The 112,792-nt window shown below is 73.0% G+C and carries 104 protein-coding genes and 1 tRNA gene (2 of these 105 cut by a window edge); 38 read left to right on the top strand and 67 right to left on the bottom strand.

The window, feature by feature from the left end:
* Together ACTMTB_RS00980 and nagA are read left to right on the top strand one after the other, a co-directional pair.
* Window positions 1-622, top strand: partial view of an ROK family protein gene (locus ACTMTB_RS00980; RefSeq protein WP_441142059.1) — the 3' portion only. It extends 308 nt beyond the left edge of the window; only the last 622 of its 930 coding nucleotides appear in the window; its start codon lies beyond the left edge, outside the window; it ends in the stop codon at window positions 620-622.
* Window positions 623-624: 2 nt separating this feature from the next.
* Complete coding sequence (gene nagA / locus ACTMTB_RS00975; RefSeq protein ID WP_441142058.1) at window positions 625-1,734, top strand: N-acetylglucosamine-6-phosphate deacetylase; 1,110 nt, start codon at window positions 625-627, stop codon at window positions 1,732-1,734.
* 304 nt (window positions 1,735-2,038) lie between these two features.
* Here nagA and ACTMTB_RS00970 read toward each other — a convergent pair whose 3' ends face one another.
* Window positions 2,039-3,250 (bottom strand): DUF4032 domain-containing protein, encoded by a 1,212-nt coding sequence (locus ACTMTB_RS00970; protein ID WP_441142057.1) that lies wholly within the window; start codon window positions 3,248-3,250, stop codon window positions 2,039-2,041.
* Window positions 3,251-3,360: 110 nt separating this feature from the next.
* On the opposite strand from ACTMTB_RS00970, the gene ACTMTB_RS00965 reads away from it, so the two are divergent.
* Both ACTMTB_RS00965 and ACTMTB_RS00960 read left to right on the top strand, forming a co-directional pair.
* Window positions 3,361-4,128: a phosphatase PAP2 family protein gene (locus ACTMTB_RS00965; RefSeq protein WP_441142056.1), complete on the top strand. Its 768-nt coding sequence runs from the start codon at window positions 3,361-3,363 to the stop codon at window positions 4,126-4,128.
* A gap of 10 nt (window positions 4,129-4,138) precedes the next feature.
* Complete coding sequence (locus ACTMTB_RS00960) at window positions 4,139-5,380, top strand: APC family permease (RefSeq protein ID WP_441142055.1); 1,242 nt, start codon at window positions 4,139-4,141, stop codon at window positions 5,378-5,380.
* 29 nt (window positions 5,381-5,409) lie between these two features.
* Here the strand turns inward: ACTMTB_RS00960 and ACTMTB_RS00955 are convergent, their stop codons facing one another.
* From ACTMTB_RS00955 to ACTMTB_RS00940, 4 genes are all read right to left on the bottom strand, one after another.
* Complete coding sequence (locus tag ACTMTB_RS00955) at window positions 5,410-5,907, bottom strand: hypothetical protein (RefSeq protein ID WP_441142054.1); 498 nt, start codon at window positions 5,905-5,907, stop codon at window positions 5,410-5,412.
* A 25-nt stretch (window positions 5,908-5,932) separates the two neighbouring features.
* Window positions 5,933-17,542, bottom strand: a complete 11,610-nt coding sequence (locus ACTMTB_RS00950; RefSeq protein WP_441142053.1) for a LamG-like jellyroll fold domain-containing protein — start codon at window positions 17,540-17,542, stop codon at window positions 5,933-5,935.
* 117 nt (window positions 17,543-17,659) lie between these two features.
* A complete protein-coding gene (locus tag ACTMTB_RS00945) occupies window positions 17,660-18,124 on the bottom strand; it encodes a hypothetical protein (RefSeq protein ID WP_441142052.1) in 465 nt (154 codons plus the stop codon).
* Between the two features lie 127 nt (window positions 18,125-18,251).
* Window positions 18,252-20,051 carry an NAD-binding protein gene (locus ACTMTB_RS00940; protein WP_441142051.1) on the bottom strand — a complete coding sequence of 600 codons (1,800 nt, stop codon included), beginning with the start codon at window positions 20,049-20,051 and terminating at the stop codon, window positions 18,252-18,254.
* Window positions 20,052-20,138: 87 nt separating this feature from the next.
* Here ACTMTB_RS00940 and ACTMTB_RS00935 point away from each other — a divergent pair, with 87 nt between their 5' ends.
* The 3 genes from ACTMTB_RS00935 (at window position 20,139) to ACTMTB_RS00925 (ending at window position 22,940) form a co-directional block, all read left to right on the top strand.
* Window positions 20,139-20,630, top strand: a complete 492-nt coding sequence (locus tag ACTMTB_RS00935) for an MSMEG_6728 family protein (RefSeq protein WP_441142050.1) — start codon at window positions 20,139-20,141, stop codon at window positions 20,628-20,630.
* Between the two features lie 38 nt (window positions 20,631-20,668).
* Complete coding sequence (locus ACTMTB_RS00930) at window positions 20,669-22,195, top strand: FAD-dependent oxidoreductase (protein ID WP_441142049.1); 1,527 nt, start codon at window positions 20,669-20,671, stop codon at window positions 22,193-22,195.
* Between the two features lie 301 nt (window positions 22,196-22,496).
* Entirely contained in the window at window positions 22,497-22,940 is a 444-nt protein-coding gene (locus ACTMTB_RS00925; protein ID WP_154941475.1) for an HNH endonuclease, read from the top strand.
* A 77-nt stretch (window positions 22,941-23,017) separates the two neighbouring features.
* On the opposite strand, the gene ACTMTB_RS00920 is transcribed toward ACTMTB_RS00925, so the two are convergent.
* Window positions 23,018-23,638 carry a TetR/AcrR family transcriptional regulator gene (locus tag ACTMTB_RS00920; protein WP_441142048.1) on the bottom strand — a complete coding sequence of 207 codons (621 nt, stop codon included), beginning with the start codon at window positions 23,636-23,638 and terminating at the stop codon, window positions 23,018-23,020.
* Between the two features lie 71 nt (window positions 23,639-23,709).
* Here ACTMTB_RS00920 and ACTMTB_RS00915 point away from each other — a divergent pair, with 71 nt between their 5' ends.
* Window positions 23,710-24,300, top strand: a complete 591-nt coding sequence (locus ACTMTB_RS00915; protein WP_441142047.1) for a peroxiredoxin-like family protein — start codon at window positions 23,710-23,712, stop codon at window positions 24,298-24,300.
* A 151-nt stretch (window positions 24,301-24,451) separates the two neighbouring features.
* On the opposite strand, the gene ACTMTB_RS00910 is transcribed toward ACTMTB_RS00915, so the two are convergent.
* The 3 genes from ACTMTB_RS00910 to ACTMTB_RS00900 form a co-directional block, all read right to left on the bottom strand.
* Window positions 24,452-24,628: a DUF6228 family protein gene (locus ACTMTB_RS00910; protein ID WP_441142046.1), complete on the bottom strand. Its 177-nt coding sequence runs from the start codon at window positions 24,626-24,628 to the stop codon at window positions 24,452-24,454.
* A 162-nt stretch (window positions 24,629-24,790) separates the two neighbouring features.
* The gene (locus ACTMTB_RS00905) at window positions 24,791-25,558 is read right to left on the bottom strand and encodes an enoyl-CoA hydratase/isomerase family protein (protein WP_441142045.1); all 768 of its coding nucleotides are present in this window, start codon (window positions 25,556-25,558) and stop codon (window positions 24,791-24,793) included.
* A gap of 111 nt (window positions 25,559-25,669) precedes the next feature.
* The gene (locus tag ACTMTB_RS00900; RefSeq protein ID WP_441142044.1) at window positions 25,670-28,057 is read right to left on the bottom strand and encodes a M4 family metallopeptidase; all 2,388 of its coding nucleotides are present in this window, start codon (window positions 28,055-28,057) and stop codon (window positions 25,670-25,672) included.
* A gap of 206 nt (window positions 28,058-28,263) precedes the next feature.
* Between ACTMTB_RS00900 and ACTMTB_RS00895 the strand changes: the two genes are divergently transcribed.
* Complete coding sequence (locus ACTMTB_RS00895) at window positions 28,264-28,749, top strand: hypothetical protein (RefSeq protein WP_441142043.1); 486 nt, start codon at window positions 28,264-28,266, stop codon at window positions 28,747-28,749.
* A 7-nt stretch (window positions 28,750-28,756) separates the two neighbouring features.
* Here the strand turns inward: ACTMTB_RS00895 and ACTMTB_RS00890 are convergent, their stop codons facing one another.
* The gene (locus ACTMTB_RS00890) at window positions 28,757-29,641 is read right to left on the bottom strand and encodes a LysR family transcriptional regulator (protein ID WP_441142042.1); all 885 of its coding nucleotides are present in this window, start codon (window positions 29,639-29,641) and stop codon (window positions 28,757-28,759) included.
* 72 nt (window positions 29,642-29,713) lie between these two features.
* Here ACTMTB_RS00890 and ACTMTB_RS00885 point away from each other — a divergent pair, with 72 nt between their 5' ends.
* Window positions 29,714-30,376 (top strand): type 1 glutamine amidotransferase domain-containing protein, encoded by a 663-nt coding sequence (locus ACTMTB_RS00885; RefSeq protein WP_280839972.1) that lies wholly within the window; start codon window positions 29,714-29,716, stop codon window positions 30,374-30,376.
* An 80-nt stretch (window positions 30,377-30,456) separates the two neighbouring features.
* On the opposite strand, the gene ACTMTB_RS00880 is transcribed toward ACTMTB_RS00885, so the two are convergent.
* The 5 genes from ACTMTB_RS00880 to ACTMTB_RS00860 all read right to left on the bottom strand — a co-directional run bounded on the left by ACTMTB_RS00880 (window position 30,457) and on the right by ACTMTB_RS00860 (window position 33,137).
* A complete protein-coding gene (locus ACTMTB_RS00880) occupies window positions 30,457-30,882 on the bottom strand; it encodes an ASCH domain-containing protein (RefSeq protein WP_441142041.1) in 426 nt (141 codons plus the stop codon).
* 29 nt (window positions 30,883-30,911) lie between these two features.
* Complete coding sequence (locus ACTMTB_RS00875) at window positions 30,912-31,526, bottom strand: histidine phosphatase family protein (protein WP_210773737.1); 615 nt, start codon at window positions 31,524-31,526, stop codon at window positions 30,912-30,914.
* Window positions 31,527-31,598: 72 nt separating this feature from the next.
* The gene (locus tag ACTMTB_RS00870; RefSeq protein ID WP_441142040.1) at window positions 31,599-32,264 is read right to left on the bottom strand and encodes a DUF998 domain-containing protein; all 666 of its coding nucleotides are present in this window, start codon (window positions 32,262-32,264) and stop codon (window positions 31,599-31,601) included.
* Window positions 32,265-32,277: 13 nt separating this feature from the next.
* Window positions 32,278-32,697 (bottom strand): VOC family protein, encoded by a 420-nt coding sequence (locus ACTMTB_RS00865; protein ID WP_088964361.1) that lies wholly within the window; start codon window positions 32,695-32,697, stop codon window positions 32,278-32,280.
* A gap of 35 nt (window positions 32,698-32,732) precedes the next feature.
* Window positions 32,733-33,137 (bottom strand): helix-turn-helix domain-containing protein, encoded by a 405-nt coding sequence (locus ACTMTB_RS00860; protein ID WP_441142039.1) that lies wholly within the window; start codon window positions 33,135-33,137, stop codon window positions 32,733-32,735.
* Between the two features lie 105 nt (window positions 33,138-33,242).
* On the opposite strand from ACTMTB_RS00860, the gene ACTMTB_RS00855 reads away from it, so the two are divergent.
* On the top strand, window positions 33,243-33,470 hold the full coding sequence (locus ACTMTB_RS00855; protein WP_441142038.1) for a hypothetical protein: 228 nt from the start codon (window positions 33,243-33,245) through the stop codon (window positions 33,468-33,470).
* 43 nt (window positions 33,471-33,513) lie between these two features.
* Here the strand turns inward: ACTMTB_RS00855 and ACTMTB_RS00850 are convergent, their stop codons facing one another.
* Window positions 33,514-36,195, bottom strand: a complete 2,682-nt coding sequence (locus tag ACTMTB_RS00850; RefSeq protein WP_441142037.1) for a helix-turn-helix transcriptional regulator — start codon at window positions 36,193-36,195, stop codon at window positions 33,514-33,516.
* Between the two features lie 99 nt (window positions 36,196-36,294).
* Between ACTMTB_RS00850 and ACTMTB_RS00845 the strand changes: the two genes are divergently transcribed.
* The 3 genes from ACTMTB_RS00845 to ACTMTB_RS00835 all read left to right on the top strand — a co-directional run bounded on the left by ACTMTB_RS00845 (window position 36,295) and on the right by ACTMTB_RS00835 (window position 38,035).
* On the top strand, window positions 36,295-36,705 hold the full coding sequence (locus tag ACTMTB_RS00845; protein WP_441142036.1) for a hypothetical protein: 411 nt from the start codon (window positions 36,295-36,297) through the stop codon (window positions 36,703-36,705).
* A gap of 152 nt (window positions 36,706-36,857) precedes the next feature.
* Entirely contained in the window at window positions 36,858-37,358 is a 501-nt protein-coding gene (locus ACTMTB_RS00840) for a hypothetical protein (RefSeq protein WP_441142035.1), read from the top strand.
* Window positions 37,359-37,471: 113 nt separating this feature from the next.
* Complete coding sequence (locus tag ACTMTB_RS00835) at window positions 37,472-38,035, top strand: hypothetical protein (RefSeq protein WP_441142034.1); 564 nt, start codon at window positions 37,472-37,474, stop codon at window positions 38,033-38,035.
* A gap of 261 nt (window positions 38,036-38,296) precedes the next feature.
* Here ACTMTB_RS00835 and ACTMTB_RS00830 read toward each other — a convergent pair.
* Window positions 38,297-38,370 (bottom strand) — tRNA-Thr (locus tag ACTMTB_RS00830).
* 366 nt (window positions 38,371-38,736) lie between these two features.
* Here ACTMTB_RS00830 and ACTMTB_RS00825 point away from each other — a divergent pair.
* Window positions 38,737-39,828: an ABC transporter ATP-binding protein gene (locus tag ACTMTB_RS00825; RefSeq protein WP_441142033.1), complete on the top strand. Its 1,092-nt coding sequence runs from the start codon at window positions 38,737-38,739 to the stop codon at window positions 39,826-39,828.
* A gap of 83 nt (window positions 39,829-39,911) precedes the next feature.
* Here the strand turns inward: ACTMTB_RS00825 and rlmB are convergent, their stop codons facing one another.
* Window positions 39,912-41,039, bottom strand: a complete 1,128-nt coding sequence (rlmB, locus tag ACTMTB_RS00820; protein WP_357608131.1) for a 23S rRNA (guanosine(2251)-2'-O)-methyltransferase RlmB — start codon at window positions 41,037-41,039, stop codon at window positions 39,912-39,914.
* Window positions 41,039-42,454, bottom strand: coding sequence for a cysteine--tRNA ligase (gene cysS / locus ACTMTB_RS00815; RefSeq protein ID WP_441142032.1), 1,416 nt, complete (start codon window positions 42,452-42,454; stop codon window positions 41,039-41,041). The genes rlmB and cysS overlap by 1 nt, the downstream gene beginning before the upstream one ends.
* Before the next feature lie 285 nt (window positions 42,455-42,739).
* Here cysS and ACTMTB_RS00810 point away from each other — a divergent pair, with 285 nt between their 5' ends.
* Window positions 42,740-43,348: an IclR family transcriptional regulator gene (locus ACTMTB_RS00810; protein ID WP_441142598.1), complete on the top strand. Its 609-nt coding sequence runs from the start codon at window positions 42,740-42,742 to the stop codon at window positions 43,346-43,348.
* Between the two features lie 210 nt (window positions 43,349-43,558).
* Window positions 43,559-44,686: a DUF559 domain-containing protein gene (locus ACTMTB_RS00805; protein ID WP_441142031.1), complete on the top strand. Its 1,128-nt coding sequence runs from the start codon at window positions 43,559-43,561 to the stop codon at window positions 44,684-44,686.
* A 147-nt stretch (window positions 44,687-44,833) separates the two neighbouring features.
* On the opposite strand, the gene ACTMTB_RS00800 is transcribed toward ACTMTB_RS00805, so the two are convergent.
* The 3 genes from ACTMTB_RS00800 to ACTMTB_RS00790 form a co-directional block, all read right to left on the bottom strand.
* Complete coding sequence (locus ACTMTB_RS00800) at window positions 44,834-46,513, bottom strand: S8 family serine peptidase (protein ID WP_441142030.1); 1,680 nt, start codon at window positions 46,511-46,513, stop codon at window positions 44,834-44,836.
* Between the two features lie 86 nt (window positions 46,514-46,599).
* Window positions 46,600-47,292, bottom strand: coding sequence for an HAD family hydrolase (locus ACTMTB_RS00795; protein ID WP_441142029.1), 693 nt, complete (start codon window positions 47,290-47,292; stop codon window positions 46,600-46,602).
* Window positions 47,293-47,305: 13 nt separating this feature from the next.
* Entirely contained in the window at window positions 47,306-48,265 is a 960-nt protein-coding gene (locus tag ACTMTB_RS00790) for an EamA family transporter (RefSeq protein WP_441142028.1), read from the bottom strand.
* A gap of 82 nt (window positions 48,266-48,347) precedes the next feature.
* On the opposite strand from ACTMTB_RS00790, the gene ACTMTB_RS00785 reads away from it, so the two are divergent.
* The gene (locus ACTMTB_RS00785; protein ID WP_357909340.1) at window positions 48,348-48,893 is read left to right on the top strand and encodes a CGNR zinc finger domain-containing protein; all 546 of its coding nucleotides are present in this window, start codon (window positions 48,348-48,350) and stop codon (window positions 48,891-48,893) included.
* Here ACTMTB_RS00785 and ACTMTB_RS00780 read toward each other — a convergent pair.
* The 3 genes from ACTMTB_RS00780 to ACTMTB_RS00770 form a co-directional block, all read right to left on the bottom strand.
* Complete coding sequence (locus ACTMTB_RS00780; protein WP_441142027.1) at window positions 48,853-49,425, bottom strand: GNAT family N-acetyltransferase; 573 nt, start codon at window positions 49,423-49,425, stop codon at window positions 48,853-48,855. The two genes, ACTMTB_RS00785 and ACTMTB_RS00780, sit on opposite strands and share 41 nt — an antisense overlap.
* A gap of 160 nt (window positions 49,426-49,585) precedes the next feature.
* Complete coding sequence (locus ACTMTB_RS00775; RefSeq protein WP_441142026.1) at window positions 49,586-49,768, bottom strand: DUF397 domain-containing protein; 183 nt, start codon at window positions 49,766-49,768, stop codon at window positions 49,586-49,588.
* Window positions 49,759-50,571 carry a helix-turn-helix domain-containing protein gene (locus ACTMTB_RS00770; RefSeq protein ID WP_441142025.1) on the bottom strand — a complete coding sequence of 271 codons (813 nt, stop codon included), beginning with the start codon at window positions 50,569-50,571 and terminating at the stop codon, window positions 49,759-49,761. The genes ACTMTB_RS00775 and ACTMTB_RS00770 overlap by 10 nt, the downstream gene beginning before the upstream one ends.
* Before the next feature lie 424 nt (window positions 50,572-50,995).
* Here ACTMTB_RS00770 and ACTMTB_RS00765 point away from each other — a divergent pair, with 424 nt between their 5' ends.
* Window positions 50,996-51,274: a hypothetical protein gene (locus ACTMTB_RS00765; RefSeq protein ID WP_441142024.1), complete on the top strand. Its 279-nt coding sequence runs from the start codon at window positions 50,996-50,998 to the stop codon at window positions 51,272-51,274.
* Between the two features lie 80 nt (window positions 51,275-51,354).
* Here ACTMTB_RS00765 and ACTMTB_RS00760 read toward each other — a convergent pair whose 3' ends face one another.
* Both ACTMTB_RS00760 and ACTMTB_RS00755 read right to left on the bottom strand, forming a co-directional pair.
* On the bottom strand, window positions 51,355-52,764 hold the full coding sequence (locus tag ACTMTB_RS00760) for a class II fumarate hydratase (RefSeq protein WP_441142023.1): 1,410 nt from the start codon (window positions 52,762-52,764) through the stop codon (window positions 51,355-51,357).
* Window positions 52,765-52,808: 44 nt separating this feature from the next.
* Window positions 52,809-53,561: a tetratricopeptide repeat protein gene (locus tag ACTMTB_RS00755; RefSeq protein ID WP_441142022.1), complete on the bottom strand. Its 753-nt coding sequence runs from the start codon at window positions 53,559-53,561 to the stop codon at window positions 52,809-52,811.
* Window positions 53,562-53,843: 282 nt separating this feature from the next.
* Here ACTMTB_RS00755 and ACTMTB_RS00750 point away from each other — a divergent pair, with 282 nt between their 5' ends.
* Window positions 53,844-56,243, top strand: a complete 2,400-nt coding sequence (locus tag ACTMTB_RS00750; RefSeq protein ID WP_441142021.1) for a DNRLRE domain-containing protein — start codon at window positions 53,844-53,846, stop codon at window positions 56,241-56,243.
* A 66-nt stretch (window positions 56,244-56,309) separates the two neighbouring features.
* Here the strand turns inward: ACTMTB_RS00750 and ACTMTB_RS00745 are convergent, their stop codons facing one another.
* The 3 genes from ACTMTB_RS00745 to ACTMTB_RS00735 form a co-directional block, all read right to left on the bottom strand.
* A complete protein-coding gene (locus tag ACTMTB_RS00745; protein ID WP_441142020.1) occupies window positions 56,310-57,977 on the bottom strand; it encodes a fumarate hydratase in 1,668 nt (555 codons plus the stop codon).
* Window positions 57,978-58,068: 91 nt separating this feature from the next.
* Window positions 58,069-59,475 carry a hypothetical protein gene (locus tag ACTMTB_RS00740; RefSeq protein WP_441142596.1) on the bottom strand — a complete coding sequence of 469 codons (1,407 nt, stop codon included), beginning with the start codon at window positions 59,473-59,475 and terminating at the stop codon, window positions 58,069-58,071.
* Window positions 59,476-59,632: 157 nt separating this feature from the next.
* Entirely contained in the window at window positions 59,633-60,124 is a 492-nt protein-coding gene (locus ACTMTB_RS00735; RefSeq protein ID WP_154941420.1) for an Lrp/AsnC family transcriptional regulator, read from the bottom strand.
* 146 nt (window positions 60,125-60,270) lie between these two features.
* Between ACTMTB_RS00735 and hppD the strand changes: the two genes are divergently transcribed.
* The 4 genes from hppD to hisC are packed head-to-tail and all read left to right on the top strand — an operon-like array spanning window position 60,271 to window position 64,242.
* A complete protein-coding gene (gene hppD / locus ACTMTB_RS00730; protein WP_154941418.1) occupies window positions 60,271-61,476 on the top strand; it encodes a 4-hydroxyphenylpyruvate dioxygenase in 1,206 nt (401 codons plus the stop codon).
* Window positions 61,477-61,487: 11 nt separating this feature from the next.
* Window positions 61,488-62,198, top strand: coding sequence for an RDD family protein (locus ACTMTB_RS00725; protein ID WP_441142019.1), 711 nt, complete (start codon window positions 61,488-61,490; stop codon window positions 62,196-62,198).
* A complete protein-coding gene (locus ACTMTB_RS00720) occupies window positions 62,195-63,142 on the top strand; it encodes an RDD family protein (RefSeq protein ID WP_441142018.1) in 948 nt (315 codons plus the stop codon). Before ACTMTB_RS00725 ends, ACTMTB_RS00720 begins: the two co-directional genes overlap by 4 nt.
* Complete coding sequence (hisC, locus tag ACTMTB_RS00715) at window positions 63,139-64,242, top strand: histidinol-phosphate transaminase (RefSeq protein ID WP_441142017.1); 1,104 nt, start codon at window positions 63,139-63,141, stop codon at window positions 64,240-64,242. The genes ACTMTB_RS00720 and hisC overlap by 4 nt, the downstream gene beginning before the upstream one ends.
* 102 nt (window positions 64,243-64,344) lie before the next feature.
* Here the strand turns inward: hisC and ACTMTB_RS00710 are convergent, their stop codons facing one another.
* The 5 genes from ACTMTB_RS00710 to ACTMTB_RS00690 form a co-directional block, all read right to left on the bottom strand.
* A complete protein-coding gene (locus ACTMTB_RS00710) occupies window positions 64,345-65,583 on the bottom strand; it encodes an outer membrane protein assembly factor BamB family protein (protein WP_441142016.1) in 1,239 nt (412 codons plus the stop codon).
* 76 nt (window positions 65,584-65,659) lie between these two features.
* Window positions 65,660-66,142 (bottom strand): SRPBCC family protein, encoded by a 483-nt coding sequence (locus tag ACTMTB_RS00705; RefSeq protein ID WP_088959981.1) that lies wholly within the window; start codon window positions 66,140-66,142, stop codon window positions 65,660-65,662.
* Window positions 66,143-66,269: 127 nt separating this feature from the next.
* The gene (locus tag ACTMTB_RS00700; RefSeq protein ID WP_210774230.1) at window positions 66,270-66,479 is read right to left on the bottom strand and encodes a DUF397 domain-containing protein; all 210 of its coding nucleotides are present in this window, start codon (window positions 66,477-66,479) and stop codon (window positions 66,270-66,272) included.
* Between the two features lie 154 nt (window positions 66,480-66,633).
* Window positions 66,634-67,833 carry a fumarylacetoacetase gene (fahA, locus tag ACTMTB_RS00695; protein ID WP_441142015.1) on the bottom strand — a complete coding sequence of 400 codons (1,200 nt, stop codon included), beginning with the start codon at window positions 67,831-67,833 and terminating at the stop codon, window positions 66,634-66,636.
* Between the two features lie 76 nt (window positions 67,834-67,909).
* Window positions 67,910-68,767, bottom strand: coding sequence for a hypothetical protein (locus tag ACTMTB_RS00690; RefSeq protein ID WP_441142014.1), 858 nt, complete (start codon window positions 68,765-68,767; stop codon window positions 67,910-67,912).
* Between the two features lie 94 nt (window positions 68,768-68,861).
* Here ACTMTB_RS00690 and ACTMTB_RS00685 point away from each other — a divergent pair, with 94 nt between their 5' ends.
* Window positions 68,862-70,028: a homogentisate 1,2-dioxygenase gene (locus tag ACTMTB_RS00685; protein WP_441142013.1), complete on the top strand. Its 1,167-nt coding sequence runs from the start codon at window positions 68,862-68,864 to the stop codon at window positions 70,026-70,028.
* A gap of 8 nt (window positions 70,029-70,036) precedes the next feature.
* Here ACTMTB_RS00685 and ispF read toward each other — a convergent pair whose 3' ends face one another.
* From ispF to ACTMTB_RS00670, 3 genes are read right to left on the bottom strand one after another with little or no spacing between them, the layout of a single operon-like run.
* Window positions 70,037-70,519, bottom strand: coding sequence for a 2-C-methyl-D-erythritol 2,4-cyclodiphosphate synthase (ispF, locus tag ACTMTB_RS00680; protein WP_441142012.1), 483 nt, complete (start codon window positions 70,517-70,519; stop codon window positions 70,037-70,039).
* 16 nt (window positions 70,520-70,535) lie between these two features.
* Window positions 70,536-71,231, bottom strand: a complete 696-nt coding sequence (gene ispD / locus ACTMTB_RS00675) for a 2-C-methyl-D-erythritol 4-phosphate cytidylyltransferase (RefSeq protein ID WP_441142011.1) — start codon at window positions 71,229-71,231, stop codon at window positions 70,536-70,538.
* A 55-nt stretch (window positions 71,232-71,286) separates the two neighbouring features.
* Window positions 71,287-71,772 carry a CarD family transcriptional regulator gene (locus tag ACTMTB_RS00670; RefSeq protein ID WP_088959974.1) on the bottom strand — a complete coding sequence of 162 codons (486 nt, stop codon included), beginning with the start codon at window positions 71,770-71,772 and terminating at the stop codon, window positions 71,287-71,289.
* Between the two features lie 327 nt (window positions 71,773-72,099).
* Here ACTMTB_RS00670 and ACTMTB_RS00665 point away from each other — a divergent pair, with 327 nt between their 5' ends.
* The gene (locus ACTMTB_RS00665) at window positions 72,100-72,837 is read left to right on the top strand and encodes a hypothetical protein (protein ID WP_441142010.1); all 738 of its coding nucleotides are present in this window, start codon (window positions 72,100-72,102) and stop codon (window positions 72,835-72,837) included.
* 83 nt (window positions 72,838-72,920) lie between these two features.
* Here ACTMTB_RS00665 and ACTMTB_RS00660 read toward each other — a convergent pair whose 3' ends face one another.
* The 4 genes from ACTMTB_RS00660 to ACTMTB_RS00645 form a co-directional block, all read right to left on the bottom strand.
* On the bottom strand, window positions 72,921-73,547 hold the full coding sequence (locus ACTMTB_RS00660) for a hypothetical protein (RefSeq protein ID WP_441142009.1): 627 nt from the start codon (window positions 73,545-73,547) through the stop codon (window positions 72,921-72,923).
* 9 nt (window positions 73,548-73,556) lie between these two features.
* Window positions 73,557-74,624: a type III polyketide synthase gene (locus ACTMTB_RS00655; protein ID WP_441142008.1), complete on the bottom strand. Its 1,068-nt coding sequence runs from the start codon at window positions 74,622-74,624 to the stop codon at window positions 73,557-73,559.
* Window positions 74,625-74,874: 250 nt separating this feature from the next.
* Window positions 74,875-76,041, bottom strand: coding sequence for an acyl-CoA dehydrogenase family protein (locus ACTMTB_RS00650; RefSeq protein WP_441142007.1), 1,167 nt, complete (start codon window positions 76,039-76,041; stop codon window positions 74,875-74,877).
* A gap of 41 nt (window positions 76,042-76,082) precedes the next feature.
* A complete protein-coding gene (locus ACTMTB_RS00645; RefSeq protein ID WP_210774208.1) occupies window positions 76,083-76,841 on the bottom strand; it encodes a methyltransferase domain-containing protein in 759 nt (252 codons plus the stop codon).
* A 45-nt stretch (window positions 76,842-76,886) separates the two neighbouring features.
* Here ACTMTB_RS00645 and ACTMTB_RS00640 point away from each other — a divergent pair, with 45 nt between their 5' ends.
* The 4 genes from ACTMTB_RS00640 to disA all read left to right on the top strand — a co-directional run bounded on the left by ACTMTB_RS00640 (window position 76,887) and on the right by disA (window position 81,490).
* Window positions 76,887-77,729, top strand: coding sequence for a UbiA family prenyltransferase (locus tag ACTMTB_RS00640; RefSeq protein WP_441142006.1), 843 nt, complete (start codon window positions 76,887-76,889; stop codon window positions 77,727-77,729).
* 141 nt (window positions 77,730-77,870) lie between these two features.
* Window positions 77,871-78,623: a hypothetical protein gene (locus ACTMTB_RS00635; protein WP_441142005.1), complete on the top strand. Its 753-nt coding sequence runs from the start codon at window positions 77,871-77,873 to the stop codon at window positions 78,621-78,623.
* A gap of 85 nt (window positions 78,624-78,708) precedes the next feature.
* Complete coding sequence (gene radA / locus ACTMTB_RS00630; protein ID WP_441142004.1) at window positions 78,709-80,166, top strand: DNA repair protein RadA; 1,458 nt, start codon at window positions 78,709-78,711, stop codon at window positions 80,164-80,166.
* Between the two features lie 142 nt (window positions 80,167-80,308).
* The gene (disA, locus tag ACTMTB_RS00625) at window positions 80,309-81,490 is read left to right on the top strand and encodes a DNA integrity scanning diadenylate cyclase DisA (RefSeq protein ID WP_350797415.1); all 1,182 of its coding nucleotides are present in this window, start codon (window positions 80,309-80,311) and stop codon (window positions 81,488-81,490) included.
* Window positions 81,491-81,499: 9 nt separating this feature from the next.
* Here the strand turns inward: disA and ACTMTB_RS00620 are convergent, their stop codons facing one another.
* The 3 genes from ACTMTB_RS00620 to ACTMTB_RS00610 all read right to left on the bottom strand — a co-directional run bounded on the left by ACTMTB_RS00620 (window position 81,500) and on the right by ACTMTB_RS00610 (window position 83,408).
* A complete protein-coding gene (locus tag ACTMTB_RS00620; RefSeq protein ID WP_441142003.1) occupies window positions 81,500-82,228 on the bottom strand; it encodes a hypothetical protein in 729 nt (242 codons plus the stop codon).
* Between the two features lie 107 nt (window positions 82,229-82,335).
* Window positions 82,336-82,899 (bottom strand): peptide deformylase, encoded by a 564-nt coding sequence (locus tag ACTMTB_RS00615; RefSeq protein ID WP_441142002.1) that lies wholly within the window; start codon window positions 82,897-82,899, stop codon window positions 82,336-82,338.
* Entirely contained in the window at window positions 82,896-83,408 is a 513-nt protein-coding gene (locus ACTMTB_RS00610; protein WP_088959964.1) for a glycine cleavage system protein R, read from the bottom strand. Before ACTMTB_RS00610 ends, ACTMTB_RS00615 begins: the two co-directional genes overlap by 4 nt.
* Window positions 83,409-83,504: 96 nt before the next feature.
* Between ACTMTB_RS00610 and ACTMTB_RS00605 the strand changes: the two genes are divergently transcribed.
* Complete coding sequence (locus ACTMTB_RS00605) at window positions 83,505-84,410, top strand: A/G-specific adenine glycosylase (RefSeq protein ID WP_441142001.1); 906 nt, start codon at window positions 83,505-83,507, stop codon at window positions 84,408-84,410.
* A 196-nt stretch (window positions 84,411-84,606) separates the two neighbouring features.
* On the opposite strand, the gene ACTMTB_RS00600 is transcribed toward ACTMTB_RS00605, so the two are convergent.
* The 3 genes from ACTMTB_RS00600 to lysS form a co-directional block, all read right to left on the bottom strand.
* A complete protein-coding gene (locus ACTMTB_RS00600) occupies window positions 84,607-87,138 on the bottom strand; it encodes an ATP-dependent Clp protease ATP-binding subunit (RefSeq protein ID WP_357609220.1) in 2,532 nt (843 codons plus the stop codon).
* Window positions 87,139-87,646: 508 nt separating this feature from the next.
* Window positions 87,647-87,997 carry a histone-like nucleoid-structuring protein Lsr2 gene (locus tag ACTMTB_RS00595; protein WP_441142000.1) on the bottom strand — a complete coding sequence of 117 codons (351 nt, stop codon included), beginning with the start codon at window positions 87,995-87,997 and terminating at the stop codon, window positions 87,647-87,649.
* A 107-nt stretch (window positions 87,998-88,104) separates the two neighbouring features.
* The gene (gene lysS, locus ACTMTB_RS00590) at window positions 88,105-89,613 is read right to left on the bottom strand and encodes a lysine--tRNA ligase (RefSeq protein ID WP_441141999.1); all 1,509 of its coding nucleotides are present in this window, start codon (window positions 89,611-89,613) and stop codon (window positions 88,105-88,107) included.
* A 90-nt stretch (window positions 89,614-89,703) separates the two neighbouring features.
* Here lysS and ACTMTB_RS00585 point away from each other — a divergent pair, with 90 nt between their 5' ends.
* Window positions 89,704-90,444, top strand: a complete 741-nt coding sequence (locus ACTMTB_RS00585) for a class I SAM-dependent methyltransferase (protein WP_441141998.1) — start codon at window positions 89,704-89,706, stop codon at window positions 90,442-90,444.
* Between the two features lie 33 nt (window positions 90,445-90,477).
* Here the strand turns inward: ACTMTB_RS00585 and ACTMTB_RS00580 are convergent, their stop codons facing one another.
* The 8 genes from ACTMTB_RS00580 to ACTMTB_RS00545 all read right to left on the bottom strand — a co-directional run bounded on the left by ACTMTB_RS00580 (window position 90,478) and on the right by ACTMTB_RS00545 (window position 98,878).
* Window positions 90,478-91,236, bottom strand: coding sequence for a type III pantothenate kinase (locus tag ACTMTB_RS00580; protein ID WP_210774187.1), 759 nt, complete (start codon window positions 91,234-91,236; stop codon window positions 90,478-90,480).
* Between the two features lie 92 nt (window positions 91,237-91,328).
* Complete coding sequence (gene nadC / locus ACTMTB_RS00575) at window positions 91,329-92,225, bottom strand: carboxylating nicotinate-nucleotide diphosphorylase (RefSeq protein WP_441141997.1); 897 nt, start codon at window positions 92,223-92,225, stop codon at window positions 91,329-91,331.
* 105 nt (window positions 92,226-92,330) lie between these two features.
* Complete coding sequence (locus ACTMTB_RS00570; protein WP_441141996.1) at window positions 92,331-94,025, bottom strand: L-aspartate oxidase; 1,695 nt, start codon at window positions 94,023-94,025, stop codon at window positions 92,331-92,333.
* Between the two features lie 73 nt (window positions 94,026-94,098).
* Window positions 94,099-94,995: a septum formation family protein gene (locus tag ACTMTB_RS00565; RefSeq protein WP_441141995.1), complete on the bottom strand. Its 897-nt coding sequence runs from the start codon at window positions 94,993-94,995 to the stop codon at window positions 94,099-94,101.
* 89 nt (window positions 94,996-95,084) lie between these two features.
* The gene (gene panD, locus ACTMTB_RS00560) at window positions 95,085-95,510 is read right to left on the bottom strand and encodes an aspartate 1-decarboxylase (protein ID WP_179802157.1); all 426 of its coding nucleotides are present in this window, start codon (window positions 95,508-95,510) and stop codon (window positions 95,085-95,087) included.
* A gap of 34 nt (window positions 95,511-95,544) precedes the next feature.
* Window positions 95,545-96,393, bottom strand: a complete 849-nt coding sequence (gene panC / locus ACTMTB_RS00555; protein WP_441141994.1) for a pantoate--beta-alanine ligase — start codon at window positions 96,391-96,393, stop codon at window positions 95,545-95,547.
* Entirely contained in the window at window positions 96,390-97,367 is a 978-nt protein-coding gene (locus ACTMTB_RS00550; RefSeq protein WP_441141993.1) for a Rossmann-like and DUF2520 domain-containing protein, read from the bottom strand. Before ACTMTB_RS00550 ends, panC begins: the two co-directional genes overlap by 4 nt.
* Before the next feature lie 233 nt (window positions 97,368-97,600).
* The gene (locus ACTMTB_RS00545; RefSeq protein ID WP_441141992.1) at window positions 97,601-98,878 is read right to left on the bottom strand and encodes a phytase; all 1,278 of its coding nucleotides are present in this window, start codon (window positions 98,876-98,878) and stop codon (window positions 97,601-97,603) included.
* A 46-nt stretch (window positions 98,879-98,924) separates the two neighbouring features.
* Between ACTMTB_RS00545 and ACTMTB_RS00540 the strand changes: the two genes are divergently transcribed.
* Together ACTMTB_RS00540 and ACTMTB_RS00535 are read left to right on the top strand one after the other, a co-directional pair.
* On the top strand, window positions 98,925-100,007 hold the full coding sequence (locus tag ACTMTB_RS00540) for an SAM-dependent methyltransferase (protein WP_441142594.1): 1,083 nt from the start codon (window positions 98,925-98,927) through the stop codon (window positions 100,005-100,007).
* On the top strand, window positions 100,004-101,173 hold the full coding sequence (locus ACTMTB_RS00535) for an NADH-quinone oxidoreductase subunit D (RefSeq protein WP_441141991.1): 1,170 nt from the start codon (window positions 100,004-100,006) through the stop codon (window positions 101,171-101,173). The genes ACTMTB_RS00540 and ACTMTB_RS00535 overlap by 4 nt, the downstream gene beginning before the upstream one ends.
* 15 nt (window positions 101,174-101,188) lie before the next feature.
* On the opposite strand, the gene ACTMTB_RS00530 is transcribed toward ACTMTB_RS00535, so the two are convergent.
* The 4 genes from ACTMTB_RS00530 to ACTMTB_RS00515 all read right to left on the bottom strand — a co-directional run bounded on the left by ACTMTB_RS00530 (window position 101,189) and on the right by ACTMTB_RS00515 (window position 105,351).
* Window positions 101,189-102,640, bottom strand: coding sequence for a hypothetical protein (locus ACTMTB_RS00530; protein WP_441141990.1), 1,452 nt, complete (start codon window positions 102,638-102,640; stop codon window positions 101,189-101,191).
* Window positions 102,641-102,759: 119 nt separating this feature from the next.
* Complete coding sequence (locus tag ACTMTB_RS00525; RefSeq protein WP_441141989.1) at window positions 102,760-103,764, bottom strand: glycine betaine ABC transporter substrate-binding protein; 1,005 nt, start codon at window positions 103,762-103,764, stop codon at window positions 102,760-102,762.
* Window positions 103,765-103,918: 154 nt separating this feature from the next.
* Window positions 103,919-104,668 (bottom strand): ABC transporter permease, encoded by a 750-nt coding sequence (locus ACTMTB_RS00520; RefSeq protein ID WP_441142592.1) that lies wholly within the window; start codon window positions 104,666-104,668, stop codon window positions 103,919-103,921.
* The gene (locus ACTMTB_RS00515) at window positions 104,665-105,351 is read right to left on the bottom strand and encodes an ABC transporter permease (protein ID WP_357609178.1); all 687 of its coding nucleotides are present in this window, start codon (window positions 105,349-105,351) and stop codon (window positions 104,665-104,667) included. The genes ACTMTB_RS00520 and ACTMTB_RS00515 overlap by 4 nt, the downstream gene beginning before the upstream one ends.
* Window positions 105,352-105,353: 2 nt before the next feature.
* Here ACTMTB_RS00515 and ACTMTB_RS00510 point away from each other — a divergent pair, with 2 nt between their 5' ends.
* On the top strand, window positions 105,354-106,352 hold the full coding sequence (locus ACTMTB_RS00510) for an ABC transporter ATP-binding protein (RefSeq protein WP_441141988.1): 999 nt from the start codon (window positions 105,354-105,356) through the stop codon (window positions 106,350-106,352).
* Window positions 106,353-106,425: 73 nt separating this feature from the next.
* Here ACTMTB_RS00510 and ACTMTB_RS00505 read toward each other — a convergent pair whose 3' ends face one another.
* The 7 genes from ACTMTB_RS00505 to folP form a co-directional block, all read right to left on the bottom strand.
* Entirely contained in the window at window positions 106,426-106,926 is a 501-nt protein-coding gene (locus ACTMTB_RS00505) for a hypothetical protein (RefSeq protein WP_441141987.1), read from the bottom strand.
* A 62-nt stretch (window positions 106,927-106,988) separates the two neighbouring features.
* Window positions 106,989-107,294 (bottom strand): hypothetical protein, encoded by a 306-nt coding sequence (locus tag ACTMTB_RS00500; protein WP_280837299.1) that lies wholly within the window; start codon window positions 107,292-107,294, stop codon window positions 106,989-106,991.
* Window positions 107,295-107,349: 55 nt separating this feature from the next.
* The gene (locus ACTMTB_RS00495; RefSeq protein ID WP_441141986.1) at window positions 107,350-108,570 is read right to left on the bottom strand and encodes an ABC transporter permease; all 1,221 of its coding nucleotides are present in this window, start codon (window positions 108,568-108,570) and stop codon (window positions 107,350-107,352) included.
* A gap of 102 nt (window positions 108,571-108,672) precedes the next feature.
* On the bottom strand, window positions 108,673-109,209 hold the full coding sequence (locus ACTMTB_RS00490) for a DUF3180 domain-containing protein (protein ID WP_441141985.1): 537 nt from the start codon (window positions 109,207-109,209) through the stop codon (window positions 108,673-108,675).
* A 19-nt stretch (window positions 109,210-109,228) separates the two neighbouring features.
* On the bottom strand, window positions 109,229-109,756 hold the full coding sequence (gene folK, locus ACTMTB_RS00485) for a 2-amino-4-hydroxy-6-hydroxymethyldihydropteridine diphosphokinase (protein WP_441141984.1): 528 nt from the start codon (window positions 109,754-109,756) through the stop codon (window positions 109,229-109,231).
* Entirely contained in the window at window positions 109,753-110,112 is a 360-nt protein-coding gene (gene folB / locus ACTMTB_RS00480; RefSeq protein ID WP_088959940.1) for a dihydroneopterin aldolase, read from the bottom strand. Before folB ends, folK begins: the two co-directional genes overlap by 4 nt.
* A gap of 52 nt (window positions 110,113-110,164) precedes the next feature.
* Window positions 110,165-111,118 (bottom strand): dihydropteroate synthase, encoded by a 954-nt coding sequence (gene folP / locus ACTMTB_RS00475; protein ID WP_441141983.1) that lies wholly within the window; start codon window positions 111,116-111,118, stop codon window positions 110,165-110,167.
* Window positions 111,119-111,450: 332 nt separating this feature from the next.
* Between folP and ACTMTB_RS00470 the strand changes: the two genes are divergently transcribed.
* The 3 genes in view from ACTMTB_RS00470 to ACTMTB_RS00460 are tightly spaced (at most 49 nt apart) and all read left to right on the top strand, a layout consistent with a single transcriptional unit that may run on beyond the window.
* Entirely contained in the window at window positions 111,451-111,765 is a 315-nt protein-coding gene (locus ACTMTB_RS00470; protein WP_088959938.1) for a hypothetical protein, read from the top strand.
* A gap of 13 nt (window positions 111,766-111,778) precedes the next feature.
* Window positions 111,779-112,141: a hypothetical protein gene (locus ACTMTB_RS00465; RefSeq protein ID WP_067302246.1), complete on the top strand. Its 363-nt coding sequence runs from the start codon at window positions 111,779-111,781 to the stop codon at window positions 112,139-112,141.
* A 49-nt stretch (window positions 112,142-112,190) separates the two neighbouring features.
* Window positions 112,191-112,792, top strand: partial view of an ATP-binding protein gene (locus ACTMTB_RS00460; RefSeq protein ID WP_441141982.1) — the 5' end (the start) only. The gene runs 2,902 nt beyond the window's last position; the window shows 602 of its 3,504 coding nt (coding positions 1-602); its start codon is at window positions 112,191-112,193; the stop codon falls past the right edge of the window.

Here is a 112,792-nt window from a genome sequence, read left to right as displayed (position 1 = left end):
GGAGCTGGCCGCCACGCGGCTCGGACTGCCCACGGCGCTCGGCCACGACGTGCGCGTCGGGGGCCTCGCCGAGAGTCGGCTCGGCGCCGGCCGGGGCGTCGGCCATGTCCTCTTCGTCGCCGTCGGCACCGGCATCGCGGCCGCCCACGTGGTCGGCGGTTCGGCCGCCGCCGGGGCGCACGGCGCCGCCGGCGAGCTGGGCCACATCCAGGTACGCCCCGACGGCCCGCGCTGCGGCTGCGGGCGGCCCGGCTGCCTGGAGGCGGTCGCCTCGGCCTCGGCCGTCGGCCGCCGGTACACCGAGCTGGCCGGCACCCCACTGACCGCCGCCGAGGTGGCCGACCGGGCGGCGGCCGGTGACGAGCTGGCCGGGCAGGTCTGGCGGGAGGCCGTCGAGGCGCTCGCCGACGGACTCGCCACCGCCCAGGCGCTCTACGACGTGGAGACCATGGTGATCGGCGGCGGGCTGGCCCGGGCCGGCGCGCGGCTGTTCGACCCGCTGCGGGCGGCGCTGCGGGAACGGATGACCTTCCACCGGGAGCCGCGCCTGGTCGCGGCGGCCCTCGGCGACGAGGCCGGCTGCCTCGGCGCCGCCCTGCTCGCCCTCGACAGACTGGAGTAGTGATGGCCCTGCGGGTGAACGGCAAGGTGGTGACCCCGACCGGTGTGATCCGGCAGGGGTGTGTGGAGATCAACGGCGACCGGATCACCGCGGTCGCCGAGTACCCGGCGAAGCGCGACGGGCACTGGATCGTGCCCGGGTTCGTGGACATGCACACCCACGGCGGCGGCGGGCACACCTTCACCACCGGCGACGCCGACGCCGCCCGCGCGGCGGCCGCCTTCCACCTGCGGCACGGCACCACCACCCTGCTGGCCAGCCTGGTCAGCTCCCCGATCGAGCTGATGCGGGACGCCACCGCCGCGTTCGCCCCGCTGGTCAGCGAGGGGGTGCTGGCCGGCGTCCACTTCGAAGGGCCGTACCTGTCGGCGACGCGGTGCGGCGCGCAGAACCCGGAGTACCTGCGCGACCCCTCGACCGACGAGCTGGCGGAGCTGATCGAGCTGGGCGCGGGCGCGGTGCGGATGGTGACGCTGGCCCCGGAGCGGGCCGGCGCGCTGGACGCGATCAAGCTGCTCACCTCGCACGCCGTGGTCGCCGCGGTGGGGCACACCGACGCCACGTACGACGAGACCCGGGCCGCCGTGGCGGCGGGCGCGAGCGTCGCCACCCACCTGTTCAACGGCATGCGGCCGCTGCACCACCGCGAGCCCGGCCCGATCGTGGCGCTGCTGGACGCCCCGAACGTGGTCTGCGAGCTGGTCGCCGACGGCGTGCACCTGCACGACGGGATCCTCACCTTCACCACCGCGACCGCCGGCGCGGAGCGGGCCGCGCTGATCACCGACGCGATGGCCGCGGCCGGGATGCCCGACGGCGAGTACGAGCTGGGCGGCCAGGCGGTCACCGTGGCCGACGGGGTGGCCCGGCTCGCCCGCGACGGCGCGATCGCCGGCAGCACCCTGACCATGGACGCCGCGCTGCGGCACGCCGTGGACGCCGGCATCCCGATCGCCGACGCGGTCCGCATGGTGGCCACCACGCCGGCCCGCGCGATCGGCCTCGGCGACCGGCTCGGCGCGCTCCAGGTCGGACTCCGCGCCGACCTCGTCGTGCTCGACGACGAGCTGAACGTGGTCCGGGTGATGCGCGGCGGCTCCTGGCTGGACTGAGCCCCTCCGTAGGGCCGGCACGCCCGGCGACTCCCTTTGGAGCTGATGTCGTAGACGAATCACCGGTCATCCCTCGGTGATTCACTCCGTTTCGCCGAGGTGGCGCCATCCCCCGGCCCCGGACACCGCCACACCGGCGAGACGCAGTGGACAGCTGCGGCCGGGCCGCCGGCGCGAATCGTTTACGACATCAGCTCCAAAGGACGCGGCACCACACACGCCGCCCGGGTCGAACCGGCGCCACGGAGCAGCCACGGAACAGCCGCGGGCGCGAATCGAACCGGGCGGGCATGGGCCGTGCGCGTCAGCCCGCGCTGGGCACCTCGACGCCCAGCACCGCCTGCTCGTCCGGGCGGTGCACCAGCACGTCGGCCAGGTACGACTGCACCGCCGGGCCCATGCCGACGTCCCGGCCGGCCTGCTCGGAGAGCAGCCACTTGTGCTCGATGATCTGCGCGAAGAGCTCCTGCGGCTCCAGCTTGCGGCGCAGGTGCGCCGGCACCGCCCGGACCACCGGCTCGAAGACCTCGGTCAGCCAGCGGTGGGCGGCCTGCTGCTCGTCGGTCAGGTCGCTCTCCACCCGGTACGCGTCGAGGTCGTTGAGCAGCCGGCGAGCCTGGTTCTCCTCGGCGTCCAGGCCGGTAAGCCGGAGCAGCCGCCGGGTGTGGTAGCCGGCGTCGACCACCTTCGGGCGGACCAGGTACCGGCCGTTGTCGACCGTCGACAGGGCCACCTCGGCCACGTCGAAGCCCAGCTCGTTGAGGCGGCGGATCCGCCCCTCGATGTCGTGCCGGGCCTCCCGCTCGACCTGCTGCTCGTAGGTGATCTCGTGCCAGAGCCGCTCGTAGCGCTGCACGACCTCCTCGCAGACCACCTCCGGGTCGATCGACTCGTGCAGCAGCCCGGCGGCCTGGAGGTCCAGCGCCTCGCCGAAGATGTTGACCCGGGCGATCTCCAGGTCCTCGCCGCGCTGGCCGTTGGAGAGCGAGCTGTGCAGCGCACCGGTCTCGGCGTCGACCAGGTAGGCGGCGAACGCGCCGGCGTCCCGGCGGAAGAGGGTGTTCGACAGCGAGCAGTCGCCCCAGAAGAAGCCGGTCAGGTGCATCCGCACGATCAGCGCGGCGAGCGCGTCGAGCAGCCGGCCCATCGTCTCCGGTCGCAGGGTGTGCGAGAAGAGCGCCCGGTAGGGCAGCGAGAACTGCAGGTGCCGGGTGATCAGCACCGACTCCAGCGGTTCCCCGTCCTCGGTCTGCCGGTCGGCGACGACCGCCACCGCCTCGACCGACGGGAAGTCGATCCGCTCCAGGGCACGGAGCAGGTCGTACTCCCGTTCGGCGATCCGCTCGCGGGTCTCCTTGAAGGCGTACACGTAGTCACCGAGCCGGACGAACCGGACGATGTGCCGGGAGATGCCCTGGGGCAGCGCCACCAGGTGCTGGGCAGGCCACTGCTCCAGCGGCGTCGACCAGGGAAGGTCGAGCAGCGCCGGGTCGACGAGGGCCGAGGTGATCCGCACGGGGACAAGTGTGAAGGGTCGCCCCGCCCAACGCTTCCCTTCGTGGCTCGGCACACAGCCGCCACGGCCCGCGCCGGCCGGTCGCCGCCCGGGGCCGGTAGCGTGATCGCGTGCGGGAGACCACGACGGTACGCGGCGCGTCCCGACCACCGCGGGTACGCCCCGCCGGCTGGTGGTGGGACGCCCTGTTGCTGGCCGGGCTGGTCGGGCTGACCGTGGCGCTCGCCACCGACCACTTCTTCGGCCTCGACCGGGCGGTGGCCGACTGGGCCGGGGAGCACCGGCCGGCGGCGGCGTACTGGGTGGCCCGGGTGTTCAACTTCCTCGGCCAGGGCACCCCGTTGACGCTCCTCGCCGCCGGGCTGGGCGTGCTGCTGGCGGTCCGGCTGCGTTCGGTCCGCCCGGTGCTGCCCCCGGTGGCCGCCTTCGCGCTGACCTACCTGACGATCGGGCCACTGAAGGTGTGGACCGCCCGCCCCGCCCCCAGCGCGAGCGTCAAGGAGCCCTTCCTGCCGCCCGAGCGGACCCTGCCGCTGTTCCAGCACGACCTGCCGGTCAGCTACGCGCAGTCCTACCCGTCGGGCCACGTCGCCAACGCGATCGTCTGGTACGGGGTGCTGGCGCTGCTGATGGCGCCGCTGCTGCGCAGCTTCGGCCGGCGGCTGCCGACCTGGCTGGTCACCGTCGTCCGGGTGGTGCCGCCGCTGGTGGTGACGACCACCACCACCTACCTGGGCTGGCACTGGCTGACCGACTCGGTGGCCGGGCTGCTGCTCGGGCTGCTGCTGGACCGGCTGCTGCACCGGGTGCCGTGGGACGGCCTGCCTCTTCCCGGCCGGTTGCACGCCTGGGACCGTCCGTTCACCTCAATCACCTAGCCTGCTGCCGGTGGAGCGACTGAGGCGCCGGCTGGGCGTACCCGACGCGGTGGTGATCGGGCTGGGGTCGATGCTCGGCGCGGGCGTCTTCGTGGTCTTCGCCCCGGCCGCCGCCGCGGCCGGCGGCGCCGGGCTGCTGGTCGCGCTGGCGCTGGCCGGCTTCATCGCCTTCTGCAACGCGACCAGCTCGGCCCGGCTGGCCGCGCGCTATCCCGAGTCGGGCGGCACGTACGTCTACGGGCGGGAGCGGCTGAACCCGTTCGCCGGCTTCCTGGCCGGCTGGGGATTCGTGGTCGGCAAGACGGCGAGCTGCGCGGCGATGGCGCTGACCATCGGGGCGTACCTCTGGCCCGGGCAGGCCCGGCTGGTCGCCGTCGCCGCCGTGGTCGCGGTGACCGCGGTGAACCTGCGCGGCATCGGCAAGACCGCTGCCGCGACGAAGTTCCTGGTGGTCGTGGTGCTGGCGGTGCTGGCCCTGGTCGCGGTGGCCGGGGTGGCGGCCGGCGACGTCCGGCTCGACCGGCTCACCGAAGCCGGCGGCTCGGTCCGGGGCGTGCTCACCGCGGCCGGGCTGCTCTTCTTCGCCTTCGCCGGGTACGCCCGGATCGCCACCCTCGGCGAGGAGGTACGCGACCCGGAGCGGACCATCCCCCGAGCGGTGCCGCTGGCCCTCGGCGTGGTGCTGGCGGTCTACCTGCTCCTCGCCGTGGTCGCGGTCGGCGTGCTCGGGGCCGACCGGCTGGCCGCCTCGGCCGCGCCCCTGGTCGACGTGGTGGCCGCCGCCGGGCTGCCCGACCTGGCCTGGCTGGTCCGGGCCGGGGCGACTGTCGCGGTGACCGGGGTGCTGCTCTCCCTGCTCGCCGGCGTCGGCCGGACCCTGCTGGCGATGGCCCGCCGGCACGACCTGCCCGGCGCGCTGGCCGCGGTGCACCCGGTCCACCGGGTCCCGCACCGGGCGGAGCTGGCGGTGGCCGCCGTGGTGATCGTGGTGGTCGCGCTTGGCGACGTACGCGGCGCCATCGGCTTCTCCAGCTGCACCGTGCTGGTCTACTACGCGATCACCAACGCGTCGGCGCTGACGCTCGGCCGGGACCCGGCCCGGAAGCTGCCGGTGCAGGTGCTGGCCATGTTGGGGCTGGCCGGGTGCGTGGTGCTCGCGGTCAACCTGCCGCTGGCCAGCGTGCTCGCCGGGTTCGGCGTGCTCGCCCTCGGCGCCGCCTGGTACGCGTGGAAGTCGCGGTTCACTCCGTAGCGCGAGGGTGGCCGTCGGGTTCACCCGACCTACAATCCGTAGCGGCCCAGGAGCTCGTGCTGCATTTTGATCTCCGCCATACAGAGGGGATTCGCCAATTCCTTCTCGATGCTTTCCCTGCCGGAGATATTGGACATCACGATGCTTTCGTAACAGGCGGAAAGAATCTCCAGGACCTGCTCCCCATCAATTCCTCGCTCTCCTGACGACTCCACGAGACGGCCCAACGCGACCAGGAAAGGACCGACGCCCAACCTGGTGGGGACCAGCGCCAATTCTTCCTGCACCGAGAAGTACTCGTCCACTTCAGTCTCCAGAAGCCGGCGATCAGGGAGCCGATCCTTGCACTCGGCAAGAAAGCGGCGGACGAGCGCTACGGCGGAAGGAGGAAAGAACTCCTCGAACCGGGGCTCGAAGACTGGAATGGTTCTTTCGATGACCTCTGTCGCTAGCTGGTAGAGCAGAGGGGCAGGCAGTTCGTCGAGACGCTCAGCTCGCGGAGCAACGTCCCTGTCCCACAATTCCACGCCTGCCTGCCCCTCTTCCCATCAACTATCTTCGTCGTTCCCAGAGTTGAATCTTGCTGTACTGCGGCTCGTCGGCCCGTGCCGCGCAGTTCTGCCTCCTGGGCCCGCAGGCGGGACGCGATGACGCGATGATCCCGTCGGCGGCATACTCACCCTCATCCACCGCGTTGAACAGGATTTGTTCCGCGTCGGTGTGGACCTGTGGCGTCAGATCGGTTTCGTAGGCCCGTTCGTAGCCCTTCGCCTTGGCGAGGGCACGCAGCTTGGTGTTCGTACCGTTCTGATTGACCGCGTAGACCTTTCGCCCACCAAGCTCGGCCGTGGCCACGGTCGCTCCCTTGTCGGCCCGAGTCCCGACCCCGAACGTATCATGCAGCTCCTTCGCGTCATCCAGCAGCTGCTGCGGACTCGTGCTCGTTGGGGAGCAGTCTCCGGGCGAAACCAGCCTTCCGTCATTGTTGTGAACGAGCACGGGCTCGTCACCGGCGACCACATAGTAGGTGTGGATGTCGGCGACGGTAAGGTCGCGCATCTCCTCGGCGCCCAGCTTGTTGAGCACCGCGACGACGGTGACCGCACCCGTGCCGCGCACCAGCAGCTTCGTGCCCGGCTTCAGGTCCTTGGCGTCGTCCCACCGGCGCTTCGACGCGTTCCAGAACGGGTGGTGCTGGGTCGTCTTGACCTTCGTGGTCTTGCCGTTCCGGTCACGGACGGTGACGTCGGTCAGGTCCTTGTCATTGTTGCGATGCAGCTGGGTGACCTGCTTGGGCTGCGACTTGCCAGTCTTCGGGTCGGTCGCGGTGACCTTGTCCCCGACGTTGACATCCTCGATCGGACGGGTGGTGCCGTCCGCCATCAGGACCCGGGTCTTCGGATCGAAGCTGTGCCGACGACCAGAAGACGGACGCCTGGCCGGGCACGAGCCGCCACCGCCACCCCCGCCGATCAGGTTCAGGCCCGGGATCATGTTCTCCACCGCGGCCCGCGGGTTGTACCGACCCGACGTCGCGACCTGGTCGACCGCGTCCTCGACGGTGTTCTCCGCCGCCTCGGTGGCGAGCCGGCCGGCCAGACCGGTGCCGACCTTCTTGGCGACGATCGCGCCGACCCGGCTGGCCAGGGCGCCACCGGCACCACCGATCATGCCGGTCACCGCGCCGGTGCCGAGCGAGCCCAGGGCGTCACCGATGCTGTGGATGTCGCCCTGCGCGGCGTCCTTGGCCAGGTTGATCAGTGCGGCGGTACCGGCCATGCAGGCGATGGCGCCGGCGCCGGCGGTGACCGCGGTGCAGGCCATGCCGGCGAGGATGGCCCCGCCGATCGCGGCCACCTCGATCAGGACGTCCTTGTGCTCCTTGACCCATTTCTTGGTCGCGTTCGCGGCATCCTTGACGTGGCTGACCGCCTTCTGGGCGACCCGGTGGGCCTTCGCGGCGATCTTCTTGCCGGCCTGCTTGGCCTTGTTGTAGAGGTGTTTCGCGCGTTTCTTGGCTGCGGCGATCTTCTTCGAGACGTACTTGCGACCCTGTTCGTACTTCTTCTTCACGTACCGCTTGGCCTGGTGGTACTTCTTCTTGGCGTAGCGCTTGACCTGGTTGTACTTCCGTTTGGCCTGGTGGTAGCGCTTCTTTACCGTCGTCTTGGCCCGGTGGTACGTCTTCTTCACGGCGCTCTTCGCCGCCTGGTACCGGTTGCTGACGTACGAGGAGGCGTACGAGTAGTAGCTCGACGTGTACGACGACGCGTACGAGTAGGCCGACGAGGCGTACGAGCGCACCGAGTTGACCGTCGAGGTGAACGCCCGCTTCAGGCTGCCCAGGCCCCAGTGGCCGGTCGGGTCGGTGACGGTCAGCGGGTTGGCGTCGCCGTACTGGTAGCGGTTCGCGTTGATCGAGTCCGGCACCGGGCTGTTGTTGGCGGTGTCCCGGGTGTCGAACTGGCCGGTGTCGGTGTTGTACCAGCGGGCGTGCATGTTGACCCGCGAGGTGAGCGCGTCGGTCCACTCCGACTGGTAGCCCAGCGAGCCGAGCAGGCCGCTGGTGTTGACCACCTTGCCGAGCGGATCGTAGGCCATCGAGCCGGCCAGGGCCGTCCCGGTCGCCGTGAACTGCCCGACCACGTCGGTGTGCAGGTCCGTCCAGACCATCCGCTGGGTGCCGCCGGCGGCGGTGCCGACCACCTCGCCGGAGGGGCCCCGCACGTAGGTGGCGGCGCTGTCGCCGGCCAGGTCGTTGCCCAGACCGGTGTACGAGAAGTTGGGGCGGATCGCCCGACCCAGACCGTCGTACGTGTAGGTCTGCGTGCCACCGGCGGACTGCTGCGACACCACCTGACCGAACGCGTCGGTGTTGGTGGTGTTGCCGCCGGCCGTCGCGAGCGTGCCGCGGGCGGTGTAGCTGTAGCTGACCCCGTCCGCGGTCTGGAGCCGGTTGCGCTGGTCGTACGTGAACAGCTTCGAGCCGTTCTGCACGCGGTTGCCGGACTTGTCGTAGGCGTACACCGTGGTGTCGGCGCCGTTGTTCCACGACGTCAGCCGGTCGGCCAGGTCGTAGGTGTAGGTGTTGGCCGCCGAGCCCGCGAAGCCCGTGGTGGTCTTCGAGGTGATGTTGCTGTTGGCGTCCCAGCCGTAGGTGATCTTCGCCAGCGAGGTGCCCGTCGACGACTTCAGCTCGTCGCCGGTGAGCCGGCGCAGCGGGTCGAAGGTGAAGTTACGGGTGTTCCCGTTCGTCCCGTAGGTGATCTTGCTGACCTGCGAGAGCGAGTTGTAGGTGTACGCCATCTGCACGCCGGCGGTCGGATTGTCCAGCTTCGAGAGCCGGCCCGCCTGGTCGTAGTTGTACGAGGTGGCACCGGCGGCGTCCTGGCGGGAGGCCAGTCGACCGTCCGGGTCGTAACCGAATGACGAGTTCCCCGACGGGCCGCTCACCGACAACGGCAGACCACGGTCGTCGTAGCTGATCGTGTTCGTGCCGCCCGAGCCGGACAGCGACGTCATCCGGCCGGCCACGTCGTAGTCGAAGACCCGGTCCTCGGTGGCCGCCTCGGCGCCCGTCCCGCTCTGCCGGATCAGCCGACCCATGGCGTCGTACGCGTTGGTGACCGACACGCCGCCGGGCAGCAACTGCTTCGACGGCCGCCCGCCCTGGTCGTAGGCGATGGTGAAGGTCCGGTCCGCGGCGTCCGGGTGGGCCGCCGTGGCCGGCTCGATCTGCGACTCGGGCAGCCCCCACGTGTTGTACGTGGTGTAGAAGGCGTTGCCCCGACCGTCGGTGAACCGGGTGCGGTTGCCCTCCAGGTCGTAGCCGAACGTGGTCTGGATCGAGTCCGACCCGGAGATCGGCTGGATCTCCTTGATCAGCGCGCCCGTCGCGTCGTACTCCATGGTGGTGGTGGTGCCGCGGGCGTCCGTGGTGGCCACCATGTTGCCGGCCCGGTCGTACTTCGCCGACTGCGACGACAGCAGCGTGCCGCCCGGGCTGTACTCGGCCGTGCCGGTCGCCCGGTCCGCCATGTCGTACGAGACCGTGGCGTACGAGCTGTCCGGGCGGATGCTCCTGGTGGTCCGGCCCTCGCTGTCGTACTCGTAGCGGGTGGTGTTCCCGGCGCCGTCCATCACCGCGACCGGCTCGCCCGCCATGTTGTAGCTGGTCGAGCTGGCCACCCCGGCAGCCGAGGTGACGGTGGTCTTCTGGTCGGCGGCGGTGTCGTCGTAGGTGTATCGGGTGGTGTAGTTGGTGCTGCTCTGCCGGACCACGTCGGTCGAGGTGAGCGGCCGGCCCAGGTAGTCGTACGTGCTCGTGCTGACCGCGCCGGACGGGTCCTTCGACGAGAGCAGGTTGCCCGCCTCGTCGTAGGTGTAGGTGGTCACCCCGTCGTTCGGCGCGGTCTCCTTCGCGAGCCGGCCGAGCTGGTCGTACTCGTAGCGGGTGACCTTGCCCAGCGGGTCGGTCACCGCGGTGACCTGCCCGGTCACGTCGTACGTCTGGGTGCTCTCCGGCACGATCGGGACGCTCGAGCCCGGCGGGGTGTAGGCGGGGTCCTTCTGCGAGACGACCCGGCCGGCGGCGTCGTAGCCGGTCACCGACCAGTTGCCGTTGGCGTCGCGGGCGTCGGTCAGCTCGTCGAAGGTGTTGTAACCCGCGTAGCTGACCGCGTTCGCCAGCGCCGGCAGTTGCCCGGCCTGTTCCACCATCGCCGCCGGCGCGGTGGAGCGCGCCACCCGGCCTTCCTCGTCGTAGCCCTGGTAGGTGGTGTTGCCGTTCGCGTCGGTGATCGCGATCGGCAGGCCGTCCTGGTCGAGCACCTGCGAGGTACGGATGACCTGCGCGTCGGCGGCCGGTGCGGTGCCGGCCTTCAGCTGCGAGATCTCGGTCGCCGACAGCGCCTTCTGGTAGGCCTGCACGTCGCTGACCGAACCCGGGAACCAGCCGAAGCCGTCCGCACCGCCGATGGTCAGATTCGTCGCCACGTTGTTGAAGGCCTCGGTCGTGGGCACCGTGGTCAGCAGCACACCGTCGGCGTAGAGCTTCATGGTCTTGCCGACCGGATCCGCAGTGAGTGCCAGATGCGTCCAAGCGCCCGCCACCACGGAACCGTTCGCGCCGCCGCCCCCGAACCACGCGGTGGTGCCGTCCGCCTTGCGGACCGCCATACCGGCGTACCAGCGATCGTCACCGGGCGCGTAGAAGAGCTTCAGCGCGGAGTTGCCGATGTCGCCCGCAGCAGCGAAGACCAACTGCTCGGCATTCCCGAGCGCGGGATTCTTCGAGGCAAGCTTGGCCCAGGCGGAGATGGTGAATGCTCGGGTGGAGTCGACCACTCTCGGGGCCTTGAGGTAGCTGCTGACCCCGTCGAACGTCGCCGAGCCGCCCCGGTCCGTGGACCAGGTGACGTTACCGGTCGCGGTCGCCGGGCTGTTGCCCGCCGAGTCCGCGGCCCTCGTACCCGAGGTCTCGTTGAGCTTCCAGCGCGCGACCGGAGTCAGCGCCGCCGACGGGTACGTCGTCTCGGCGACCGCCCGGCCGGCCCTGTCGTAGAGCGCCTCCGAGGTGCCGGTGACGGCACCGGTCACACCGTCGGTGGAGACGGTGGAGATGACGTTGTCGTTGGCGTCGTAGGTGAGGGTGGTGGTCCGCTTCAACCCGTTCGGGTCGACGATGGTCATGTAGGGCCGACCCGCGGCGTCGTACTTCGTGCTGGTGGTGCTGCGGCCGTTGTTGCCGACCTCGGTCAGCTCGTTGCCCGCCGCGTCGTAGGTGTGCTCCTCCACCACGAAGGTCTTGCCGTTGTTGTCGGTGCGGACGACCTTGGCTTCCAGGCCGTTGTCGGTGTAGGTGAACGACGTGGTCCAGCCCATCGCGTCGGTCTCCGACGCGAGCCGGCCCGCCGGGTCGTACGACCGCCGGCTGGTGACCAGGTCACGCGGCGCCGACGGGTTGTTCGGGTCGCCGGTCCAGCCGACCACCGTCGAGGTGAGCAGGTTGCCCTCGGCGTCGTACGTGCTGGTGGTGACGCCGCCGTCCGCCTCGATCTCCTTGACCACCCGGCCGTACAGGTCGTACTCGAGGTTGGTGGTCTCGTTCGCCGCGTTGGTGGTCGCCGTCTCCTGGCCGTACGCGTTGTAGGTGTGCTTCTCGGTGCGCGGCGCGTCACCGCCGGTGGTGTCGCTGACCGTCTGCTCGACGACGTTGCCGTCCAGGTCGTAGCTGGTGTCGGTCTTCGCCGTGTGCACCGCGCCGGTGACCCGGTTGGTCACGCCCGGCTCGGTCTCGCTGACCGGTCGGCCCAGCTTGTCGAAGGTGCGAACGGTGGTCAGACCCGACGGGAAGGTGTCGGTCACCTCCGTCTCGCTGACCGGCCGACCCAGACCGTCGTAGGTGTACCGGGTGATCTTGCCGGTCTGCTCGATCACCTCGGCGATGTCACCGCTGGCGTAGTAGACGACCTTCTGGACCTGCCCACCCGGTGTGGTCACCGTCGAGGCCAGGCCGGCCGGGGCGAAGCCACCGTCCTTGGCCGCCACCGTGGTGCCGTCGGTGTAGGCGGTGCGGGTGACCCGGCCGAGCGGGTCGGTGATGCTGGTCTGGTTGCCCTTGGCGTCGTACGCGTACGACGTCAGGTAGGTGCCGTCGTTCTCGGACGCCGACCGGCCGTCCCGCATCGTCAGGATGACGTCGTTCCGCGGGTCCGGCTGGCCACCGATCAGGACCGAGGCGCCGCTGACCCAGCCGCCGGTGCCGTTGCCCGAGACCAGGTACATGTCGTTGTCGGTCGACTTGCGGTAGACGAAGTCGGCCTTCTTGTCGCCGTCGAAGTCGCCTGCGGTGAGCAGCGCGTTCGCCGAACCCCAGCTCGACCCGATCTTGACGGACGTACCGGTCGACCAGCCGCCGGTGCCGTTGCCGGCGACCATGTAGAGGTTCTTGTCGGAGGAGTTGCGGTAGACGATGTCGTCCTTGCCGTCACCGTTGAAGTCCCCCGGGGCGGCCAGCAGGTCGGCGTTCTGCCAGCCGCTGCCGATCTGCGTCGCGACGGTGCTGATCCAACCGCCGGTGCCGTTGCCCTTGAGCATGTACAGGTTGTTGTCGACCGAGCTGCGGAAGATCAGGTCTGGCTTGCCGTCACCACTGAAGTCGCGGGACATCACCATGAGGTTCGCCGAGCCGACAGCCGGGCCGATCTTCACCGAGCTGCCGGTCACCCAGCCGCCCTTGCCGTTGCCGGCGAGCAGGTACATGTTGCTGTCGGTCGAGCTGCGCCAGAGGATGTCCGGCTTGCCGTCGCCGTTGAAGTCCTTGCTGCCGACGATCAGGTTGGCGGAGGCGATGCTCGTGCCGATCTTCGTCGGGATGCTGGTCAGCCAGCCGCCGGAACCATTGCTCCGCACCATCTGGATGCTGTCGTCGGTGTCCTCCCGGTAGACGATGTCCGGGTAGCCGTCGCCGTCGAAGTCGTTGAACATCACCGGCAGCTGGGCGGTGGACCAGTCGAGCGGGTCCGCCGAGTTCGCGTAGTAGCTGTAGTGGACCGACGAGCACTTGTTGGCCGACTGGTCCTGGCAGGTCACGACCTGCTTGGTGTTGCCCCGAACGTCCTGGAGTTCCTGCGTCCACACACCGTTCGGGTCGTAGGTCAGGTTGCCGAAGCCGCCGACGTCGTAACCGAACTTGGTGGTGTTCCCCAGCGGGTCGGTCTGCGCCACCATCCGGTTGCCGTTGACCACGTCGTAGCTGTAGGAGAGCTGCTCACCGGTCGGGCCGGTGACCGTGACCGTCGAGACCGGCATCGCGACGGGCGTGGTCTGCCCGTTCACCATGGTCACCGCGAGCGGAACGGTCTGCTTCGACGCCTGGAAGTGGGAGCTGACCTGGGCGTCGCTGAGCTGCGTGCGGTAGAACGCCACCTCGGCGATGGAGCCCGGGAAGTACGCCACCCCGCTCGTCGGGGAGGACGGCCACGACTTGGTGTAGCCGGCGCCGATGTAGGCGTTGACGGCGGTGGTGGTCTCCCCAGCCAGGGCGAGCGAGCCGACGGTCGCCCCGTCGAGGTAGAGCTTCTGGGTGGAGCCGCTGAGGGTGAGTGCGACGTGGTGCCACTTGCCGTCGTTGACAGCAGCCGTGGTGATCGGCGGGTTCGTGGTGTTGCTGCCGCAATAGCACCACTTGCCGCGCAGCTTGCCGTCGGTGCCGACGTAGAGCGCGGGCACCCAGTTGCCGGTGAACGTGGGGGTGGCGATGTCCTCCGTCTGGAAGCTGAAGAGCGTGCCACCGGCGGTGCTGCCGGACGGCATCTTGAACCACATCTCGACCGAGTTGGGTCCGGTGGTGGGGACGTCCTCCGCCGGCAGCTGAAGGTACGAGCTGGAGCCGTTGAACGAGGCGGCCTTGCTGTCGCTGAACGGGCCGGCGACGCCGAGCGTGGTGTTGTTGAAGGTGGCCGTGCCACCCTCGACCTCGTTGATCGCGTCGGTGACGTCGACCTCGCCGAGCCGCCAGTAGTCGACCGGCTTCGCGCCGAGCACCGAGGCGGCGTACACGTCGCTGTCACCGGAGACGGTCGGCGTACCCATGGTCCAGGTGCCGCCGTTCTCGTCCTTGACGCTGGCGACCCGACCCGTGGTCTTGTCGTACGAGATCTCCGCGGTGACGCCGCCGGAGGGGCGGACCACCCTGCTGAGCACCGGATGGCTGGTCCGGCCGGCGCTGTTCAGCGCGGCGATCGTGGTGCCGGTCAACGCCTGGTTGAAGAACGCCACGTCGGAGATCGAGCCGGAGAAGTAGTTGGCCACCGCCGGGGAGGCGCCGGTGTTCTTGTGGCTGGGCCACCCGCCGCCGACGAAGCCGGCGCCGATCTGCACGTTCGCCGAGCCGTTGGGGACCTGGGCGATGGTGCCGGCCAGGGTGCCGTGGAGGGTGCCGTCGAGGTACAGGGACTGCGTGTCACCCGCGCCGGTGAGCACCACGTGGTGCCAGGCGCCGTTGTTCACCACCGAGGTGGATGCCATGGCCTGCGTGGCGTTGCCCTGGTACCACTGGCCGTGCAGCTTGCCGTCGCTGCCGATGTAGAGCGCCGGAGTGTAGTTGCCGGTCGTGGTGCCCTTGGTGATCGCGTCGCCGTTGTAGCTGAACAGCACGCCGTTGAGGGCGGTGGTCTTGAACCACATGCTGATCGACTGGTACTGGCCGTCGGCGACCAGCTTGCCAGGAAGCTGCACGTACGAGCTGGTCCCGTTGAAGCCGGCGGTGGTGGCGGTCGAGCCGGCCAGGCCGGCCGGCTGGCCCAGGGTCACGCCGTTGTAGCGGGCGTTGTCGACACCGGCGTTGCTGAGCACCCGGCTCCCCGCGATGGTCGCGCCGCTCGCCTCGTTCAGCGGCCAGTACGAGTACGGGCCGGTGTTCAGCACCGCGTTGGCATACTGGGAGGTGGTGTCCGCCTGGTACGTGGTGCAGTTGGCCCAGTCCGTCGGCGGGCAGACCTTGCTCAGCGTGTCGTTGGGACCGTAGGTGTACTGCCAGGTCGCCGAGGTGTTCCAGTCGCCCGCAGCGGCGGGGTCGGTGTAGACCGTCGCGACGTGCGGAGCACTCGAGCCGGCCGGGGTCGACCAGGTGACGTACAGCGACCGGCCGGAGGCCGAGGTGAGCTTGGTCAGATTCCCCGAGGTGTCGTAGGAGAAGCTGAGCGAGCGGCCGTTGGCGTCGGTGATCTGGGTGACCTTGTAGACGCCGGTGCCGGCCGGCTGGCTGAAGACGTAGACCGTGCCGTCCTTGTCCGTCAGCGTGTAGCCGTTCACCGCTCCCGCGGTGTCCTTGTTCTCCTTGAACACCGAGTACCGGCCGGAGGTGGTGGTGAAGCTGCCGTCGGCGTTGCGCCCCATGGCCACGTCCTGGCCGGTGGGGTAGGTGACGAGCACCGACTGGATGCTGCCCGCCACGTCCTTGACCTGGGCCGCGCGCACGTCCAGCAGACTGGACCAACCGGCGCCGAAGGCGTTGCCGCGCCGGGTGTCGAGGCTGTTGTAGCTGCGGGTGACGGAGAGCGACGGGCCCACCGTGCTCACGCTGGCGTCGGTGGCCGAGGTGGTGTAGTTGCCGACGCTCGGGTCGTAGCCCTTGCCAGCGTTCTGCGCGAGGTTCGCGGTGAGCAGCGGCTGCGGTACCGAGGTGGTGAAGGCGTACGCCGGGGAGACGGCGCTGTACGCGGCCTTGTCGTAGACCTGGACCGTGTAGAGGTAGGTCTTGTTCCAGGTCAACTTGCCGGACGGCACCGTCCAGCTGGGGCCGGTGATCCAGCCCGAGCTGACCACGGTGGCGTTGGTCCCGGCGTCCTTGACCACGTAGTTGTAGGTCAGGCCCTTGGCCGGCCAGTTGTCCGGGTCGACGGCGCGGGAGAGCAGCTCGGGGGTGAGCGTCTGCACGACCGCGTTGTTGGCCGGGTAGCGGAGGTTGACCTGCGGCGCGACGTCGTTGGTGTAGGTGAACTCCAGGTACGGCTTGTACGCCCCGGCGCCGAAGTTCGCTGAGGTGAACCGCTTCCAGGCGTACGAGTCGGTCTCCGACGCGGTCAGCGCGAGACCCTCGTTCGCGCCGCCGGTCGACCAGTCGTTGAAGGTGTCGACGTTGAGCGGGACGCTGACCCACTTGCCGACGGTCCGGTCGGCCCCGCTGTTGGTGCAGGCCGGGTTGTTGTCGCTGATGGTCAGCGAGCCGATCGACGACGAGATCGCCGGGCCCGGGTAGCTGCCCGCGCTGAGGTCCGCGACGGTCCATGCCTGGGTGGCCCGGTGCACGTAGAACGGCTTGTGGGTGGCGCAGTCGTACGACCACGTGTGGTACAGGAACAGCTTCGCCGCGCTGAACCGCTTGCCGACGAAGCCGTCGTTGTCGAATTCGTCGAGGTGGATGAACGAGCGAGCCTTGGTCGTGCCGCCGTTGTAGGTGCCGACCGGCAGGTTGTCGCCGTTGTTGGTGGTGGTGCTGTCGTTGTCGACGAAGACGTCACCTGTGGTGCCGGTGGTGGCGGTCGGGTCGATCCGCACCGGGTACTGCCGGGCGGGGTCCCGCAGCCAGGCCTGGTCGGCGGTGACCTTCAGCGCGGGAGCGCCGTCGACGGTGACCAGCTCGAAGGTGACCTTGTCGGACTCGGCCGGGGCGCCGGACTTCGGGTCGACCTTCGAGTCGCTCATCGAGCCGTGCGGGAACCAGGCGACGGCCTTGCCGTCGGCGTTGAGCAGTTCCACCGAGCCCTGCGCGGTCAGCCGCGGGGTGAGGCCCTTGAGCCGCAGCGGGAAGACCCAGCTCGACGCCGCCTCGGGCGAGCGCAGGACCAGGGTCTCCTTGACGCCGGCGTCGAAGGTGGTCAGCTCCAGGTCGGTCTGCCGGAGGATGTCGCGGTAGCGGGCGGTCGCGCCGTCCACGGTCGGCACGGTGACGTTGGCACCCTGGAGCTGGTACCCGACGCTCTCACCGGTCGGCAGCGTGAGCTGTGCCAGCTCGGGGCCGGTGGTCGCGGTCGCGTCGGCCGAGGGGGCGGCGTCCCGGGCCGGCCGGGCGGCCGGCGCCGCGGTGCCGGCGACGGAGACACCCAGCCGGTTCGCCTTCACGTGCAGCCGGCCGTCGGCGCGCCGGATCAGGTCAGAGTCGATCTTCTGCCAGGTGCCGTCGGCCGCCCGGTAGTTGACCGGGCGGTTGTAGGTCCGCTTGGTGTACGAGCCGTCCGCGTTGGCGAACACGTCGGACCGGACACTGGAGCGGGCGGCGAGCCGCTTGCTGGTCCGGCTGTCGAACCCCTGCTCGGCGGGGCCGGTGGTGTCCGGCGTGCTCTCGATCTCGTGCGGCTGGTACGACTCGAGCGTCCCGGCGGCCGGCTTCGGCGCCCGCCCGGCGCCCTGCCGGGCGTCGGTCGCGGCGGCGGGGACGTGGTGGTCGACCGTGACGGGCCGACCCTTCTCCTGCACGGGAAGGCCCAGGAAGGCCGCGGTGGCCGACCAGGCCGGCCGCTGAGCGAACCAGGTCAGCCAGGTCAGCGGAAACTCGCCGCCCGGACGGACTACATCAGCTGGCACCGCGACGCTGAGCCCGAAGACCACCGCAACAACGATGGCCAGCCGGCGCGCAGCACTGGTGACGGATCGGCGCACGGCCGGTCCCCTCCCCGTGAAGTGAAAAATTTCCTCGGGAGTCTGGGGTCCAACCGACGGATGCAACAAGTCATCCGTTCAGACAATCCTGAGAGGAGCCTGGGAAGACGGCTCCCCTCAGGAGGCGAGCGCGGCGATCAGCTCTCGCGATTTCTGCTGCGCGACTTGCGGGCTATTTGCCTCCACAACGGACACGTTGCTCGACGCGTTTCCACCATTGATTCCCACGAAGCGGACAGTTGGGAATCTTGCCCCTCCAGCCCGCAATGCGCCCACCGGTGCCGCACCCACGGTGAGAATAAGATCACAACGGCTCTGCACCAGACTGGCGAGGTACGTCTCGGCGTTCTCGGGCGTCTGCGGGCCGCTCACCTCGAGGTACTGGATCTTGACGTGGGTGGCCAGCGACGCCTCCTGCATGCCGGCCCAGACCGGGACCGCCTCCGGCGCCGCGACACCCTTCTCTCCCGTGAGCAGGCACGCCGTCTCCGCCCGGTACTCGCGCTGGCGCGGCGGCGGCGCGGCGGCCGGCCACAGCGCCCACGCCAGCACACCGGCGACCACCACGAGCACGGCGACCATCGCCCACCACGGCGGGCGCGCCCTCAACCACGACGGGAGAGCGCCCGCCCGCCCGGCACGCTGCTGTTCCCGGATCCGACGTCCCAAGCCTCCACCAAGCACGGCGAGAGACTACGCGTCGCGGAATTCAGTCCTGGCCCTCCCGGGGTACCGGCGCGGCCGGGGCGGCCGGCGCGGGCGGAACCGCCGGCGGTGGCGGGGTGGACTCGCGCAGCAGCGCGGCGAGCCCGGCCCGGCGGGCCACCACGGTCAGCCGGTCCCCCGCCGAAATCACCATCCGCGGGTCGGCCTTCCAGTCGGTCCTCTGCCCCAAGCGGGTGTGCGCGAGCAGGCGCACCTCGCCGGGGCGGGCCACGGCGGCCAGCGGCCGGCCGTCCAGCGGCGCGCCGGCCACCACCGGCACCTCCACCACCAGCAGCGCGTGCCGGTCGACCGGGATGGTGGCGATCACCGCCCGGTCCAGCAGCGCCGCCGCGAACGCGGGCGCGGCCAGGTACGACACGCTGCGCGAGATGCCGATCCCGAACGCCTGCTGGATCCGCTCGGCGAAGTCGCCGTCGAAGAGCCGCAGCACCACCCGCAGCTCGGCGTTGAGCCCCCGGGCATTGAGCGCGGCGCGCAGGTTGACCCCGTCGTCGGTGGAGACCACCACCAGCGCCTGGCAGGTCTCCACCGAGGCGGACCGCAGGGTCTCCTCCCGGGCCGCGTCCCCGACGATCAGCCGTACGCCCAGCCGACGGGCCAGCGCCGCGCCGCGCGCCTCGGCGGTCCGGTCGATCGCGACCACCTCGACGCCGAAGTCACGCAGCTGGGCCATCACCCGGGTGCCGATGTTGCCCAGCCCCACCACCACGACGTGCCCGGTGCGCTGCGGCTGGATCCGGCCGGCGTGCAGGGCGAGCCGGGCGTTGACGATGCCGTCGACCACCACGGCGGTGATCAGCGGAATCAGCGCCAGCCCGGCGAGGTTGAGCACCACCTGCATGATCTGCGCGGCGGCCGGCTTGGTGACGTCCGGATCCTGGCCGCTGAGCGTGGTGACCAGGGTCAGGTAGAGCGCCTCGGTCCAGCTCACGTCCACCGCGCGGGAGTTGAGCCAGCCGAGCACCGCGATCACCCCGAGCAGCACCATCACCGCGATGCCGATCTTGCGGGTGGCGAAGCTGCGGACCGCCCGGAGCAGCACCGCGACCGGCTGCCGGCGGCGGCGGGCCCGGACCAGCCGGCGGGCCGCCAGCTCGGTGCCGGCCGGCTGGCCGGTCGCCTCGGCGAGCACCACGTCGGCCGCCGGCTCGTCGGCCGGCAGCACGCGGACCAGGGCCGGATCCGTGGTGACGGCCAGGCCGCAGACCACGTCGCGGGCGCGTACGTCCTCGCGGCGGGCCACGTAGAGGGTGCGCCCGGCGTGCCGGAAATGGGTGGGGGCGACCTCACCGAGAGCGGCGGCCACGAACGCGGGGGCGGCGATCGAGGCGTCGGAGAGCACCGCCGAGTCGGGAAAGAGCTCGCGCAGGCCGTTGGCCAGGCTGGTGTTGAACATGCGCACCACCAGGCGCAGCCGGGGCTCGACCTCCTGGGCGCAGAGCGCCGCGTGCATGTTGCCCACGTCGTCCTGCTGCAGCAGGGCCAGCCCGTCCGCGCCGGCCAGGCCGGCCCGGCGGAAGGCGGCCTCGTCGAGCCGGTCGGCGCGGACCACCTGGATGCCGTCGACGTCGCGGCCGTCCGGCCCCTCGGAGCGCCGGCGCTCGGGCACGATGAGCGTGATGCGGACCCGGCCCTGCGCCAGCTCGGTGGCGAGCAGCGCCTTGACCACCCAGTAGGCGAGCGGGTCGTTGCCGCAGACGACGTAGTGCGGCCGCGTCTCGCCGTTGGCCCGTAACCGCCAGCCGGTCGCGCGGCGCGCGCGGTCGCGCAGGGGTTCCGCCATGACCGGATCGTAGTCAGCCGGTCGCACCGGGCGCAGCCCCGCTGATCATGAGCGCATGTCGGGGCGTACGGCGGGTAGTGCAGCGACATGCAGACGTTCCTCCCGTACCCGGACTTCCTGGCGAGCGCCCGGACGCTGGACCAGAAGCGGCTGGGCAAGCAGCGGGTGGAGACCATCCAGGTGCTGCGCGGGCTGACCCGGCCCACCTACGGCTGGCGCAACCATCCGGCGGTGAAGATGTGGGCCGGCTACGAGGAGGCGCTGACCCGGTACGGGCTGGACATGTGCGCGGTCTGGTGCGAGCCGGGCCGGGCGGACACCTGCGCCGGCACCATGACCACCGACCTGGCCGCCGCCTGCGGGATCGAGCGGGTCCGGACCCAGGCCGAGCTGGCCGGGGCCGGCGAGCTGCCACCCTGGCTGGGCCGGGAGGACCTGCACCTGAGCCACCGCTCGTCGCTGCTGCGCAAGGACCCGGAGCACTACCGGCCGCAGTTCGGCGACATCCCGCCCGACCTGGAGTACGTCTGGCCCGCCTCGGACCGGGAACGGCGCTGTCTGCTGCCGTCCGAGAGCTGACCGGGCAGACTGAAATTTCTTCGGCCGGGAAGGTGCACATGGCGCTGTCACAGATGCTGGGCCGGCTCATCGGCGTACGGCAGCGGGTGCTCGACCCGGGCGGCGGTGGCGCCGCCCGGGTGCCGCGCCCGGTCGAGGCCGTGGTGGTCGGCGGCGGGATCGCCGGCATGTCCGCGGCGGTGGTGCTCGCCGAGCGGGGCGTGGCGGTGACCGTGCTGGAGGCCGCGCCGACGCTCGGCGGCCGGCTCGCCGCCTGGCCGGCGGCCCTGACCGACGGCACCCAGCTCATCGAGCACGGGTTCCACGCATTCTTCCGGCAGTACTACAACTGGCGGGCGATCCTGCGCCGGGTCGATCCGGGCCTGGGCTTCCTCAAGCCGGTCCCCGGGTACCCGATCCTGAGCGGGCAGTGGCCGACGGAGGAGTTCGGCCGGCTACCGCCGGCCGCGCCGCTCAACCTGCTCGCCCTCCTGCTGCGCAGCCCCAGCCTGCGCCTGGCCGACCTGCGCCGGATGGACCGGCGCGCCGCGCTGCCGCTGCTCAACTACCACCCGGAACGCACCTACGCCGAGTTCGACACCACCACCGCCGACCAGCTGCTGACCTCGCTGAAGCTGCCGGACCGGGCCCGGGCCATGCTCTTCGAGGTCTTCTCGCACTCGTTCTTCAACCGCGAGGCGGAGATGTCGGCCGCCGAGATGATCGCCCAGTTCCACTTCTACCTGCTCGGCAACCCGGAGGGGCTGGCCTTCGACTGCCCGGACGAGGACTACGCGACGGCGATCTGGCAGCCGCTGACCCGGCACGTCGAGAAGCACGGCGGCCGGGTGGTCACCGAGGCCGCCGTCACCCGGCTGGACCGGGAGCCCGGTGGCTGGCGGGTGCGGACCGCGGACGGCTCGGCGTACCGCGCCGCGCACGTGGTGCTCGCCGTCGACCCGCCCGCGCTGGCCGCCCTGGTCGCGGCCTCCCCCGGCCTGCCCGGGGCGGCGCCCCGGCTGGTGGCGCGGATGCCCGCGTTCGGCCGGCCCGGTCCGCCGTACGCGGTGGCGCGGTACTGGATGGACGGGGACGTCCGCGCCGACCGGGCGGTGTTCAGCGGGGTGTCCCGGCAGCCCACCCTGGACTCGGTGACCCTCTACCACCGGCTGGAGAACTCCTCCCGCCGGTGGGCCGAGCGGACCGGCGGCTCGGTGGTGGAGTTGCACGCGTACGCCTGCGACGAGGGCGTGCCCGCCGAGGAACTGGCCGAGCGGATGCGGGTCGAGCTGACCACGCTCTGGCCGGAGGCGGCCGGGCTGCGGGTCCGCGAGCTGCGCGCCCGGGTGGAGGCCCAGGCCCCGGCGTTCACCCCGGGCAGCCACGCCGACCGGCCGGGGGTACGCACCGACGCGAACGGCCTCTACCTGGCCGGCGACGGCATCCGGACGGACTTCCCGAGCGCGCTGATGGAGCGCGCGGCGGCCACCGGCATCATCGCCGCCAACCACATCCTGCGGGCCGAGGGCTCGGCTGCCGAGCCGGTCCGGTCCGTCCGGCCGCGCGGGCTGCTGGCCCGACGCTGAGCGGCCGGACCGGTCGGCTCTCCCCCGGGCGGGCATCGAAATGCGTTGCCGGCCCGCCCCGGCCCGCCCTACCGTGATCGCGCAAGGTCAACCAGCCCGCCGGGAGTCAGTCATGTCGTTGTCGCACGTCACGTGCGCGTGGTCGACGCTGCCGCTCGAAGGTTGCCGAGCTGAAGGTCCCCGGGACGGGTGGCCCGACTGACGCGTGCCCGCACGCGCTCCAGCCGCCCGTCCCCCACCCGGACCGGGCGGCTTTTCGCTGTCCGGACCGGTCCGCCGCCGATCGTGAAGGGAGAGCCCGGTGGACGCCGTCCTCGTCATCAACGCCGACCTCGGCCCGCTGCACCGGGTCACCGTCCAGCACGCGATCCGGATGCTGTGCCGCCGGGTCGCCGAGATCCACGAGGCCGAGCCGGACCAGGTGATCGGGGTCTTCCCGGTTCCCCGGGTGGTCCGCCTCGTCCGGTACGTGGTCACCCGCTGGCGGTTCCACGCCGGGCCGGCCTGGTCCCGCGCCGCCGTGCTGCGGCGCGACGACCGGTGCTGCGCGTACTGCGGCGGCCCGGCCAGCACCATCGACCACATCCTGCCCCGCTCGCGCGGCGGCCGGAACACCTGGAAGAACACGACCGCCGCCTGCTACGCCTGCAACCAGCGCAAGGGCGACCGGACGCCGGCCGAGGCGGGCATGCCGCTGCGGCGCGAGCCGGTGACGCCGAGCTGGGCCGCGTTCGCCGGGCGGTGACCCGCCGGCCGGCGGGCACAGGGGGCCGCGTCGGAGGTACGCCTCCGGCGCGGCGCCCGCCGGTCCCTCCGCCCCGGTCAGTCGGCGGAGACGGCCAGGCCGCGCAGCAGTAGCTCGAGTCCGCCGTCGAACTCCACGTCCGGTCCCACCCGCCGGGCGTCGGCGGCGGTGGCCGACAGATGCGGGAACTCCGCCGGGGACAGTCCCGCCATCGCGTCGGTGCCGCTGCCCGAGAGCGGGCCCAGGTGTTCGAGCTGGATCGCGCCGACGGCGTACGCGAGCAGGGCGCGCAGCGCGACCACCCGGCGGGTGCCGGCGAAGCCCGCCTCGGCGAGGATGCCGAGCACGGTCTCCGTCCAGCGCAGCACGGTCGGCGACCGGTGCCGGTGCACGGGGAGCAGCGGCACCACGGCGGGATGTCCGCCGATCGCGGTTCGCATCCGCTGGACCAGCACGCCCACCCGGTCCTGCCAACTTTCGTCCGGCGGAGCGGCGGTGTCGACCATGGACAGCACCTCCTCCACGACCAGCGCCTCCAGTTCGTCCCGGTCGGCGACGTAGCGGTAGAGGGCCATCGGGCTGGTGCCCAACTCCTGGGCGACCGCTCGCATGGTGAGCGCGGGAAGCCCGTCGCGGTCGATGACGGCCAGCGCGGCCGAGGCGAGTTGGGCCGGGGTGAGTGAGCGGGGGCGAGGCATGGCCTTGACAGCGTACAACGTAAGCCTAACCCTGTAGGAGTACGTTGTACGCCTACGACAGGGAGGCAACCATGTCCCGCCCGTCCGCCCCCGGTTCGACCGTGTCCCGCCGTCGGCTCACCCCGGTCTCCGGGCCGCCGGTCGCCGTCCCCGATGCCGAACGCCTGGTCCACCTCCAGTTCCGCCGGTTCGCCGGCTGTCCGGTCTGCAACCTGCACCTGCGCTCGATCGTCCGCCGGCACGCCGAGATCGAGGCGGCCGGGGTACGCGAGGTCGTGGTCTTCCACTCCCCCGCCGACGAACTGCGGGAGCACACCGACGACCTGCCCTTCGCCGTCATCGCCGACCCCGACAAGCGGCTCTACCGCGAGTTCGGCGTCGAGCCGTCCGTGCGCGCACTGCTCAGCCCGCGCGCCTGGCTGCCGATCCTGCGTGCGGTGCTGCGCAGCTCGTGGGCCGTCCTGCGGGGCCGGGAGCGCCCACCGGCGGTCGTCCCGCACGGCGGGCGGTTCGGGCTCCCCGCCGACTTCCTGATCGCCCCGGACGGCTCGGTCCTGGCCAGCAGGCACGGCGAGCACGTCTACGACCAGTGGTCGGTCGACGAGCTGCTGAGGCTCGTCACGTCGCCTTCGACTCCGCCGGCTCCGGGGACCGGCGGCTGACGGACCCCCACACGTCCTCACCGCCGAAGCTCACTGCCGCCCGGACTGGCCGACGCGCCGGCGAGAGGGTTGCCGACGCTACAGACCTGATGTCGTGGACTCGGGTTTGGGAGGAACTCGCGGAGGTCGGCGGCGAGGCGTCGTCCCAGATTCAGACCTCCACCCCGGGAAGCTCGGCACGCAGACCGTCGGCCCGGGCCTCGACCGAGAAGCCGACGCCGTACTCGTCCGGGAAGCGACGGCTGTGCAGGCGGACGGACACGCCCGGATGCGCCTGGCATCGGATCGTCACGTCGAGCTTGTCGGCAGGCGGGCGAAGATGCGGCACGGCAGGGACGGTAGAGCCTCCCGGGTACGCCTGGCAGGCGCATTCCCGGCTCGACGTCGACCTGGCGATTCGTTCACGTCATCAGGTCCGTAGCGCCCGTGAGATGTCCGAGGGGGCCGGGGGCCGACCCCTGGTGTCGTACCGCGGATCAGGGCACGACGGTCAGGGGCGGTCGGACGGCGACCAGGTGAAGTTCGGCGCGCGGCGCTCGCGGTGGGCGGCGACCCCCTCGCGGGCCTCGCCGCTGTCCCGCACCTTCCGGTGCCACCAGGCGACCCGGGCCGGCGCGGCCCGGTCGTCGACGATCTCCTTGGCGGCGGCGACACTGAGCTGCGAGCGCTGCGCGATGGCGGTGGTGATCGCGGCCACCCGGCCGGCCAGGTCGTCGACCACCTCGTCCACCAGGCCGACCCGCAGCGCCCGCTCGGCGTCGATCAGCTCGGCGGTGAAGAGCAGGAACTTCGCCGTCGCCGGGCCGACCAGCCGGGTCAGCCGGCGGGTGGTCGGGGCCGGGTAGACCAGCCCGAGCCGGGCCGGCGGCACGCCGAAGCGGGCGTCCGGGGCGGCGACCCGCAGGTCGCAGGCCACGGCGAGCTGGCAACCACCGCCGACGCAGGGCCCCTGCACGGCGGCGACCGTCGGCTTGGCGAAGGCGGCCAGCCGTTCCTCGGCGACGACCGCGATGCTGTGGTCGCCGGCGTCCAGCAACTCGTCCAGGTCGCCCAGGTCGGCGCCGGCGCAGAAGGTGCCGTCCGCGCCGGTGAGCACCAGGGCGCGTACCGCCGGGTCGGCCTCCAGGGCGTCGAGCAGCACCGGCAGCCGCCGCCACATGTCCGGGGTCATCGCGTTGCGCCGGGCCGGGTTCCGGATCGTCACCGTCGCCACCGCGCCGGTCACCTCGACGGTCAGCTCCGCGTCCGACACCGACACCACCCCTTCCGCCGGCCGGCCCGCGCCGACCCGGTCCGGCGACCATAACGGCGCGGGCCCGACGACCACCCGCGAGGGGTGGCCGCCGGGCCCGCCGACGGCGAGGTCAGGTCAGGAGACGTTGACCGCGGTGTCGTCGACCACGAAGGACGTCTGGAGCGAGGAGTCCTCGGTGCCGGTGAACTTCAGGGTGACGGTCTGGCCGGCGTACGAGGCCAGCGAGAACGACTTCTGCGAGTACCCGGCGGCCTTGTTCAGGTTCGAGTAGGTCGCCAGGGTCGCCAGCACCGTCCCGGAGGAGTTGAGCACCTGCACCTTGAACGTGTCGTACGCGGTGCCGGTGGTGGTCTCCGCCGAGTCGATGTGCAGCCAGAAGGTGAAGTTGTACGACGTGCACCCGGCCGGCAGGGTCACCGCCTGCGAGAGCGTGTCGGTGTGGGTGCTGCCGTAGCCGTCCAGCCAGGCGTTGCGGGTGCCGGTACGGGCGGGCTGGCCGGTGAACGAGCCGATGACGCCCGAGGTCGACGCCCACGGGGTGGTGCCGGACTCGAAGCCGGGGTTGCCGAGCTTCTGGCCGGCGCCGGTGCAGCCGCCACCGGTGCCGTTGACGGTCAGCGTGTAGGTCGCCGTCCGGTTCACCGAGCCGGCGCCGGTCACGGTCACCGGGTAGGTGCCGGCCGGGGTGCCGGCCGAGGTGGCGATGGTGAGGGTCGACGAGCCGCCCGAGGTGACCGAGGTCGGGTTGAACGTGGCGGTGGCGCCGGTCGGCAGGCCGGACGCGGAGAACGTCACGGTCTGCGCGGTGCCACCGGTGGTGGCGGTGGCGACGGTGGTCGAGACCGAGCCGCCCGCGGTCACCGAGCCGGAGGTCGGGGAGAGCGAGACGGAGAAGTCGTTACCGGTCGACGAGCAGGGCGCGTCGTTGCCGGAGACGGCCACCGCGGTCCACGCCGCCTGGACGGCCTTGTACTCGGTGGAGCAGTTGCCGTACAGGTCGGTCGCCGCGCGCAACGTGTAGGCCCGAGCGGTGTTCGACGGCGTGGTGGTGTTGACGTACGAGGTGTTGGAGGTGAAGTACACGTCCAGGGCGCGGTACCAGATCTTCTCCGCCTTGGCCCGGCCGATGCCGGTCACCGCCGGGGCGGAGCCGCAGATCGGCGAGGTGCCGTACGGGGTGGCACCGGTGCCCTCGGCCAGGTTGAAGAAGAAGTGGTTGGCCACGCCGGACGAGTAGTGCACGTCCTTGTTCTTGGTGCCGGTCGTCCAGCAGGTGTCGGACGAGCCGTCCAGCTTCGGGTCGTACATGTAGCGCAGCGGCGTACCGTCGCCGTTGATGTTGATCTTCTCGCCGACCTGGTAGTCACCCGGGTCGGCGGTGGTGTTGGCGTAGAACTCGACCATGTTGCCGAAGATGTCGCTGGTGGCCTCGTTGATGCCGCCGGACTCGCCGGAGTAGGTCAGGCCGCCGGGGACCACGTTCTCGGTGACGCCGTGGCTCATCTCGTGCGCGGCCACGTCGAGGGAGACCAGCGGCCGGGCGTTGCCGGAGCCGTCGCCGTAGGTCATCCGGGAGCCGTCCCAGAAGGCGTTGACGTAGTTGTTGCCGTAGTGCACCCGGCTCGGCACGCCGCGACCGTCGCCGAAGATGCCGTTGCGGGCGTGCACGTTCTTGAAGTAGTCGAACGTCTTGGCCGCGCCGAAGTGCGCGTCGACGCCGGCCCGCTGACGGGTGTTGGTGTCACCCCAGCTGTTGTCGGTGTTGGTGAACGTCGTGCAGGTCGACGTACCCTGGTTCATGTCGCAGGTGCTGCCGTTGCCGTGCGACGGGTCGATCATCTGGTACGTGCTGCCGGAGAGCGTGGTGTCGATGGCGACCGTGCCGGAGTAGACGCTCTGGCCCGTGCCGGCGACCATCTCGATCTCGTCGTACGAGCCGATCACCTTGCCGTTGACGGCGTCGCTGATGACGTGCAGCCGGGACGGGGTCTGGCCGTCGGTGTGCCACCCGGAGAGCACCGTCTCGTAGGCGAGGCGGCCGGTGCCGGAGCTGGCGTCGACGAAGAGCTCCGGGGCGCCGACGCTCTCCAGCTTGCCGGAGAACGCCTTCCTGGCCGTCGCCTTGGCTCTGGCCGGCGTGACCTTCGGCGCGGTGCCGAGGGTGAGCGGCGCGGCGAGGCCGACCGAGGAGCCGGCGTAGCCGCCGGTGGGCGTCGTGTGGATGACGAAGTCGCCACCGTAGACGCGCAGGCCCTGGTAGGTCCGGGTGTAGCGGGTGTGCGCCGCGCCGTTCGCGTCCACCTTCGTGCGAACCGCCTGGTACGACTCTCCGCTGACGCCCTGGACGGCGCCGGGGTTGTTGCGGAGCAGGCTTTCGGCACGAGCTGCGGGTGAGGTGTCCGGGGCGGGGGCGCTAGGGGCCGCCTGCGCTGCGGTGGCGACGCAGGTCAGCATGCCGCTGGTAAGCAGCGCTGCGCTGACGGCGGCGAGGGTTCTTCTCACGTGCCCTCCTGACAAGGAAAGATGTGACGGGGGTAGTCACGCATGTAAATATGCAGATACATCGAAGAAAAGAGAAGGGGGGAAGCGCTTCCATCCCGCGACACTGGCCGAACGGAGGATGAGCCCTGGTGAGGGAACCCGGCGGCGTCGATGCACGTCCGAACGGCATGAGATCATCCGTCCTGGCCATTGTCAAGATCGTAACTGTGGCCAGCCTCCTGACCGGCTGCTCAGCAACCGGTTCCAGTTCACCTGCGCCGGCGTCGGACACCCCCACCGGTGGGACCGCCACGGCCACGCCGGGCACCGCCACGCCGGGCGGCACGGCCACCGGCACCCCCGCCGCGACCGCCTCCCGGGTGACGCTGACCCGCAGCGGCGGCATCGCGGGCGGCGCGGAGACGGTGACCGTGGAACCGGACGGCCGATGGACGGCGACCGGTCGCACCGGCGCGACCCGGACCGGTCAGCTCTCCCCGGCCGATCTCGACCGGCTGCGCGCGCTGGCGGGCAGCGCCCCCAGCGGCGGCGGCCCCGGCCGCCCCGACGTGCGCTGCGCGGACACCTACACCTACCGGCTGACCATCGGCGCGAACCCGGTCGAGTGGACCGACTGCGCGAGCGGCCCCCAGCCGCCGGCCGCCGCCTCCGCCCTGGCCGACCTCCTGCTCCGGGCCGGCGCCCTGCGGTGACGCCGGGCTACCAGCCGGCCGCCGCCGCCAGCAGCGCCCGCCGCACGGCCTGCACCTCGCGCCGCCCCGCCACCGCCGGCCGGGCGGCCAGGAAGAGCGTGTTGAGCGGCGGCACCGCCGGGCTCGACAGCGGACGCAGCGCGCCGGAGGCCAGCTCACTGCGACACAGGTACGTCGGCAGCACGCTCGCCCCGGCGCCGGCCACCACGGCCGCCAGCACCGCGCGCAGGTCGGCCACCACCAGGTTGGGCGTACGGGTGAGTCGGGTGTCGAAGACCGTCCGCCACCAGCGACGCAGGATCGGCGCCTCCTCCGCGTAGGCGACCAGCGGCACGTCCCGCAGGGCCTGCGGGGTCACCGGGTCCGGCAGCCGCTCGCCCCAGGCGGGCGCGGCGACCAGCGCGAACTCCTCGTCGTAGAGCGGCTCGACGGCCAGCCCCCGCCGCCGGGGGCGCACGCTGCTCACCACCAGGTCGAGCCGGCCGGCGGCGACGTCGTCCAGGAGCTGCTCGGGCAGCCCCGCGGAGACCCGCAGCTCCAGACCCTCGGCGACCAGACCGGCCACCGCCGGCAGCGCCAGCTCCGCGAGGAACTCGGCCGGCCCGCCGAGGAAGACCGTCCGCGGGTACGGCGTGGCCGTGTCGTCGGCGAGCACGGCGTCGAGGCGGTCCAGCGGATCGGCCACCCGGCGGGCCAGTTCGTCGCCGGCCGGGGTGGGCAGCACGCCCCTCGGCACCCGGTCGAAGAGCGGCCGGCCCACCGCCTCCTCCAGCGCGCGGATCTGGGCGGTGACCGTCGGCTGGGCCAGCCCGAGCAGTTCCGCGGCGGCGGTGATCGAACCGGACCGGTGCACGGCCAGGAAGCTGCGGAGCAGGTCGAGCGACACCTTCACATCAGCAAACCTATCGCTGCTGTGTCGTTCGCCTATTGGTCAGCTATGGATTCGCGCGCCAGCATGGTCGACATGACACGTGCACTCATCGCTCTGACCAGCCACCGCCAGCTCGGCACCACCGGCCGCGAGACCGGCTTCTACGTCGGGGAGGCCGCGGAGCCGTGGGAGGTGTTCCGGGCCGCCGGCTGGGACGTCGACCTGGTCTCGGTGGCCGGCGGCCAGCCGCCGCTGGACGGCCGGGACGAGAACGACCGGACCCAGAACGACTTCCTGGCCACCGCCGGCGTGGAGCACACCCCGAAGGCCGCGGACGTCGACCCGACCGGGTACGACGTGATCGTCTTCGCCGGCGGTCACGGCACCATGTGGGACTTCCCGAACGACCCGGACCTGGCGCGCATCGCCGCGACCGTCTACGAGCGGGGCGGGGTCGTCTCGGCGGTCTGCCACGGCCCGTCCGCGCTGGTGAACCTGAAGCTCTCCGACGGCTCCCACCTGGTGGCGGGCAAGCGGGTGGCCGGCTTCACCAACGACGAGGAGAACGCCGTCGGCCTCAGCGACGAGGTCCCCTTCCTGCTGGCCGACAAGCTCACCGAGGCCGGTGCCGTCCACGTACCGGCGCCGAACTTCACCGAGCACGTCGTCGTCGACGGCCGCCTGGTCACGGGCCAGAACCCGCAGTCCGCCCGGGCCATGGCCGAAGCCGTCGTCAGGACCGTCGCCTCCCGCTGACCCCCTCGGCGGGCGCGGACGCCCGGACGGAGTGGCTGTTCCCGGTGGAACGGCCACTCCTTCCGGGGACGGTTCGGCCGTCAGAGGCGCTGGAGGAGGCGGAAGCGTACGGCGACCGCGAGGGTGTCGTCGGTGACGGTGAAGTCGGGGTCGCCGAGCCAGCCCCGGTAGTCGGGGCCGTGCCAGTACGTCTCGTGCCCGGCGCGCCAGGCGGCGACGGAGTCGTACCCCTCGCCCTCGTCCCGGGCGTGGTCCAGGTCGACGTCGCCGAGCCGGACGAGGCGTACCTCGGTCAGCTCGATGACCGCGACCGGACGGTCGGCGGAGTCGACCACCACCGAGCGGGCACCGACCACCGGCAGCGGCTCGCCGTCGCGCTCGTGGTCCTGGAACAGACCGGTGGTGGAGGTCTTCGCGCCGGAAAGGACGGCCGCGACGAGCTGGTCCCGCAGCGGCCCCGGGAAGGCGAACTCGGTCTTCGGCAGGTCGGGCGGCGGCGTCGTCATCCGGCGACCGTAGCCGGCACCGCGCCCGGTCACACCCGATAATCGCTGGGCAGTCCGGTGCCGCGCAGCTCGGGCGGCAGGTGGGACACGTCGTTGAAGGCGATCAGGCTGGGCGGCCCGGTCGAGCTGTAGCGGATCACGGTCAGCCCGGCATTGTGGTGGTTGAGGCCCAGCCAGCGCCGCTCCGGGGCGCCCAGGGCGTGCCGGACCAGCCAGGCGATCAGGAAGTTGTGCGTGATCACCAGCTCGCGGACGTCACCGTCGAGCGGGGCGGTGGCGAACCGGGCGACGGCCTCCGCCGCCAGTCGCGGCCCGTCGGCCCGCTCGCGCGCCGAGAAGCCGGCCAGGAAACTCGCGTACGTCACCGGCAGCCCGGCCGGGTCGGTGTCGTGCGGCAGGTGATCGCCGGCCAGCTCCGTCGCGTACACCGGGACCGTCGGCAGTGACCCGGCGACCAGCTCCGCGGTCTCGACGGCCCGGCGCAGCGGGCCGTGGTGGACGGCGCGCAACGGTACGGCCCGCAGTCGCTGACCGAGCAGCGCCGCCTGCCGGCGGCCCCGCTCTGAGAGCCCCACCTCCGGCGACTCGATCTCCGGGCGGTCCTGCTCGCCGTGCCGGGCCAGGTAGAGCAGCCGGGTGGCCATCGTCGTCTCCTCGTGCGGCCGGGAGGCGCGATGCTAACCCGCGCCTCCCGGCCGTCGCCGCCCCGATCACGCTCAGCGAGGCGACCGTCGCAGCGCCGCCACGAACGTCGCGGTCACCCAGGCCCAGCCGGCGGTCACCGCCAGACCGAAGGCGACCATGGCCACCGGGCCGGGCCGGACCATCAGCGCGCCCCAGGCGAGCGCGAAGAACACCCCGGTCGCGATGCTGGTGACGGCCCACACCCGGTCGCCGTCGCGGGCGGCCCGGCGGCCGGCGACGACGGTCGCCACGATCAGCGACCCGAAGGCGACCGCCGCCGCGAGGAAGTGCAGCCCGCCGTGCCAGCTGATCTGCCCGGGCCCGCGCGGCGTGCCGGCCGGGAAGCCGTCGGCCGGGTCGGCGCTGAAGACCCCGGCCGCCATCAGGCCGAACCCCCAGAGGGCGAGCAGCCGGGGCAGCCAGGTCGAGCCGGTCACCGGCCGGCGGCGCACCGCGGCGGCGGCGCCGACGCAGAGCGCACCGGTGGCCAGGAAGGTGGCGATCTGGAGCCAACCCAGGTCGCCCGTGCTCAACATGCTGACCGGGTGCCGCCGGAAGTCGAAGCCGTCCCGGGTGAGGCCCTGGGCCAGCGCGGACACGGCGAAGACCGGGCCGGCGAGGATGCCGCCGACCAGCAGGGCCCGGTCCCGGCCGAGGGCGGCCGGTCCGGCGGCGGGCAGGGTGATCGCGTCGGTCACGGCCCCGCTCCCGTCAGGCCCGGGGGAACATCTGGCCGATACGGATCTTGTTGCCGAACGGGTCCCGGATGCCGAAGTCGATCCCGTACGGGCGCTCCTCCGGCTCGTCGGTGATCTCGACGCCCTTGGCGACCAGGTCCTCGTGCGTCTTGCGGGCGTCGTCGGTGGTCATGAAGAGGTAGCCACCCAGCGCCCCCTTGGTGAGCAGCTCCCGGACCTGCTCGGCGGTGGCCGGGTCCAGCGCGGGCGGCCCCGGCTTCTCCAGCAGGATCTCGCGCTCCGGGTCGCCGGGCAGGTTGACCGTGAGCCAGCGCATGAAGCCGAGGTCCTGGTCGGTGTTGACCTCCATGCCGAGCTTGCCGACGTAGAAGTCGAGGGCCTCGTCCTGGTCGAGGACGTAGATCTGGGAGCGGCTGATCGCGTTCATCGTCATGCCCATCACGCTAGAGGGTGGGCCTGACCTGCCGCTTATCCAAAACTGCTGGGTCTGGTCCAGGCCTTGGCGAAGCAGCTCGGCACGGTCGCGGCGGCGGCCGACCGGCGCCTGCGGAAGTCGCTCGGCGACTCGCCGACGATCTGCCGGAACGTCCGGCTGAACGTCCCGAGGCTGCTGAAGCCGACCGCGAAGCAGATGTCGGTGACGTCCCGCTCGCTCTCGATCAGCATCGACATCGCGCGCTCCACCCGCCGCCGTTGCAGGTAGCGGTGCGGGGTCTCGCCGAAGGTGGCGCGGAAGGTCCGGATGAAGTGCGCCTCGGAGACGAGCGCTATCCGGGCCAGCGCCGGGATGTCCAGCGGCTCGGCGTACGCCCGGTCCATGGCGTCCCGGGCGCGCAGCATGGCCCGGTTCGACTCCTCCACCGCACGACTCATCGGCCCCCACCCGTCGTCCCCGCCGTCAGCGCCAGGCTATCGCCGTCGCCTGCCACCGGCACCGAGGGACAACGCAACGTTATCTATCGATGCAACAATCTTATTGTGAACGAGGTTTCCCAATTCCCCACCGTCCGGTACTTCGCCACGGCGAACCCCGTCGGGCCCGGCCAGGACGACGTACCGGCGCTGCTCCGGCGGGTCGCGGACACCATCGAGGAGCTCGGGCCGGTGTGGATCCAGGACGTGACCTTCGAGAACGAGATCAACGAACACGGTGACTGGTACTCGCTCACCGTCTACTTCCACGAGGAGTCGAACGGCGGCGAGTGAGGCCGTTCCCACGCGCGGCCGCCCGCCACCGGCGGCGCGGGCGTCAGCAGTCGATCGACGAGGACCGGACGATGGCCGCCAGCTGGGACCGGGAGGTGATGCCCAGCTTGGGGAACGCCTTGTAGAGGTGGTAGCCGACCGTCCGCGGGCTGAGGAAGAGCTGGGCGCCGATGTCGCGGTTGGAGGCGCCACCGGCCGCCAGCCGTACGACTTCCCGTTCCTGGGGCGTGAGGACACTGAGCGGGTCGCCGGCCCTGCGGGGCGCGGCCGGCACGTCCCCGGTCGCACGCAGCTCGGCACGGGCCCGCCCGGCCCACAGCTCCGCACCGAGCCGATCGAAGATCTCCAGTGCGCCACGTAGCTGTGCCCGGGCGTCCGCCCGCCTTCGGGCCCGTCGCAGCCACTCGCCGTAGGCGAGCCGCGTCCTCGCCTGTTCGTATGGTTGATCGCCGCTCTCGTGGACACGGACGGCCGCCACGAAGTGCGCTTCATCCTGCTCGACGAGGGCCCGGCAGCGTAGGGCGATCGCGTCCGATGCCGGCTGACCGACGTGCCGCGCCCAGGTCAGGTAGCGCTCCAGCGGCTCCTTGGCCCGTTCCGGCTGGTCACTGCGGACGGCTGCCTCGATCTGGTCGGCGGCGCAGAGGACGCCGATTCCCGTCGGCGGGATGGCCGCCAACTGCCGCAGGGCGGCGTCCGGGTGTCCCAGGCCGAGTTCGAGCCGGCCGAGCGCCCAGCGCCCGATGCTCGCGGCGAGAACCAGCCCCTGGTCGTCGGCTCGCCGGACACCTTCCTCGGCCTTCTCGCGACACCCCGGCACGTCCGCCTGATGGGCGAGCACCCAGGCGATGCAGCTGGTGAGGTGGGTGACCCGGTGCTCGTGACCCAGCTCCGTCGCCAGCCGCAGCCCCGCGTCGAGCGTCGCCAGCGCCTCGCCGTACGAGCCGAGCAACCCCTGTGCGAACCCATGGTCCTGCAGCGCGAAAGCCAGCCAGCCGATCATGCCGCTCTGCTGGCATTCCGCCACCACCCGTCCGGTGATCTCTTCGCAGCGGGCGGCACGGCCCGCGGGAAGGCAGACAGCGGCGGTGAAGGTCAGCCCGGGCACGCCCAGCCCGGCGAGCGCAGGTAGGTCGAGCACCTCGCTGATGAGCTTGATCCCGCCGGGGATGTCGCCGCGCAGCAGCCGGGTCAGCCCGATCGCCTGGCTGGCCAGCGGCGAACCGGGAAGCGCATGGAGCTTCGCGGCGGCCTGCTCCGCCAGCCGCGGGTCGCCCGCGAACCAGGCGCAGCGGACGGCCTCCACCAGCAGCCAGTGCGCCTGCTCGGTGGCGTGGGCGGCTACGCGCGGGACGGTGTCCATGATGATGCGGCCCGCCGCCAGCGGGGTGCCCAACTCGAACTCGCGATGGGCGCGTACCTGGGTCAGCGCCAGGATCATCGTGGGGTCGTCCACGTCGGGGGTGGCGCTGTCGGCGAGTGCGGCGGCACGGCGCATCAGGCCGGCGTCGCTCGCGGCCAGCGCGGCGGCGGCCAGCCGCGCGGATCGGCGTACCGGATCGGCGGTGAGCTCCGCGGCTCGTTCGTAGGCGGCCGCCATCGCGGCATGGCCGCCACGGGTACGGGCGCGGCCCGCCGCCTCCTCCAACTGTTCCGCGACGTCCTCGTCGGGACCGAGCGCGGCGGCGGCCAGGTGCCAGGTCCGCCGGTCAGCGGCATCCGGCGCGGTCGAGCTGGTCAGCGCGTCGGCAAGGGCGCGATGTACGGCGAGGCGTCGGCTGACGGAAGCGCTGTGATAGGCGGCAGCCCTGATCAGGGGATGACGGAAACCGACCATCGACCCGCTGATCTCGATCAGCCGGCTCCGCTCGGCCGCTTCGAGACCGGGGAGGGACGCGCCGGCCGCGACCAGCGTCGCAAGCTCACCGGAGCCGCCCGCCGCCGCGATCAGCAGCGCGGTGCGCGCGTGCTCGGGAAGCTCCGCCATCTGCGCGTGGAACGCCGCCTGGACGCGATCGGCCACCGGCATCGCACCCACCGGCGACAGTCGTCCCGCCCGCTGTTCGGGGCTGAGCGCGGCGGGCAACTCGATGAGCGCCAGCGGGTTGCCGTCCGACTCCTGGATGAGGCGCTCCCGCACCTGGGGCGGAAGGTCGGCGGGGAGCAGGGCGGCGGCCGCGGTGCCGTCCAGGCCACCCAGCCACAGCTCGCCAAGCCCCGGGGCAGGGAAATCCGGGCGAGCGGCGAAGATCATGGCGATGCCGTCCGCCTCGAGTCGGCGCGCGGCGAAGACGAGGGCGTCGGTGGACGCCTGGTCGAACCACTGCGCGTCGTCGATGAGACAGAGCAGCGCGCCGTCCCCGGCCAGCTCGGACAGCAGGCTCAGCGTGGCCAGTCCGACCAGGAACCGGCTTTCCGGCGGGGCGTCGCCCAACCCCAGTGCACCGCGGAGCGCGGCGGCCTGCGGGTCGGGCAGCGCGTGGATCCGGTCGAGCCCGGTGCGCAGAAGCAGGTGGAGTGCGGCGAACGGCAGTGCCGCCTCGGACTCGATACCGACGCCGCGCAACACCCGCATGCCGGCTGCCCGCCCGGCGGCGTACTCGAGGAGCGCCGACTTGCCGATCCCCGCCGGGCCGCGCATCACCAACGTGCCGCTGTGACCGTTCCGGGCGCCTTCCAACAGCCGTTCGATCTGCGCCTGTTCCCTGGCCCGCCCGTGCAGCACGCCTGGCAACCTACCGTCACGACGACTGATTCGCCGATCGCGCCGACCTCCGTAGCTTCGTGATCACACGCACGTCAGCACCACGAAGGGACCTCCGAGATGGTTACCGCCGCCAGCACTGTCCAGACCGCCGACGACGCCAAGCTGCTCCGCTTCGCCCTCAAGCAGGACGCGATCGGCTCGGGTGCCAACGGAGTCGTCTACCTCGCCGCCGCGGCGATCTTCGGCGAGATGTTCGGCCTTCCCGCCGCGTTCCTCTACCCGATCGGCGCGTTTCTGGTCGCTTTCGCGGCCGCTCTGCTCTCCCTCGCGTCGAAGCCGACAGTGAGCAGGCCCGCCGTGGGTGTCGTGATCGCTGTCAACATCGCATGGGTGGTCGCGAGCGTGGAGCTGCTCATCGCCGGGTGGTTCCCGCTGACCGGCCTCGGCACCGCACTTGTGATCGCACAGGCGGTGGTGGTCGCCGGCTTCACCGCTCTGCAGCTCGCCGGTCTCCGCAGGACGGTCTGAATCCGCTGCGCCTCCGGTGCCCGCCCGGGGACGAGCGGGCACCGGTGCGCGTCGGGACGCTGGAGCCACCGCCAGGGTGGCATCGACGCTGAGGGCGGGATGTAACAAGGACCTGATCAGCCGCGCCTGTAGCGAGGTGAAGTCACGCCTGGATGAAGGGCACGGCTGTGTCTGATGTTTCCGCGATCGCGCGCGAGCGGGCAGCGCTGACGACCATTGCCGACGCGATCGTGGCAGCGTCCGTCGGTCGCGGCCTGTGGGTGGCCCTGGACTGCCCGAATACCCACCTTGCCCTTGTCGACCACCTGGCGCAGGCGTTGCACGCTCGCGGCCGGGCCTGCCGTTGTCTACCCAACGAGCCGAACCCCGACGACGCAGGCGGCTCGCCGCGGGATCGGCAGGAGCACGGTTCGACCATCGTCGTGATCACGAGCGGGTTGGCCACCGAGACCGACCGCTTCGCACAGCGCGTCAACATCAGCGTGACTGCCCCTACCACCAGGGCACCCGGCGGGAACGCCGGCTACCGAGAGACCGGCGGCGCCCCTTCGGGGGAGAGCGGTGAACCCCACATCATCCTCGACTACGGGGATCCCGGCGGGCCCGTCATCCGCTACCTGGCGTCCCACCTGACGACAGGCGACGGGCAGTGACGCCTCGGCGCTCTGCCCCGTCCACTCCAATGTGAAGTTTCCTCCAAAGGTTTGCCCTGCCAGCCGCGGGTAGGAACTGGACGCAAGGCAACCGACAAGGAAGGAAACAGCTCATGCGCTTAGCACGCCTCGGCACCACTGTCGCTGCGCTCGCGGCGGGAGCGGGTCTCGTCCTCGGCGGGGCCGGAGTGGCTCAGGCCGCCCCGGTGACGCAGCAGGCTCCGGCCGTCGCACCCGCCGCGTCCGCGTTGGCCACCCCGGTCACGGGGAGCTTCACTGACGCTCTCGGCGGTACCGGCACCTTCGCCGGTACGTTCACGCCCACTCGTTTCGTCAACCAGAACGGCCAGCTCGCCGCCGTCGGCACGCTCACCGGCACCCTGACCAACTCGGTGGGGACCACGCTCGGCACCGTGACGCAGCAGGTCACCACGCCCCTGCAGGCCAGCGGTACCTGCGACATCCTGCACCTGAACCTCGGGCCGCTGGATCTTGACCTGCTCGGCCTTCAGGTCCACCTGGACGAGGTCGTGCTGGACATCACCGCCCAGCAGGGTCCGGGCAACCTTCTCGGCAACCTGCTCTGCGCGGTCGCCGGCCTGCTCGACAACCCTGGCGGTGGCGCGCTGAACGGCGTCGTCGCCCTGCTCAACCGGATCCTGTCCCTGCTCGGCTGAGCATCAATACCGCACCACTCGGGGAGCTGAGGGTAAAGGCCGCCGGCAACAGCCGGCGGCCTTTACCGCGTCCGCGGCGAGCTGGTCGGTCTTCGCTGGTCGGATGTCGACCTGGCCGAGGGCGCACTGCGAGTTGAGCAGACCGTGCAGCCGGTTGCCCGTCAGGCGCTCGGCAAGCTCCACGGGCGGCTGTCCTGCCCCCGGCTGCTGTCAACCGGTCGGCATGCGGCAGCGTCCGGTGGAACTGCCTGGTGGAATCGGAGCCCCCGGCCGGGATCGAACCGGCGACATCTCGCTTACAAGGCGAGTGCTCTGGCCAGCTGAGCTACAGGGGCGCGTGCGTCGACGTCAGCATAGCGACTGGTGTCCGGAAATCCCGCTCGGCAGGTGTCCCGAGCACGGAAAACGTCAATTTCCCGACCCCCGGGTCCGACGCATCGCCGTGGCTCACGCGGCCGCCTGTGCCGATTGATGCCCGGCCGTGCCCGACTGCCCGGAATGCGTATGCGGTCGATCCCACCCGCTGTCCCCTGTCTTGGCAGGGTCGGGAAAGCCGTTTACCGTGCAGTGACACGGACGACACCCCTGATCGGCTCCGGCCGCCCGGGGGACGTCGCCCGAGGACCGGCACCGAGGGTGCCGGTGGCTCCTTCACTCGGATCGTCCGGCACGTTCCTGCCGGTGAAAGGAAGCGCACCACCATGGCTACGGTCACGTACGCGAAGGCGTCCCGGATCTACCCGGGCACCGAACGCCCCGCGGTCAACCAGCTCGACCTCCAGATCGGCGACGGGGAGTTCCTCGTCCTGGTCGGCCCGTCGGGTTGCGGTAAGTCCACCAGCCTGCGGATGCTCGCCGGCCTCGAGGACGTCGACGACGGCGCGATCTACATCGACGACCGGGACGTCACCCACCTGCCGCCGAAGGCCCGCGACATCGCGATGGTCTTCCAGAACTACGCCCTCTACCCGCACATGTCGGTGTACGAGAACATGGCGTTCGCGCTGAAGCTGCGCAAGACCTCCAAGGACGAGATCGACCGGCGGGTCAAGGAGGCGGCGGGGCTGCTCCAGCTGGAGGAGTTCCTCAACCGCAAGCCGAAGGCGCTCTCCGGTGGCCAGCGCCAGCGGGTGGCCATGGGCCGCGCGATCGTCCGCGAGCCGCAGGTCTTCCTCATGGACGAGCCGCTGTCGAACCTCGACGCCAAGCTCCGGGTGCAGACCCGTACCCAGATCGCCTCGCTGCAGGCCAAGCTCGGCATCACCACGGTCTACGTCACGCACGACCAGGTCGAGGCGATGACGATGGGTCACCGGGTGGCGGTCATGCTCGACGGCGTGCTCCAGCAGGTGGACACCCCCCGTGCGCTGTACGACACCCCGGCCAACGTCTTCGTCGCCGGCTTCATGGGCTCCCCCGCCATGAACATCAAGACCGTGCCGCTGAACGAGCAGGGCGCCGCCTTCGCCGACCTGCAGATCCCGCTCACCCGGGAGCAGATCGCCGCGGCCAAGGAGGAGGGTGGCGACGGCAAGGTGACCGTCGGCTTCCGCCCGGAGGACTGCGACCTGGTCAGCCCGACCGAGGGCGGCATGCCGGTCGTGGTCGAGTTGGTCGAGGACCTCGGCTCGGACGCCAACGTCTACGGGCACGCCGCGCTCGAGGGCGCGAACGAGCGGTTCGTCGTCCGCACCGACCGGCGCACCATGCCGAACATGGGTGACACCGTGTTCGTCAAGCCGCGCGCCGGACGCAGTCACGTCTTCCACGCCGTCACCGGCAAGCGGATCTGACGTACCGGCTGCACTGACGTACGCGAAAGGGGCGGTCCGCTTCGGCGGGCCGCCCCTTTCTCGTCTGCGCGTGCGCGGGTGGGTCAGACCTCGGCGGCGCGGCGCCGGGCCACCTCGGCGAGGGTGACCGCGGCGGCGACGCTGGCGTTCAGCGACTCCACGTCGGAGATCATCGGGATGCTGACGGTCAGGTCGCAGGTCTCGCCGACCAGCCGGGACAGCCCGCGCCCCTCCGAGCCGACCACCACGACCAGCGGGCCGACGGCGGCTTCCAGGTCGTACAGGTCGGTTTCGCCGTCGGCGTCCAGGCCGACCACCATGAAGCCGGCGTCCTGGCAGGCCTTCAGCGCCCGGGTCAGGTTGGTGACCTGGGCGACCGGCACCCGCGCGGCCGCGCCGGCGCTGGTCCGCCAGGCGGTCGCGGTGATCCCGGCGGCCCGCCGCTCGGGTACGAAGACGCCCTGCGCGCCGAACGCGGCGGCGGAGCGGATCACCGCACCCAGGTTGCGCGGGTCGGTGACCCCGTCGAGGGCCACCAGCAGCGGGGCGGTGTGCTCCACCGACGCGGCGATCAGGTCCTCGAACGGCTCGTAGGCGAACGGCGGCACCTGGAGGCCGACGCCCTGGTGCAGCACGCCGCCGGTCATCCGGTCCAGCTCCGCGCGACTGATCTCCAGGATGGCGATGCCCCGGTCGGCGGCGGTCCGGATGATCTCGTTGACCCGGTCGTCCGCGTCCATGCCCTGCGCGGTGTAGAGCGCGGTCGCCGGCACCTGCGCGCGCAGCGACTCCAGCACCGGGTTGCGGCCGACCAGCAGCTCCGGGGTGTCCTTGGCCGGGTTGGACTTGCGCCCCGGCGCGACCCGCGGGCCGGTCCGGCCGGCGGGCTTGCCGCCCCGACCGCCGGTGGGACGACCCGCCGGAACGCCCCGGCCACCACCCTTGCCCCAGGTGGTGTCCTTGCTGCCCGGCTGACCGATCTTGGGCGCGCGCCCCTCCTCGGCCGCCGCGCGGCGCTCCTTGTCCTGCTTCCAGGCGGTGCGCTGCGGCAGCTTCTCGGTGCCCGAGTACGCCTTGTGCCAGGGCCGCTCGTCGGCGGGCAGGGTCCTGCCCCGGCCGGCCAGAGCGTCCTTGCCCTTGCCGCCGGTGCCCTTCGGGGCGCCCGCCTTCGGCGTCAGTCGCCGGCCACGGCGCTGTGAGTTGCCGGCCATCAGTCCTGCTCTCCAATAGTCCAACGGGGGCCCTGGGGGGTGTCCTCCACCACCACGCCGGCCTGCTTGAGCTGGTCGCGTACGGCGTCGGCGGCGGCCCAGTCCTTGCGGCCGCGGGCCTGGGCACGCTGCTCCAGGGCCAGCGCGACCAGGGAGTCGACCACGCCGCGTAGGTCGTCGGCGCGGTCGCCGCCGGTCCATGCCGGGTCCAGCGGGTCAACCCCCAGGATATCCAGCATGGCGCGAGTGGAGGCCAGGGTCGTGCGGACGGTCACATCGTCGCCGGCGGTCAGCGCGGTGTTGCCGTCCCGGACCACCTCGTGCAGCACCGCGAGGGCGGCGGAGGTGTTCAGGTCGTCGTCCATCGCCGCGACGAAGCCAGTCGGCAGCTCGCCGAGCTGCCCGCCGCCGACCCGCTCGGCGGCCCGCTGGACGAAGCCCTCGATCCTCCGGTACGCCACCGCGGCCTCGCGCAGCGCGTCCTCCGAGTAGTCGATCCGGGAGCGGTAGTGCGCGGCGGCGTAGTAGTAGCGCAGTTCCACCGGGCGCACCCCGAGCGAGTCGACGTACGTCAGGTCGAGGGCGTTGCCGAGCGACTTGCCCATCTTGGCGCCGCCGATGCTGAGCAGGCCGTGGTGCACCCAGTACCGGGCGAAGGGCATCCCGGCGGCCTGGGACTGGGCGATCTCGTTCTCGTGGTGCGGGAACGTCAGGTCCAGCCCGCCGCCGTGGATGTCGAACTCGGCACCCAGGTAGCGCCAGCACATCGCCGAGCACTCGATGTGCCAGCCGGGGCGGCCCCGGCCCCACGGCGACGGCCAGTAGGCGTCGGCCGGCTCGTCCGGCTTGGCGCCCTTCCAGAGCGCGAAGTCGCGCGGGTCGCGCTTGCCGCGCTCGGGGGCGTCCCCGGCGGACTGCATGTCGTCGGGCGACTGCCCGGACAACGACCCGTACGCCGGCCAGGAGGCCACGTCGAAGTAGACGTCGCCGGAGCCGTCGGTGGCCGGGTAGGCGTGCCCGGTCTCGATCAGCTCGGCGATCAGCTGGTGCATCTCCGGGATGTGCCCCGTGGCGCGCGGCTCGTACGTCGGCGGCAGCACGTTCAGCGCCCGGTACGACTCGGCCAGGATCAGCTCGTTGGCGTACGCGATGGACCAGAACGGGCGGCCCTGCTCCATCGCCTTGACCAGGATCTTGTCGTCGATGTCGGTCACGTTGCGGATGAAGTTGACCTCGTAGCCGGCGGTGAGCAGCCAGCGGCGCAGCACGTCGTAGTTGACGCCGGAGCGAAGGTGGCCGATGTGCGGCGGGGCCTGGAGGGTGAGACCACACAGGTAGACCCCCACCTTGCCGGCTTCCCGCGGGACGAAGTCCCGCACCGATCGGGTGGCGGTGTCATACAGGCGTAGCGTCACCGTACAAGGGTAGCCGTCCACGCATTCCGGGGTCGCCCGGAGCCGGGTCGTACGCTGCGTGCTGTGGAGACGACGGCGAGGTCCGGCGAGCCCGGGGACGCGGCGGTCCGGGCCGGAGCCGGTGCGACGGAACGGGTCGGCGCCGGGGCGACGGAACGGGACGGCGTCGGGGCGACGGAACGGGACGGCGTCGGGGCGACGGAACGGGTCGGCGTCGGGGCGACGGAGCGGGACCGGACGGCGGGCGGCGAGGCGGCGGGCCGGCCCGGGGAGACGGCGCAGACCCTGGACCGGGGCCTGCGGCTGCTGCACCTGGTGGCCGACGCTCCCGCCGGGCTGACCGTGACCGAGGCGGCGAACCGGTTGGGCATCGGCCGGGCGGCCGTCTACCGGCTGGTCGGGGCGCTGACCGGGCACGGGATGCTGCGCCGGGACGGCGACGGCCGGCTGCGCCTCGGGGCCGGCGTGCTGCACCTGGCCCGTCGGGCCCAGCCGCTGCTCGCCGAGGGGGCGCTGCCGGCGCTGCGCCGGCTGGCCGAGCAGGCCGGCGCGACCGCGCACCTCACCGTGGTCGAGGGCGGCGAGGGGGTGGCGCTGGCGGTGGTCGAGCCGAGCTGGACGTCGTTCCATGTGGCGTACCGGACCGGTGCCCGGCACCCGCTGGAGCGCGGGGCGGCCGGCCTGGCCATCCTCGCCGGCCGGTCGGGAGTGGCCGACCCCGTGAGCACCGTCGGGGAACTCCAACCCGGGGCGTACGGGGTGGCGGCGCCGGTGCTGGGGGTGCCGGGCCTGGAGGCGAGCGTCGGGGTGGTGGCGCTGGCCCCGCTGGACGCTGACACCGTCGGCGCGCAGGTGCTCGCCGCCGCCCAGTCGATCGCCGCCGCCCTCTCCTGACCTGCCCCCCTTGGTCGCTCCCCGTTTGCGGCGAGTCGGGGTGTCCCAGAGCGTCGACACGCCAACACGCCGCAAATCGAGTGGATCAAGCACGCGGCGCCCATAGCAGAGCCGGCCTGCCGGCGGGCTTTCTCCACAGGGCGGCCAGAGTGGCGGCGCGTTGTCCACAGGGGCGTCGGGAAGCGGATCCCGGTCCCCACGCTAGTCGGCATGCCTCCTCTCGCACACCGGCCGCGCCTGCTGGCCTGGCAGGTCTTCCGTGGCTCCGACGCGGTCCGGCACGGGGTGCTGAGCCCCGACCAGTTGCGCAGCTCCGCGTGGGTACGACTGCGTCACGACGTCTACGCCGACGCTCGCCTCGAACGGGACCACGGGTTGGCCTGCCGAGCAGTGTCCTTGCGGATGCCCGCCGGGACGGTGCTCGCCGGGCCGTCGGCGGCCTACCTGCACGGCGTCGAGCACGCGGCGGGATTCGCCGACGACGTCCACGTCCTCGCCCCATGGGCGACGAGCGTCCGTAGTCAGCGCGGCGTGCGGGTCCACACGACGCTGGCGCCACGACGGGCGGGCGATACCGTCGCGTCGGGCCGACTCGGGCGACGACTCACGCCGGGTGCGGTGATCGGCGGCCCGCCCATGCTCGGTGCGGTGGTCGGCGGCCCGCCCATGCTCGGTGCGGTGGTCGGCGGTCCGCCCATGCTCGGTGCGGTGGTCGGCGGCCCGCCCATGCTCGGTGCGGTGGTCGGCGGTCCGCCCACGCCGCGCGGTGGCCTCCCGCCGAGCGGCCCACCGTTCTTCCGCGCGACCGACATGTCGCCCTGGTCGCATCCGGCTGTCGCCGCCTGGGAGACGGGCGCCTGGCTGGATCCGGTGCGGGCGGTGGGCATCGTCGACTCGTTGCTCGCCAGCGGGCTGACCGACCGCGGCGCCCTCGCCGAGGTGGCTGAGCGCTTCGCCGACCGCCCCGGTGGTCGACGGGCCCGCCGAGTGTTCGACCTGGCCGACCCGGGAGCGCAGTCGCCGCCGGAGTCCCACCTTCGGGTACGCCTGGTCCTCGCCGGCCTGCCCCGGCCGGTCACCCAGCACCCGGTCCGGTCGCCGTCCGGCCTGGTGCTGCATCCCGACCTGGCCTGGCCGGAGTTCCGGGTGGCGGTGGAGTACGACGGCCAGTGGCACGCCGACCCCGACCAACTGCACCGCGACCGACAACGCCTCAACCAGTTGGTGGCCGCCGGCTGGATCGTGCTGCACGTTACCGCCCGCCGCCTCCGCAACGACTTCGCGGCGCTCCTCCGCGAGATCCGAACCGCCCTCGCCGCCCAGGACTGGCGGCGATGACCGCCCCCGTTTGCGGCGTGTCGCACCTTCCGCCCACCAGGACACCCCGACACGCCGCAAACGGGGGGCGGAGAAAGGCGGCCCAGGAGACGGGGACGGCGGAGGGCCCGGGCGACGGCAGTCGCCCGGACCCTCCCTGGAGCTGCGTTACGGCTGGACGTGCGGCTTGAGCGGGCTCCTCACCGCGGCGTACGCGTCGACGACGCCGTACCCGTAGAAGCCGTTGAAGTTCAGCGAGCCGGCGCAGTACGCGTCGAACTCGGCCGAACGGCCCTCGTTGGTGTAGGTCTGCAGGCGCGGCTCGGGGCAGGCGTGCTCGGCGGCGGTCCGGTAGAGGTGCCGCTCCACCAGGTCCGGCGCCAGGCCGAAGCCGTTGCGGCCCTGCTTCTTGCCGAACTTGCTGACGATCAGGCCGGCGATGCCGCTGACGTGCGGCGACGCCATCGAGGTGCCCTGCAGGTAGGTGTAGTACCCGCACTCACCGTCGGTCGTGCACTGCTTGAAGACCGAGTTCTCGAAACCGGCGACGATGTTGCCGTCCTCGTCGACCGACCCCTCCTCCTGGAGCACCTTCTTCGGGTACGTGGAGAGGATCATGTTGGCGTCGGTGCGGTAGGTGTCGGTGCCGAAGCCGTCCCGGAACCAGCCACCCGGCGCGGAGACGGAGATCTGCTCGGTGCCGTAGTTGGAGTAGTCGGCCTTCTTGCCGGACGGGCCGAGGGCGGACACGCCGATCACGTGCGGCCCCTCGACCGGGAGGTCCCAGCAGCTGTTGTTGTCGATCGGCCGCGGGTACGGGGTGGAACCGTAGTCCGGGCTGGAGACGTCGGTCCGGGGCGCACCGAGGTCCTCGTGGTTGTTGCCGAGCGAGCCGACCAGGGTCACGCCCTTGCGGTGGGCGTAGTCCAGGGCCCGGGTCATGGCCTTGATGATCGCCCGCTGCTCGGCCTGCGCCTCCGGCGAGTCGGCCGGGTTGGCGGTGCAGTTGTAGAGCCACGGGTCGACGTAGAAGGACATGTTCACCACGTCGATGCCGGCCTTACCGGCGTACACCAGGGCGTTGACCACCGGGTCGAGGAAGAAGTAGCCGGAGTCCTGGCCGCCCTTGAGCTCGACCAGCGAGACCTTCGGGGCGACACCGGAGAGGCCGAAGCCGTTCGCCGCGGCGCCGATCGTCCCGGCGACGTGGGTGCCGTGCCCGCCGTCGTCGGTGCCGACCGGGTCGAGGCAGCTCGCCACCTCGCAGGCGCCGTCGACGTCCGTCTTGTCCGGCGCGAAGTTGCGCGACAGCGACCAGTTGAAGTTCGGCGCGAGGTCCGGCTGGCTGGCGTCGACGCCCGTGTCCAGGATGCCGACGGTCACCCGACGGTCACCCGGCTCGATCTTCCGGGCCTGGTCGGCCCGGATCATGTCGAGACCCCAGAGCTTGTCGTCCAGCGGGTCGAGCTTCTTGCCGTGCCCCTTGGCGACTCCCTTGGCCTGGGTGAGCAGGTGTTCCTGCTCGACCCGGTCCAGCTTGGGCTTGCGGCCGATGGCCTTCTGCTCGGCGGCGCCGATCAGCTCGCCGGCGGCGGTCGCCCGGCTGGCGAAGTCGGCCCGGTCGCTGGTCACCTGGAACAGGCCGACGTCGTCGGTACGGGACACCACGGTCCCGCCCGCCGACCGGATGGCGGCGATGGCCGCGTCCGCCGAGACGCCGTCCTCGGCGACCACGGTGAAGGTCCGGGTGCTGGTCGGCTCGGCGTTGGCCGGGGCCACCAGTCCGGTCACCGTGAGTGCCAGGGTCGCCGCGGTCGCGACGGCCCCGGCGGTGAAGCGCTTGCTCACCACATCAGATCCTCTCGTTGAGGGACGTGGCAGCCATCAGACAACACCGATGCGGGTTGCGCCAGACGGCCGTCCGGAATGGACGCTTATCCGGCTTTGACCGGCTGGAGGGCGGCCAGCGCGGCCGGGAGCGCGCCCAGGCCGGTGATCTCGGCGTCGGGTCGTACCCCCGGCGGGCAGGGCAGGCCGAGCCGGTTGAGCCAGATCCCGCGCAGGCCGGCGCGCTGCGGGCCGACCACGTCGTGGGCGGGCGAGTCTCCGACGTACGCGATCTGCTCCGCCGGCACGCCAGCGGCCTCGATGACCGCCGCGTAGAACCCGGGGTCGGGCTTCTTCGGCAGGCCGTCGTCGTGCGCGTACCGCTCGAAGGCGAACTCGCCGGCGAGCCCGCAGCGTTCGGCGCGGCTGTTGCCGTTGGTGGCGTAGCCCAGCCGGAACCGGCCGCGCAGCATGGCCAGCGCGGGAAGCACGTCGGCGTAGGGCCGGGTCAGCGCGAACCGCCGGGCGAAGAAGCGCGCCGCCAGTTCGTCGAGGCGGTCCACCAGGCCGGCCCGCGCCAGCGAGCGGGCCAGCGCGGCCCGCCGGATCTCCTGCACCGGGGCGGCGCTCATCGCACCGAAGACCGCACCCCAGTCCGACTCCAGGTCCGCGAGCGACACCTCGGCCGCCGCCGGGGTCAGCCGCCGCATTTCTTCGAGTACGGCCACCAGGCCGCCGGTGACCGCCGGGCGCAGGTCGAGCAGGGTCTCGTCGGCGTCGAACACCAGCACGGTCAGCACGGCACCGACCATCTCACGTCAGGGCGGGTTCCTCGGCCGGGGTCTCCGACCGTTCCACCCGGTCGCCGCGCAGCTCGTCGAGGCGGACCAGCGCCACCCCGGCGACGATCAGCGCGCCGCCGAGCAGTTGCACCACGGTGGGCAGTTCGCCCAGCACCAGCCAGGCGATGAGCACCGCGAACATCACCTCGGTGAGCCCGACGAAGGACGACAGCCGGGCGCCGAGGATCCGGGTCGCCGCGATACCGGCCTGGTACGCGATCACCGCGGCGACCAGCGACAGCCCGACGATCGGGACCAGCCAGCTGGTGCGCTGCCCGGCGAACTCGACGTCGCCGAAGGTGGCCCGCAGCGGCAGCACCCCGACCAGCCCGAGCAGGGCGAGGACCGCGGCGCCGATCGCCATGCCGCCGCTGGCCATGGCGACCGACGGCAGCGCGGGGTCGACCCGGGCGGCGAGCACGAAGTAGCCGGCCAGCCCCACCCCGGCCCCGAGCCCCCAGAGCACACCCACCGGGTCGAGGCGGCCGGTGCCGGTCACGTCGAGCACGAAGGCCAGGCCGGCCAGCGCGGCGACCGAGCCGACCACGGTGAGCCGTCGGGGACGCTGCCCGTGCACCAGCCACATCCAGGCCACCACCAGGATGATGCCGAGGTACTCCAGCAGCAGGGCCACGCCGACCGGCAGGTAGCGGACGGCGTTGAAGAAGCACGCCTGGGCGGTGGCGACGCCGAGCAGGCCGAAGACGCTCACCGGGCCGAGGGTGCGACGCAGCACGGCGCCCTTGCCGCGCAGCGACAGCACGGCCGGCACCGCGAGCACCAGGGCGGCGATCCCGACCCGGGCGACGACGACCGCCTCGGCCGACCAGCCGGCGTCGATCAGGGAGCGGGCGAAGGTGCCCGAGGTGGCGAAGGTGACGGCTGACAGCAGGGCCAGCCCCAGGCCCGCGCCGGCGGATCGTTCGTGCATCGGGCTCTCCTCGCCGGTGGTTGTCATGACCGAACAACGCCTATGCTGGTGACGCTAACGGCCGACTCTGACAGGAGTCAAGTTGCTTTTTGCCCATGACACCGAATGTGGGTTGATCGCCGCGACCGCCCTGGTCAACACCGACGACCCCGAGGACGAAGGGCTCCCCGACGTCGCGGCGCTGGACCGGTTCGTCGTCACCTACGGCTGGACCGGCCGGCACGAACACACCGAGGCCGAGCTGCGGGCGGTACGCGACCTGCGCCCCCGGCTGCGCCGGATCTGGCACGCCGACGTCGACGAGATCGTCGCCGTCGTCAACGAACTGCTCCGGGAGTCCCACGCGCTGCCGCAGCTCATCCGGCACGACGACGAGCCGTACCACCTGCACGCGGTGCCCCGGGACGCGCCGCTGGCCACCCGGATGGCGGTCGAGGCGGCGATGGCCCTGGCCGACCTGGTCCGCGCCGGCGAGCTGGGCCGGCTGCGGATCTGCGCCCACCCGGACTGCGAGAACGTGCTGGTCGACCTGTCGAAGAACCGGTCCCGCCGGTTCTGCGAGGCGGGCTGCGGCAACCGGGCCGCGGTCAGCGCGTACCGGGCGCGGAAGGCGGCCACTCGCTCCTGAGCAGCTCGTACTCCACCTCGCCGTGCTCGGTCCCCGGGGCCGGGTCGTCGAAGTGCAGGTGGAAGGTGCGCACGTACCGCAGGCCGGACTTCGCCATCACCTGCCGGGAGCGGGTGTTCACCGCCATCGTCTCGGCCCAGATGCGCCGGACGTCCAGCTCGATGAAGGCGTACCGGATCAACGCCCGGGAACCCTCGGTGGCCAGGCCGCGCCCCCACGCGCCACGGCGCAGCCGGTAGCCCAGCTCCGCCTCCTTACCGTCGTCGGACGGGTCGAGCGCGAACCAGCCCAGGAAGTCGTCGCTCTCCCGGTCCTCCGCGGCCCAACGCCCCAGCCCGGGGTGCTCGTCGTACTGGCGCAGCAGCCGGGGCAACTGCTCGTCGCGCACGGTGGCGCGCGGGGTCGGCCGGCCACCGGTCAGGAAGCGCATGACCTCCGGGTCACTGTCCAGCTCGACGAGGTGGTCCACGTCGTCGGGGGTGAACCGGCGCAGCCGCAGCCGCTCGGTCTCCAGCAGCACGTCAGCGGTCATGCCGGGATGATGCCGCGCCCCACCCGAACCGGTCGACCGATATCCCGCGCCGCCGCGTGGCCAGTCCCATGATCGGGTCGCGATTTCCGAGAAGACACGCCGCGCCGGGTGGCGGAAGTTGCTACCCGATCATGGGCAGCCCGACCGGCGCAGGGTCACCTCAGCGCGGCGGCGCGGCCACGAAGACCCGCCACGCGTACGGGTCGAAGGTGAGCACCGGACCAGCCGGATCCTTGCTGTCCCGCACCCCGACGACGCCCGGCAGATTCGTCGACACCTCGACACACTGGTCGTTGGAACCACTCCGACGGCTCTTACGCCATCGGGCGCCGGTCAGCTCCATGACTCCGCCAATTCCCTCAACCGCTCGATCGACTCCTGCGGTGGCAACGCCGCGCCGAGCGTAACCTCCCAGGTCCGTTGCAGGCGCATGAGATCAGTCGGGCGGTCCAGCTCCTGCCCGCCGATCTGTCCACCGAGGAAGGCGAGCTCCACATCGTCAGCCAGGCTGGCGAGGATGAACGGGCCGTTCAGGCCCGGGTACTCCTCCGCCGAGGACGGGACGACATGAAGTCGGATCAGTGGGTGCTCGGTGGCGAGGCGGGCAAGGTGGAGAGCCTGATCGCACATCACCTTCCGGCCACCGACCCGTCGACGCAGAACCGCTTCATCCATCACAGCGACGAGGCGCGGAGGTCGTTCGGCGTAGAGCACTCCCTGGCTGTTCATCCGGTCGGCCAAGCGCCGCTCAATCTCATCGGGATCGAGCAGGGGGTCCGACTCGAAGACTGCCCTCGCGTATGCCTCGGTCTGCAGCAGACCCGGTACGTGCAGTGGGTCGAACCAGCGCAAAGCCCACGCCTCCGCCAGGATCGCGCGCCAACCGCGTAGCCACACCTGTGCCTTGTCCAGGCTGACCAGTTCGGTGAGCATCCGGCCGAAGAGGCCACCCGTATCCAGGGCCTTGTCGACCAGTTCGAGGTACTTGGCCGTGGGTTGCTGCTGGCCCAGCTCGACCGCGCTCACCATCGACGCCGAGTAACTGACCGCCTTGGCCAACTCGTCCTGGCTCCAGCCTCGACGCATCCGCGCCCGGCGCAGCTCGGCGACCAGGAAGGCAGTCGCCGTCATCCGCCCGTCCGCCATCCCAGCCGCCCTCCAGCGCCCCGATGATCGACTCCAGCGCCGCGCCAGCCGGCCGGGACCGAAGCACACGGCACCTCTCGGAACGGGCGCAAACCCTTCCGAACGTAGTGGGTTCATCACCAGACTGTGAAGAGCGACACCGCGCGGCCAACCCTCCGGCAGCGCCGGTGTCGTGTGGGACCGCCCGCTCCCCCGGCCGGGCGGTCCCACCGACCGGGGGAGACGACGCAGCCGTTTCAGCCTCGTAGGGAGTCCACATGCCCCGGTCCGCCTGGCAACCCTGGTCCTCGCGTACGCCTCTGCCGGCGGAGGGGCCGGCACCAGACCCGGCCGGCCGGCTCACGCCAACCTCGTCCCGGCGGCTCGTCTCCGCGTCGTCCGGGCGGCACACCCCGGGGTCGTCCGGGCGGCCCGGCCACGGCCCGTGGTGAGCGGCGCGGCCCACCCGCATCTGCCGCTGCGCCCGCTCTGGATCTGCCGGACCTGCGCCGCGCCGTGGCCCTGCGCGACGGCCCGGCTCGCCCTCATCGCCGAGTACGCCCACGACCGGGTCGGGCTCAGCGTCTACCTCTGCGCGGTGCTGCACGACGCGGCCGCCGACCTGTACCGACTCCACCCGCACGACGGACCGGACCCGGCGGCCCTCTTCGGACGCTTCCTCGCCTGGGTCCCCCGTGGCCAGGCGACGCCGGAAGACCGCTGATCCACTCCGTTTGCGGCGTGTCGCGGTGTCCCACCGCCAGGACACCGCAACACGCCGCAAACGGGGTCAGGGGTCAGGGGTCAGGGGTGGGTCATGCGGAGGAGGTCGAGGGCCTCGTCGAGCTGGGTCTCGCTGAGCTTGCCGGAGTCCACGTGGCCCCGCGCGATCACCACCTCGCGGATCGAGATCTGCTTCGCCAGCGCCTCCTTCGCGATCGAGGCGGCCTCGTCGTACCCGAGGTGGCGGTTGAGCGGGGTGACGATCGACGGCGACCCCGCCGCGTACGCCAGGCAGACCTCGGCGTCCGCGACCAGACCGACCACCAGCCGGTCGGCGAAGAGCCGGCTCGACGCGGCCAGCAGCCGGATCGACTCCAGCAGGTTGCGGCCCATCACCGGGAGCATCACGTTCAGCTCGAAGTCGCCCTGGGAGCCGGCGAAGGCGACCGTCGCATCGTTGCCGATCACCTGCGCGCAGACCTGCCGCATCGCCTCGGCGACCACCGGGTTCACCTTGCCCGGCATGATCGACGAGCCGGGCTGGAGGTCGGGGATGCGCAGCTCGCGCAGGCCGGCGCGGGGGCCGGAACCCATCCAGCGGATGTCGTTGGCCATCTTGTAGAGCCCGACGGCGACGGTACGCAGCTGCCCGGAGGTCTCCACCAGCGCGTCCCGGGCGCCCTGCGCCTCGAAGTGGTTGCGCGCCTCGGTCAGCGGCAGTCCCGTGGAGGCGCGCAGCTTCTCGATCACCTTCGCGGCGAAGCCGAGCGGGGTGTTGATGCCGGTGCCCACGGCGGTGCCGCCCAGCGGCAGCTCGGCCAGCCGGGGCAGCGCCCCCTCCAGCCGCTCCACGCCGTAGCGGACCTGCGCGGCGTACCCGCCGAACTCCTGCCCGAGGGTGACCGGCGTGGCGTCCATCAGGTGGGTACGGCCGGCCTTGACCACCGTCTCGAACTCCGCCGCCTTCTCCTCCAGCGCGCCGGCCAGGTGCTTCAGCGCGGGCAGCAGGTCCTCGACCACGGCCTGAGTGGCGGCCAGGTGGATGGAGGACGGAAAGACGTCGTTGCTGGACTGCGAGGCGTTGACGTCATCGTTCGGGTGCACGTCCCGGCCCAGCTCGCGGCCGGCCAGGGTGGCGATCACCTCGTTGGTGTTCATGTTGGACGAGGTGCCCGAGCCGGTCTGGAACACGTCGATCGGGAACTGGTCGTCGTACCCGCCGTCGGCCACGTGGGCGGCGGCGGCGGCGATCGCGGCGGCGACGTCCGCGCCGATCACGCCCAGCTCCCCGTTGACCTGCGCGGCGGCACCCTTGATCTGGGCCAGGGCCTTGATCTGGGCCGGCTCGATGCCGCGCCCCGAGATCGGGAAGTTCTGCACCGCGCGCTGGGTCTGCGCCCGCCACAGCGCCTCGGCGGGCACCTCCACCTCGCCCATCGAGTCGCGTTCGATCCGGTAACCCGCTGCCTCTGGAGTCGTCACGCGTACCATCCTGCCGCGCTGGTCGGCGGCCCGCAGGGAAAGCGGGTCGGGCTTCAGCCCAGCTCGGCCAGCAGCTCCGCGGTCGGCTGCTGATCGGGTGACTCGATCTGACGGAACAGCGCCAGCGCCCGGCTGGCGTACGTCCGCGCCTGGGCCCGGTCGGTGCCGCGCAGGCAGCGGGCCATCCCGTCCAGGGCCCGCGCCTGCTCGTAGCGGGCGGCGAGCCGGGTGGCATCGGCGAGTACCCGGCGGTGCAGGTCGAGCGCGCTGGCGACGTCACCCTGGTCGAGCAGTGCCCGGGCCAGCAGGTTGCGCGAGCCGCACTGCCCGATCCGGTCGCCGACCTCCATCATGAGGACCAGCGCCTCCCGGTGAAGGGCGGCAGCCGCGTCCGGCCGGCCGGCCCGGCGCTCGGTCAGCCCGATCTCGTTGAGCATCTCCCCCTCACCGAACCGGTTGCCGGCACTCCGCTTGAGGCGGAGACCCAGCCGCAGCAGCCGGTGGGCCGGCTCCCCGTGCCCCAGCCGTTGGCGGATCATCCCGAGGTGGGCGATCGCGTGCGCCACCTGGCGCGCGTCGCCGACCTGGCGCGCCAGTGACAGGTGCCGGCGGCTGACCCGCAACGCCTCGTCGTACCGCCCCGCCAAGAAGTGGGCGAAGGCCAGGTTGTTGAGCAGGTGGCTCAGTTGACCCAGCTCGTCTGGTCCCTGGTACATGGCCTTGGCGGCCTGGTAGCACGCCAGCCCTTGTCGGATGTCCCCGTTGGCGGTGTGGGAGGTCGCGAGATTACCCAGAGTGTTCCGCACCTCGTGGTGCAATCCGAGGCGCCGCCAGAGGTCCAGCGCATCCGACGGGGGCGGTGCGCCCGCCCGGGGTGGAACATCCGGGCGGGCGCACCGATGTCGATGACGACCGGCGAGTCCTGGCCCACGCCCGCAGCGAATCGCCCCTCCGCGGTCCCTCACATCGGTCGATGCGGGCTGACCGAAAGTCGGGCGCGCCCCGGACACTCACCTACTTAAGATCATGCAAATCTCTCCACTCTCCTCGGAGGCTTCACCTTGCAGTTCAACGGGGGTTCCCCCGGCGTGTCCACGGCACGCCGGCGGCGCGTATCGCGCCGGTTTCTCAGCACGGCCCTCGCGGCCCTGCTCACCACCACGGGCGCGCTGGCGGCGACCGGGCAGCCGGCCGCCGCCGGTTTCACCCGCTGGGTCACGCCGACCAGCGCCAGCTACACCGACGTCCACCAGCCGACGCGGGCCTTCCCGGTCGCCGCGGGCGAGGCCCTGCCGGTCGGCACCTGGGTGGCCGACGGTGACAAGCACACCTCCCGGGCCTACTTCAGCTTCGACCTCACGCCGTACCGGGGCAAGGAGATCATCAGCGCCGAGCTCCAGACCGGCGAGACGTCGGTCGACGACTGCACGAAGCCGCGCGAGCTGGAGCTGTGGCGTACGGACACCCCGGCGGACGCGCCGACCTGGGCGGACGCCCCGGCGGTGCGGGAGAAGGTCGGCAACCTGGGCGCCACGGCGACCCGCTGCCCGGCGGGCTACCTGGAGATGCTGGTCACCGCGGCGGTGCAGCGGGCGGTCGACGAGGGGCGGGACTCGCTCACCCTGATGGCCCGGGTGGCCGGGGACCACGAGGAGGGCAAGCACTTCGGCCGGCGGATCGAGCAGCCGGGCATCTCGCTCAACGCGAACGCCGCGCCGGACGTGCCGGGCAAGCTCACCGTCTCCGGTCTGGCCTGCGCAGAGGGGCTGCGGATCGGCACCACCACGCCGACCTTCTCCGCCGAGGTGACCGACCCCGACAGTACCGACGGCTTCGCGGGCGACCACGTCACCGCCACGTTCGCCTGGTGGCCGGTCGACCACCCGGAGCAGCGGACCGAGTGGACCTCGTACTCGAGGTACGCGCCCGCCCGCTTCACGTACTCGGTCCAGCCGGGGCTGATGGTCGACGGCGGCACGTACGCCTTCGCGGTCAAGGCCGCCGACGAGCGCGCCGCCTCCGGCTGGTCGCCGGAGTGCCGGTTCACCGTCGACACGAAGGTCCCGCCGGTGCCCACGGTCACCTCGACCGACTACCCCTCCGGCTGGAACTGGCCCGGGCACGGCGGGGTCGGCATCCCCGGCCGGTTCACCTTCACCGCCAAGGCCGACGACCTCGCGGGCTTCCGCTACGGCTTCTGGGGCGCGACCACGTATGTCGCCGCCGACGGGCCGGGCACGGCGACCGTCTCGATCACCCCGGAGCGGGACGGGCCGACCCGGCTGTACGTGCAGACCGTGGACAGGACCGGCAACCGTTCCCCCGACACCGTCTACGAGTTCGTCGTGCGCAACACCGCGCCGACGGTCACCGACGGCAACCCGGACGGGCGGCTGGGTCAAGCCCGCACATTCACCTTCGCGCCGAACATGACGGACGTGGTGGAGTACGTCTGGCAGCTCAACGACGGGCCGGAGCACACGGTGACCGCCGACGGCGAGGGTCGGGCCACGGCCTCGGTGACCCCGACCACCGCGTGGAACACCCTGCACGTCCGCAGCCGCACCGGAGGCGGGCTGGTCTCCGGCGACGCCGCAGTCAACTTCTACGTCCGGACCGAGCCGCTGGTCAGCTCGGCGCAGTGGCCGCTGGACGGCTCGGTCGGCGCACCGGTCGGCACGAAGGGCAGTTTCGTCCTCAAGCCCGGGATGGACGGCGTGACCGAGTACGTCTACTCGTTCAACTGGGGTGAGCAGAAGACCGTGCCGGCGGGCGAGGACGGCTCCGCGACGCTCAGCTACACCCCGGAGTCGGCGTACTACCACTCCATGCAGGTGTTCAGCCGGACCGCGGACGGCGTCGAGTCGGCAACCGCCGATCTGTCGTTCGAGGTGGCCTCGCGTGCCCCGGTCGCCGAGTCCACCGTCTACCCGCGCAACGCGACCGGGGGCGGCCCAGGTGTGCCCGGCACCTTCACCTTCCGCCCGCACCCGGACAGCGCCGGGATCACGTCGTACGTCTACACCTTCCGTGGCGAGCCGGAGCGGACCGTCGAGGCGGGACCGGACGGCACGGCCACCATCCAGTGGACGCCGAGCAGCCTCGACGAGATGTGGGGCGGTTGGATGGAGCTTCAGGTGCGGGCCCGGACGGCGGACGGGGTGACCACCGACCCGGACTTCTACTCGTTCCAGGTGGACCCGCTGAGCCCGATGGTCTCCTCGGACGTCTTCGTCTGGGGCGGCAGCGCAACGGTCGGCCAGACCGGTGACTTCCTCTTCACCGCCCAGCTCCCCGGCACCACCGAGTTCGTCTACTCCTTCGACGGGGGGCCGGAGCGCACCGTGCCGGCCGACGCGGCGGGCACGGCCCGGGTCACCTGGACCGCCGAGTCGGCGTACAGCCATGACCTGACCGTGCGCAGCCGCACCGCGAGCGGGGTGACCTCCGGCTCGGCCTACTACAGCATCTGGATCGACCAGGGCTGACCGGCGGCACGACGAAGGGGCGCCGGGTGGGATCCCACCCGGCGCCCCTTTCGCGTACGTCGAAGCTCAGCGGCGACCGACGGTCAGCACCGGCTTGGTGACCTCGGCGAAGAAGTCGTTGCCCTTGTCGTCGACCACGATGAACGCCGGGAAGTCCTCGACCTGGATCTTCCAGACCGCCTCCATGCCCAGCTCCGGGTATTCGAGCACCTCGACGTGCTTGATGCAGTCCTGGGCGAGCCGGGCCGCCGGGCCGCCGATCGAGCCGAGGTAGAAGCCGCCGTGCTGCTGGCAGGAGCGGGTGACCTGGGCCGAGCGGTTGCCCTTGGCGAGCATCACCTGGGAGCCGCCGGCGGCCTGGAACTTCTCCACGTAGGCGTCCATCCGGCCGGCGGTGGTCGGGCCGAACGAGCCGGAGGCGTAGCCCTCCGGGGTCTTTGCCGGGCCGGCGTAGTAGACGGCGTGGTCGCGCAGGTACTGCGGCATCGGCTCGCCCGCGTCCAGCCGCTCGGCGATCTTCGCGTGGGCGATGTCCCGGGCGACGACCAGCGGGCCGGTCAGCGACAGCCGGGTCTTCACCGGGTACTTCGCCAGCTCGGCGCGGATCTCGTCCATCGGCCGGTTGAGGTCGACCTTGACGACCATCTCGGCGTCCAGCGTCTCATCGGTGACGTCGGGCAGGAACCGGGCCGGGTCGGTCTCCAGCCGCTCCAGCCAGACCCCGGACGGCGTGATCTTGGCGACCGCCTGTCGGTCGGCGGAGCAGGAGACGGCGATCGCCACCGGGCAGGAGGCGCCGTGCCGGGGCAGCCGGACGACCCGCACGTCGTGGCAGAAGTACCGGCCGCCGAACTGCGCGCCGATGCCGAAGTTGCGGGTCAGCTCCAGCACCTCCGCCTCCAGCTCCAGGTCACGGAAGCCGTGCGCGGTCATCGAGCCGGCGGTGGGCAGCGCGTCGAGGTACTTGGCCGAGGCGTACTTGGCGGTCTTCAGGGCGTACTCGGCGGAGGTGCCGCCGATGACGATGGCCAGGTGGTACGGCGGGCAGGCCGCGGTGCCGATGAGCCGCAGCTTCTCCTCCAGGAACTGCATCATCCGCGTCGGATTCAACAGCGCCTTGGTCTCCTGGTAGAGGTAGGACTTGTTGGCCGAGCCGCCGCCCTTGGCCATGAAGAGGAACTTGTAGGCGTCCGGGTGCCCGTCCGGGTCCTCGGCGTAGAGCTCCACCTGGGCCGGCAGGTTGCTGCCGGTGTTCCGCTCGTCCCACATGGTCAGCGGGGCGAGCTGCGAGTAGCGCAGGTTGAGCCGGGTGTACGCCTGGTAGACACCGCGCGAGATCGCCTCGGCGTCGGCGCCGTCGGTGAGCACGTGCCGGCCGCGCTTGCCCATCACGATCGCGGTGCCGGTGTCCTGGCACATCGGTAGCACGCCGCCGGCGGCGATGTTGGCGTTGCGCAGCAGGTCGAGCGCGACGAACCGGTCGTTCGGCGAGGCGGCCGGGTCGTCGATGATCGACCGGAGCTGGGCCAGGTGCGCGGGGCGCAGGAAGTGGGCGATGTCGTGCATCGCCTCGGCGGTCAGCGCGGTCAGCGCGGCCGGCTCCACGGTGAGGAAACGACGGCCACCCGGGCCGTTGACGACATCGACGCCCTCGTCGGTGACCAGGCGGTACTCCGTCTGGTCCGGACCGGTCGGCAGCAAGGGGGCGTACGAGAACGCGGCGGCACTGCTCATGACGGGAAAGCCTAGGGCAGACCGGTCGATCGGTGGCACCCGCCGGGTGCGTCGTGGGATGCCGCTCTCACCCGGGGCGGGCCCGCCGCGCTCACTTGTCCTCGTCACCCGGGTCGGGGCAGAGTTCCCGCTTCGGCCCGCAGTCCGGCTGGTCCCCGGGGCCGCCCCCGGTGGCCGGGCCGGGGGAGCTCCCGGTGTCGGGGTCGGGCACACCCTCACCGTCGGGCGGCGGCTCGGCGCCACCACCGCCGAACCGGACGTACCCGATCTCCCGCCCCTCCCCGATGATCATGCCGTTCGGCCCGACCGCCAGCGCGTTGGCGCTGGTCCGCAGCACCACCAGTTCCCGACCGGTCCGCGGGTCGAGCGCGACCAGCCGGTTCGGCTTCTCCTGGGTGACGATCGCCGCGTACGGGGTGAGCGCCGCGCCCGCCCGGTCGCCGGCGGGACGGTTCCAGCGGACCCGGTCGACGCCCAGTTCCCGGCCGACGACGGTGTCCTTGTCGGCGGTGCGCACCAGCGCGTACCGGTCGTCGACGGCGAGCAGCTTCTCGCCCTCCGCGTCGACGAGCAGCAGCCGCCCGTCGTACCCGTCGATGACCGCCTCCCGGCCGTCCGGCGCCACGCCGATCAGCACGTTCCGCGCGCCCTGCGGGTCCTCCCGCTGCACGCAGCCGGCGCTGTCGGCGGTGCGCAGGTTGAGCCCGGCCTTTCGCCACGCCTCCTGGCCGGTGGCCGGGTCGCGGGCGGAGATGACGTACTGGCAGGTGCCGTCCCGGGAGACGGCGCTGATCCGCAGCATCCGGCCGCCGATCACGGCGAGCCGCTCGTCCCGCCCCGGCTCGACGTTCTGCACCACCCGCCCGGTGGCGGTGTCCACCACGTGCACCCGGCCGTCGACCGGGAAGCCGAGCAGCGGCGGCACCGACTCGGGGCCGGCCACCCCGCCGTCGATCCGGGGCGCGGTGAGCCGGCGGGTGCCGAGCAGGTTGGGGTTGTCGGCGAACAGGCCGGTGCTGACCCCGGGCAGGAACGCCGTCCAGAGTGGTCGGGTGCCGCGCGGGTCCCAGGCGGTCAGGGTGCAGTCGGTCGGCTCGACGCAGTGCGCGTCGAGCAGCATGTTCCGGTACGTCCAGACGGCCACCGCGTCGTCGTCGCGCCGGCGCACCACCCCGGTCGTCGGGTCGAGCAGTTCGTACCCCTTGACCAGCAGCTTGCCCACGGCTACCACCGGGTCCCGGGTCCCGCCGGCCACCGCCGCCCAGTCCGCCTTGCGCTCCCACAGTTGGGTGCCGGTGGCCAGGCTGCGCGCCTCGACCCGGGTCCGCTGCTCGATGACGACGGTGTCCCCGGCGATGGTCACGCTCTTCGGGGTGCCGCCGATGCGCTGCTGCCAGACCACGTCCGGGTCGGAGATCGGCTGCCGCCGGTCGACCCAGTCCCAGATCGCGGGGAACGGGTTCCAGACCCCGGTGGCGGCGAGCACGACCACGGTGATGAGCCCCAGCAGCAACCAGCCGCGTACGCCAAGGCCCTTCACACCGCACACGGTAGCGACGATCACCGAACTCCCCCGGCCCCGCGCCGGAGTGTCGCCGCCCTTTCTGCGCGTTGGCGCCGGGCGCCGGGGCTGTCCGGCGCGGGAGCGCGGGGCGTCAGCGGGGCGCGGCGGCGGAGCGGACCAGGGGCAGGACGCGGTACGGGATCTGCTCGGCCAGCGCGATGATCGTGGAGGCGCGGCGGATGCCCTCGTACGAGACGATCTGGTCGATCACCCGCTGGAGGTCGGTGTTGGACCTGGCGACGATCCGGCAGAGCAGGTCGCTGGAGCCGGTGATGGTGTGCGCCTCCAGCACCTCGGGGATGGCCGCCAGGTGGGCGGTGACCGCGTCGTGGCCGTGCCGCTGGCTGATCTCCAGGGTGACGAAGCTGGTCACCCCGAAGCCGATCGCGGCCGGCGAGACGTCCGGCCCGAAGCCGCCGATCACCCGCCGCTCGACCAGCTTGTCCAGCCGGGCCTGGACGGTGCCCCGGGCCACCCCGAGCCGGCGGGAACACTCCAGCACCCCGATCCGCGGCTCGTCGGCGAGCAACTGGATCAACCTGGCGTCCAGTTCGTCGAGCTGTACATCCTGTCCAGCGTTCATGTTTCAACACCCTACCGAATGTGCAGGATGACCAGCCGAAACCGCGACGGTTGCCCAGTGCGCCGGATCACCGCGATCCTCCTGGCAAGAGCACCGGAAACACCGCGGCGGCCCACGAGGCCGGCCGGTACGCAAGGGAGGACACCATGACCCAGGCGATCGACCGACCCCAGTCGACCGAGGAGGTCGACGTCGACGCCCTCGTCGGCGCCGTCGACCACGACATCACCCGGGACCCGTTCCCGGTCAAGGGCCTCGACCACGTGCACTTCCTGGTCGGCAACGCCAAGCAGGCCGCGCACTACTACTCCACCGCCTTCGGCATGACCTGTGTCGCGTACCGGGGGCCGGAGCAGGGCTACCGGGACCACGCCCAGTACGTGCTGACCAGCGGCTCGGCCCGGTTCGTGCTGACCGGCGCGGTCCGCCCGGACGCCGCCGGCGCCGACCACGTCGCGAAGCACAGCGACGGCGTCTCCGACATCGCGCTGGAGGTGCCGGACGTCGACGCCGCGTACGCGCACGCCACCGCCCAGGGCGCGACCGGCCTGGTCGAGCCGCACGACGTCACCGACGAGCACGGCACCGTGCGGATGGCCGCCATCGCCGCCTACGGCGACACCCGGCACACCCTGGTCGACCGGTCCCGCTACACCGGCCCGTTCCTGCCCGGCTTCGTCGCCCGCGGCCCGATCGTGGACCGCCAGCCCATGATCGACGCCGGTATCCAGCCGAAGCGCTTCTTCCAGGCGGTCGACCACGTGGTCGGCAACGTCGAGCTCGGCCGGATGGACGAGTGGGTCGAGTTCTACAAGCGGGTCATGGGCTTCTCGAACATGGCCGAGTTCATCGGCGACGACATCGCCACCGACTACTCGGCGCTGATGAGCAAGGTCGTCGCCAACGGCACCCGCAAGGTGAAGTTCCCGCTCAACGAGCCGGCGATCGCCCGCAAGAAGTCGCAGATCGACGAGTACCTGGAGTTCTACCAGGGCCCGGGCGCCCAGCACATCGCCGTGGCCACCAACGACATCCTGGCCAGCGTCGACGCGATGCGGGCCGCCGGCGTCGAGTTCCTGGACACCCCGGACTCGTACTACGACGACCCGGAGCTGCGCGCCCGGATCGGCGAGGTCCGGGTGCCGATCGAGGAGCTGAAGTCCCGCAAGATCCTGGTCGACCGGGACGAGGACGGCTACCTGCTCCAGATCTTCACCAAGCCGGTGCAGGACCGCCCGACCGTCTTCTTCGAGCTGATCGAGCGGCACGGCTCGCTCGGCTTCGGCAAGGGCAACTTCAAGGCGCTCTTCGAGGCGATCGAGCGGGAGCAGGAAGCGCGCGGCAACCTGTAACACTGTCGAGCGTGACGCAGCCTCCGACGTACCCGACGCCGCCGGCCGGTGGGCCCTCGCCCGCCGCCGGCGGCTTCGCGCCGCCCTCCGGTCCCACCCCCCAGGGGTACGCCGTCCCGCCGCAGCCCGGCCCGTACTCCGGCCTGCCGAGCTATCCGGCGGGACCGCCCGGCGCACCGTTCCAGCCCGGCCTGCCCGGGGTGCCGTTCGCTCCGAGCGGCCAGCCCCTGGCCAGCTTCGGCGACCGGCTGCTGGCGGTGCTGATCGACGGGCTGGTGCTCATGGCGGCCTGCATGGTCGTCATCCTGCCCGCGGTGATCGCCTTCTTCGTCTGGGTGACGCCGGACCTGACCGCCACCGCGCCCGACGGCACCCTGGAGTCGGACCCGTTCACGGACTTCCTGCTGCCCTTCCTGGCCCTGGAAGCCGCGATCTTCCTGTTCGCCCTCGGTGTCACCTACCTGTTCCACGTGGAGATGATGTTCAAGACCGGACAGACGGTCGGCAAGCGCGTGATGAAGCTGCGCGTGGTGCCGATCGACCCGACTCAGCAGCTCGACCGCAAGGCCGCGGCGAAGCGGTGGCTCGTGCACCAGGTCGGCGGGTCGTTCATCCCGGGCTTCAGCTACCTCGACGGCCTCTGGCAGCTCTGGGACAAGCCCTGGCAGCAGTGCCTCCACGACAAGTTCGCCCGCACCGTCGTCGTTAAGGTGTCCGGGTGAGCGTTGAACCAGGCTGGTACGTCGACCCCGCCGAGCCCACCACCAGGCGTTGGTGGGACGGCGAGGGTTGGGTCGGCGCGCCCGTCCCGGTCGACGTCACCCCGCCCGAGGGTCCTCCGCCGCCGGAGCCGCCGCCCGCCCCCGAGCCGCCGGCCTCACCCGCCGCGCCGGCCACCGGGTTCCCGGCGCCGCCCGGCCCCGGCGCGGGGGGTGCCGGCGCACCGCACGGCCAGGGCGTCCCGCCCGGCGTCGGGCTGCCGCCCGGCCCGGGCGCGGGCCATCCCCAGGGACCGCCGCCGGGCTGGCCGTACCCCACCTGGCCGGGGCGTCCGCCGGAGCCCCGCCCGCACGGCCTGCCGCTGGCCGGCTACGGCGCCCGACTGGTCGCCCGACTGATCGACCTCGGACTGCTCCTCCTGCTCAACGTGCTGGTCAACGGCTGGTTCGTCTACCGGTACGTCCGCGAGCTCTCGCCCGCCCTCGACGAGGCGTGGCGCCGGGCCACCACGGGCGACACCACCAACGCGCCGCTGCCGGCCCCCGGTGAGCAGGCAGCCGGCCTCCAGATCGCCATCCTGGTGATCGCCACCGCGCTCTGGTTCGCGTACGAGGTGCCGGCGATGGCCGCCGGCGGGCAGACCTTCGGCAAGCGGGTGATGCGGATCCGGGCGGTGCCCGTCGAGGCGGACCAGCCGCTCGGCTTCGGCCGGGCGACCCGCCGGTGGAGCACGTTGGGCATGCCCACCCTGCTCTGGTACTGCTGCGGTTTCGGCCTGCTCCTCCAGCTCGTCGACGCGGTCTCGGTCCTCTTCGACCACCCGCTGCGCCAGGCGCTGCACGACAAGCGCGCCCAGACCGTCGTGGTGCGGCTGCCGCAACCCGGCGGCCCCGCCACCCCCGCCACCCCGCACGACCGTGCCGACTCCCCGGGAGACACCCCATGACCGACACCGGACGTCACCAGCCCGCGCTGCGCCTGACCCGCGCCGACCTGGACGCGCTGCCGAACTACGTGCCCGGTCGCAGCCCCGCCGACCTGGCCCGGGAGCTGGGCCTGCCGGAGGCGATCAAGCTGGCCAGCAACGAGGTGCCGTACGGGCCGTTGCCCGGGGTGGTCGAGGCGGTCACCGAGGCGGTCACCGGCTCGCACCGCTACCCGGACATGGGCGTGGTGGCGCTGCGCCAGGCGCTGGCCGAGCGGTACGGGGTGGACGCCGACCGGATCGCCACCGGCTGCGGTTCGGTGGCGCTGGCCGAGCACCTGGTCCGGGCCACCTGCCTGCCCGGCGACGAGCTGCTCTACTCGTGGCGGTCGTTCGAGGCGTACCCGATCATCGCGGCGACCAGCGGCGCGACCAGCGTGCGGGTGCCCAACGACGCCGGCCACGGCCACGACCTGGCGGCGATGGCCGCGGCGGTCACCGACCGGACCCGGATGGTGCTGGTCTGCAACCCGAACAACCCCACCGGTACGGCCGTGCGCCGGGCGGAGCTGGACCGGTTCCTCGACTCGGTCGGCGAGGACGTGCTGGTCGTCATCGACGAGGCGTACCGCGAGTTCGTCACCGACCCGGAGGTGCCGGACGGCCTGACCTACCTCGACCGGCCGAACGTGGTGGTGCTGCGCACGCTCTCCAAGGCCTGGGGGCTGGCCGGGCTGCGGATCGGCTTCCTGGTCGCCGCCCCGGAGGTGGCCGCGGCCGTACGCAAGGTGGTCACCCCCTTCTCCACCAGCATGGCCGCCCAGGCCGGCGCGCTGGCCGCGCTGGCGCAGGCGGACGAGGTCGAGCGGCGCTGCGCGCTGGTCGTCGCCGAGCGGGACCGGGTCACCGAGGCGCTGCGCAAGCTGGTCCCGGACGTGCCGTCCAGCCAGGCCAACTTCGTCTGGCTGCCGCTGGGCGAGCGGGCGGTGGACTTCGGCAAGGCGTGCGAGGCGCGCGGTGTGATCGTCCGGCCGTTCGCCGGCGACGGGGTCCGGGTCACCATTGGCACCCCGGCCGAGAACGACGCTTTCCTCCTGGCCGCGGAGTCGGCGCTCGCCTGAGCCCGGGACCGGTCCGCCTCCGCCAACCCCGATCGGAGGCGGACCGACACCGGCATGCTATGCAACTTTTGCCGGCTTTTGTCCTATTCGTCGGTCATTCGCTCAGGTCACCGCGAGCACGACCGGCTCGGCCATCAGGAAGTACCCCTGGTCGTCGTCGTCCGGGCGGGCCCGCTCGCGCAACCGTTCCACGGCCACGTAGCCGTCGGCCGCGTACGCCAGCCCCGGCACCCAGCCGATCCCGTCCTGCCCGAGGGTGAGCGGGAAGCGGGACCGCTGCGCCCCGGTCCGCGGGTCCAGGGTGATCAGGTCCCGCTGCCGGCTCAGCACGTGCACCCGGCCGGGCTCGACCGCGATCACCCGCACCTCGCCCAGGTCGCCACGCCGCCACCGCTTCTCTCCGGTGCGCGCGTCCCAGCCGGTCAGCACGCCGTCGGTGACCGCGATGGCGAACTCGCCGGAGAGGGTGACGTCGGCGGCGCCCAGGGCCGGCGCGGGACGCGGCTCACCGGGGCCGACCAGCCAGCCCTGGCCGTCCGAGGTGCGCAGACCCCGGCACTGCGAGCGCGGGGTCAGGCAGCCCAGCGCCGTGACGGCCAGCTCCGGGCCGGCGCCGGGAGGACGCCAGCGGGTGCCCACCGCGCCGGTCGTCGCGTCGCGGAACTCCACGGCCGCCGGGCCGGCGCAGGCGTCCACCGACAGGACCTGGCCGGCGGCCGTGGTCCCGAGATCGGTCCGGCAGTCGGCGTCACCGGCGGCCCGCCACAGCTCCCGCCCGTCGGCCAGCGCGTACCCGCGCAGGTCGCCCGCGCCGGAAACCACCAGCGTCGTCCGGCCGCCCGGACCCGACGCGAGGAAGATCCCCCGCGGGTCCCAGACGATGGCCGCGCCGGTGCGCCGGGCCGGGAAGCCCTTCCCCGGCGCCGGGCCGTCGGCCCGCCAGGCCACCTTCCCGGTACGGCCGTCCAGCGCGACGATCTTCCCGTCGGACCAGCGGCTCACCACCGTGGTACCCGCCACCAGCACCCCGTTGAGCTGGGCCGGCCACCGCCGGTACGACCAGAACGGGGTGACCCGGTGCTTGCTGTCGGCCGGCCGGTCGGCGTAGACCTGGCGCTGCGCCGCGTACACCCGGAGCCGACCGTCGACGATCAGCGGCGCGGCGGGCAGTCGACCCACCACCCCGGTCGCCGGAGTGTCCAGGGGCGGCAGGTCGTCCTGGGCGGGCGTGACGACCTCGGCGGGGGCCAGCACCCGGTAGCCGATGGCGCCGACGACCCCGAGGGCGAGCAGCGCCGCGACCGCGACGGTGATCCGTCGCCGGCCCTTCGGGACACCCATGCACACCTCCGCCCGGCACCCTACCGAGGCAGCCCGCCGCCGCCCCGCGCAGGTCGCGGCGGCGGGGTGCGGCGGTTCAGGCGGCCTCGGCGCCGCTGGCACGCCGGGCGGCGGCGGCCAGGTCGGCGAGGTCGCGCCGGATGGCTCCCTCCACCGCCCGCGCGGCCAGCCCGCCGAAGAGCAGCGCGACCACCCGCCCGTACGGGGCGATCGGCACCGCCTGGTGCTCCACGGTCACCGCGGTGCAGCCGCGGCCCCGACGCCGCACGGTGCGCAGCGTCCAGGTGATCCGGTAGTCCACCCCGATGCCGGGGGAGCTGAGCACGAGTCGGTGCGGCGGCCGGGCCTCCAGCACCACGAACTCCTCCGCCTGGTCACCGCCGTCCGGCCTGGTGCGGGTCTCCCGCCAGGCAGTGCCCGGCCCCAACCGGCCCTGGGTCAGCAACTCCACGCCGCCGACGGTGCAGAGCCAGTCGGCCCGGACCGGCAGGTCGACCAGGAGCGCCCACACGTCGTCGGCCCGCGCCTCGATGAACTCGGTGACCGTGACCGTCGACATGACACCTCCCGTGGCGTCCACGGTACGGCGGGTGAGGGCGCCACGGGGGGTCCTGCGGTGGAATTTCCGTCACCGGTGCCCCGGATCGGGGCACCGGTGCGGTCCCGCGGCGCGGATCAGGCGCGAGTCAGGGGCGGAAGCCACCCTGGCGGATCGCCCCGACGAACGCCGTCCAGCCCGGCGGGCCGACGACGAGCACCGGCCCGTCCGGGTCCTTGGAATCACGTATCCCGACCACACCCCGGTCGCGTGCGAGGTTGTCCGCCACCTCCACGCAGAGCCCTTGATCATTCGACCGACTACTGGTGCGCCAGACCGCGCCCACGAGATCGTCCATGCCCGTACCTCCTGTCCGCTGGGATGTGCCATGCCGGTCACGACCCACGCCGCCCCGGGACGGGACGGCGTGGAGTGGTGACCGAATCCGGTCGATCAAACGCGGCAGGAGGGCCGGCCGGTCGCACAGCCGGTGCGACCGGCAGATACGCGACTCAGCGGGCCGGCAGGATCCGCCCGGTGACCTCGCCCAGGGCGACGGTGGTGCCGTCCGGGCCGGGGGCGGTGGCCCGGATGGTGACGGTGTCGCCGTCCTCCAGGAAGGTGCGGGTCTCGCCGCCGCCGACCTTGACCGGCTCGGCGCCGCCCCAGGTCAGCTCCAGGAACGAGCCGACCTGGCCGCGGTCCGGGCCGGACACGGTGCCGGAGGCGTAGAGGTCGCCGGTGCGCAGCGAGGCCCCGTTGACGGTGAGGTGGGCGAGCTGCTGGGCGGGCGTCCAGTACATGGTCGCGAACGGCGGTTCGGCCACCCGCTCGCCGTTCCACTCCACCGCGAGGCGCAGGTCCAACCCCAGGTGCGGGGTGTCGCGCAGGTAGTCCTGCACCGGCGGGTCCTGCTCCGGCGCCGGCACGAACGCGTCGGCGAGCGCGTCCAGCGGGGTCACCCAGGCCGAGATCGAGGTGGCGAAGGACTTGCCCAGGAACGGGCCGAGCGGCTGGTACTCCCAGGCCTGGATGTCCCGGGCGGACCAGTCGTTGACCAGCACCACACCGAAGACGTGGTCGGTGAAGTCGGCGGCGGCGACCCGGTCGCCGAGGGCGCTCGGCACACCGACCACGAAACCCACCTCGGCCTCGATGTCGAGGCGTACGGAGGGGCCGGCGGTCGGGCCCTGCGCGGTGGCGCGCTGCCCGGTGGGGCGGACCACCGGGGTGCCGGAGACGACCACCGTGCCGGCGCGGCCGTGGTAGCCGATCGGCAGGTGCTTCCAGTTCGGCAGCAGCGGTGGCTGGCCGGGGCGGAAGATCTGGCCGACGTTCGAGGCGTGGTACTCGGAGGAGTAGAAGTCGACGTAGTCCGCCACCTCGAACGGCAGCAGCAGCTCGGCCTCGGCGAGCGGGACCAGCAGCGGCTCCACCGCCGCCCGGTGGGCGGGATCGGTGAGCAGCTCGACGATGCGCTGCCGTACCGACGTCCACTGCGGACGGCCCAGCGCCATGAAGTCGTTGAGGGTGGGGCGGCCCAGCGCCCCGGCGGCGAGCACCAGCCCGGCCGCCTCCGCGCCGGCCAGGTCGAGCACGAGATCGGCGATGCGTACGCCGATCCGCGGCCCGCGCCCGCCGGCCCGGAACACCCCGTACGGCAGGTTGGTCACCCCGTACGGCGCACCGTCCGCACCCGTCACCCAGCTCATGCCGCCACTCCGCTCCGCTCCGTGCCGCCATGAGGCACCATCGCACTGCGCCTGCTGATTCGCTCGCTGCGCTCGCTCATCGGTCGTCTCCCACGTTCACCAGCCCCAGCCGGATCAGATCGGTCAGTGGTTCCAGGATGCTGCACGAGCCGAAGCCGACCCAGAGCGGGCGCTCCTCGTCGCGCCGCGCCCGCGCCTGCTCGACCAGGGGCAGCGGGTCGGTCGCGGCGAGCAGGGCGGCGACGGCGTCCACCTCGGCACCCTGGGCGGCGGCGAGCGTCGCGGCCAGCACGTTGCCGAAGCCGTGGTGGGTGAAGCCGGTCTCCGGGTCGAGGTGGCGCAGCGCGTGGTGCAGCCCGGCGGTCAGCTTGAACGGCAGGCGCCGGTCGCGGCAGGCGCAGATCACCGCGGCCAGCTCGACCGGGGTGGGGAAGAGTTCGGCGGCCAGTCCGCCGGTGCGGAACTTCGCCGCGACCGGCAGCCCGTCGGCCCGCGCCCCGGCCAGGGTGTCCAGCGCGCCGGTGAGCCCGAAGGTCAGCGGGACCTCGGCGTAGACGTCGACATTGGTCAGCCGCTCGGCGAGCTTCAGCAGCTCGGCCAGGCCGGGCTGCGGGTCCTCGCCGCGCTTGGCGACCGCCGCCTCGACCTGACGGACGGTGATCCGGGGGTCGGTCCCGGCGAGCGCCGCGTCGAGCCGCCCGATCGGCAGGTCACCGATGACGCCGACGGCGATCCGTTCGCCGGGGCCGAGCAGGTCGGCCAGGGCCGGCAGCGTCGAGGCGGGCAGCAGCAGCGGGCCGACCATGTCGGCGTACCAGGCGGCGCGGTGCTCGCGGTGCGCGGCGACGGCGTCCGGCAGGGACGCGCTGCCGGGCGGGAAGACGGCGGCGTCGTCGACGAGGCCGGCGAAGAGGCGGGGCACCTGCGTTGACACGAGACAAGAATCTACGGGACGCTACAAGGAACGGACAACAGCGTCCGATTATCGGACGTCACCGGCCGGAGAACGGGACATAACGGGAGGCGACATGCCGTACTACCGCAGCGTCGGCGAGGTGCCCCGCAAGCGGCACACCCAGTTCCGCCAGCCCGACGGCAGCCTCTATGCCGAGGAGCTGATGGGCCAGGAGGGCTTCTCCTCCGACTCGTCCCTGCTCTACCACCGGTACGCGCCCACCGCGATCGTCGCCGCCGAGGAGTTCACCCCGCCGGCGTACACCCGGGTGCCGAACCTCCCGCTCAAGCCGCGCCACCTGCGTACCCACAAGCTCGACGGCACCGGCGCGGACCCGGTCCTCGGCCGGCGCTACCTGCTGGCCAACGACGACGTGCGGATCGCGTACGTGCTGGCCGACCGGCCGTCCCCGCTCTACCGCAACGCCACCGGCGACGAGTGCCTCTACGTGGAGGCCGGCACGCTGCGGGTGGAGTCGACCTTCGGCGTGCTCGACGCGATCGCCGGCGACTACGTGATCATCCCCACCTCCACCGTGCACCGGCTGGTGCCGACCGGCGACGCCCCCACCCGGCTGCTCGCCGTCGAAGCCAGCGGCCACATCGGCCCGCCCAAGCGCTACCTGTCGGTGCGCGGCCAGTTCCTGGAGCACTCGCCGTACTGCGAGCGGGACGTCCGGGGACCGGACGCGCCGCTGCTGGTCGACGGCACCGACGTCGAGGTGCTGGTACGCCACCGGCGCGGGTGGACTAAGCACGTCTACGCGAACCACCCGTTCGACGTGGTCGGCTGGGACGGGCACATGTACCCGTGGGCCTTCTCCATCCACGACTTCGAGCCGATCACCGGCCGGATCCACCAGCCGCCGCCCGTGCACCAGACCTTCCAGGGCCCGAACTTCGTCATCTGCTCGTTCGTCCCGCGCAAGGTGGACTACCACCCGGACGCCATCCCGGTGCCGTACAACCACCACAACGTCGACTCCGACGAGATGCTCTTCTACACCGGCGGCAACTACGAGGCCCGGCGCGGTTCCGGCATCGAGCAGGGCTCCATCTCGCTGCACCCGTCGGGCTTCACCCACGGGCCGCAGCCGGGTGCGGCGGAGCGCTCCATCGGCGTCGACTTCTTCGACGAGCTGGCCGTCATGGTGGACACCTTCCGCCCGCTCGACCTCTGCGACGCGGCCGGCGAGTGCGAGGACGAGGGGTACGCCTGGACCTGGTCCCGGCGCCCCTGACGGCCCCCTCAGGCGGTCGGCGCCTCGTACACCAGGGCCACCGCGACGCCGGCGAGCCCCTCGCCGCGTCCGGTGAAGCCGAGCCCGTCGCTGGTCGCGGCGGAGACGGTGACCGGCGCGCCGACCGCCGCGGAGAGCACCCGCTGCGCCTCCTCCCGGCGCGGCCCGATCTTCGGACGGTTGCCGACCACCTGGACCGAGACGTTGCCGATCTCGAAGCCGGCCGACCGGACCCGCCGGGCCGACTCGCTCAACAGCGCCACCCCGGAGGCGCCGGCCCACTCGGGCTGGTCGACGCCGAAGTTCGCGCCGAGATCACCGAGCCCGGCGGCGGAGAGCAGCGCGTTGCAGGCGGCGTGCGCGACCACGTCGGCGTCGGAGTGACCGGCCAGGCCGTCCTGGCCCGGCCAGTGCAGTCCGGCCAGCCAGCAGGCCCGGCCGGGCGCGAAGGCGTGGATGTCGGTGCCGACGGCCACCCGAGGAACGATCATGAGCCGAGGGTACGCGTCAGTGGCCGGCGGCCAGCAGGTGCTCGGCGAGCGCGAGGTCGAACGGGCGGGTGACCTTCAGCGCGTACTCCGAGCCGGGCACGCAGAACACCGGTACGCCCTGCTTCTCGACCAGCCCGGCGTCGTCGGTGAGCGAATCACCCGCCGCGGCGTGCGCGGCGGTCAGCACGCTCCGGCGGAAGCCCTGCGGGGTCTGCACCGCGCGCAGCGCGGAGCGGTCGACGGTGCCGAGGACCACCTCGGCCGCGCCGACCTCCTTGATCGTGTCGACCACCGGGAGCACCGGGATCACCGCGTGGTGCCCGGCGCGGACCGCCCCGGCCACCGACTCGACCAGCTCCGGTGGGGTGAGCGCGCGGGCGGCGTCGTGCACGAGCACGATGTCGGGCCCTAGTGGCACGGCGGCCAGGGCGGCCGCCACGGACGCCTGCCGCTCCGCACCGCCGGGCACGACCAGCACCGGCGCCACGGGTGCTAGCAGCCGCCGGACCGCATCCAGTTCGGCCGCCGGAGCGGCCACCACGATGGTGTGCACCGACGGCGCGGCCGCGATCCGGCGTACCGCGTGCACCAGCAGCGGCTCGCCGCCCAGCAGGCGCAGCGCCTTCGGCGCGCCCGGGCCGAGGCGTACCCCGGCACCGGCCGCAGGCACGAGGACCGCGACGTCACCGCGCGGGTTCAGCTGCGCGGTCACGTCGCGGTCCTGGTGGTTTCTTTGCTGCGGGACGGGTACGACGATGCTGTGGGGACTAGGCCTCGCCCAGCACCTTGTCGAGCAGCGTCTCCGCCTCGTCCTTGGTGCTCTTCTCGGCCAGCGCGACCTCGCCGACGAGAATGTCGCGGGCCTTGGCGAGCATGCGCTTCTCGCCCGCGGACAGGCCCCGCTCCCGCTCCCGGCGCCACAGGTCGCGAACGACCTCGGCGACCTTCAGCGGGTTGCCGGAGGCCAGCTTCTCCAGATTCGCCTTGTAACGCCGCGACCAGTTGGTCGGCTCCTCGGTGTGCGGTGCACGGAGCACGTCGAAGACCTTGCCGAGGCCCTCTTCGCCGACCACCTCGCGCACGCCCACGATCTCGGCGTTCTCAGCGGGCACCCGGACCGTCAGGTCACCCTGCGCGACCCTCAGGACGAGGTATTCCCTGGGCTCGCCCTTGATGACCCGAGTCTCGATTGCCTCGATGAGTGCGGCCCCGTGGTGGGGGTAAACAACGGTCTCGCCGACACTGAAAACCATAGGTTCGAAACCCCTTTCGCTGTGTCTAGGGTAACACGCTCAGGCACCGATGTCTCACCGCTGTCCTGACCGTTGGCGCAGCTCAGGGGCCCTGTGAGAGGTATTTCTTCAGCTTGACAGGCAGTCAAACCGATGGTTCGAGCACGCTCCGTGACGAACGGATGACAACCCGGTACGGGTGATCGGAGCGTGGATTTCTCGGGCTATGCGCTTTTCCCATGGTAGCCCGGCAGCGCCCGGCCCGCCCAGGTCTGGCGGCAGGAGGGGCGGTGCGGGACGCTGGAGGGGTACCGCTGTCCGCTCACGAGCCACTTTGCCGGGGGTCCGATGGGCATGCCTGACGCAGAGGGCCACGGCCCGTCCGACGGGCTGCCCGACCTGCCACCGGAGTGGGGTCGGGTGGTCGTACCGGACGACGCGTCGGCGCTGGCCGAAGAGGCCGAGCAGCTCCGTCGCGAGCTGCGGCGCCGCACCTCCGGCGCGCGCTGGCGCCGGCGGTTGGGCCTGACCCCGCGCGCCGACGGCCGGCCACCCCTCGCCCTGCCCGTGCTGATCCTGGTGGTGGCCCTGCTCACCACCATCGGCGGCCTGCTCGCCGTCACCTGGCCCCGCTCGCCCCGGGGCACCGAGCGGCCGACCGTCCTGCCGTATCCCTCGTCCACCTCGCCCGGCACGCTGACCGGCCGGCCACTGCCGGCGCTGGACCTGGTCGACGCCGGCCAGTCGCCGGTGCCGCTGCGGCGGCTGCTGCCCGCGATGATCATCCTGGTGGACGCCTGCGCCTGCGCCGAACAGGTCGCCGCGGCGGAGGCCGCCGCACCCGCCGGCGTCTCGGTGGTCACCGTCACCGGCGGCCGTACGGTCGGCCCCGACCCCGTTCCCGGCGGCCCCGTACGCGCCCTCGCCGACCCGGCTGGCGGCGTACGGGCGGCCCTGCACCTCGACCCCCGCCCCGGCGTCGCCACCGCGCTGCTGGTCGACCGCTCCGGCACGGTCCAGCGGGTGATCCCCGACCTGGCCATCGCCGGCGACTACCGCGCCGACCTCGCCCGACTGGTCCGCTGACCCCCGCTCGGAGCGTGCGTCGCGGGCCCGCCGTGGCCCGGCACGGTCACGGCCGATCACGCGACGCGACCGGGAGGCTCGGCTCAGGGGACGGCGACGAGCTCCGCCTGCACCTGGACCGGCCGGGGGCCGACGGCGGAGAACTCGATCCGGGTCGGCGCGGACTGCGCGGGCAGGGCGGGCCCCGGCTCCATCGGGTGGGACAGGTCGAGCTCACCCCGCTCGCCGTCGCAGGTCGTCCGGGCGGTGTCCGTGGTCGGGCCACGGACGATCGAGATCAGCAGCTCGCCCGGGCCGGTGCAGCGGTACTGCAACAGGTGCCGCGCCCCGTCGGGCAGCGACTCCCGGCGTACCGGTTCCTGACCCGGGGTCAGCGTCAGGTGCTCCCGCCAGAGAGTGTCGGTGAACCGGGGCAGTGTCAGGTAGCTTCCCTCGCCCGGCAGCTCGGTCGCCTCGATGACGCGGCCGGTCTCGCCGTCGATGTGGACCCGGACGGCCGTGCCGGGGTGGGCGGCCAGCAGCTCGTCGAGGGTCTGCGGCGAACGGGACGGGACGACGCCGCGCGGTGCCGGGCTCGCGCCGACCGACACCCCGGGCGGGCCGGTGGCCGGCGAGTTGGCCCACCACCAGGCTCCGCCCGCCGCCACGGCGAGCAGGGCGGCCGCCGCCAGCAGCTCGCCACGCAGCCGGTCGTCGGCCCGGTCGTCCACCCGGCGAGCCTAACCGCGACGTTCCAGCAGGGCGGCGTAGAGGGTGAGGCCCGGCCCGAAGGCCAGCATCACGATCCGCCGCGGCGGCACGGCAGCCCGCACCAGTCGGTCCAGGATCAGCAGCACCGTCGGGGACGAACAGTTGCCGTGCTCGTCCAACGTCGCCCGGGAGGCCGCGAGGGCCTCCGGCGGCAGGGCCAGCTCGCGCTCCACCACGTTGAGGATGCGCGGGCCGCCCGGGTGCACCGCCCAGCCGTCCAGCTCGGCGATGCCCGTGCCGTGGCGGGCCAGCAGGTCGTCGACCAGCCCGCGAACGTGCGTGGAGAGCACCTGCGGGACCTTCGGCGACAGGCCCATCCGGAAACCGGTGTCGGTGACGTCCCAGGTCATGTGGTCGGCGGTGGAGGTGTCGGTGACCGAGGTGACCTCGCGCACCGCGTACCCGCCGGGCGATCCGGGGCCGGCCGCGCCGGGGACCACCACCGCGGCGACCGCGGCGTCGGAGAAGAGCGCGTGCGAGACGATCTGCTGGGTGTCCATCCGCGCGCTGGCCGGCTGGATGTGCAGGCTGGTCAGCTCGGCGCAGAGCAGCAGCGCCGGGCGCCCCCGCGCGGTGACGAAGTCGGCCGCCGCGCCGAGCCCGGGCAGCGCGGCGTAGCAGCCCATGTGCCCGACGAACATCCGCTGCGTGTCGGGGGCCATGCCCAGGTCCCGGGCGAGCAGGATGTCCAGCCCCGGCGTGGCGTACCCGGTGCAGGAGCAGACTACGAAGAGCCCGATGTCGCCGGCGGCGAGACCGGCCGAGGTCAACGCCCGGCCCACCGCCTCCTTGCCCAGCGGCAGCGCCTCGACCTGGTAGCGACGCATCCGGCGCTCGGTCGGCCACTCGGAGACGTCCTCCAGCAGCGGGTTCACCGCCGCCTGCCGGCGGGTCACGCCGGAGTTGGCGAAGATCCGCTCGGCCAGCGCCCGGGTGGTGCCGGAGAAGTGCCGGGAGAAGAAGCCCTCCCAGAGCTCGTCCTGTGCGGCGCCCGGCGGCTGTGCCGTACCGAGTCCCGCGATCACTGGTACGGCCATGTCCCCCACCTCTCGTCCACGACTGCACGCCCGGCGACCGCCCCCGCCCCAGGAACGACCACCCCCACCGCCTTCACCGTGCCGCCTCCCGCTCGGGCTGCGGGGCTAGCCGAGCCGGCGAACTCCTCGCCCTCACCGTCCCGCCCTCCGTTCGGGCTGCAGGGCTCGCAAACCCGGCGAACTCCTCGCCCTCACCGTCCCGCCCTCCGTTCGGGCTGCGGGGCTCGCAAACCCGGCGAACTCCTCGCCCTCACCAACGAGGGGTCGATCCGTCGCGATCCGGGTCCCCGCCCAACGCCGCGATGCCGAGCCAGTCCGCGCAGACGTCCGAGGTCGCGGGGTGCAGCGACCCGCAGCGGGCGTCCCGGTAGAGCCGCTCCAGCGGGTGGCCCCGTCGGGTCGCCGACGTGCCGGCCGCCTCCAGCACGGACGCCGCCACGTCGGCCGCGGTCGTCCCGGCGAGCAGCTTGGCCCGCCAGACCCAACGGTTGGTCTCGGCGTCACCGGGGGCCTCGTCGACCCGGCGGGCCGCCTCCGCCACCACCAGCTGCGCCGCCGCCACCGCCGCGTCGGCCCGACCCAACCTGGCCCGTACCGCCGGCAGGCCGGCCAGGTTGCGGGCGTTCAGGTGCTCGGCCGCCGCGTCCACCGCCGCCCGGGCCACCCCGACGTAGACGGCGGCGTAGCTGGCCACCAGCCAGTGCGGCATCAGCTGGGCCACCACCAGCGCCAGCCCCTCCACCCCACCGAGCAGCCGGTCCGCCGGGACGGTCACGTCCAGGTGCAGGTCGTGCGAGGAGGTGGCCCGCATGCCGAGCGAGTCCCAGGTCGGCTCCACGGTCAGCCCCTCGCCGGCCGGCACCAGGAACTGGGAGACCACCGACTGGTCGGCGGCGCTGCGCGCAGCCACCAGATAGCCGTCCGGGTGCCCGGCGCCGGAGCAGAAGGTCTTGCTGCCCTTGACGTGCCAGCCGCCGTCGACCGGCTCGTAGACCGTGCTGAGCTGGGACAGCCGCGCGCCCGCGCCGCGTTCGCTCATCGCGACCGCGTACCAGGAGCCCTCGGCCGCCGCTCGGAGCAGGCGGTCCCGGGCGGCCAGCGCCTCGTCGGGTACGCCCAGCGCCTCGGCCAGTTCCTCGGTGACCGCGCCCAGCGCGCCGGTGACCGAGGCGTGCATGTTGAACACCAGCGCGGTCGCGCCGTTGCCCCGGGCCAGCTCGGTGGCGACGGCCGCGTACTCGGCGAAGGTGGCGCCCGCCCCACCCAGCTCGCGCGGCACCATCAGCCCGAAGAGCCCGGCCTCGCGCAGGTCGGCGAAGTCGTCCACGGGGAACGAGCCGTCCCGGTCGTGCCGTGCCGCCCGCGCGGCGAACCGCGGCGCCAACCGGCGGGCCGCCTCCAGCGCGTTCACCGTCATCTCGCCCCCTCCTGCGTCCCTGTACCCCCCGGGCGGTCCGGTTACCCGTGCCGCACCCCGTGTCCCTGGTAGAGCACGGCGACCGACCGGGTCGGCTTGATCCGGGGCTGCCGCCCGTCGACCGTCCCGGAAGGACGGCCGCGGGCCCGCCGGACGAGCCAGGCCAGCGTCCCACGCAGGCTCGGCCGGATGCCCCGGATCCGCAGGTGGACGCCGTGGCGCGCGCACTCGGCCACCAGCTCCCGAGCGTCCACGAACAACCGTGGATCGTGGATGCCCCGAGGGACCGTCGGCAGCCGCTCCCCGATGCGTACCGCCACCAGCCGGGCCAGCGCGGTGTCGTTGAGGGTGTCCAGCACCAGCAGACCACCGGGGCGCAGCAGCCGGCACGCCTCGGCCACCACGCGCCGCCAGTCCGGTACGTGCTCCAGCAGCTCGCCGGCGGCCACCACGTCGGCACAGCCGTCGACCAGCGGCACCGCCGTGGCGTCGCCGTTGACCACCGTCACCCCGTGCGCGGCGGCCTGCTCCAGCGCGGACCGGGTCAGGTCGACCCCGACGTGCCGGTAGCCCTTGCCGGCCAGGTGCGGGGCGAGCAGCCCGGCACCGCAGCCCAGGTCGACCAGCAGGGCGTCGGGCCGGGTGGCGGGCGGCACCAGGGCGGCGCGGGACCGGGCCAGCCAGTGCAGCATGGCGAACGCGCCGTCCGGTCGCCACCATTCGCCGGCCAGGTCGTCGTACTGGCGGGGGTCGTTGGGAGGCAGGACGCGCGGCGGAGTGGACACGGGACCGTTCCGCATGGACCGAGCGTGGCACGACTCCCCGGTAACGACCAGACTTCCCTTATGTCGTCGACGGTGTTAGGGCTGGTCAGGGCGAGCCATCCGGAGCCGTCCGCGGCGGTCACCGCGGTCTCCGGTCTGCTCGCGTGGGGGGCCGGGCACTCCCCGACCGGCGTCGCCGCGGTCACCGCGACGGTGCTGGCCAGCCAGCTCGCCGTCGGCTGGACCAACGACGCGCTGGACGCCGGGCGGGACGCCGCGGTGGGGCGTACCGACAAGCCGGTCGCCGCGGGCGCGGTGAGCCGGCGCACGGTGGCGGTGGGCGCGGTGCTCGCGGCCCTGGCGACCCCGCTGCTGGCGGTGACCACCAACCCGACCGCCGCGCTCTGGGTCACGATCGCCCTGGTCTCGGCGCTGCTCTACGACTGGCCGCTGAAGTCCAGCCCGGTCTCCGTGCTGCCGTACGCGGTCTCCTTCGGGGCGCTGCCCGCCTTCGTGGTGCTGGCCCTGCCCGGCGCGCCCGCGCCACCGGCGTGGCTGGTCGCCGCCGGGGCCTGCCTCGGCGCGGGGGCCCATTTCGCCAACGTCCTGCCGGACCTCGCCGACGACGCGCGCACCGGGGTGCGCGGGCTGCCGCACCGGCTCGGCCCGGCGGGCAGCCGGGTCGCCGCCGCCGCGCTGCTGCTGGCCGCGACGGTCGCCCTGGTCGTCGGGCCGCCCGGGCCCCCTTCCTGGCTGGGCCTGTCGGCCGTGGCGGCCGCCGCCGTGGTGCCACCGCTCGGCTGGTACGGCGGGCGGCGCGGCGCAGGCGAGGCCGGCGGACGGCCGGTGACGGCTTTCCGGGCGGTGATGGTGGTGGCCCTGATCGATGTGGTGCTGCTGGTCGCGAGCGGTCGGGTGATCTGACCGGCACCCGGCCAGGTGGCAATACCGGGTCGCCGTGCGACCGTCGATCAGCCCCAACTACCCTGGAGCGCGGTCTGCGCGGGTATGACCACCCCGCGCCCGGGGTACGGCCGGGTGGGGATCGTGACGAGGAGGACCGACGTGACGCGCTCGATCAGGGGTTCCCGGCGGGCGGCCCTGCTGCTGTCCGGCATGGCGGCGGCGACCGCCCTGCTGGCGACGGGATGCGGGGCCGGCCAGGTGGCCGAGACCGCCAACAAGGCGCCGTCGATCCAGGGCATCAACGTCGAGACTCCGGACAACGCCTACAAGGTGCGCGGCCTCTACGTGGAGTACCCCGGCACCGAGGGCCTGCGCACCGGCGCGAACGCCGCGCTCAACGCCGTGATCTACAACGACACGCGGGACCCGGTGACCGTGACCGTCACCACGGACAGCGCGCGCGAGGTCGTGATCACCGGCAAGCCGGGCTCGACGCCCCCGCCGGAAGGCACCGAGCCGTCGCCGAGCGCGTCGCCGTCGGAGAGCGCCTCCCACGCCGAGAGCCCGTCGCCGTCCGGCTCGGCCTCGGCCAGCCCGTCGGAGAGCGCCACGGCCAGCCCCAGCCCCTCGGCCCCGGCCGGCCAGCCGGCCCGCTTCGAGATCCCGGCGCAGAGCTACGTGCAGCTCAACGTGCAGGGTGGCCGTTACCTCCAGCTCGTCGGGCTGACCGAGGCGCTGCGCGTCGGCCAGCAGGTCAACCTGACCTTCGACTTCGGCAACGGCAGGACGATCCAGACCGGCGCGCCGGTCGGCGTGCCGCTGACCCCGGCCGCCCCGGTCTCCCCGATCATCGAGCGCGAGGGCGGCCACGAGGGCGGTGGCGAGGAGGGCGGCTCCGGCCACGGCGGCTGATCCCCGCACGGAACTGTCGGCACCGCCGGCGTGGTGACCACCACGCCGGCGGTGTTTCGTCGTACCAGGGGGTTAGCGTCCTGTGGTGACCACCTCCCGATCGACCCCGGCACGGGGTGGCGCGGCCTCCGGCGCCTCCCGCGGCCGGGCCGCCCGCGAGCCCCGCCCGGCCTACGAGTGCGACGCCTGCGGGCACCAGCCACCCAAGTGGGTGGGGCGCTGCCCCGAGTGCGGTGAGTGGGGCTCGGTGGTCGAGTGCACGGTGACCGGGCCGATGGTTTCCGGCCGGGTGGTCAGCTCCCGGCTGCCGGCCGAGCCGGCCCGGCCGATCGCCACGATCAGCGCCGCCCCCGCCCGGGCCCGGCCCACCGGGGTCAGCGAGCTCGACCGGGTCCTCGGCGGCGGCCTCGTGCCCGGCGCGGTGGTGCTGCTCGCCGGCGAGCCCGGGGTCGGCAAGTCGACGCTGCTGCTCGACGTGGCCCAGCAGTGGGCCGCCGGCGCGGGCAGCCCTTCCCTGGTGGTCAGCGGCGAGGAGTCGGTCAGCCAGGTCCGGCTGCGCGCCGAGCGGATGGGCACCCTGCACGACCAGCTCTACCTGGCCGCCGAGAGCGACCTGAGCGCGGTGCTCGGCCACCTCGACGCGGTCAAGCCGGGGCTGCTGGTGCTCGACTCGGTGCAGACCATCTCCACCACCGGCACCGAGGGGGTGCCGGGCGGGGTCACCCAGGTCCGGGCGGTCACCGCCGCCCTGGTCGCCGTCGCCAAGGAGCGCGGCATCGCCACCGTGCTGGTCGGCCACGTCACCAAGGACGGCCAGGTCGCCGGTCCCCGGGTGCTGGAGCACCTGGTCGACGTGGTGCTGCACTTCGAGGGCGACAAGCACTCGTCGCTGCGGATGGTCCGGGGCGTCAAGAACCGGTTCGGCGCCGCCGACGAGGTCGGCTGCTTCGAGATGCACGAGGGGGGCATCAGCAGCCTCGCCGACCCGTCCGGGCTCTTCCTGACCCGCTACTCGGAGCCGGTGCCCGGCACCTGCGTGACGGTCGCGATGGAGGGGCGGCGGGCCCTGGTCACCGAGGTGCAAGCGCTGATCGGCGCGACGGTCGCCGGCTCGCCGAGGCGGACGGTCTCCGGGCTGGACGGGGCCCGGCTGGCCATGGTGCTGGCCGTGCTCCAGCGCCGCACCGAGCGGCTGACGCTGCACGACCGGGAGGTGTTCGCCGCCACCGTCGGCGGCATCCGGGTGGTGGAGCCGGCGGCCGACCTGGCCGTCGCCCTGGCCGTCGCGTCCGGCGGGCTCAACCTGGCCATCGCCCCCAACCTGGTGGCGATCGGCGAGGTCGGGCTGACCGGCGAGGTGCGGCGGGTGGGCGCGGTCCCCCGCCGGCTGGCGGAGGCGGCCCGGCTCGGCTTCCGGGTGGCGCTGGTGCCGCAGGGCTGCGGGCCCGGCAGCACCGGGGCGGGCCCGGACAACATGCGAGTGATGGAGGTCACGGACGTGCGCTCGGCGCTACAGTGTGTCGCCCGCGCATCCGCCGAATGACCGACGGTGGCCGCCGGGCCGGACCGCGCGGGCCATACCGGACAGGCCCGGCACAGCCGCCGGCACTTCAGGGATCCGACGCCGTGACACATCACAGTAACCACGACAGCACCCACCGCACGGCAGTCCGTAGACTGTGCGCGTGCCGATCGACCGCGATACCACCAAGCCTGCCGGCGCGACGCCCCACGCCCGCACCGCTGCCGTGGGCTCGCCCGCCCGCCCGATCAGCGTGAGCGTGACCGGGGGCGCCGGGAGCGCCGGCGATCCGCTGCGGGCGAACCTCGCCCTGATGGCGCCCGGCACCGCGCTGCGCGACGGCCTCGAGCGGATCCTCCGGGGCCGCACTGGCGCCCTGATCGTGCTCGGCTACGACAAGGTCGTCGACCAGATCTGCACCGGCGGATTCCCGATGGACGTCGAGTTCTCGGCCACCCGGGTCCGCGAGCTGTGCAAGATGGACGGTGCCGTGGTGCTCTCCAGCGACGGCACCCGGATCGTCCAGGCGGGCGTGCACCTGATGCCCGACCCGTCCATCCCGACCGAGGAGTCCGGCACCCGGCACCGCACCGCGGAGCGGGTCGCCCGACAGACCGGCTATCCGGTCATCTCGGTCAGCCAGTCCATGCGGATCATCAGCCTCTACGTCAACGGCCAGCGGCACGTCCTGGACGACTCGGCGGCCATCCTGTCCCGGGCCAACCAGGCGCTGGCCACCCTGGAGCGCTACAAGCTCCGCCTGGACGAGGTCTCCGGCACCCTCTCCGCGCTGGAGATCGAGGACCTGGTCACCGTCCGCGACGCGGTCGCGGTGGTGCAGCGGCTGGAGATGGTCCGCCGGATCGCCGACGAGATCGCCGGGTACGTGGTGGAGCTGGGCACCGACGGCCGGCTGCTCGCCCTCCAGCTCGACGAGCTGATGGCCGGCGTGGACGCCGACCGCACCCTGGTCATCCGCGACTACCTGCCCACCGGCCGCAAGTCGCGCACCCTGGACGAGGCGCTGGTCGAGCTGGACCTGCTCGGCGCCACCGAACTGATCGACCTGGTCTCGGTGGCCAAGGCGATCGGCTACCCGGCCGCCTCCGACGCCCTCGACGCGGCGGTCAGCCCGCGTGGCTTCCGGCTGCTGGCCAAGGTGCCCCGGCTGCCGGTGGCGATCGTCGACCGGCTGGTCGTGCACTTCGGCAGCCTCCAGCGGCTCCTCGGCGCCACCGTGGAGGACCTCCAGGCCGTCGACGGGGTCGGCGACGCCCGGGCCCGGGGCGTACGGGAGGGGCTGTCCCGGCTCGCCGAGGCGTCCATCCTGGAGCGGTACGTCTGACCGGTCCGGTCAGCCGGTGATGACCAGCTTCACGGGCTCGCTGAGCTTGGTGCCGACCCGGGCGAAGACCTGGTACGTCCCGGCGGGCGGGTTCGGCCCGGCGGCCACCCCGCCGGCGCACCGGCTGACGTCCTTGCCGTTCCAGGTCAGTTGGTAGGAGCGCTCGAAGCCCGGGGTGAACGACTGCACGTCCGAGCCCTTGCCGGTGCCGCAGGTGTCCGACGACCAGACCTTCTCCGCGCCCCGCTTGATGTAGAGCTCCTGGAGGTCGGCCCCGACGTCCCGGCTGCAGGTCCGCTGGGCGGTGTTCTTGACCCGCAGCGTCAGGTCGACCAGGGCGCCCCGGCGCACCTCGGACGGGAGCGCCTGCGACGTCACGCTGAGCTCGGCGTCCGTGCAGGTGCCGTCGTCCACCACGGTCGGGCCGGCGGGCACGACGGGCGGCGCGGCCGGCGGCGCGGTGGTCGTACCCGGATCCCCGGCCGGACCGCCTCCGGAGTCCGGCGCCTCCGGCGTGGCCGTCGGTGCGGCGGAGCCGGAAGCGGGCGCCGAACCGGTCGGTGCCGGATCGACGGCCGGCGACGTCGGGGTGGACCTCGCCCGCGGTGTCGTGGCGGTGTCCCCCGACTGGTTGCAGGAATAGAGCAGGACAATCAGGAAGAGAAGCCCCGCTCCGAGTACCACGGCGCGACGCCGCCAGTACACGGCGGATGGCAGGGGACCGACCGTCAGACGCATGATGCCCCCACCGTAGCGGCGCACCCCACTCCGACCCGTCGCGACGCGCCGGACACCGCCCGGATCACCGCCTCCACCCTCCACTCACGACAGCCGGCGGCGGCCGGTCACAGGTAGACCTTGCGCTGGTAGACGGCGTGCGCGCCGGCGACCCGATCGAGGAAGAGCAGCCCCGAGCAGTGATCGATCTCGTGTTGCAGCGCGCGCGCCTCGAAGCCGTCGGTGACCAGCCGCACCGGCTTCCCGGTGCCGGGCAGGTCCGCCTCCACCACCAGCCGGCTGGCCCGCTTCACGTCCCCGGTCAGGTCCGGCACCGACATGCAGCCCTCCCGCCCCGGCTTCCACCGGGTCGCCTCGACCACCCGCGCGTTGCAGAGCACGAAGGTGCCGTGCACGGTGACCGCCTTCGGGTGACCCGTGACGTCCACGGCGAACACCTGCGCGCCCACGCCCACCTGCGGGGCGGCCAGCCCCACGCACCCCGGCGAGACCCGCATGGTGGCGATCAGGTCGGCGGCCAGCTGGACGGTCTCCACCGCGGTGGGGTCGACCGCGCCACCGGGCCGGCTGAGCACCGGGTGCGGGGCGGCGACCACCTGACGTACCTCGCCGGGCAGGGCCAGCGTCTCCGGAGTCCAGTCGCCGAGGCCGGCGTACTCCTCCTCGCTCACAGCAGGTCCGGGTCGGCCGGCCGCAGGGACACCTCGACGCCCAGCTCGGCGGCGGTGGCCGCGAGGCGTCCGGCCAGCTCGTCCGCGCTGCCCGGCGGCAGGTCCACCTCGGCCACCACCACGTAGAGCGAACCGGCGAGCCGGGTGCTCAGGTCGGTCACGTTGCCGCCGGCGTCGGCGAGCACCCGGGTCATCGCCGCCACGATGCCCATCCGGTCCGCGCCGTGCACCGCCATCACGTACGGCTCCCCGGCCCGCGCCGCCACCCCGTCGGGCGTGACCGCGCGTACCGTGGCCAGCAGCTGGCCGTCGGCGGCGAGCGGGGCCAGGGCGGCCTCCACCTCGGCGGCGGCCGGGCCGACGCAGATCAGGGTCATCGCGAAGTGACCGCGCAGCCGGGTCATGGTGGAGTCGGTGAGGTTCGCGCCGAGCCGGGCGAGCACCTCGGCGACGTCGGCCACGATGCCCGGCCGGTCCCGGCCGATGACGGTGATCGCGAGCTCGTTCATCCGGGCATTCTGCACGATCCGCGTCGGCGGGCCGCGTCGCCCCGCCCGGGTCGCCCATCCAGCGGGACCGTCCCGCGTGACATCATCGGCGACGCGATGACTGAACCGACTTTCGCCACCCTGGTCAGCCGTTGGTACGAGGAGAACGCCCGCGACCTGCCCTGGCGTGAGCCCGGGGTCGGCGCCTGGGCGATCCTGGTCAGCGAGGTGATGCTCCAGCAGACCCCGGTGGTCCGGGTGCTGCCCGCCTGGCGGGCCTGGCTGGACCGCTGGCCCGACCCGGCCGCGCTGGCCGCCGACACGCCGGCCGAGGCGATCCGGATGTGGGGGCGGCTCGGCTACCCCCGTCGGGCGGTACGGCTGCGCGACTGCGCGGTGGCGATCGTGGAACGGCACGGCGGCGCGGTGCCCGACAAGCTGGACCAACTGCTGGCGCTGCCCGGCGTCGGCACGTACACGGCGCGGGCGGTGGCGGCCTTCGCGTACGGGCAACGGCACCCGGTGGTGGACACCAACGTCCGGCGGGTGGTGTCCCGGGCGGTGGCCGGCGAGCCGGACGCCGGACCGGCCACCCGACCGGCCGACCTGGTCGCCTGCGAGGAGCTGCTGCCGCTCGAACCGGCCGCCGCCGCGCTGGCCAGTGCGGCGTTCATGGAACTCGGCGCGGTGGTGTGCACGGCCCGCTCGCCGCGCTGCCCGGCCTGCCCGGTCGAGTCGGTCTGCGCGTGGCGGGCCTCCGGCCAGGAGGCGCCCGCCGGCCCGACCCGACGCCCCCAGCGGTACGCCGGCACCGACCGGCAGGTGCGCGGGCTGCTGCTCGGAGTGCTCCGGGAGACCACCGGCCCGGTCCCGCACCAGCGCCTCGACCAGGTGTGGAGCGACGACGTACAGCGGGCGCGGGCGCTGGCCGGGCTGGTCACCGACGGACTGGTGGAACCGGTCGGCGAGGCGGCCTTCCGCCTGGTCGGCGACGGCCCCGCCACCCCACTCCCCCGCCCCTGACCCCGCCTCCGCTCCGGGTGCCTGGCCCGGCTTCGACGCCGTTTGCGGTGTGTCGCGGTGTCCGGCGCCCGGGATACCGCGACACGCCGCAAAGCGAGTGGATCACGCGGCCGGGCACGCCGGGATCGGGCATGCAAAAGGCGGCGGCCCCGGATGGCTTTCGCCGTCCGGGGCCGCCGCCCTCGTGCTGTCGTCCTTACTCGTCCGCCCCCGCGGTAGCCGCGCCACCGAGGTCGGCCGGAACGGCGTCCGGCACCTCGGCCGGCCGGTCCGAGCCGCGGAAGACCAGCTTGGACTTGTCGATGTTCTCCGGGTCGCCCTCGCAGTCCACCACCACGATCTGACCCGGGGTCAGCTCGTTGAAGAGGATCCGCTCCGAGAGGTTGTCCTCGATGTCGCGCTGGATCGTGCGACGCAGCGGACGGGCACCCAGCACCGGGTCGAAGCCCTTCTTCGCCAGGTACTTCTTGGCGTTGTCGGTCAGCTCCAGACCCATGTCCTTGTTGCGCAGCTGCGACTCGATCCGGGCGATCATGATGTCCACGATCGAGAGGATCTCGCTCTGCCGCAGCTGGTGGAAGACGATGGTGTCGTCGATCCGGTTCAGGAACTCAGGCCGGAAGTGCTGCTTGAGCTCGTCGTTGACCTTCTGCTTCATCCGGTCGTAGTTCGACTCGGAGTCCTCAGAGGCCTGGAAGCCCAGCGACACCGCCTTGGCGACGTCACGGGTACCGAGGTTGGTGGTCAGGATGATGACCGTGTTCTTGAAGTCCACGATCCGACCCTGACCGTCGGTGAGCCGACCGTCCTCCAGGATCTGGAGCAGCGTGTTGAACACGTCCGGGTGGGCCTTCTCGATCTCGTCGAAGAGGACCACCGAGAACGGCCGACGCCGCACCTTCTCGGTCAGCTGACCACCCTCGTCGTACCCGACGTAGCCGGGAGGGGCACCCACCAGCCGGGAGACCGTGTAGCGGTCGTGGAACTCGGACATGTCCAGCTGGATGAGGGCGTCCTCGCTGCCGAACAGGAACTCGGCCAGCGCCTTGGAGAGCTCGGTCTTACCCACGCCGGACGGGCCGGCGAAGATGAACGAGCCGGACGGACGCTTCGGGTCCTTCAGGCCGGCCCGGGTACGCCGGATCGCCTTCGAGACCGCCTTGACCGCGTCCTCCTGGCCGATGACGCGCTTGTGCAGCTCGTCCTCCATGCGCAGCAGGCGCGAGGTCTCCTCCTCGGTCAGCTTGTAGACCGGGATACCGGTCCAGTTGCCGAGCACCTCGGCGATCTGCTCGTCGTCCACCTCGCTGACGACGTCCAGGTCACCGGCCTTCCACTCCTTCTCCCGCTGCGCCTTCTGACCGAGGAGCTGCTTCTCCTTGTCACGCAGCTGGGCGGCGCGCTCGAAGTCCTGCGCGTCGATCGCGGACTCCTTGTCGCGGCGCACCTGGGCGATGCGCTCGTCGAAGTCGCGCAGGTCTGGCGGCGCGGTCATCCGACGGATCCGCATCCGGGCACCGGCCTCGTCGATCAGGTCGATCGCCTTGTCCGGCAGGAAGCGGTCCGAGATGTACCTGTCGGCCAGGGTCGCGGCGGCCACCAGGGCAGCGTCGGTGATGCTCACCCGGTGGTGCGCCTCGTACCGGTCGCGCAGCCCCTTGAGGATCTCGATGGTGTGGGCCAGCGACGGCTCACCCACCTGGATCGGCTGGAAGCGGCGCTCGAGAGCGGCGTCCTTCTCCAGGTGCTTGCGGTACTCGTCGAGAGTGGTCGCACCGATGGTCTGCAGCTCGCCACGGGCCAGCATCGGCTTGAGGATGCTCGCCGCGTCGATCGCGCCCTCGGCGGCACCCGCACCCACCAGGGTGTGGATCTCGTCGATGAACAGGATGATGTCGCCGCGGGTGCGGATCTCCTTGAGCACCTTCTTGAGGCGCTCCTCGAAGTCACCGCGGTAGCGGGAACCGGCGACCAGAGCGCCGAGGTCCAGCGTGTAGAGCTGCTTGTCCTTGAGCGTCTCGGGCACCTCGCCCTTGATGATCTTCTGGGACAGCCCCTCCACCACGGCGGTCTTGCCGACGCCGGGCTCACCGATCAGGACCGGGTTGTTCTTGGTACGGCGGGAGAGCACCTGCATGACCCGCTCGATTTCCTTCTCGCGCCCGATCACCGGGTCGAGCTTGCCCTCGCGGGCGGCCTGGGTCAGGTTGCGGCCGAACTGGTCCAGCACGAGGCTGGTCGACGGCGCGGCCTCACCCGGCGCGGCGCCCGCCGCGGCCGGCTCCTTGCCCTGGTAGCCGGAGAGCAGCTGGATCACCTGCTGGCGGACCCGGTTGAGGTCCGCGCCGAGCTTGACCAGCACCTGGGCGGCGACGCCCTCACCCTCGCGGATCAGACCGAGCAGGATGTGCTCCGTGCCGATGTAGTTGTGGCCGAGCTGCAGCGCCTCGCGCAGCGACAGCTCCAGCACCTTCTTGGCCCGCGGCGTGAACGGGATGTGCCCGCTCGGCGCCTGCTGGCCCTGGCCGATGATCTCCTCGACCTGCTGGCGGACGCCCTCGAGGGAGATGCCGAGGCTCTCCAGGGCCTTTGCCGCGACGCCTTCACCCTCGTGGATGAGGCCCAGCAGGATGTGCTCCGTACCGATGTAGTTGTGGTTGAGCATCCGGGCCTCTTCTTGGGCCAGGACGACAACCCGTCGCGCTCGGTCGGTGAACCGCTCGAACATGCCCTCGTGCTCCTCACGTGCCGTGCGCCTTGATGTTCTAGATCTTGGCGGGGCCGGTGCGCGGACGTCCGGGACGGGCGTCCGTGCCTCCTTACTCTATCGCCGCCGACCGACTCCGCTGAGGTCGTGTGTCCCCGCGATGAGCCGTTCTGACGTCGTTTTGACCAACCATCCGCGCTCAGGAGGTGTTCCGGGACCCCGACCTGTACGCGCAGAGCGAAATTCGCCCAGGGTGCGGAAGCTCCCCGGCGGACCGGTGGCTCGTCCACAGGTTGTGGACAGATCTTCCACCGCCTGTGGACAACGCCGCCCCCGGCGGGAATCTTCCCGCCCGCCCGGCATCCGCCCCGGCACCGCCGCGCGGCGCCGCAGGAGGCAACTCCGGACCGCCCCGACCCGTTCGTCACAGCGAGCACACCGACCCCACCCGACCACGGGCCGGGAAAACGGCGACGCCGGCCCGGAGTGGTGCTCCGGCCCGGCGTCGTGTCGCCCCTTGGCGCTGTCGTCAGTGACCCGCCTTGGAGTGGTACTCGTCGACGATCTCCTGCGGGATGCGGCCCCGGTCGGAGATCTCCTTGCCGGCCTTCTTGGCCCAGGCCCGGATCGCCTTGTTCTGCTCGCGGTCGGCGGTGGCGCCGCCCCGGCCCCGCGCCGCCCGGCCACCCACGACCACGCCGCCCCGACCGACCCGGGTGCCCGCCGCCACGTACGGCGCGAATACCTCGCGCAATTTCTCGGCGTTGGAGTTCGACAGGTCGATCTCGTACTGAACGCCGTCGAGGGCGAACTTGACGGTCTCGTCCGCGTCCCCGCCGTCCAGGTCATCGACCAGCTTGTGAATGATCTGCTTGGCCACGTCCCACATTCCTTTCGAGCAGGGTGCTCCTGCAATAGGAGCACAATAACCCGCGTGGCGCTCGACGCGTCAATAGGATGCCGTAACGAGCCGGAGAAGCTTCCGACTCACTCCGGGCGGACCAACGGGAAGAGGATGGTCTCCCGAATTCCGAGACCGGTCAGCGCCATCAGAAGCCGGTCGATTCCCATTCCCATACCGCCGGCCGGCGGCATTCCGTACTCCATCGCGCGCAGAAAGTCCTCGTCCAGCCGCATGGCCTCGTCGTCGCCGCGGGCGGCCAACTGCGCCTGGGCGACCAGCTTCTCCCGCTGCACCACCGGGTCCACCAGTTCGGAGTACGCGGTGCCCAGCTCGAAGCCGAGCACGTAGAGGTCCCACTTCTCGGCCAGCCCCGGCTCGCTGCGGTGCACCCGGGTCAGCGGGCTGGTCTCCTCCGGGTAGTCGCGCACGAAGGTGGGGGCCTGCAGGCCTGGCACGACCAACTCCTCGAACAGTTCCTCGGCCAGCTTGCCCGGACCCCACTTCGGGTCCACTGCGAGTCCGACCTTGTCGGCGTACTCGACCAGGCGGGACCGTTCGGTGCGGACCGTGACCTCCTCGCCGAGCGCCTCGGAAAGCACCCCGAACAGCGTCACCGAGCGCCACTCGCCGCCCAGGTCGAACTCGCGGCCGTCGGCGTGGGTCACCACGGTCGAGCCGCTGACCGCGATCGCCGCCTGCTGCACCAGATTGCGGGTCAGCTCGGCCATCGTGTCGTAGTCGCCGTACGCCTGGTAGGTCTCCAGCATCGCGAACTCTGGGGAGTGCGAAGAGTCGACGCCCTCATTACGGAAGTTGCGGTTGATCTCGAAGACCCGGTCGACGCCGCCGACCACGGCCCGCTTGAGAAACAGTTCCGGCGCGATTCGCAGATACAGATCGGTGTTCAACGCATTGCTGTGGGTCACGAATGGGCGGGCCGCCGCCCCGCCGTGCAGCAACTGCAGCATCGGGGTCTCGACCTCGATGAATCCCTGCCCGTGCAGCGAATCACGCAGGCTGCGCACCGCCGCCGCCCGGGTACGCACCATCTGCCGCGCCTGCGGGCGGACGACCAGGTCGACGTAGCGCTGGCGGACCCGGGCCTCCTCGCTGAGCGGCTTGTGCGCCACCGGCAGCGGGCGCAGCGCCTTGGCGGTGACCGCCCACTCCTGGGCCAGCACGGACAGCTCGCCCCGGCGGCTGGTGATCACCTCACCGGTCACCCCGACGTGGTCACCGAGGTCGACCAGGCGCTTCCAGTCCTCCAGCCGCTCGGCGCCCACCCGGTCCAGGGAGAGCATGGCCTGGAGTTCGGTGCCGTCGCCGTCGCGCAGCGTCGCGAAGCAGAGCTTGCCGGTGTTCCGTACGAAGATCACCCGGCCGGTGACCGAGACCTGGTCGCCGGTGGCGGTGTCGGTGGGCAGCTCGGCGTACTTCGCGCGGACCTCGGCCAGCGTGCTGGTCCGGGGGAAACCGACCGGGTACGGCTCGATGCCCTCGGCGAGCATCCGGTCCCGCTTCTCCCGGCGGACCTTCATCTGCTCGGGAAGGTCGTCGGCGGGGTCCACTGGCACGGCGTTCTGCTCGATCACGGCACTGTCCTCAGAAAGGAGATATCGGCGGGGTCAGCCCCCGAGCGTACTCAAGCGCCCAGGTCGCCGTTACGGGATAACCTGCCGCCCATGACCGACCCCACTCCGGCGCTGTCCTTCGGGGCGGCCGCCACCGACTACGACCGGTTCCGGCCCCGTTATCCGCAGTCCGCCGTCCGCTGGGCCCTGGCGGGCGTCGACGCGCCGGCCCGGGTGGTCGACCTCGGCGCCGGCACCGGCATCCTCAGCCGCGCGATCCTCGACCTGGGCCACGAGGTGCTGCCGGTGGAGCCCGATCCGGGGATGCGCGCCCAGTTGGCCGCTGCCACGCCGGGCAGCACCGCGCTGGCCGGCAGCGCCGAGGCGGTGCCGCTGCCGGCCGGGACGGCCGACGCGGTCCTGGTGGGGCAGGCCTACCACTGGTTCGACAAGGAGCCGGCGCACGGCGAGATCGCCCGGGTGCTCCGGGCCGGCGGAACGTTCGCCCCGATCTGGAACACCCGGGACGGGAGCGTCGGCTGGGTCGCCGAGCTGGACCGGATCGCCGGGACCCACGACGACGCCGGTGACCTGACCGAGAAGATCACCGATTTCGGCCGGGCCTTCGGCGCGGTCGAGCTGGGCGAGTTCACCCACCGGGCCACGCTCACCCCGGACGAGGTGGTCGGCGTGCTGCGTACCCGCTCGAACTGGCTGACCGCCACGCCGCGGCAACGGCAGCGGGTCGACTCGGAGCTGCGCGAGCTGTTCGCCACCCACCCCGACCTGGCCGGGCGGGAGACGGTCGAGCTGCCGTACCGGACGCTCGTCTTCCGGGCCCGGCGGCGCTGACCCCCGGGCGGCGCCCGACCCCGGCGGCCGGGGTCAGTTGTTGCGCTCGTAGACCATCCGCAGGCCGATCAGGGTGATCATCGGCTCGTGGTGGGTGATGGTGCGGCACTCGCCGATCACCACCGAGGCCAGCCCGCCGGTGGCGATCACCGCCTTCACCTCGCCCAACTCCTCGGTCATCCGCTCGACGATCCGGTCGACCTGCCCGGCGAAGCCGAAGTAGAGGCCGGACTGGAGGCACTCGACGGTGTTCTTGCCGATCACCGACCGGGGCTTGGTCGCCTCCACCTTGCGCAGCTGAGCGGCCCGGGCAGCCAGGGCGTCGAACGAGATCTCGATGCCCGGGGCGAAGGCGCCGCCGAGGAACTCACCTCGGCCGCTGATCACGTCGAAGTTCGTGGTGGTGCCGAAGTCGACCACGATCGACGGACCGCCGTAGAGGGTGTACGCGGCGAGGGTGTTGACCACCCGGTCCGAGCCGACCTCCTTGGGGTTGTCGATCGCGAGCTGGACGCCGGTGCGCACCCCCGGCTCGACGATCACGCTGGGCAGGTCGGCGTAGTAGCGGGCCAGCATGGACCGCAGCGAGCGCAGCGCCGCCGGAACCGTGGAGCAGGCCGCCACCCCGGTGATCTCCACCGCGTCACCGGCGAGCAGCCCGCGGAACATCAGACCCAGCTCGTCCGCCGTGGACCGGGCGTCGGTCTTGATCCGCCAGGAGTGCACCAGCTTGTCGCCGTCGAAGGTCGCCAGCACGGTGTTGGTGTTTCCGATGTCGATGCAGAGCAGCACACGCGCAGCCTAGACGCCGCCCGGCGGGGCGAACCCGCCGAGCCGCCGGCCGGCCGGCCCGGCCCACCGCGCCGGACTCACCGCCCGTGGGCTCACCGCGTCCGCAGGTCCAGCGCGATGTCCAGGATCGGCGAGGAGTGGGTCAGCGCGCCCACCGACAGGAAGTCCACACCGGTGGCCGCGTACTCGGCCGCCACCGCGAGGGTGAGCCCGCCGGTCGCCTCCAGCTCCGCCCGGTCGCCCACCCGGGCGACCACCTCCCGCAGCGTCTCCGGGGTCATGTTGTCCAGCAGCAGGAAGTCCGCGCCGGCCTCGACCGCCTCCACCGCCTCGGCGACGGTGTCGACCTCCACCTGCACCGGCACGTCGGGGAACGCCTCCCGGACCCGGCGGAAGGCGGGCGCGATGCCGCCCGCGGCGAACTTGTGGTTGTCCTTGATCATGGCGACGTCGTGCAGGCCCATCCGCTTGTTCGTGCCGCCGCCGGCGCGCACCGCGTACTTCTCCAGGGCGCGCAGGCCCGGGGTGGTCTTGCGGGTGTCCAGCACCATCGCCTTCGTACCGGCCAGGGCGTCGGCCCAGGCCCGGGTGTGGGTGGCCACCCCGGACATCCGGCTGAGCAGGTTGAGCGCCGTGCGCTCGGCGGTGAGCACCAGCCGGGTCGGGCCGGTCACCGTGGCCAGCACGTCGCCGCGCGCCACCCGCTGCCCGTCCCGGGCCACCAGCGACACCTCGACGGTACGGCCCGCACCGGTCACCTCGCCGACCAGCTCGAAGGCCGCCGCCGCCACGGCCAGCCCGGCCACCACGCCGTCGGCGCGGGCGACCACGTCGGCGGTGTCGGTCTGCGTGTCGGGGATGGTGGCCACGCTGGTCACGTCGAGGAAGTCCGGCCCCAGGTCCTCGGCGAGCGCCCCCACGACGACCGCCCGCACCTGCGCCGGGTCCAGGCCACCGGCCCGCAACGCCCGCTCCGTCGACTCCCTCACGCCGCCACCCCGATCCGCGCCTGCAGGACCGACTCACTCCTCGCGCTCACCGGACCACCTTCGTTCGCGACTGCGGGGCTCGCAGGACCGACTCACTCCTCGCGCTCACGCCAACTCCTCCCACCGGGACGTTAACCGACCCTGCGCACCGACCGCACCGAGCAGATGGCCCCGCCACCGCTCGTCGGCGGCCGGGAAGTCCTCCCGCCAGTGGCACCCCCGGGTCTCCTGCCGGGCGTACGCGGCGGCGACCAGGGTCGACGCCACGGTGAGCAGGTTCGTCGCCTCCCAGTCGGCGGTACGCGGCGTGCCCCGGCCCAGGCCCAGCTCGCCCAGGACGGCGGCGGTCCCGGTCAGCGTGGCGGCCGACCGCAGCACCCCGGCACCCCGGGTCATCGCCCGCTGGAGCGCCGACGTGCCCTCGGCCGGCACCACCCAGCCCTCGCCGCCCACCCACGCGCCCGTCTCCGCCGGCCGGGCCTGCTCGGGCAGCCCGGCGGCGATGTCCTCGGCGATCCGACGGGAGAAGACCAGCCCCTCCAGCAGCGAGTTGCTGGCCAGCCGGTTGGCACCGTGCACGCCGGTGCAGGCGACCTCGCCGCAGGCGTACAGGCCGGGGATGGAGGTGCGGCCGTGCAGGTCGGTACGGACGCCGCCGGAGGCGTAGTGGGCGGCCGGGGCGACCGGGATCAGGTCGGTGGCCGGGTCCACGCCGATGGCCAGGCAGGAGGCGACGATGGTGGGGAACCGCCCGGCCAGGAAGTCGCCGCCCAGGTGCCGGGCGTCCAGCCAGACGTGGTCCGCGCCGGTGGCCAGCAGCACCCGGTGGATGCCCTTGGCCACCACGTCCCGGGGGGCCAGTTCGGCCAGCTCGTGCTGGCCGACCATGAACCGCTTGCCGTCACTGTCGACCAGGTGGGCCCCCTCGCCGCGCAGCGCCTCGGAGACCAGCGGCTGCTGGGCGAGGCCGGCGCCGGGCACCCGGGCCGCCTGCGGCACGATCAGCGCGGTCGGGTGGAACTGGACGAACTCCACGTCGGTGACCGCCGCGCCGGCCCGCATGGCCAGGGCCACCCCGTCGCCGGTGGAGACGGCCGGGTTGGTGGTTGCCGAGAAGATCTGCCCCATCCCGCCGGTGGCCAGCACCACCGCCCGGGCCAGCAGCGCGCCGACGCCGTCCTCGCTGCCCTCGCCCAGCACGTGCAGAGTGATGCCGCAGGCCGGGCCGAGGCCGTCCGGGCCGTCGCCGGGGGCGCGCAGCAGGTCCAGCACCAGGGCGTGCTCGACCAGGCGGATCCACGGGTCGCGGCGGACCGCCGCGTGCAGCGCGCGCTGCACCTCGGCGCCGGTGGCGTCGCCGCCGGCGTGCACGATCCGGTCCGCCCGGTGCCCGCCCTCCCGGGTGAGCATCAGTGACCCGTCCGGGTTGCGGTCGAACTCCGCGCCGATGCGCATCAGCTCGCGGAGCCGGGTCGGCCCCTCCTCCACCAGCACCCGCACGGCCGCCGGGTCGCAGAGCCCGACGCCGGCGATCTCGGTGTCGTGGGCATGCGCGCCCGGGGTGTCCGTCGGATCGAGCACCGCCGCGATGCCGCCCTGCGCCCACCGGGTGGAGCCCTCGTCAATGTTGACCTTGGTGACCACCGTGACGTGCAGGCCGGCCTCGCGCAGGTGCAGCGCGGCGGTGAGCCCGGCGACCCCGGAACCGACCACGATCACGTCGGTGGTCTCCACCCAGCCGGGCGCGGGCGCGGCCAGCAGTCTGGGCAGGGCCGGCAGGTCGACGGTCGGAAGGTCCATGAGCACAGTCAACCCGAACGCCCCTCATCCCGGGCGGCGGGGGCACGACGAGTGGTTTGGACTACGGCGTCCGCTACTTCGTCCGGACGGGCAGCCCGGCCGGGCCGGCGCCCTTGAGCGAGGCGGTCACCGTCCGGTCGCTGAGCCACAGGTGGCAGCGCACACCCCGGTCACCCGCCCGCCAGCGGCCGGCACCGGGCGGGCGGACCACCACGCCGCTGCGTAAGCGCAGGTCGGCGTCGTCCGGCACGCCGACGTACCGGGCGAGGACGCTGCGGCAGCCGGCGTAGAGCGGCAGCCAGTCGGCGTCCCGGGTCGGGTACGGCCGGTCGGGCGCCTTCCACACGCCGACGAACTCGGCGTCGTGGGCGGTGGCGCACTCCGCCGGGAGCAGCACCTGCACGCCCCGGCCGGTGCCGGTGCGGGTGCGCTGGCAGCCCAGGCGCAGCGGCGACGGGCCCTTCAGGGCGTCACGCAGGCTGCCGGTGCGGGTCACCACGGCCGCCGCCGCCTCGACGGTGGTCAACTCGCTGAGGTCGCAGCGGTACCAGCGGGAGCCGGCCGCCCAGCCGGGACGGGTGGGCAGCGCCACGGCCAGCCGCAGCCGGCCGGCGCGCCAGTCGTCGCCGACGTACCCGGTGGCGCGCGCGTCGCACTCGGCGAAGGCGCCACGCAGGTCGGGCGAGCCGGTGACGGGCGGATCCGCCCCGCCGGCCGGGAAGGCCCCCACGTGCACCGTCTCCACCCGGTGCGCCACGGCGCAGTCCACCGGCGCGTACCCGTCCAGCGCCACCGTGTCGGTGAAGTCGCCGACCTGGCAGACGCCGGCCTCGGGGGTGAACGGCCCGGCAACCGCCGGGGCGGCCCAGTCGTCGGTGAGGTCCCCGTCGACCCCGGCGGTGGCGGCGCAGCCGGCCAGCAGGGCCACGGCGATCAACGCGGCGACCGGTCTCGTCATCGCACGGCGCATCGCGGCCTCCCCCAGCCGACGACCGTCAAACCCGACGGTCCGCCCAGGGTAACCAACAATGACCTTCCGGTGACAGACCGGAAGCGCGCTCAGCCCACCACGGCCAGCGGGCTGGGGGTGGGGTCACCGGCGGTGCCGGGAGCCACGGCGGCCGGGTCGGCGCCCAGGTCGACGACCTTGTTGTCGGCGTCGACGTGCACCACCCGGGGCCGGTACGAGCGCGCCTCGGCGTCGTCCATCTGACCATACGAGATGAGGATGACCAGGTCGCCGGGGTGCACCAGGTGCGCCGCCGCGCCGTTGATGCCGATCACCCCGCTGCCCCGCTCACCGGGGATGACGTACGTCTCCAGCCGGGCCCCGTTGGTCACGTCCACGATCGCCACCTGCTCGCCGGGGAGCAGGTCGGCGGCGTCGAGCAGATCCTGGTCCACGGTGACCGAGCCGACGTAGTGCAGGTCCGCCTGGGTCACCGTGGCCCGGTGGATCTTCGACTTGAGCATGGTCCGGAACATCGGTCGCCTCTCAGCGGGTGCGGTGGTCAGGTGGTCAGGAACGCGGGGCGAGTCGGATCGCCATGTTGTCGATCAGGCGGGTGTCGCCCACCCAGGCCGCGACCAGCAGCCGGGCCGGGCCGGCCACCGGACCCGGTTCCAGGTCCGGATCGGTGAGCACCAGATAGTCCAGCCGGGCGTCGGCACCGACCGCGGCGAACGTCCGGTGCGCGGCGGCCAGCACCTCCCCGGCGTCCCGGCCCTGCTCGGCGGCGGTCGCGCCGGCCCGCAGCGCGGCCGACAGGCTCAGCGCGGTCCGCCGCTGCTCCGGCGAGAGGTAGCGGTTACGGCTGGACAGGGCCAGCCCGTCCGGTTCGCGGACGGTCGGCACGCCGACCACCTCCACCGGGACGTCCAGGTCGCGGGCCATCCGGCGGACCAGGGTGAGCTGCTGGTAGTCCTTCTCGCCGAAGAAGGCGAGATCGGGGCGGGTGAGCTGGAGCAGCTTCATGACCACGGTCAGCACCCCGTGGAAGAAGCCGGGCCGGCTCTGCCCCTCCAGGTCCTCGCCGAGCTGCCCCGGGTTCACCCGGACCGCCGGCTGCCCGTCCGGGTACATGTCCGACACGGCGGGGGCGAACACCACGTCGGCCCCGGCCCGACGGCAGATCTCCAGGTCGGCGTCGAGGGTGCGCGGATAGCGGTCGAAGTCCTCGTTCGGCCCGAACTGCAGCGGGTTGACGAAGATCGTGACGAGCACGTGGTCCGCCCGCTCCCGGGCCGCCCGCAGCAGCGTCTCGTGCCCCGGGTGCAGCGCACCCATGGTCATCACCACGCCGACGGTGCCCTTGAGTCCGTCCCGCGCCTTCGCCAGCTCGGCCCGGCTGTGCACCAGCTCCGTCATGCCGCCACCTCCCGATGGATCCCGGCCAGCACGTCGAGCAGCGACTCGGCGTCCACCGGCCGCAGCCGACCGGCCGCGATCGCCCGATCCGCGCTCCGTCGTGCCAACGCCAGATAGGGGGCCACCGATTCCGGGGCGGTCTCCGCCAGCCGGTCCAGGTGCCGTCGCACGGTGCCCGCGTCACCCCGGGACACCGGGCCGGTCAGCGCGTCGTCGCCGAACCGGAGCGCGTTCTCCAGGGCCGCCCGCAGCAGCGGGGCCAGCACCTTCTCGGGCTGGGCCACCCCGGCGTCGCGCAGCCGGTCAGCCGCCTCGTTGACCAGGGTCACCAGGTGGTTCGCGCCGTGCGCCAACGCCGCGTGGTAGAGCGCGCGGTCCCCCTCGGCGACCCACTCCGGCACCCCGCCCAGGTCGGCGACGAGCCGGGCGGCGAGCGGGCGCAACTCCGCCGGGGCGGTCACCCCGTACGAGATGCCGGCCAGCCGGCCGAGGTCGTCGGGCGTACCGGTGAAGGTCATCGCCGGGTGCAGCGCCAGCGGGCGCGCGCCGACGGCGGCGGCCGGGGCCAGCACGGCCAGGCCGTGCGCGCCGGAGGTGTGGGCGACCACCTGGCCGGGGCGCAGCGCCCCGGTCTCGGCCAGCCCGGCGACCACGCCGGCCAGCGCGTCGTCCGGGACGGCGATCAGCAGCAGGTCGGTGGCGGCGCGGGCGACCGAGGTGGCCGAGCGGTTGCGGGTGCCGGGCAGCAGCAGCGCGATCCGGGCCTTCGCGGCCCCGGAGACGCCGGCGGCGGCGACCACCCGGTGGCCGGCGGCGACGAGCGCCGCCCCCAGCACCGCACCGACCCGGCCGGCGCCGATGATGCCGACGGTCAGGGTGCGGGGGAAGACGAGCGGGGCGCCGGCAGGGGCGCCGCCCGCGGGAACGGCGGCCTCACGCGGGGCGCCCGGACGCGGGCGCAGCGGTGCGCTCATGGCAACGATCCAGTCCTCGAAGGGGGTACCGGTCGACCGCAAGTATGCGCTGGGGTTACGGAGCCCTAACAAGAGTGTGTGAAAACCTTCACCGGCCGGTGGGCGGGCGGTTTCCGGGCGGCGCGGACCACGCGCCGCGGTTACAGTGCCGCCCCGCCGGCCCGGCCTCCCGGACGTCCGATCCGGTACGGACCGGGCCGCCCGCCCCGGCGGCGACGACCCGGTCCCGGGCCTCAGCCCTGGGCGCGCAGGAAACCGGCGTCGACGAACTTGAAGTCCGTGTCCGGGCGGGCCTCGCCGTCCGCGCCGGTGGTCTCCGGGGTGTTGTGGCCGTCGTGGACCACCAGCAGGCCGCCGGGGAAGCCCGGCAGCGGGGTGGCGGTCACCGCCGCGCCGTCGCACTCCTGGCCCCCGTCCACGCGGCCGTCGACCACCGCGAACCGGCCCGTGGGGCGGTCGGTGCGCCGGTCGTACGTGTAGAACGTGTCGTCGCCCTGGCTGGAGACGACGAGGGTGCCGGTGAACCGGCCGGTCCGGTGGATGGTCAGCCCCTCCACGTCCTGGGCGACCCGGCCACCGAAGCCCGGGTCGGCCGCGTAATCGGTCACGCAGTCGTCCTCCTCGACGTCGAAGGCCGCCGGGACGCCGTACTCGCGGACCCGCTCGACCGGTGTCAGACCGCCGGCGAACCGGCCGCCCATCAGTCGCGTCCGCCACAGCCCGACCTTCTCCTGGGCCAGGTGCACCACGCCGGTCGCCGGGTCGACCACGGTGCCCTCCACCTGGGGCCCGTCACCCGGGTCGGTGCACGGCGACCAGCGCGCGCCGTTCGGCAGGGTGAACGTCGACGGCAACGTCAGCCGGTCCACCCGCCGATAGCTGACCGTGTCACCCCTGACGACCAGCCGGAACAGCCCCACCTCCGGAGTGCTGCGCCGGCTGACCACCGCGTACGCGGCGCCGTCGACGTCGGTGAAGGTGGCCAGCCCGTACGCGGTGCGCTGCTCGTCGACCTCTGCCTGGTCCGCGCTGAAGGCGAACGGCACGTCCGCCGCCGTGACGTCGGTCAGCAGCCGGGTACCCGGGTCGATCCGGTAGAAGCGGAGCTGGTCCCGGCCCCGGTCGGTGACCACGGCGAGGTCGGTGGCACGGCCGGCCAGCCGGAACCCGGAGACCAGGTCGACGTTGTTGAACCGGCCGGACTCGTGCTCCGGGCCGGGCGCCGGCGGGGTGGCGATGCGCTGCCGCTCCCGGGCGCGCAGGTCGTACACCCGCAGGCCGCCGTTCTTCGCGGTGGCCACCACCAGGCTGCCCGCCCGGTCCGTCGGGTGCACCCAGATCGCCGGGTCGTCGGCGTCGGCGTCCCCGCCGGCCTCGTCGTCGAAGAGGGAGGGGGTCTCAGCCACCGCGCGGACCTCGCGGAGCCCGTCGCCGGTCGGGGCGGCGACGGCGGGGACGGCGGCCAGCACCATCGGCACGACCGCCAGGGCGGGGATGAACAGTCGTCTCATACCGGCTGACCGTAGGGTCGGCACGGTGACGCACCCTGAACGCGGAATGAACTCGATGCGCTGGCGGGACGCCATGGAGGCCGCCCTCTACGGCCCGAACGGCTTCTTCGTCGCCGGGGCCGGACCCGCCGCGCACTTCCGCACCAGCGCGCACGCCTCGGGTGTCCTCGCCAGCGCGCTGTCCCGCCTGGTCGACCAGGTGGACGCCGCCCTGGGCCGGCCCGACCGGCTGGACGTGATCGACGTGGGCGCCGGCCGGGGCGAGCTGCTGCGCTCCCTCGCCCGGGCCGTGGGCACCGACGGGGATCCCACCGGGCGACCGGCCTCCCCGGAAACCCCGACCGCCCCGGCCGCCGCCGCGCCGTCACCCGCCGCGCCGGTGCCGCTCGCCCACCGGGTACGGCTCACCGCCGTCGAGCGGGCGCCCCGCCCCGACGACCTGCCCGCCGGCATCGACTGGCGGAACGAGATCCCGCACGGGGTCACCGGCCTGCTGATCGCCACCGAATGGCTGGACAACGTCCCGCTCGACGCCGCGGTGCACGACGGCGACGACTGGCGGTACCTGCTCGTCGACCCGGCGAGCGGGGCGGAGTCGGTGGGCGACCGGGTCGACGCCGCCGACCTCGACTGGCTGCACCGCTGGTGGCCCGCCCCGGTGGCCCCCGGGCGGGCCGAGATCGGCCGGACCAGGGACGACGCCTGGGCCGACGCGGTCGGCAGGCTCGACCGGGGACTCGCGCTGGCCGTCGACTACGGACACCTGCGGCAGGAGCGGCCGGTGGACGGAACGCTGACCGGGTACCGCGCCGGCCGGCAGGTGCCACCCGTACCCGACGGCTCCCGCGACGTCACCGCGCACGTCGCCGTGGACTCGGTCGCCGCCGCCGGCGCACGGGTCGCCGGGTGCGCGTACACGCTGGTGTCGCAGCGGGAGGCGCTGCGGGCGCTCGGGGCCGACGGCGGCCGACCGCCGCTGACCCTGGCCGGCAGCGACCCGGCCGGCTACCTGCGGGCGCTGGCCGCCGCCTCGGCGGTGGCCGAGCTGACCGACCCGGCCGGCCTCGGCGGGCACTGGTGGCTACGGCAACCGGTCGGCGTCGACCCCGCGGCGTTCATGGCACGATGACCCACATGACCACGGACGCCGGCGACCTCCGCGAGCTGACCGTCGGCACCGGCGCGGGCGGCGAGCAGCTGGGCGCCGACATGGTGCTCAACATCGGCCCCCAGCACCCGTCCACGCACGGGGTGCTCCGGCTCAAGCTGGTGCTCGACGGCGAACGGGTCGTCGCGGCCGAGCCGATCGTCGGCTACATGCACCGGGGCGCGGAGAAGCTCTTCGAGGTCCGCGACTACCGGCAGATCATCGTGCTGGCCAACCGGCACGACTGGCTGTCTGCGTTCTCCAACGAGCTGGGCGTGGTGCTCGCCGTCGAGCGGCTGATGGGCATGGAGGTGCCCGAGCGGGCCACCTGGCTGCGGATGGCCCTCGCCGAGCTGAACCGGGTGCTCAACCACCTGATGTTCCTCGGCTCGTACCCGCTGGAGATCGGCGCGATCACCCCGGTCTTCTACGCGTTCCGCGAGCGGGAAACGATCCAGGCGGTGATGGAGGAGGTCTCCGGCGGCCGGATCCACTACATGTTCAACCGGGTCGGCGGCCTCAAGGAGGAGGTGCCCGCCGGCTGGACCGGCCGGGCCCGCGCCGCGATCGGCGAGGTCCGCCGCCGGATGCCCGACCTGGACCGGCTCATCCGGCGCAACGAGATCTTCCTGGCCCGTACCGTCGGGGTGGGGGTGCTCTCCGCCGCCGACGCCGCCGCGTTCGGCGCCTCCGGGCCGGTCGCCCGCGCCTCCGGCCTCGACCTGGACCTGCGCCGCGACGAGCCCTACCTCGCCTACGACCAGCTCGACGTGCCGGTGGTGACCCGCACCGCCGGGGACTGCCACGCCCGCTTCGAGGTGCTGCTCGACCAGGTGTACGCCTCACTCGACCTCGCCGAGCAGTGCCTGGACCGGGTCGACCGGCTGACCGGGCCGGTGAACACCCGACTGCCCAAGGTGGTCAAGGCGCCCGAGGGGCACACCTACGCCTGGACCGAGAACCCGCTCGGCATCAACGGCTACTACCTGGTCTCCCGGGGCGAGAAGACCCCGTGGCGGCTCAAGCTGCGCACCGCGTCGTACGCGAACGTGCAGGCGCTGGCCAGCCTGCTCCCCGGCGCCCTGGTGCCGGACCTGATCGCCATCCTCGGCTCGATGTTCTTCGTGGTCGGCGACATCGACAAGTAACGGCGGCTGACCGGATCAGCGCCAGCGGCCACCGGCGCGCGGGGAGTCGTCCTGCGGCGGTTGGCCGTACCGCTGCTCGCCGCCCCACTGCTGGCGGGCGCGCGGCTCCGGCTCGGCGGCCCGCCAGGAGTCCACCGGTTCCCGCTGCGCGGGCGCTCGCCACTGGTCGGCCGACCGCTCGCCCCACGACTGCTCGGCGTGCTGCTGGCCGCGCGCCTGCCCCCGCCACTCCTGCGGCACCGGCACGCCGCCGGCCGGCAGCGCCGGATGCTCCTCCGCCTCGACCCAACCGCCGCCACCCCACTGCTCGGCGGGCCGGCGGGGCTCGTCGTGGCGTACCGACGCCCACCGGTCCTGCATGCGGAACTCGGCACCGTCGGCGTGCAGCTCCGCCCGGCGCTCACCGACCCGCACCTCGCGGCCCCGCCCGTCGTCGCGTACCTCGGCCCAGCGGTCGCCGGCCCGTACCCCGGACCAGTTCTCCTCCGCCGGGTACGACCCGCCCGCCCAGGACTGGTCGGCACGGTCGTCGGCGGCACCCGACCAGGACCGCTCCTCGGGCTGCCCGCCCGGCCAGGGCCGGTCCTCCCGCTGGCCGCTCGACCGTTCGTCGCGTTGACCGGCCCAGCCCCGCTCCGGCTCGGCCCGCTCCGACCAGGAGTTCTCCGGCTCCGCGCCGCTCCAGGACGACTCCTCCGGCGCCGGGGACCAGCGCCCGGCATAGCCGGCGTAGGCGTTGCCGACCGCCGGGTCCGCGCCGTCCACCACGGTGTGCCGGGTGGTCACGTGCACGGTCTCGGTGTGCCGCAGCACGGGACGGCCGCCCGCCTCGGGGGTGGGGGCGGCGCCGCGCGGTTCGCGGGGAGCGCCGTACACCCCGGCCTGGCCGGCGGCGGAACGCTCCGCGCCGTAGCGACGCCCGGCCGGCTCCTCGTCGTCCCGATCGGTGGTGCGGCCCCAGGTGGACAGGGTCTCCTCCGGCGCGGCGGCCCACCGCCGCCCGCCCGACGCCTGCTCCTGCGGGGCGGACACCCGGGCCCGGCCGGCGCCGGCCGGTTCCTCGGCCACCGCCCCGGTGATCCCGGCGGCCGCGGCGATGCCGGCCGCCGCCGCGTCCAGCCGGCGGCGCAGCGCGGTGACCTGGTCCTCCACCCGCTGGGACTGGTCGAGTGCCTGGTTGCCGCGCTGGGCGGCGGCCACGATCTCGGCCCGCAGCTCCCGGCGAAGCTGCTCCAGCTCGTCGAGGAACTCCTCGCCGCGCGGCTGGCCGCCGTCGGCGCGCAGCGCGATCGACAGACCGATCAGGACCACGGCCATGATGGCCAGTACGGCGGCGAACCGGAGCGGACCGTTGCCGTCGGCGATCAGCAGGATCAGCGCCGCGACGGGCGCGATCGCCACACCAATCCAGAACAGGACGGTCAGCAGCTGCGGGTGGTGCTTCTCGGGCACGACCGGGGCGGGCATGGCTGTGGAGCCTACCGAGAGATGCCCTGGGTGGGAACGGTCCCGAGGACCGAATCGCGACGTCAGGGGGTGCGGGCCGGGCGCGGCCGGCGGGGTGCCGCCGCGCCCGGAACCCGTGGTCAGCCGGTGGCGAGCGCGCCGTCGGAGGAGAAGACCAGACCGACGCTGGCGGTGCCGGTCTTCAGCGCGTTCTTGGTCTGCGGGCCACCGGCGTCCAGCGAGCTGAACGAGCCGGCCTTGAAGTCGTAGACCTCCACCAGACCGGCCTGGCACTTTGGCCGCTGCGGGCACTCCGGCGGGCCGGCCAGCACGGTCGCCGAGCCGGAGCACTTGGCCGCCAGGTCGGAGATCGTCCGCACGCCGTACTTGTCGGCGAACGCCTTCGTCACGGCGAAGGCGTTCTGGTCCTGCGCGGCGGCGGGTGCGCCGAAGGTGATGCCCACCTTGTCGCCGGCGGCCTTCAGCGCGGTGACGGTCTTGTCCAGCTCCGGCGAGGAGACCGGGGTGGCGTTCTTCCCGTTGGCCTTGGTGTTGAGGAACTCCGCCATGGTCGCCGCGTACTCCGGGACGACCTGGATCTGGCCCTTCTCCAGGGCCGGCTCGTAGAGCTCGCGGTTGCCGATCTGCTGCACCTTGACCTGGTACCCGGCCGCGGTGAGGGCGACCTTGTAGAGCTCGGCCAGGGTCTGGCTCTCGCTGAAGTTGCCGGCGCCGACCACGATCTGCCCGCCGGGGCCCTTGGCGATGCCGGCGGTGAGGTTGTTCGCCGAGGCGAACTCCTCGGCGGCGGCCTTGGGGGTCTTGCGGTCGACGTCGACGGCCTTGTTGAGCGCGATCAGCTTCGGCGTGTCCAGCGCGGTGGAGACCTTGTCGAGCGCGGCGACCAGCTGCGGGTTGGCCGCGTCGACGTTGATCGCCGGGATGATGTTGTCGGTGTTCTGGAGCTTCTTGTCGTCGTCGAGGACGACCAGCTGGTCGCCGGCGACCGGGGCGCAGCCCGCCCCGCTCGCGCCCTGCTGGGGTGCGTCCGTGCCGGAGGACCCTTCGTCCCCGCAGCCGGTGAGCAGACCTGCCACGGTGAGCGCGCCGATCGCGCCGACCGCCACTCGTGTCCGTACGCGCATGATCGCGCCCGCCTTCCGTGTCCCGGCGCGACCCGAGGTGGGCCGGCCGCGTGTCCGACGGGCGATCGGATGCCGCCCGCGATTCCAGCCAATATCCTCCGGGCCCGACCGACAAATTTGGGCGGAGTTCTTCACCGGATCGTCACCGGATCGCTCAGTTTCCGGCGACTGCGGCCGCCGCTCGCCGCTTCGCCCGGCCCCGGGCCCGCCGCAGCGGGCGCGGGGTGACGGCCCGCTCGACCAGCGCCAACACCCCCTCGACCAGCAGCGCCAGCCCGGCCACCAGCACGCCCCCGGCGATGATCTGGCCGCCGCCAGCCGCGATGTCCAGCCCGAAGCCCGCCCGGATGATCTGGCCGAGCCCGCCGCCGTTGACGAACGAGGCGAGCGCGGCGGTCGCCACCACCTGCACCGCCGCGGTCCGGAACCCGGCCGCCAGGTACGGCACCGCCAGCGGCAGCTCCACCCGGCGCAGCAGCTGCCCCCCGGACAGCCCCATCCCCCGCGCCGCGTCCCGGGCCTCCGGATCGGCCTGCCGCACCCCCGTGTACGCGTTGGCCAGCAGCGGCGGCACCGCGAAGACGGCCAGCGCCACCACCACCGCCGGCCGGCCGAACCCGAGGAAGGTCAGCGGCAGGATGGTCAGCAGCGCCAGGGTGGGGATCGCCAGCGTGACGTTGGAGATCAGCAGGACCAGCCCGCCCCCGCGACCGCTGTGCCCGAGCCAGAGCCCGATCGGCCAGGCCACCAGGCAGCCGAGCAGCACCGCGGCGGCGGACATGCTCAGGTGCTCCTCGAGCCGGTCCACGATGCCGCCCGGGTTGGTCCAGTTCAACGGGTCGTTGAGCCAGACCACCGCCTGCTCGACCGGATTCGTGCCCGCCCGGGCGGCCGCGGCCGTCATCCGGTCCGCCCGCGCAGCCACGGCGTGAGCAGCCGGCCCACCCCGGCGAGGAGCAGGTCCAGCACCAGGGCGAGCAGCACGCAGAGCAGCGTCCCGGTCATGATCTGGGCCTTGTAGAAGTTGTTCTGGAAGCCGGCGAAGATGAGCTGCCCGAGGCCGCCGCGACCGACCACCACCCCGACGGTGACCAGGGCGACCGTCGAGACGGTGGCGAGGCGTACCCCGGTGAGGATGCCGGGCAGGGCCAGCGGCAGGTCGATCCGGAACAGCCGCGCCCAGCGGCCGTACCCCATGCCCTCGGCCGCGTCGCGGACCTCGGGGGGCACCTGGTTCAGCCCGGCCACCGCGTTGCGCACGATCACCAGCAGCGCGTACAGCACCACCACGGTCAGCACGGTGATCGCGCCGATGCCGAGGTAGGGCGCGATGAAGGCGAACAGCGCCAGCGACGGGACGGTGTACAGCACGCCGGTGAGTGCGAGAATCGGCCCGGCGAGGGCGCGAAACCAGTACGCCGCCACCGCCAACGGCAGGGCCACCAGGGCGGCGATCAGCACCGCCCGGGCGGTCAGCGAGGCGTGCTCGCGCAGCGCGGCGAGGATGGTGTCAGAGTTGTCCCGCACGTACTGCCAGGAGAACCACGGGTTACCGGGGTCGGCCCGGTAGCTCAGGTGGAGGGACACACGTGGACGTTACCCCGGGACCCATCGGCGCGGCCGGGCACAGCGCTGCCTCGATCACCCTGGACGGCATCCGGAAGCGCTACCCGGACGGCACCGAGGCCGTGCGCGAGCTGAGCCTGGAGGTCAAGGCCGGCGAGCTGGTGGTCCTGATCGGCCCCTCGGGCTGCGGGAAGTCCACCGTGCTGCGGATGGTCAACCGGCTGATCGAGCCGACCGGCGGCCGGATCCTGCTCGGCGACGAGGACATCACCCGGGTCGACCCGGTGAAGCTGCGCCGCCGGATCGGCTACGTGATCCAGAACGTCGGGCTCTTCCCGCACCAGACGGTGCACACCAACGTGGGCACGGTGCCCCGGCTGCTCGGCTGGCCGAAGGAGCGGATCCGCCGCCGCGCCGACGAACTGCTGGAACTGGTCGGGCTCGACCCGGCGCAGTTCGGCCGCCGCTACCCGCACGAGCTCTCCGGCGGGCAGCGGCAGCGGGTCGGGGTGGCCCGGGCGCTCGCCGCCGACCCGGTGGTGCTGCTGATGGACGAGCCGTTCTCGGCGGTCGACCCGATCGTCCGGACCCGGTTGCAGGAGGAGTTCCTGCGACTCCAGGCCGAGGTCCGCAAGACCATCGTGCTGGTCACCCACGACCTGGACGAGGCGGTCCGGCTCGGCGACCGGATCGCGGTGCTCTCCCAGGGGGGTCGGCTGGAGCAGTACGACACCCCGGCCGCCCTGCTCGGCGCCCCCGCCTCGCCGTTCGTCCGCGAGTTCGTCGGCGCGGACCGGGGCATCCGCCGGCTCGCCGTCACCCCGCTCACCCGGGACACGCTGGCCCCGCTCACCGGCGCGACCGCCGACCTGCCGGCGGTGCCACTGGGCGGTTCGGCGTACGACGCGCTGGCGGCGATGCTCACCACGGGCTCCGAGGCGGTCGTGGTCACCGCCGACGGCGAGCCGGTCGGCGCGCTCAGCCGGGCCCGGGTGCTCGAACTCGGCCAGACCGGGGCCTGACCCGGCCCCGCCGGCCGACGACGTCGCGGCCGACGACCCGGCCGTTCCGGCGGCGCAGGTCAGGCAGGGAGGCTCAGGCTCGGCCGCCGAGGCTGGCGGTGCCGACGATCCAGCCGGCGAAGAAGCCGTAGGTGGCACCCGTGCCGGTGGTCTGGAAGTCGGCGAGCAGCGGCCCGTCCGAGGTCAGCAGCGCCGCCAGCAGGGTCGCCGTGGCGGCGGCCAGGACGTACGCGGCCCAGCCGGAGAAGAACTGGCTCACCGATCCCTGCACCCGGGCCACCTGCGAGGTGGGCAGCAGGTAGAGGAAGGTCGCGGCGAACACCAGCAGCAGGATGGCCCGCAGGTCGGTGGCGAGCACCCCGTGCTCGCCACCGGCGGCCTCCAGGCGCCAGGCCGGCCAGGCGAGCAGCCGCAGGAACCAGCCGCCGGCGGAGTTGGGGTCGGTGTGCGCCTCGGCCCAGTCGACGTACCACGGGCTTCCGCAGACCCCGACCAGGATGAGCGCGGCCAGGGTGCCGGTGCCGGCGGCGGTGCCGTACCCGCTGACGGTCCGGGGACGGTTGGTGAGGGCCATGCGGCGGGAAGTTCCCGACCCACCCGGTCGGGCAAACCTCCACCAGCCGCCGGTACGACCGGTCAGTGCTTCACCAGGTAGTCGATGAACGCAGCGCGCAGCAGCGGCTCCGCCTCCTCGTAGCCATGCCCGGTCAGCTCCCGCCACAGCGCCGAGGCCTCGTCGATGATCGGGCCGATGGAGTTCGGCGCCCCGTCCAGCGCGGCGGCCTCGTCGGCGTTCGGCAGGTGGCGCAGCACCGACCAGAAGAAGCCCACGTCGCGGCGCTCCCGGGCCAGCGCGAAGGCCCGCTCCCGCAGCTCCTCGGTGGAGAGCGCGTCGAGCTCGTCGAAGGTGCGGCCGGTACCGGCGGAAGGAGTCTCGCTCATGCCCGCGAGCCTAACCGGCGAGATCACCTACGGCCCGTCGGACGCGGGCACGGCCTCACCGGTCGTCGTCGTCCCAGCGGCGCGACCCGGTCTCCCAGCGGGGGGTCTCCCACGGGTCCGGCGGGGTGGCGGTCGACTGGGCCGGCAGCGCGGGCGCCCAGTTGTCGACGGTGCTCGGCCGGGGCAGCGACCAGCCGGTGCTGATCGTGCCGTCGCCGGCGGGCGTCGTCTCGGCCGGCTCGCCGGTCGCCCGACGTGGCCGCCCGCACGCCTCGACCAGCCGGGTCACCACCAGCCCGACGCCCAGCGCCGCGCCGCCCACGGTCCACCGGGAGACCGTCCAGCCGTGCGCGGTGGCCCAGGTCAGGAAGACCACCACCACGCCCACCGCGAGCAGGGTGCCGAAGATCCCGCCGCGCCGGCCGTACGCGCTGGTGCCGGCGAGCATCGCCAGGCCGACCGCCAGCACCGTCCAGTCCAGCCCCGACCCCGGTACGACCGGACCGGCGGCGTTGGCGGCCAGCAGCACCCCGGCCAGCGTGGCGAGGACGGTGGAACCGACCAGCGCCGCGGCGGTCACCAGGGCCGCCAGCACGCCCCGGCGGCGGGCCGGGTCGACCACCGGCCGGAACCGGCCGACCACCCGCCGGATCGCCCGGATCGCGCCGAAGATCCCGCCCAGCACGGCGACGGCCGCGAACCCGGCGAAGAGGTAGAAGGCCGTGCGGCGGGGGTCGTAGTCGGCCTGCACTCCGACCGCGCCGGAGCGCCGCTCGATGTAGACGATCACGCCCGCGGCGGCGGCGAGGCTGGCCGCCCAGCCGGGCACGTGCAGCGCCACCACGGCCAGGGCCAGGGCGAGGCCACCGACGGCGGCGGCCACCAGGGCCGGGGTGAGCGCCGCCGTGACACCCCGATCGCCCTGCTCGGCGAAGTGCAGCGCGGCGGCGACGGCGACCGGCCCGACCGCCAGGTTCACCGCCGCGGTACGCAGGCTCAGCCCCGCGGCGAGGGCCAGCAGGCCGAGCGCGACCACGTCGACCAGAAGGGTGCGCAGCCCGTCGCCGCGCAGCGCGTCGGCGTCCTCGCGGCGCAGCAGCAGCACCACACCGACCAGGACGACCAGGAGGAGCGTCTCCCACACCAGGTGCACGCCGACCCGGTCCCGGCCCGGCTCACCGTGCGCGGGATCGTCGAAGACGTTCTCCAGCACGGCGGCGGGCACCCCCGGCGTGGGCTCCACGAATCCGGCCCGGCCTGGTTCGTCGTACGCCATGCCGCGCGCCTCCCACGTGGCCGGCCGTCCTCGTTGACGGTCGTCTGCTCTCCGGTCGCCAGGGACGGTACCTGCGCACGAGGCCGCGCGTAACCCCCCTGATCAGCGGCGGGGCGGGCCGCCCTGGCGCTCGCCGGGCTCCCGGTCCTCGTCGTCCTCCTGCTCGGGGACCCGGCAGGCGCGTTCGAGCCAGAGCGCGGCGGCGGTCAGGGCGAGCGCGGCGAGCAGGCCGGCACCGGCCGCCGGCCGGTCGTCCATGGCGGCGTTGGTGTTCTCGATGAAGAGCCACGCGGTCAGCCCCGCGTAGCAGCCCGTGAAGATCGCCCCGGCCAGGGCGGACGCCTTGGCCAGCACCACGAACCGGGCGACCAGCAGCGGGTTGACCGGGTCGCGGCCCGGCCGGCGCTCGATCCGGCTGCGGGTGTTGGCCGCCGCGTACGCCTCCAGCACCGCGAGCGCGGCCAGCGTGACCACCGGCAGCCAGGGCAGGTCCGGCGCGACGTCGTAGTAGAAGGTGCTGATCAGCAACCAGGCCACCGCCGCGGCGGCGAGGGCGGCGACGACCAGGGTGGAGATCCGGGTGGGGCCCATCCGGAAGCGGTCGGGCTCGCTTCCGCGCGGGGGCTGCGCCTGGGTCATGCCGGCCGGCTCCACTCGGTCATGGGGTCGACTCTAACGCCAGATCGGGCCGGGGGCTCAGTTCCAGCGCGTCGCCGGCCAACGGCTCGTCGTTGAGCAGGTCGGTCAGCCAGCCGTGCCCGGGCAGCCGCCCGTGCGGCTCGATGTCGATCCACGGCCGCAGCACGAACGCGCGCAGGTGGGCGCGGGGGTGCGGCAGGGTGAGTTCGGGGTCGTCGCTGAGCACCGGCTCGCCGGCCGCGTCCCAGACGGCGATGACGTCCACGTCCAGGGTGCGCGGTCCGAACCGGCGCTCGGGGTCGCGGACCCGGCCGGCCGCCCGCTCGGCGGCCCGGGCCCGCTCCAGCCAGTCGCGCGGGGTCGCCGCCGGGTCCGCGACCATCACCGCCGCGTTGAGGTACGCCGGCTGGTCGGCGTCCCCCCACGGTGGAGTCTCGTAGACCCCGGAGACCACCAGGACCGCGTCGCCGAGTCCGGCGACCGCGGTACGCAGGTGGGCGAGGCGGTCGCCCAGGTTGCTGCCGAGGGAGAGCACGGCCCGGGTCATCGGGTACGCCGCATCGTCACGGCGACGTCGGAGAAGGTGTGCGGGATCGGCGCCTCGGGCTTGTGCACGGTGACCGTGGCGGCGGCGACCAGCGGCTCGGCCAGGCAGACCGCGAGCAGCCGGTCGGCGAGCGTCTCGATCAGCGCGACCGGTTCGCCGGTGATGACGGCGACCAGCTTCTCGGCCAGCTCGCCGTAGTGCACCGTGTCGGTCACCTCGTCGGAGCGGGCCGCCGGGGCGAGGTCGAGTTCGAGCACCGCGTCGACGACGAACTCCTGCCCCTGGGCGCGTTCGAAGTCGTAGACGCCGTGCCGACCGCGCGCCCGCAGGCCGGTCAGCTCGATCCGGTCGGTCATCGTTCTCCCTCGTTCCGGCCGACGTTCGCGGCGCTCCCCAGCCCCGACGCGGTCACCGCGCCGGCTCGCTCTCCTGCCGGTCGGCAGGCCCGGCCGCCCCCACCGCGGGCACGCCGGCCCCGCCCGGTGCCGCGCCGTCGCGGCCGGCTCGGCGCGCGGCCGGCTCGGCGACCAGGCGAGGGCGGCCGGTGGCCTGCCAGACCGCGAGCGCGTCGGCGGTGCCGCGCACGTCGTGCACGCGTACCCCCCAGGCGCCGGCGGCGACGGCCAGCAGGCTGGTGGCGGCGGTGGCCGCCTCCCGGTCGGCGGTGGGGCGCGGCTCGCCGTCGGCGTCGGCCAGCAGCCGGCCGAGGTACGACTTGCGGCTCGCCCCGAACAGCAGCGGGAAGCCGAGCGCGACCAGCTCCGGCAGACGGGCGCTGAGCTCCCAGTTGTGGGCGGCGGTCTTGGCGAAGCCGAGGCCGGGGTCGACGATGATCCGGTCGGCGGCCACCCCGGCGGCCAGCGCCTCGTCGACCCGCCGGCCCAGCTCGGCGCGCACGTCGGCGACCACGTCGGTGTAGGTGGCCAGCTCGCGCATCCCCCGCGAGTGCCCGCGCCAGTGCATCAGCACCCAGGGACAGCCGGCGTCGCGCACCACCCTTGCCATGTCGGGGTCGGCGAGCCCGCCGGAGACGTCGTTGACGACGGTGGCCCCGGCGGTCAGGGCCGCCTCGGCAACCGAGGCCCGGCTGGTGTCGATGCTCACCGCAACGCCGGCCGCGGCCAGCTCCCGGATCACCGGCAGCACCCGGGCCGCCTCGGTCGCGGGGTCGACCCGGTCGGCGCCCGGCCGGGTGGACTCGCCACCGACGTCGATCAGCGCGGCGCCCTCCGCCCGCAGCCGTACGCCGTGTGCGACCGCGGCGTCGAGGTCGGCGTAGCGGCCACCGTCGGAGAAGGAGTCGGGCGTGACGTTGAGGACGCCCATCACCACCGGGGCCTGGGCCCGTACCAGATCGGTCACGACTAGACGGTACCGGTCGTCCACGCCCGCTCCGGCGACCCCCTGACATGCGCATTGGAACAGGTGTACGATCGGTCGTCCGGGCCGAATCGGGCCGACTCTTCGCGGGTTGTCGCAAAGGAGGGCGGGCCGTACGCTGTGGAATTGCCCAGCATCGAGATGGCGAAGCCTGGAGGGAGGGCCGAAGCGGGAAGAATCCCCCAAAGCTCACCACTCTCCGTGGTGGGTAACGAACGTAGCGTCGCCGACGCTGCGCTGAGTGAGCACATTTCCCGCCAGGCTTGCCTACTGCACCGCCGCGGCACCGCCGGCCGCGACATGGGGAGGTTCCAGTGATCGCCTTCGAGCTCATGCAGACGGCGACGTCCGGCGTCGCGCAGGCCCTGCACACCCTGGCGACGACACCGCTCGCCGAAGAGGCTCCGAAGGGCATCGACACCAACGGCGTCGTCACCTTCTTCGCCAGCAAGATCGCGCCCATCCTGCTCGCCGTGCTCGGTGTCATCTTCATCGGCCGGGCCAGCCGGGGTGAGATCTCCAAGGTGCTCACCAGCTCGGCCATCGCGATCGTCGGCCTGGCCTTCATCGCCGGGGCGGCCACACTCTTCTTCGTCGGCGACTACCTGATCGACCTGATCTTCGAATAGGCCCGGGCGAGACATGCGGCTGCGCACCGACGACGACATCTACCGGGCTCGCCTGGTCTACCTCGGGCCGCCCGGCTACACCCTTCCCGTCCACCTGCCGTACGCCCAGTACGGCCTGTTCATGCTGCTCGTACCCCTCTACATGTTCATCCACTGGCTGTTCACGCTGCAGGTCGAGCTCTTCCCCGCCTGGGAGATCGCGCTCGCCATCGTGAGCACCTCGTTCATCTTCCGGTACGTCGACCCGGACCGGCCGGCACGGATGGTCATCCGCACCGCCCTGACCGACTGGCGACGCACCCGGGAGCCGGCCGCCGAGCTGCGGGACCCCCGCCTGGTCGGCAGCCGGATCAGGATCCGGGAGGAACTGGCATGACCGGGCGTACGTCGATCGGGCAGTCGAACCACACGGGTGAGGCGGTCGCATGAGTCGCTCTTCCACGCCGGGTTTCCCGGCCGGACGTCACAGCGCCCCGCACGGTAACCGTGCGCGGTCGCTCGACTACCCGGAGGAGGAGATCCAGGATGAGCAGCCGTCCGACGCGGCCCTGGTGACCAGTCCGGGACAGGGTGGTGTCGGCGTCTTCCAGCCACCGCGGCCGGCGAACGGCCGGGGCGTACCGCCGGTCGAGCCGGGCCCGCCGATGCTCGTCGGCGACGGCACCGACATCGACTCCCCGTTCCTCGACCTCTTCGGCGGCCCCGGCGCGCCCCCGCGCCCCGGCCCGCCGCCCCCGGTGTCGTCCCCCCGCCGCGGCCGGGAGCACCCGCCGATCCCACACCAGCCGGCGCCCCCCGCCTCGGCCCCGCCGCAGCCCGCCATCGCGCCGGAGACGCCGGCGGCGATCGAGGCGCCGGCCGCCGAGCGACCCGCCCGCACCCGGGTCCCGCACCAGCCCGGCGACCGCCTGCCCGTGCTGCGCCCGCCGGCGGAGGCCGAGCCGGTCGCGGACCGACCGGCGGAGACCCCGGCGCCACGCCTGCCGCGCGCGCTGCCCGCCGAGCCGCTGACCGCGCGCGAGGCCAC

This window comes from Micromonospora sp. L32 (assembly GCF_052068055.1).
Lineage (GTDB): Bacteria > Actinomycetota > Actinomycetes > Mycobacteriales > Micromonosporaceae > Micromonospora > Micromonospora purpureochromogenes.
Note: the sequence above shows the minus strand (reverse complement) of the source record. Positions and strands in the feature narration are given on the sequence as shown.

Bases quoted from the DNA above. Each gene is read 5' to 3' on its own strand.
- nagA (WP_441142058.1), top strand. From the start codon at position 625: ATGGCCCTGCGGGTGAACGGCAAGGTGGTGACCCCGACCGGTGTGATC.
- ACTMTB_RS00945 (WP_441142052.1), bottom strand. From the start codon at position 18,124: ATGGTCGCCGTGCTCGTGGTGGTCGCCGGTGTGCTGGCGTGGGCGCTG.
- ACTMTB_RS00940 (WP_441142051.1), bottom strand. From the start codon at position 20,051: ATGGCGGAACCCCTGCGCGACCGCGCGCGCCGCGCGACCGGCTGGCGG.
- ACTMTB_RS00935 (WP_441142050.1), top strand. From the start codon at position 20,139: ATGCAGACGTTCCTCCCGTACCCGGACTTCCTGGCGAGCGCCCGGACG.
- ACTMTB_RS00930 (WP_441142049.1), top strand. From the start codon at position 20,669: ATGGCGCTGTCACAGATGCTGGGCCGGCTCATCGGCGTACGGCAGCGG.
- ACTMTB_RS00920 (WP_441142048.1), bottom strand. From the start codon at position 23,638: ATGCCTCGCCCCCGCTCACTCACCCCGGCCCAACTCGCCTCGGCCGCG.
- ACTMTB_RS00915 (WP_441142047.1), top strand. From the start codon at position 23,710: ATGTCCCGCCCGTCCGCCCCCGGTTCGACCGTGTCCCGCCGTCGGCTC.
- ACTMTB_RS00885 (WP_280839972.1), top strand. From the start codon at position 29,714: ATGACACGTGCACTCATCGCTCTGACCAGCCACCGCCAGCTCGGCACC.
- ACTMTB_RS00880 (WP_441142041.1), bottom strand. From the start codon at position 30,882: ATGACGACGCCGCCGCCCGACCTGCCGAAGACCGAGTTCGCCTTCCCG.
- ACTMTB_RS00875 (WP_210773737.1), bottom strand. From the start codon at position 31,526: ATGGCCACCCGGCTGCTCTACCTGGCCCGGCACGGCGAGCAGGACCGC.
- ACTMTB_RS00865 (WP_088964361.1), bottom strand. From the start codon at position 32,697: ATGACGATGAACGCGATCAGCCGCTCCCAGATCTACGTCCTCGACCAG.
- ACTMTB_RS00860 (WP_441142039.1), bottom strand. From the start codon at position 33,137: ATGAGTCGTGCGGTGGAGGAGTCGAACCGGGCCATGCTGCGCGCCCGG.
- ACTMTB_RS00845 (WP_441142036.1), top strand. From the start codon at position 36,295: ATGGTTACCGCCGCCAGCACTGTCCAGACCGCCGACGACGCCAAGCTG.
- ACTMTB_RS00840 (WP_441142035.1), top strand. From the start codon at position 36,858: ATGAAGGGCACGGCTGTGTCTGATGTTTCCGCGATCGCGCGCGAGCGG.
- ACTMTB_RS00835 (WP_441142034.1), top strand. From the start codon at position 37,472: ATGCGCTTAGCACGCCTCGGCACCACTGTCGCTGCGCTCGCGGCGGGA.
- ACTMTB_RS00825 (WP_441142033.1), top strand. From the start codon at position 38,737: ATGGCTACGGTCACGTACGCGAAGGCGTCCCGGATCTACCCGGGCACC.
- rlmB (WP_357608131.1), bottom strand. From the start codon at position 41,039: ATGGCCGGCAACTCACAGCGCCGTGGCCGGCGACTGACGCCGAAGGCG.
- ACTMTB_RS00805 (WP_441142031.1), top strand. From the start codon at position 43,559: ATGCCTCCTCTCGCACACCGGCCGCGCCTGCTGGCCTGGCAGGTCTTC.
- ACTMTB_RS00790 (WP_441142028.1), bottom strand. From the start codon at position 48,265: ATGCACGAACGATCCGCCGGCGCGGGCCTGGGGCTGGCCCTGCTGTCA.
- ACTMTB_RS00780 (WP_441142027.1), bottom strand. From the start codon at position 49,425: ATGACCGCTGACGTGCTGCTGGAGACCGAGCGGCTGCGGCTGCGCCGG.
- ACTMTB_RS00775 (WP_441142026.1), bottom strand. From the start codon at position 49,768: ATGGAGCTGACCGGCGCCCGATGGCGTAAGAGCCGTCGGAGTGGTTCC.
- ACTMTB_RS00770 (WP_441142025.1), bottom strand. From the start codon at position 50,571: ATGGCGGACGGGCGGATGACGGCGACTGCCTTCCTGGTCGCCGAGCTG.
- ACTMTB_RS00760 (WP_441142023.1), bottom strand. From the start codon at position 52,764: ATGGTACGCGTGACGACTCCAGAGGCAGCGGGTTACCGGATCGAACGC.
- ACTMTB_RS00745 (WP_441142020.1), bottom strand. From the start codon at position 57,977: ATGAGCAGTGCCGCCGCGTTCTCGTACGCCCCCTTGCTGCCGACCGGT.
- ACTMTB_RS00735 (WP_154941420.1), bottom strand. From the start codon at position 60,124: ATGAACGCTGGACAGGATGTACAGCTCGACGAACTGGACGCCAGGTTG.
- hppD (WP_154941418.1), top strand. From the start codon at position 60,271: ATGACCCAGGCGATCGACCGACCCCAGTCGACCGAGGAGGTCGACGTC.
- hisC (WP_441142017.1), top strand. From the start codon at position 63,139: ATGACCGACACCGGACGTCACCAGCCCGCGCTGCGCCTGACCCGCGCC.
- ACTMTB_RS00710 (WP_441142016.1), bottom strand. From the start codon at position 65,583: ATGGGTGTCCCGAAGGGCCGGCGACGGATCACCGTCGCGGTCGCGGCG.
- ACTMTB_RS00705 (WP_088959981.1), bottom strand. From the start codon at position 66,142: ATGTCGACGGTCACGGTCACCGAGTTCATCGAGGCGCGGGCCGACGAC.
- ACTMTB_RS00700 (WP_210774230.1), bottom strand. From the start codon at position 66,479: ATGGACGATCTCGTGGGCGCGGTCTGGCGCACCAGTAGTCGGTCGAAT.
- fahA (WP_441142015.1), bottom strand. From the start codon at position 67,833: ATGAGCTGGGTGACGGGTGCGGACGGTGCGCCGTACGGGGTGACCAAC.
- ACTMTB_RS00685 (WP_441142013.1), top strand. From the start codon at position 68,862: ATGCCGTACTACCGCAGCGTCGGCGAGGTGCCCCGCAAGCGGCACACC.
- ispF (WP_441142012.1), bottom strand. From the start codon at position 70,519: ATGATCGTTCCTCGGGTGGCCGTCGGCACCGACATCCACGCCTTCGCG.
- ACTMTB_RS00670 (WP_088959974.1), bottom strand. From the start codon at position 71,772: ATGGTTTTCAGTGTCGGCGAGACCGTTGTTTACCCCCACCACGGGGCC.
- ACTMTB_RS00665 (WP_441142010.1), top strand. From the start codon at position 72,100: ATGGGCATGCCTGACGCAGAGGGCCACGGCCCGTCCGACGGGCTGCCC.
- ACTMTB_RS00655 (WP_441142008.1), bottom strand. From the start codon at position 74,624: ATGGCCGTACCAGTGATCGCGGGACTCGGTACGGCACAGCCGCCGGGC.
- ACTMTB_RS00650 (WP_441142007.1), bottom strand. From the start codon at position 76,041: ATGACGGTGAACGCGCTGGAGGCGGCCCGCCGGTTGGCGCCGCGGTTC.
- ACTMTB_RS00645 (WP_210774208.1), bottom strand. From the start codon at position 76,841: ATGCGGAACGGTCCCGTGTCCACTCCGCCGCGCGTCCTGCCTCCCAAC.
- ACTMTB_RS00640 (WP_441142006.1), top strand. From the start codon at position 76,887: ATGTCGTCGACGGTGTTAGGGCTGGTCAGGGCGAGCCATCCGGAGCCG.
- ACTMTB_RS00620 (WP_441142003.1), bottom strand. From the start codon at position 82,228: ATGCGTCTGACGGTCGGTCCCCTGCCATCCGCCGTGTACTGGCGGCGT.
- ACTMTB_RS00610 (WP_088959964.1), bottom strand. From the start codon at position 83,408: ATGAACGAGCTCGCGATCACCGTCATCGGCCGGGACCGGCCGGGCATC.
- ACTMTB_RS00605 (WP_441142001.1), top strand. From the start codon at position 83,505: ATGACTGAACCGACTTTCGCCACCCTGGTCAGCCGTTGGTACGAGGAG.
- ACTMTB_RS00600 (WP_357609220.1), bottom strand. From the start codon at position 87,138: ATGTTCGAGCGGTTCACCGACCGAGCGCGACGGGTTGTCGTCCTGGCC.
- ACTMTB_RS00585 (WP_441141998.1), top strand. From the start codon at position 89,704: ATGACCGACCCCACTCCGGCGCTGTCCTTCGGGGCGGCCGCCACCGAC.
- ACTMTB_RS00570 (WP_441141996.1), bottom strand. From the start codon at position 94,025: ATGGACCTTCCGACCGTCGACCTGCCGGCCCTGCCCAGACTGCTGGCC.
- ACTMTB_RS00565 (WP_441141995.1), bottom strand. From the start codon at position 94,995: ATGCGCCGTGCGATGACGAGACCGGTCGCCGCGTTGATCGCCGTGGCC.
- panD (WP_179802157.1), bottom strand. From the start codon at position 95,510: ATGTTCCGGACCATGCTCAAGTCGAAGATCCACCGGGCCACGGTGACC.
- panC (WP_441141994.1), bottom strand. From the start codon at position 96,393: ATGACGGAGCTGGTGCACAGCCGGGCCGAGCTGGCGAAGGCGCGGGAC.
- ACTMTB_RS00550 (WP_441141993.1), bottom strand. From the start codon at position 97,367: ATGAGCGCACCGCTGCGCCCGCGTCCGGGCGCCCCGCGTGAGGCCGCC.
- ACTMTB_RS00545 (WP_441141992.1), bottom strand. From the start codon at position 98,878: ATGAGACGACTGTTCATCCCCGCCCTGGCGGTCGTGCCGATGGTGCTG.
- ACTMTB_RS00540 (WP_441142594.1), top strand. From the start codon at position 98,925: ATGAACTCGATGCGCTGGCGGGACGCCATGGAGGCCGCCCTCTACGGC.
- ACTMTB_RS00535 (WP_441141991.1), top strand. From the start codon at position 100,004: ATGACCCACATGACCACGGACGCCGGCGACCTCCGCGAGCTGACCGTC.
- ACTMTB_RS00530 (WP_441141990.1), bottom strand. From the start codon at position 102,640: ATGCCCGCCCCGGTCGTGCCCGAGAAGCACCACCCGCAGCTGCTGACC.
- ACTMTB_RS00525 (WP_441141989.1), bottom strand. From the start codon at position 103,764: ATGCGCGTACGGACACGAGTGGCGGTCGGCGCGATCGGCGCGCTCACC.
- ACTMTB_RS00520 (WP_441142592.1), bottom strand. From the start codon at position 104,668: ATGACGGCCGCGGCCGCCCGGGCGGGCACGAATCCGGTCGAGCAGGCG.
- ACTMTB_RS00505 (WP_441141987.1), bottom strand. From the start codon at position 106,926: ATGGCCCTCACCAACCGTCCCCGGACCGTCAGCGGGTACGGCACCGCC.
- ACTMTB_RS00500 (WP_280837299.1), bottom strand. From the start codon at position 107,294: ATGAGCGAGACTCCTTCCGCCGGTACCGGCCGCACCTTCGACGAGCTC.
- ACTMTB_RS00495 (WP_441141986.1), bottom strand. From the start codon at position 108,570: ATGGCGTACGACGAACCAGGCCGGGCCGGATTCGTGGAGCCCACGCCG.
- ACTMTB_RS00490 (WP_441141985.1), bottom strand. From the start codon at position 109,209: ATGACCCAGGCGCAGCCCCCGCGCGGAAGCGAGCCCGACCGCTTCCGG.
- folK (WP_441141984.1), bottom strand. From the start codon at position 109,756: ATGACCCGGGCCGTGCTCTCCCTCGGCAGCAACCTGGGCGACCGCCTC.
- folB (WP_088959940.1), bottom strand. From the start codon at position 110,112: ATGACCGACCGGATCGAGCTGACCGGCCTGCGGGCGCGCGGTCGGCAC.
- ACTMTB_RS00465 (WP_067302246.1), top strand. From the start codon at position 111,779: ATGCGGCTGCGCACCGACGACGACATCTACCGGGCTCGCCTGGTCTAC.